General features: G+C 68.9%; 93 protein-coding genes, 1 tRNA gene, 1 pseudogene, 3 CRISPR repeat arrays and 1 riboswitch (1 of these 99 running past the window's edge). Of the genes and pseudogenes, 49 read left to right on the top strand and 46 right to left on the bottom strand.

Annotation, left to right across the window (positions count from 1 at the left end; genetic code table 11):
- From alaS to tsaD, 3 genes are all read right to left on the bottom strand, one after another.
- Positions 1 to 955, bottom strand: the beginning of a protein-coding gene (gene alaS / locus ABZ348_RS15410) for an alanine--tRNA ligase (protein ID WP_358933145.1). Its footprint begins 1,712 nt before the window's first position; 955 of the gene's 2,667 nt are visible here — the first part of the coding sequence; it begins with the start codon at positions 953 to 955; its stop codon lies off the left edge, out of view.
- Between the two features lie 70 nt (positions 956 to 1,025).
- Positions 1,026 to 1,619: a GNAT family N-acetyltransferase gene (locus ABZ348_RS15405; protein WP_358933144.1), complete on the bottom strand. Its 594-nt coding sequence runs from the start codon at positions 1,617 to 1,619 to the stop codon at positions 1,026 to 1,028.
- Positions 1,616 to 2,674: a tRNA (adenosine(37)-N6)-threonylcarbamoyltransferase complex transferase subunit TsaD gene (gene tsaD, locus ABZ348_RS15400; protein ID WP_358933143.1), complete on the bottom strand. Its 1,059-nt coding sequence runs from the start codon at positions 2,672 to 2,674 to the stop codon at positions 1,616 to 1,618. The genes ABZ348_RS15405 and tsaD overlap by 4 nt, the downstream gene beginning before the upstream one ends.
- Before the next feature lie 173 nt (positions 2,675 to 2,847).
- Here tsaD and cbiE point away from each other — a divergent pair, with 173 nt between their 5' ends.
- From cbiE to ABZ348_RS15375, 5 genes are all read left to right on the top strand, one after another.
- Positions 2,848 to 4,137, top strand: a complete 1,290-nt coding sequence (gene cbiE, locus ABZ348_RS15395; protein WP_358933142.1) for a precorrin-6y C5,15-methyltransferase (decarboxylating) subunit CbiE — start codon at positions 2,848 to 2,850, stop codon at positions 4,135 to 4,137.
- Complete coding sequence (cobM, locus tag ABZ348_RS15390; protein WP_358933141.1) at positions 4,134 to 4,889, top strand: precorrin-4 C(11)-methyltransferase; 756 nt, start codon at positions 4,134 to 4,136, stop codon at positions 4,887 to 4,889. Before cbiE ends, cobM begins: the two co-directional genes overlap by 4 nt.
- 105 nt (positions 4,890 to 4,994) lie before the next feature.
- Positions 4,995 to 5,243, top strand: a complete 249-nt coding sequence (locus ABZ348_RS15385) for a hypothetical protein (RefSeq protein WP_358933139.1) — start codon at positions 4,995 to 4,997, stop codon at positions 5,241 to 5,243.
- Positions 5,240 to 5,485 carry a hypothetical protein gene (locus ABZ348_RS15380; protein ID WP_358933137.1) on the top strand — a complete coding sequence of 82 codons (246 nt, stop codon included), beginning with the start codon at positions 5,240 to 5,242 and terminating at the stop codon, positions 5,483 to 5,485. Before ABZ348_RS15385 ends, ABZ348_RS15380 begins: the two co-directional genes overlap by 4 nt.
- Before the next feature lie 440 nt (positions 5,486 to 5,925).
- Positions 5,926 to 6,603 carry a class I SAM-dependent methyltransferase gene (locus tag ABZ348_RS15375; protein ID WP_358933135.1) on the top strand — a complete coding sequence of 226 codons (678 nt, stop codon included), beginning with the start codon at positions 5,926 to 5,928 and terminating at the stop codon, positions 6,601 to 6,603.
- Positions 6,604 to 6,751: 148 nt separating this feature from the next.
- A CRISPR array of direct repeats spans positions 6,752 to 7,142; the repeat unit is 25 nt; unit sequence GTGGTCCCCGCACGCGCGGGGGTGG.
- A 55-nt stretch (positions 7,143 to 7,197) separates the two neighbouring features.
- On the opposite strand, the gene ABZ348_RS15370 is transcribed toward ABZ348_RS15375, so the two are convergent.
- Positions 7,198 to 8,805 (bottom strand): TerD family protein, encoded by a 1,608-nt coding sequence (locus ABZ348_RS15370; protein WP_358933133.1) that lies wholly within the window; start codon positions 8,803 to 8,805, stop codon positions 7,198 to 7,200.
- 553 nt (positions 8,806 to 9,358) lie between these two features.
- Positions 9,359 to 10,057: direct repeats of the CRISPR family, unit length 25 nt; unit sequence GTCCCCGCACGCGCGGGGGTGGTCC.
- A gap of 897 nt (positions 10,058 to 10,954) precedes the next feature.
- Between ABZ348_RS15370 and ABZ348_RS15365 the strand changes: the two genes are divergently transcribed.
- From ABZ348_RS15365 to ABZ348_RS15355, 3 genes are all read left to right on the top strand, one after another.
- Positions 10,955 to 11,800, top strand: coding sequence for a helix-turn-helix transcriptional regulator (locus tag ABZ348_RS15365; protein WP_358933338.1), 846 nt, complete (start codon positions 10,955 to 10,957; stop codon positions 11,798 to 11,800).
- The gene (locus ABZ348_RS15360) at positions 11,793 to 11,996 is read left to right on the top strand and encodes a DUF397 domain-containing protein (RefSeq protein ID WP_358933131.1); all 204 of its coding nucleotides are present in this window, start codon (positions 11,793 to 11,795) and stop codon (positions 11,994 to 11,996) included. Before ABZ348_RS15365 ends, ABZ348_RS15360 begins: the two co-directional genes overlap by 8 nt.
- Positions 11,997 to 12,229: 233 nt before the next feature.
- A CRISPR array of direct repeats spans positions 12,230 to 12,745; the repeat unit is 28 nt; unit sequence GTGGTCCCCGCACGCGCGGGGGTGGTCC.
- Between the two features lie 113 nt (positions 12,746 to 12,858).
- Positions 12,859 to 13,704: a cobalt-precorrin-6A reductase gene (locus ABZ348_RS15355; RefSeq protein ID WP_358933129.1), complete on the top strand. Its 846-nt coding sequence runs from the start codon at positions 12,859 to 12,861 to the stop codon at positions 13,702 to 13,704.
- Here ABZ348_RS15355 and cobJ read toward each other — a convergent pair.
- The 3 genes from cobJ to ABZ348_RS15340 form a co-directional block, all read right to left on the bottom strand.
- Complete coding sequence (gene cobJ / locus ABZ348_RS15350) at positions 13,671 to 15,137, bottom strand: precorrin-3B C(17)-methyltransferase (RefSeq protein ID WP_358933336.1); 1,467 nt, start codon at positions 15,135 to 15,137, stop codon at positions 13,671 to 13,673. The genes ABZ348_RS15355 and cobJ overlap by 34 nt on opposite strands.
- 95 nt (positions 15,138 to 15,232) lie before the next feature.
- Positions 15,233 to 15,859 (bottom strand): precorrin-8X methylmutase, encoded by a 627-nt coding sequence (locus ABZ348_RS15345; RefSeq protein WP_358933128.1) that lies wholly within the window; start codon positions 15,857 to 15,859, stop codon positions 15,233 to 15,235.
- A gap of 32 nt (positions 15,860 to 15,891) precedes the next feature.
- Positions 15,892 to 17,475, bottom strand: coding sequence for a cobalamin biosynthesis protein CobG (locus tag ABZ348_RS15340; RefSeq protein ID WP_358933126.1), 1,584 nt, complete (start codon positions 17,473 to 17,475; stop codon positions 15,892 to 15,894).
- Positions 17,476 to 17,553: 78 nt separating this feature from the next.
- A riboswitch (cobalamin riboswitch) is annotated at positions 17,554 to 17,714 on the top strand.
- 34 nt (positions 17,715 to 17,748) lie between these two features.
- Between ABZ348_RS15340 and cobN the strand changes: the two genes are divergently transcribed.
- On the top strand, positions 17,749 to 21,453 hold the full coding sequence (gene cobN, locus ABZ348_RS15335) for a cobaltochelatase subunit CobN (RefSeq protein WP_358933125.1): 3,705 nt from the start codon (positions 17,749 to 17,751) through the stop codon (positions 21,451 to 21,453).
- Between the two features lie 64 nt (positions 21,454 to 21,517).
- Here the strand turns inward: cobN and ABZ348_RS15330 are convergent, their stop codons facing one another.
- A complete protein-coding gene (locus ABZ348_RS15330) occupies positions 21,518 to 22,834 on the bottom strand; it encodes a DUF418 domain-containing protein (RefSeq protein WP_358933123.1) in 1,317 nt (438 codons plus the stop codon).
- A gap of 447 nt (positions 22,835 to 23,281) precedes the next feature.
- Here ABZ348_RS15330 and ABZ348_RS15325 point away from each other — a divergent pair, with 447 nt between their 5' ends.
- The 5 genes from ABZ348_RS15325 (at position 23,282) to ABZ348_RS15305 (ending at position 31,893) form a co-directional block, all read left to right on the top strand.
- Positions 23,282 to 24,127, top strand: coding sequence for a hypothetical protein (locus ABZ348_RS15325; protein ID WP_358933121.1), 846 nt, complete (start codon positions 23,282 to 23,284; stop codon positions 24,125 to 24,127).
- A gap of 6 nt (positions 24,128 to 24,133) precedes the next feature.
- The gene (locus ABZ348_RS15320; protein ID WP_358933119.1) at positions 24,134 to 29,695 is read left to right on the top strand and encodes a caspase family protein; all 5,562 of its coding nucleotides are present in this window, start codon (positions 24,134 to 24,136) and stop codon (positions 29,693 to 29,695) included.
- A gap of 166 nt (positions 29,696 to 29,861) precedes the next feature.
- Positions 29,862 to 30,422 carry a sigma-70 family RNA polymerase sigma factor gene (locus tag ABZ348_RS15315; RefSeq protein ID WP_358933118.1) on the top strand — a complete coding sequence of 187 codons (561 nt, stop codon included), beginning with the start codon at positions 29,862 to 29,864 and terminating at the stop codon, positions 30,420 to 30,422.
- Positions 30,415 to 30,819 carry a hypothetical protein gene (locus ABZ348_RS15310; protein WP_358933116.1) on the top strand — a complete coding sequence of 135 codons (405 nt, stop codon included), beginning with the start codon at positions 30,415 to 30,417 and terminating at the stop codon, positions 30,817 to 30,819. Before ABZ348_RS15315 ends, ABZ348_RS15310 begins: the two co-directional genes overlap by 8 nt.
- Positions 30,820 to 31,002: 183 nt before the next feature.
- On the top strand, positions 31,003 to 31,893 hold the full coding sequence (locus ABZ348_RS15305; RefSeq protein ID WP_358933114.1) for a universal stress protein: 891 nt from the start codon (positions 31,003 to 31,005) through the stop codon (positions 31,891 to 31,893).
- 135 nt (positions 31,894 to 32,028) lie between these two features.
- Here ABZ348_RS15305 and ABZ348_RS15300 read toward each other — a convergent pair whose 3' ends face one another.
- Positions 32,029 to 32,370 carry a hypothetical protein gene (locus ABZ348_RS15300; protein ID WP_358933112.1) on the bottom strand — a complete coding sequence of 114 codons (342 nt, stop codon included), beginning with the start codon at positions 32,368 to 32,370 and terminating at the stop codon, positions 32,029 to 32,031.
- 352 nt (positions 32,371 to 32,722) lie between these two features.
- Between ABZ348_RS15300 and ABZ348_RS15295 the strand changes: the two genes are divergently transcribed.
- On the top strand, positions 32,723 to 33,508 hold the full coding sequence (locus tag ABZ348_RS15295) for a calcium-binding protein (RefSeq protein ID WP_358933111.1): 786 nt from the start codon (positions 32,723 to 32,725) through the stop codon (positions 33,506 to 33,508).
- Between the two features lie 106 nt (positions 33,509 to 33,614).
- On the opposite strand, the gene ABZ348_RS15290 is transcribed toward ABZ348_RS15295, so the two are convergent.
- Positions 33,615 to 35,624: a PA14 domain-containing protein gene (locus tag ABZ348_RS15290; protein WP_358933109.1), complete on the bottom strand. Its 2,010-nt coding sequence runs from the start codon at positions 35,622 to 35,624 to the stop codon at positions 33,615 to 33,617.
- Between the two features lie 861 nt (positions 35,625 to 36,485).
- On the opposite strand from ABZ348_RS15290, the gene istB reads away from it, so the two are divergent.
- Positions 36,486 to 37,862 carry an IS21-like element helper ATPase IstB gene (gene istB, locus ABZ348_RS15285; RefSeq protein WP_358933107.1) on the top strand — a complete coding sequence of 459 codons (1,377 nt, stop codon included), beginning with the start codon at positions 36,486 to 36,488 and terminating at the stop codon, positions 37,860 to 37,862.
- Between the two features lie 137 nt (positions 37,863 to 37,999).
- On the opposite strand, the gene ABZ348_RS15280 is transcribed toward istB, so the two are convergent.
- Positions 38,000 to 38,212 carry a DUF397 domain-containing protein gene (locus tag ABZ348_RS15280; protein ID WP_358933105.1) on the bottom strand — a complete coding sequence of 71 codons (213 nt, stop codon included), beginning with the start codon at positions 38,210 to 38,212 and terminating at the stop codon, positions 38,000 to 38,002.
- A complete protein-coding gene (locus tag ABZ348_RS15275) occupies positions 38,212 to 39,048 on the bottom strand; it encodes a helix-turn-helix transcriptional regulator (protein ID WP_358933103.1) in 837 nt (278 codons plus the stop codon). Before ABZ348_RS15275 ends, ABZ348_RS15280 begins: the two co-directional genes overlap by 1 nt.
- A 600-nt stretch (positions 39,049 to 39,648) precedes the next feature.
- On the opposite strand from ABZ348_RS15275, the gene ABZ348_RS15270 reads away from it, so the two are divergent.
- Together ABZ348_RS15270 and ABZ348_RS15265 are read left to right on the top strand one after the other, a co-directional pair.
- Positions 39,649 to 40,371: a hypothetical protein gene (locus ABZ348_RS15270; protein ID WP_358933101.1), complete on the top strand. Its 723-nt coding sequence runs from the start codon at positions 39,649 to 39,651 to the stop codon at positions 40,369 to 40,371.
- A gap of 203 nt (positions 40,372 to 40,574) precedes the next feature.
- Positions 40,575 to 40,901, top strand: coding sequence for a hypothetical protein (locus tag ABZ348_RS15265; protein ID WP_358933099.1), 327 nt, complete (start codon positions 40,575 to 40,577; stop codon positions 40,899 to 40,901).
- A 236-nt stretch (positions 40,902 to 41,137) separates the two neighbouring features.
- Here the strand turns inward: ABZ348_RS15265 and ABZ348_RS15260 are convergent, their stop codons facing one another.
- The 5 genes from ABZ348_RS15260 to ABZ348_RS15240 are packed head-to-tail and all read right to left on the bottom strand — an operon-like array spanning position 41,138 to position 49,667.
- A complete protein-coding gene (locus ABZ348_RS15260; protein ID WP_358933097.1) occupies positions 41,138 to 45,136 on the bottom strand; it encodes a CHAT domain-containing protein in 3,999 nt (1,332 codons plus the stop codon).
- Positions 45,133 to 46,101 carry a hypothetical protein gene (locus ABZ348_RS15255; protein ID WP_358933095.1) on the bottom strand — a complete coding sequence of 323 codons (969 nt, stop codon included), beginning with the start codon at positions 46,099 to 46,101 and terminating at the stop codon, positions 45,133 to 45,135. The genes ABZ348_RS15260 and ABZ348_RS15255 overlap by 4 nt, the downstream gene beginning before the upstream one ends.
- Before the next feature lie 3 nt (positions 46,102 to 46,104).
- On the bottom strand, positions 46,105 to 47,031 hold the full coding sequence (locus tag ABZ348_RS15250) for a MoxR family ATPase (protein WP_358933093.1): 927 nt from the start codon (positions 47,029 to 47,031) through the stop codon (positions 46,105 to 46,107).
- A 56-nt stretch (positions 47,032 to 47,087) separates the two neighbouring features.
- Complete coding sequence (locus tag ABZ348_RS15245; protein ID WP_358933091.1) at positions 47,088 to 48,380, bottom strand: toll/interleukin-1 receptor domain-containing protein; 1,293 nt, start codon at positions 48,378 to 48,380, stop codon at positions 47,088 to 47,090.
- A gap of 42 nt (positions 48,381 to 48,422) precedes the next feature.
- Complete coding sequence (locus ABZ348_RS15240; RefSeq protein WP_358933089.1) at positions 48,423 to 49,667, bottom strand: hypothetical protein; 1,245 nt, start codon at positions 49,665 to 49,667, stop codon at positions 48,423 to 48,425.
- 317 nt (positions 49,668 to 49,984) lie between these two features.
- On the opposite strand from ABZ348_RS15240, the gene ABZ348_RS15235 reads away from it, so the two are divergent.
- A complete protein-coding gene (locus tag ABZ348_RS15235; protein WP_358933087.1) occupies positions 49,985 to 50,413 on the top strand; it encodes a DoxX family protein in 429 nt (142 codons plus the stop codon).
- 21 nt (positions 50,414 to 50,434) lie between these two features.
- Here the strand turns inward: ABZ348_RS15235 and ABZ348_RS15230 are convergent, their stop codons facing one another.
- The gene (locus tag ABZ348_RS15230) at positions 50,435 to 51,172 is read right to left on the bottom strand and encodes a response regulator transcription factor (protein ID WP_358933085.1); all 738 of its coding nucleotides are present in this window, start codon (positions 51,170 to 51,172) and stop codon (positions 50,435 to 50,437) included.
- Complete coding sequence (locus ABZ348_RS15225) at positions 51,169 to 52,407, bottom strand: sensor histidine kinase (protein WP_358933083.1); 1,239 nt, start codon at positions 52,405 to 52,407, stop codon at positions 51,169 to 51,171. The genes ABZ348_RS15230 and ABZ348_RS15225 overlap by 4 nt, the downstream gene beginning before the upstream one ends.
- Positions 52,408 to 52,764: 357 nt before the next feature.
- Here ABZ348_RS15225 and ABZ348_RS15220 point away from each other — a divergent pair, with 357 nt between their 5' ends.
- Positions 52,765 to 55,026: an MMPL family transporter gene (locus ABZ348_RS15220; RefSeq protein ID WP_358933081.1), complete on the top strand. Its 2,262-nt coding sequence runs from the start codon at positions 52,765 to 52,767 to the stop codon at positions 55,024 to 55,026.
- Positions 55,027 to 55,117: 91 nt separating this feature from the next.
- Here the strand turns inward: ABZ348_RS15220 and ABZ348_RS15215 are convergent, their stop codons facing one another.
- The 3 genes from ABZ348_RS15215 to ABZ348_RS15205 form a co-directional block, all read right to left on the bottom strand.
- On the bottom strand, positions 55,118 to 55,522 hold the full coding sequence (locus tag ABZ348_RS15215; protein WP_358933080.1) for an SHOCT domain-containing protein: 405 nt from the start codon (positions 55,520 to 55,522) through the stop codon (positions 55,118 to 55,120).
- 316 nt (positions 55,523 to 55,838) lie between these two features.
- Positions 55,839 to 56,579 carry a DJ-1/PfpI family protein gene (locus ABZ348_RS15210; protein WP_358933078.1) on the bottom strand — a complete coding sequence of 247 codons (741 nt, stop codon included), beginning with the start codon at positions 56,577 to 56,579 and terminating at the stop codon, positions 55,839 to 55,841.
- Positions 56,580 to 56,729: 150 nt separating this feature from the next.
- Positions 56,730 to 57,629, bottom strand: coding sequence for an AraC family transcriptional regulator (locus ABZ348_RS15205; RefSeq protein ID WP_358933076.1), 900 nt, complete (start codon positions 57,627 to 57,629; stop codon positions 56,730 to 56,732).
- Between the two features lie 110 nt (positions 57,630 to 57,739).
- Here ABZ348_RS15205 and ABZ348_RS15200 point away from each other — a divergent pair, with 110 nt between their 5' ends.
- The 5 genes from ABZ348_RS15200 to ABZ348_RS15180 all read left to right on the top strand — a co-directional run bounded on the left by ABZ348_RS15200 (position 57,740) and on the right by ABZ348_RS15180 (position 62,558).
- Positions 57,740 to 58,735 carry an ABC transporter substrate-binding protein gene (locus tag ABZ348_RS15200; RefSeq protein WP_358933074.1) on the top strand — a complete coding sequence of 332 codons (996 nt, stop codon included), beginning with the start codon at positions 57,740 to 57,742 and terminating at the stop codon, positions 58,733 to 58,735.
- A complete protein-coding gene (locus tag ABZ348_RS15195) occupies positions 58,732 to 59,661 on the top strand; it encodes a siderophore-interacting protein (RefSeq protein WP_358933072.1) in 930 nt (309 codons plus the stop codon). Before ABZ348_RS15200 ends, ABZ348_RS15195 begins: the two co-directional genes overlap by 4 nt.
- Positions 59,662 to 59,764: 103 nt before the next feature.
- Positions 59,765 to 60,727 (top strand): iron chelate uptake ABC transporter family permease subunit, encoded by a 963-nt coding sequence (locus ABZ348_RS15190; RefSeq protein WP_358933334.1) that lies wholly within the window; start codon positions 59,765 to 59,767, stop codon positions 60,725 to 60,727.
- A gap of 62 nt (positions 60,728 to 60,789) precedes the next feature.
- Entirely contained in the window at positions 60,790 to 61,749 is a 960-nt protein-coding gene (locus ABZ348_RS15185) for an iron chelate uptake ABC transporter family permease subunit (RefSeq protein ID WP_358933332.1), read from the top strand.
- The gene (locus ABZ348_RS15180) at positions 61,746 to 62,558 is read left to right on the top strand and encodes an ABC transporter ATP-binding protein (protein ID WP_358933070.1); all 813 of its coding nucleotides are present in this window, start codon (positions 61,746 to 61,748) and stop codon (positions 62,556 to 62,558) included. The genes ABZ348_RS15185 and ABZ348_RS15180 overlap by 4 nt, the downstream gene beginning before the upstream one ends.
- Before the next feature lie 191 nt (positions 62,559 to 62,749).
- On the opposite strand, the gene ABZ348_RS15175 is transcribed toward ABZ348_RS15180, so the two are convergent.
- The 7 genes from ABZ348_RS15175 to ABZ348_RS15145 form a co-directional block, all read right to left on the bottom strand.
- On the bottom strand, positions 62,750 to 63,088 hold the full coding sequence (locus ABZ348_RS15175; RefSeq protein ID WP_358933068.1) for a MerR family transcriptional regulator: 339 nt from the start codon (positions 63,086 to 63,088) through the stop codon (positions 62,750 to 62,752).
- Positions 63,089 to 63,808: 720 nt separating this feature from the next.
- Positions 63,809 to 64,123, bottom strand: a complete 315-nt coding sequence (locus ABZ348_RS15170) for an SCO5918 family protein (protein ID WP_358933066.1) — start codon at positions 64,121 to 64,123, stop codon at positions 63,809 to 63,811.
- A gap of 68 nt (positions 64,124 to 64,191) precedes the next feature.
- Positions 64,192 to 65,724, bottom strand: a complete 1,533-nt coding sequence (locus ABZ348_RS15165; protein WP_358933064.1) for a DEAD/DEAH box helicase — start codon at positions 65,722 to 65,724, stop codon at positions 64,192 to 64,194.
- Between the two features lie 360 nt (positions 65,725 to 66,084).
- Positions 66,085 to 66,288: a cold-shock protein gene (locus ABZ348_RS15160; RefSeq protein ID WP_008743748.1), complete on the bottom strand. Its 204-nt coding sequence runs from the start codon at positions 66,286 to 66,288 to the stop codon at positions 66,085 to 66,087.
- A 424-nt stretch (positions 66,289 to 66,712) separates the two neighbouring features.
- Positions 66,713 to 67,207 carry a hypothetical protein gene (locus ABZ348_RS15155; RefSeq protein WP_358933062.1) on the bottom strand — a complete coding sequence of 165 codons (495 nt, stop codon included), beginning with the start codon at positions 67,205 to 67,207 and terminating at the stop codon, positions 66,713 to 66,715.
- Positions 67,204 to 68,742: a HAMP domain-containing sensor histidine kinase gene (locus tag ABZ348_RS15150; RefSeq protein ID WP_358933060.1), complete on the bottom strand. Its 1,539-nt coding sequence runs from the start codon at positions 68,740 to 68,742 to the stop codon at positions 67,204 to 67,206. The genes ABZ348_RS15155 and ABZ348_RS15150 overlap by 4 nt, the downstream gene beginning before the upstream one ends.
- The gene (locus tag ABZ348_RS15145) at positions 68,739 to 69,434 is read right to left on the bottom strand and encodes a response regulator transcription factor (protein ID WP_358933059.1); all 696 of its coding nucleotides are present in this window, start codon (positions 69,432 to 69,434) and stop codon (positions 68,739 to 68,741) included. Before ABZ348_RS15145 ends, ABZ348_RS15150 begins: the two co-directional genes overlap by 4 nt.
- 134 nt (positions 69,435 to 69,568) lie before the next feature.
- Between ABZ348_RS15145 and ABZ348_RS15140 the strand changes: the two genes are divergently transcribed.
- The 4 genes from ABZ348_RS15140 to ABZ348_RS15125 are packed head-to-tail and all read left to right on the top strand — an operon-like array spanning position 69,569 to position 73,192.
- The gene (locus ABZ348_RS15140) at positions 69,569 to 70,216 is read left to right on the top strand and encodes a hypothetical protein (protein ID WP_358933331.1); all 648 of its coding nucleotides are present in this window, start codon (positions 69,569 to 69,571) and stop codon (positions 70,214 to 70,216) included.
- On the top strand, positions 70,213 to 71,292 hold the full coding sequence (locus ABZ348_RS15135; RefSeq protein WP_358933057.1) for a peptidoglycan-binding domain-containing protein: 1,080 nt from the start codon (positions 70,213 to 70,215) through the stop codon (positions 71,290 to 71,292). Before ABZ348_RS15140 ends, ABZ348_RS15135 begins: the two co-directional genes overlap by 4 nt.
- Positions 71,289 to 72,002, top strand: coding sequence for an ABC transporter ATP-binding protein (locus ABZ348_RS15130; protein WP_358933055.1), 714 nt, complete (start codon positions 71,289 to 71,291; stop codon positions 72,000 to 72,002). The genes ABZ348_RS15135 and ABZ348_RS15130 overlap by 4 nt, the downstream gene beginning before the upstream one ends.
- Complete coding sequence (locus ABZ348_RS15125) at positions 71,999 to 73,192, top strand: ABC transporter permease (protein ID WP_358933053.1); 1,194 nt, start codon at positions 71,999 to 72,001, stop codon at positions 73,190 to 73,192. The genes ABZ348_RS15130 and ABZ348_RS15125 overlap by 4 nt, the downstream gene beginning before the upstream one ends.
- A gap of 158 nt (positions 73,193 to 73,350) precedes the next feature.
- Here the strand turns inward: ABZ348_RS15125 and ABZ348_RS15120 are convergent, their stop codons facing one another.
- The 5 genes from ABZ348_RS15120 to ABZ348_RS15100 all read right to left on the bottom strand — a co-directional run bounded on the left by ABZ348_RS15120 (position 73,351) and on the right by ABZ348_RS15100 (position 81,175).
- Positions 73,351 to 74,109, bottom strand: a complete 759-nt coding sequence (locus tag ABZ348_RS15120) for a hypothetical protein (RefSeq protein WP_358933051.1) — start codon at positions 74,107 to 74,109, stop codon at positions 73,351 to 73,353.
- Positions 74,110 to 74,284: 175 nt separating this feature from the next.
- Positions 74,285 to 74,650, bottom strand: coding sequence for a DUF6086 family protein (locus tag ABZ348_RS15115; RefSeq protein WP_358933049.1), 366 nt, complete (start codon positions 74,648 to 74,650; stop codon positions 74,285 to 74,287).
- Positions 74,651 to 75,425: 775 nt separating this feature from the next.
- Positions 75,426 to 80,141: a putative T7SS-secreted protein gene (locus ABZ348_RS15110; protein ID WP_358933047.1), complete on the bottom strand. Its 4,716-nt coding sequence runs from the start codon at positions 80,139 to 80,141 to the stop codon at positions 75,426 to 75,428.
- A gap of 3 nt (positions 80,142 to 80,144) precedes the next feature.
- Positions 80,145 to 80,783, bottom strand: a complete 639-nt coding sequence (locus ABZ348_RS15105; protein WP_358933045.1) for a hypothetical protein — start codon at positions 80,781 to 80,783, stop codon at positions 80,145 to 80,147.
- A complete protein-coding gene (locus ABZ348_RS15100) occupies positions 80,783 to 81,175 on the bottom strand; it encodes an SseB family protein (RefSeq protein WP_358933043.1) in 393 nt (130 codons plus the stop codon). The genes ABZ348_RS15105 and ABZ348_RS15100 overlap by 1 nt, the downstream gene beginning before the upstream one ends.
- A gap of 296 nt (positions 81,176 to 81,471) precedes the next feature.
- On the opposite strand from ABZ348_RS15100, the gene ABZ348_RS15095 reads away from it, so the two are divergent.
- The 4 genes from ABZ348_RS15095 (at position 81,472) to ABZ348_RS15080 (ending at position 84,994) form a co-directional block, all read left to right on the top strand.
- Entirely contained in the window at positions 81,472 to 83,028 is a 1,557-nt protein-coding gene (locus ABZ348_RS15095; RefSeq protein ID WP_358933041.1) for a cryptochrome/photolyase family protein, read from the top strand.
- Between the two features lie 201 nt (positions 83,029 to 83,229).
- Positions 83,230 to 84,144 (top strand): trypsin-like serine protease, encoded by a 915-nt coding sequence (locus ABZ348_RS15090; RefSeq protein WP_358933039.1) that lies wholly within the window; start codon positions 83,230 to 83,232, stop codon positions 84,142 to 84,144.
- A gap of 44 nt (positions 84,145 to 84,188) precedes the next feature.
- Positions 84,189 to 84,680: a hypothetical protein gene (locus ABZ348_RS15085; RefSeq protein ID WP_358933037.1), complete on the top strand. Its 492-nt coding sequence runs from the start codon at positions 84,189 to 84,191 to the stop codon at positions 84,678 to 84,680.
- Positions 84,681 to 84,778: 98 nt separating this feature from the next.
- The gene (locus ABZ348_RS15080) at positions 84,779 to 84,994 is read left to right on the top strand and encodes a DUF6243 family protein (protein WP_358933035.1); all 216 of its coding nucleotides are present in this window, start codon (positions 84,779 to 84,781) and stop codon (positions 84,992 to 84,994) included.
- A gap of 149 nt (positions 84,995 to 85,143) precedes the next feature.
- Here ABZ348_RS15080 and lepB read toward each other — a convergent pair whose 3' ends face one another.
- Positions 85,144 to 85,809: a signal peptidase I gene (gene lepB / locus ABZ348_RS15075; RefSeq protein ID WP_358933033.1), complete on the bottom strand. Its 666-nt coding sequence runs from the start codon at positions 85,807 to 85,809 to the stop codon at positions 85,144 to 85,146.
- Positions 85,810 to 85,923: 114 nt separating this feature from the next.
- On the opposite strand from lepB, the pseudogene ABZ348_RS15070 reads away from it, so the two are divergent.
- Positions 85,924 to 86,010: pseudogene (locus ABZ348_RS15070) on the top strand (integrase); the annotation flags it as partial.
- Positions 86,011 to 86,356: 346 nt separating this feature from the next.
- Here ABZ348_RS15070 and ABZ348_RS15065 read toward each other — a convergent pair.
- From ABZ348_RS15065 to ABZ348_RS15055, 3 genes are all read right to left on the bottom strand, one after another.
- The gene (locus ABZ348_RS15065; RefSeq protein ID WP_358933031.1) at positions 86,357 to 86,815 is read right to left on the bottom strand and encodes a type II toxin-antitoxin system VapC family toxin; all 459 of its coding nucleotides are present in this window, start codon (positions 86,813 to 86,815) and stop codon (positions 86,357 to 86,359) included.
- Positions 86,805 to 87,074 carry a type II toxin-antitoxin system prevent-host-death family antitoxin gene (locus ABZ348_RS15060; protein ID WP_358933030.1) on the bottom strand — a complete coding sequence of 90 codons (270 nt, stop codon included), beginning with the start codon at positions 87,072 to 87,074 and terminating at the stop codon, positions 86,805 to 86,807. Before ABZ348_RS15060 ends, ABZ348_RS15065 begins: the two co-directional genes overlap by 11 nt.
- 362 nt (positions 87,075 to 87,436) lie before the next feature.
- Positions 87,437 to 87,510, bottom strand: a tRNA-Gly gene (locus tag ABZ348_RS15055).
- 494 nt (positions 87,511 to 88,004) lie between these two features.
- Here ABZ348_RS15055 and dcd point away from each other — a divergent pair.
- Complete coding sequence (gene dcd, locus ABZ348_RS15050; protein ID WP_358933028.1) at positions 88,005 to 88,580, top strand: dCTP deaminase; 576 nt, start codon at positions 88,005 to 88,007, stop codon at positions 88,578 to 88,580.
- A gap of 3 nt (positions 88,581 to 88,583) precedes the next feature.
- Positions 88,584 to 89,081: a phosphoribosyltransferase gene (locus ABZ348_RS15045; protein ID WP_358933026.1), complete on the top strand. Its 498-nt coding sequence runs from the start codon at positions 88,584 to 88,586 to the stop codon at positions 89,079 to 89,081.
- Positions 89,082 to 89,148: 67 nt separating this feature from the next.
- Here ABZ348_RS15045 and ABZ348_RS15040 read toward each other — a convergent pair whose 3' ends face one another.
- From ABZ348_RS15040 to ABZ348_RS15025, 4 genes are all read right to left on the bottom strand, one after another.
- The gene (locus ABZ348_RS15040; RefSeq protein ID WP_358933024.1) at positions 89,149 to 90,036 is read right to left on the bottom strand and encodes a Yip1 family protein; all 888 of its coding nucleotides are present in this window, start codon (positions 90,034 to 90,036) and stop codon (positions 89,149 to 89,151) included.
- 148 nt (positions 90,037 to 90,184) lie between these two features.
- Positions 90,185 to 91,366, bottom strand: coding sequence for a VCBS repeat-containing protein (locus tag ABZ348_RS15035; RefSeq protein WP_358933023.1), 1,182 nt, complete (start codon positions 91,364 to 91,366; stop codon positions 90,185 to 90,187).
- 269 nt (positions 91,367 to 91,635) lie between these two features.
- Positions 91,636 to 93,927 (bottom strand): (Fe-S)-binding protein, encoded by a 2,292-nt coding sequence (locus tag ABZ348_RS15030; RefSeq protein WP_358933021.1) that lies wholly within the window; start codon positions 93,925 to 93,927, stop codon positions 91,636 to 91,638.
- A 172-nt stretch (positions 93,928 to 94,099) separates the two neighbouring features.
- On the bottom strand, positions 94,100 to 94,666 hold the full coding sequence (locus tag ABZ348_RS15025; protein WP_358933019.1) for a sugar transferase: 567 nt from the start codon (positions 94,664 to 94,666) through the stop codon (positions 94,100 to 94,102).
- A gap of 311 nt (positions 94,667 to 94,977) precedes the next feature.
- On the opposite strand from ABZ348_RS15025, the gene dnaK reads away from it, so the two are divergent.
- From dnaK to ABZ348_RS15005, 4 genes are read left to right on the top strand one after another with little or no spacing between them, the layout of a single operon-like run.
- Positions 94,978 to 96,834, top strand: a complete 1,857-nt coding sequence (dnaK, locus tag ABZ348_RS15020) for a molecular chaperone DnaK (RefSeq protein ID WP_358933017.1) — start codon at positions 94,978 to 94,980, stop codon at positions 96,832 to 96,834.
- Positions 96,831 to 97,529 carry a nucleotide exchange factor GrpE gene (gene grpE, locus ABZ348_RS15015; protein WP_358933015.1) on the top strand — a complete coding sequence of 233 codons (699 nt, stop codon included), beginning with the start codon at positions 96,831 to 96,833 and terminating at the stop codon, positions 97,527 to 97,529. The genes dnaK and grpE overlap by 4 nt, the downstream gene beginning before the upstream one ends.
- 39 nt (positions 97,530 to 97,568) lie before the next feature.
- The gene (gene dnaJ / locus ABZ348_RS15010; protein WP_358933013.1) at positions 97,569 to 98,762 is read left to right on the top strand and encodes a molecular chaperone DnaJ; all 1,194 of its coding nucleotides are present in this window, start codon (positions 97,569 to 97,571) and stop codon (positions 98,760 to 98,762) included.
- A gap of 1 nt (position 98,763) precedes the next feature.
- Positions 98,764 to 99,216 (top strand): helix-turn-helix domain-containing protein, encoded by a 453-nt coding sequence (locus ABZ348_RS15005; RefSeq protein WP_358933011.1) that lies wholly within the window; start codon positions 98,764 to 98,766, stop codon positions 99,214 to 99,216.
- 1,038 nt (positions 99,217 to 100,254) lie between these two features.
- Here ABZ348_RS15005 and ABZ348_RS15000 read toward each other — a convergent pair.
- Positions 100,255 to 101,238, bottom strand: coding sequence for a helix-turn-helix transcriptional regulator (locus tag ABZ348_RS15000; protein ID WP_358933009.1), 984 nt, complete (start codon positions 101,236 to 101,238; stop codon positions 100,255 to 100,257).
- A gap of 368 nt (positions 101,239 to 101,606) precedes the next feature.
- Between ABZ348_RS15000 and ABZ348_RS14995 the strand changes: the two genes are divergently transcribed.
- On the top strand, positions 101,607 to 101,927 hold the full coding sequence (locus ABZ348_RS14995; RefSeq protein WP_153486448.1) for a (2Fe-2S)-binding protein: 321 nt from the start codon (positions 101,607 to 101,609) through the stop codon (positions 101,925 to 101,927).
- Positions 101,928 to 102,306: 379 nt separating this feature from the next.
- Here the strand turns inward: ABZ348_RS14995 and ABZ348_RS14990 are convergent, their stop codons facing one another.
- Complete coding sequence (locus ABZ348_RS14990) at positions 102,307 to 102,714, bottom strand: TIGR03618 family F420-dependent PPOX class oxidoreductase (protein WP_358933007.1); 408 nt, start codon at positions 102,712 to 102,714, stop codon at positions 102,307 to 102,309.
- Between the two features lie 165 nt (positions 102,715 to 102,879).
- Here ABZ348_RS14990 and clpB point away from each other — a divergent pair, with 165 nt between their 5' ends.
- Positions 102,880 to 105,477 carry an ATP-dependent chaperone ClpB gene (clpB, locus tag ABZ348_RS14985; protein WP_358933005.1) on the top strand — a complete coding sequence of 866 codons (2,598 nt, stop codon included), beginning with the start codon at positions 102,880 to 102,882 and terminating at the stop codon, positions 105,475 to 105,477.
- Positions 105,478 to 105,618: 141 nt separating this feature from the next.
- Positions 105,619 to 106,149: a YbjN domain-containing protein gene (locus ABZ348_RS14980; RefSeq protein ID WP_358933003.1), complete on the top strand. Its 531-nt coding sequence runs from the start codon at positions 105,619 to 105,621 to the stop codon at positions 106,147 to 106,149.
- 50 nt (positions 106,150 to 106,199) lie between these two features.
- On the opposite strand, the gene ABZ348_RS14975 is transcribed toward ABZ348_RS14980, so the two are convergent.
- Complete coding sequence (locus tag ABZ348_RS14975; protein ID WP_358933001.1) at positions 106,200 to 107,426, bottom strand: glycosyltransferase family 39 protein; 1,227 nt, start codon at positions 107,424 to 107,426, stop codon at positions 106,200 to 106,202.
- A gap of 178 nt (positions 107,427 to 107,604) precedes the next feature.
- Here ABZ348_RS14975 and ABZ348_RS14970 point away from each other — a divergent pair, with 178 nt between their 5' ends.
- Positions 107,605 to 108,090, top strand: coding sequence for a prevent-host-death family protein (locus tag ABZ348_RS14970; protein WP_358932999.1), 486 nt, complete (start codon positions 107,605 to 107,607; stop codon positions 108,088 to 108,090).
- A 403-nt stretch (positions 108,091 to 108,493) separates the two neighbouring features.
- Here ABZ348_RS14970 and ABZ348_RS14965 read toward each other — a convergent pair whose 3' ends face one another.
- Positions 108,494 to 109,687 carry a pyridoxal phosphate-dependent aminotransferase gene (locus ABZ348_RS14965; RefSeq protein ID WP_358932997.1) on the bottom strand — a complete coding sequence of 398 codons (1,194 nt, stop codon included), beginning with the start codon at positions 109,685 to 109,687 and terminating at the stop codon, positions 108,494 to 108,496.
- Between the two features lie 863 nt (positions 109,688 to 110,550).
- On the opposite strand from ABZ348_RS14965, the gene ABZ348_RS14960 reads away from it, so the two are divergent.
- The 5 genes from ABZ348_RS14960 to pyrE all read left to right on the top strand — a co-directional run bounded on the left by ABZ348_RS14960 (position 110,551) and on the right by pyrE (position 115,242).
- Entirely contained in the window at positions 110,551 to 111,099 is a 549-nt protein-coding gene (locus ABZ348_RS14960) for a DUF2617 family protein (protein ID WP_358932995.1), read from the top strand.
- 72 nt (positions 111,100 to 111,171) lie between these two features.
- Positions 111,172 to 112,770: a polyamine aminopropyltransferase gene (locus ABZ348_RS14955; protein ID WP_358932993.1), complete on the top strand. Its 1,599-nt coding sequence runs from the start codon at positions 111,172 to 111,174 to the stop codon at positions 112,768 to 112,770.
- Positions 112,771 to 112,810: 40 nt separating this feature from the next.
- The gene (locus tag ABZ348_RS14950; protein ID WP_358932991.1) at positions 112,811 to 113,800 is read left to right on the top strand and encodes an SRPBCC domain-containing protein; all 990 of its coding nucleotides are present in this window, start codon (positions 112,811 to 112,813) and stop codon (positions 113,798 to 113,800) included.
- A 76-nt stretch (positions 113,801 to 113,876) separates the two neighbouring features.
- Entirely contained in the window at positions 113,877 to 114,683 is an 807-nt protein-coding gene (locus ABZ348_RS14945) for an aldose 1-epimerase (RefSeq protein WP_358932989.1), read from the top strand.
- Between the two features lie 10 nt (positions 114,684 to 114,693).
- Entirely contained in the window at positions 114,694 to 115,242 is a 549-nt protein-coding gene (pyrE, locus tag ABZ348_RS14940; RefSeq protein WP_358932987.1) for an orotate phosphoribosyltransferase, read from the top strand.
- Positions 115,243 to 115,343: the final 101 nt, after the last annotated feature.

Genomic DNA, 115,343 nt, shown 5'->3' with positions numbered 1-115,343 from the left:
GCATCGAACGCACCGCCCGCCGCAGGATGCGGCGCAGGACGTACCCCCGGCCCTCGTTGCCGGGGGTGGTGCCGTCGGTGAGGAGCATCAGGGCGGTGCGCACATGGTCGGCGACCACGCGCAGCCGTACGTCGGCCTGTTCGTCGGCCCCGTACCGTACGCCCGCGAGTTTGGCGGCACGGTCCAGGACCGGGCGGGTCTCGTCGATCTCGTAGAGGTTGTCGACGCCTTGGAGCAGGGTCGCCATCCGTTCCAGGCCCATGCCGGTGTCGATGTTGCGGCGCGGCAGTTCGCCGAGGATGGGGTAACCGGACTTGCCGGGGCCCTCGCCGCGTTCGTACTGCATGAAGACGAGGTTCCAGAACTCCATGTACCGGTCCTCGTCGACCTCCGGTCCGCCTTCGCGGCCGAGCGCAGGGCCGCGGTCGTAGTACAGCTCCGAGCAGGGTCCGCAGGGGCCGGGCACGCCCATGGACCAGAAGTTGTCCTCGTCGCCGCGGGCCACGATCCGCGCGTCGGGCAGCCCCGAGAGCTGCCGCCACAGTCCGCGCGCTTCGGTGTCGGAGTGATGCACGGTCACCCAGATGCGGTCCGGGTCCAGGCCGTACCCGCCGTCGGTGAGGGGTTTCGTCGACAGTTCCCAGGCGTAGGCGATGGCCTGTTCCTTGAAGTAGTCGCCGAAGGAGAAGTTGCCGTTCATCTGGAAGAACGAACCGTGCCTGGTCGTCTTGCCGACTTCCTCGATGTCGAGGGTGCGGATGCACTTCTGCACACTGGTCGCCCGCGGCCAGGGAGGTTCCGCCGTACCGGTCAGATAGGGCTTGAAGGGGACCATTCCCGCATTGACGAACAACAGCGTCGGGTCGGGCGTGGGGAGGGGTGCGCTGGGGACGACGGTGTGGCCGCGCTCGGCGAAGTAGTCGAGGAAGCGGGTCCGGACTTCAGCGGTACGCACGGTTGCTCCAGAGGTGTCAGGGTCGAGAAGGTCCAGAGGGTTCAGGGTTCAGAGGGTTCAGGAGGGGGGTTCAGGGTCTAAAGGGGGGCCGGGTCCGGAGGGGAGTGGGGATCGTGGCCGGGTGGTGCGGGCCCAGGAAGACCGCCACGCTCGGACCGTCGGGTGCGGGGTGGGTGACCTGCCGCCAACCTGCGCGCCGGTAGAAACGCAGGGCGTCGGCGGCGCGTACGGACGTCAGCAGCCAACTCCTGCCGTCCGGCGCGTCTGCCGTCACCGTATCCAGCAGGGCCCGCGCGACACCGCGGCCACGCGCACGCCGAACGACGGCGAGTTCATCGACTTCGACGGCTCCGCACAGCCACTCCTCGGTGCGCACCGGCCCGAGCGCGGCACGCACCTGCGGGTAGCAGCGGACCATCGGCAGGGCTTCGGGCGTGGTCCACGCGGTGGCGAACCCCACCAACGCCCCTTCGTCGTCGAGGGCCAGGGCGTAGCCGAATCCGGGGCGGTGGGCATCGGCGAGGAGCCGGGCGGGGTAGCCGTCGGCCTCGGCGTCGTCGGCGTACCAGGGCGGTCCGCCGAAGGCGTCGCGGTAGACCTCGCGGACGGCTGGCAGCCAGGACCGCAGTTCGGCCGTTGGGCCCGGTGACACCGTCGCCTTCATGCGACCGCCGTCCGGGCGGACGGTTGGAGCGCGGCGTACTCCAACGGTGCCGACGGGTCGATGGACACGTCCAGCGATGCGGGCTCGGCACCCGCCCTGACCAGGAGGTCCCCGACGGCCGCGATCATCGCGCCGTTGTCGGTGCACAACCCCATGCGCGGTACGCGCAGGGTGATCCCGACCGCCCGGCAGCGCTCCTCAGCCAGCGCCCGGACACGGGAGTTCGCCGCCACCCCGCCGACCACGACGAGCGTCGGGACGTCATGGTCCCGGCAGGCGGCGACGGCCTTGCGGGTCAGTACGTCCGCCACCGCCTCCTGGAGCGCCGCGGCCCCGTCGGCGACCGGCAGGGGACCGTTGCCGTGCTTCTCGGCCCAGCGGGCGGCGGCCGTCTTCAGCCCGGAGAACGAGAAGGCGTACGGGGCGTCCCCGGGGCCGGTGAGCGGACGCGGGAACGCCACCGCCCGCTGATCGCCCCCGCGCGCCGCCCGGTCGATGGCCGGACCGCCCGGGTAGGGCAGCCCGAAGACCCGCGCGACCTTGTCGAAGCACTCGCCCGCCGCGTCGTCGAGGGTGTCCCCGAGGTGCACGATCGGGTCGCGGGCCAGATCCCGTACGAGCAGGAGCGAGGTGTGCCCGCCGGAGACGATCAGCACCATGCAGGGGTTGGGGAGCGGCCCGTGGTCCAGGGTGTCCGCGGCGACATGGCCGGCGAGGTGGTGCACCCCGTACAGCGGTACGTCCAGGGCGTACGCCAGCCCCTTCGCGCCGGCCACCCCCACGTGCAGCGCTCCCGCCAGACCGGGGCCCGTGGTCACGGCGACGGCGTCGATGTCCGCCATCCGCAGCCCGGCTTCGGACAGGGCCTGGCGTACCACCGGGGCGAAGGCTTGGACATGCGCACGGGCGGCGATCTCGGGGACCACTCCGCCGAACCGCGCGTGCTCGTCCATGCTCGACGCCACGACATGGCCCAGGAGCCTGCCGTCGCGCACCACACCGGCCCCCGTCTCATCGCACGAGGACTCGATCCCGAGTACCACCGGAGACGCCATACGTGACTCCTTCTGCCGGTTATCCGTAGTTGCAAACCTTGTGCAATAAGGGTACGGGGAGACCCACCTCACGGCGGTCGCGAAGGGCATGGACAGTAGAGTTCCGGCATGTCAGACCCCCTCGGCCTGACCCCGCCCCCGCAATTCCCCGTACCCCAACACCGGGACACGCCGTGACACCAGCAGACCCAGCCCCCACCTCCGCGCACCCGCCCGCGGTCACCGTGGTCGGCATCGGAGCCGACGGCTGGGACGGACTGCCCGCGGCATCGCGCACCGCGCTCCTCGAAGCTCAGGTGCTGATCGGCGGCCCACGCCAACTGGAATTGCTGCCACCGGACTGTGCCGGCGAACGGGTCGCCTGGCCCTCACCGCTGCGCCCGGCCGTCGCCGGACTCCTCGCCGCCCACCGCGGACGTACGATCGCCGTACTGGCCAGCGGAGACCCCATGTTCTACGGGATCGGGCGCGCCCTCACCGAGGAGTTGGGCACCCCCGCACCGGACGGCAGCCCGGCCGGGCTGCGGATCCTGCCGCACCCTTCGTCCGTGTCGTACGCGTGCGCCCGGCTCGGCTGGCCACTGGAGGACACCGAGGTCATCACCGTCGTCGGCCGCCCCACCGCCCGACTGGCAGCCGCCCTGCACCACGGCCGCCGACTGCTGGTGCTGAGCGCAGGGGCACACACACCCGACGAGGTCGCACACCTGCTGCGCGACCTCGGCTACGGCCCGAGCCCGATGCGGGTCCTCGCCCAACTCGGCGGCCCGACCGAGTCATCGACCACCGCGACCGCCGACACCTGGACCCACCCACGCGCGGACGCCCTCAACGTCGTCGCCGTCGAATGCGTCCGCGCACGGGACACCCCGCACATCGGAGCCGTACCGGGCCTGCCCGACGACGCCTACGAACACGACGGCCAGCTGACCAAGCGCCACGTCCGCGCGGCCACGCTCGGCGCGCTCGCCCCCGCACCCGGTGAGCTGCTGTGGGACATCGGCGGCGGGTCCGGATCGATCGCCATCGAGTGGATGCGTACGCACCCGTCCTGCCGGGCCATCACCGTCGAACGCGACCCCGCACGGGCCGAACGCATCGGCCGCAACGCCGACCGGCTCGGGGTGCCCGCACTGCGCGTGGTCACCGGCCGAGCCCCGGCGGCGCTGGCGGACCTGCCCGTACCGGACGCGGTCTTCATCGGCGGCGGACTGACCGCGCCCGGCCTGCTCGACGCCTGCTGGGACGCGCTGCCGGAGGGCGGGCGGCTGGTCGCCAACACCGTGACCCTGGAATCGGAAGCGCTGCTCGCCGACCGCTACCGGCGCCACGGCGGCGAACTCGTCCGGCTCGCGGTCGCCCACGCCGTACCCGTCGGCGGCTTCACCGGCTGGCGGCAGGCCATGCCCGTCACGCAGTGGACCGTCACCAAACCCTCATCCGTCATGGGAGACCACAGATGACCGTGTACTTCATCGGCGCAGGCCCGGGCGCCGCCGACCTGATCACCGTGCGCGGCGCCCGTACCCTCGCCGCCTGCGGCGTCTGTCTGTACGCGGGCAGCCTCGTTCCCCGCGAACTCCTCGACGAGTGCCCACCGGACGCCCGACTCGTGGACACCGCCCAACTCGACCTCGACCAGATCGTCGCCGAAGTCGTCCGCGCCCACGAAGAGGGCCACGACGTGGCCCGCCTCCACTCGGGCGACCCGTCCGTTTTCAGCGCGGTCGCCGAACAGATGCGCCGCCTGGACGCCGTGGGCATCCCGTACGAGGTCGTCCCGGGCGTACCGGCGTTCGCGGCGGCGGCAGCGGCACTGGGGCGCGAACTGACCGTGCCCACCGTCGGCCAGACGGTCATCCTCACCCGCGTCTCCCAACGCGCCACCCCCATGCCGGAAGGCGAGGACCTGGCGACCCTGGGCCGCAGCGGCGCCCTGATCGTGCTCCACCTGGCGATGCGCTACGTGGACCGCGTGGTCGACGAACTCCTCCCGCACTACGGCGCCGACTGCCCGGCCGCGGTGGTGGCGTACGCGTCCCGCCCGGAGGAAGTGATCCTGCGCGGCACGCTGGAGACGATCGCGGCCCAGGTGAAGGAGTCAGGCATCCTTCGCACGGCGGTCATCATGGTCGGCCGCACCCTCGGCGCCGAACAGTTCAGGGACAGCCACCTTTACTCGCCGGAACGGGAACGAGGAGAACACGTCTGCTGAGGGGTGGTCAGCCCGTCGACTCACTACATTGGGACACCGGCAGCGCATGACCGGCCGTACCCAGCCGTGGCAGGGGGCGTTGTCCCTGGAACGGGGAGGTTTCCGATGATGGCTGAAGGCGACAGGCTGTGGACCATCCGCGGTGGTGAGAAGGTCAGTGTTCCCGCCACGGTGGCGGGCATCCGAGACGTTCTCCCGGACGAGGCGCGGAAACAGTTCCTCGACGAGGTCTTTTCTGCGAACGTACACACGATCGAACAAGTCCTACGGGAATGGATCGTGCGCATCGCCTCCGAACCGGAGGACGACGACACCTTCGCCGAGCTCCGAGCCCGCGACCAGGAAAACCCATGAGCCGGTACCAGATCGCGTACGCGCCCGTGGCGGACACGGCGCTGAAGCACATGCAGTCGGCGTACGAGTTCAGGGCAGAGATGTCCCGCACCCTCGGCCGCGACCCGTACGGCCACCGATCCCACCCGGTGGGCGGGGAGAAGGACCGCCGTCAGGCGATCGTGGCCGGGGTGATCGTCGTGTACTACGTGGCTCAGTCGGTCCTCAAGGTGACGGCGGTGCGTCTGATACCTCCACCGTGAGGGGTGTTGGTTCGGTCGAAGCTGGGGCCCTGCCCTTTCACGCTGAGCCTTGAGCTGAATTACGGTCAGAGGCCGTCGGGATAGGCGCAGATGTTGTGCTGGGTTGCTAGGTTGGGCTGCGGCTCGGTCCGAGTCCAACTGAGTGAATTCGTCCATGATCGCTGGTATCGCCGCAGGTCAGGAAGTGTGGTCCCCGCGGGTTCGGGGATGGTCCCGCGGTCAGGAGCGAGTACACCCACGGTGCCGCGTGGTCCCCGCACGCGCGGGGGTGGTCCCAGGTCCCGCCCGGTCTGGGTCGTCGCGTGTTTGTGGTTCCCGTGGGTGCGGGGGTGGTCCGAAGGCGGTTGGCACCGACCCAGGCGGAGCGAGTGATCCACCAGAGCTTCAGCCGCCCGGTACCGTGCCGGGCGGCTGTCGCCGTGAATAGGAACGGAGGGATAGTGAGTGACGCTCGCAGCACCGCATGGGACATCTACTCGCAGAGCAAGCCTCAGCGACGGAAGACGAACGCCAGGGGCGAGGTGACGTGGTTCAACTGGACCCAGTACCCGGACCACGGCCCTGGGGCCGACGTGCTCAACCTCCACCTGGGAGACAGTGCGCTCGACCTCGGGTGCGGTGCTGGAGGGAACGCCGCTCATCTCGCAACGCTGGGCGTGAGGTCGATGGGGATCGATCTCTCAGCCAAGCAGCTCGCCAAGGCACGCGAGCGATGGCCGGATGTGGACGACATGGAACTGCACCAGGCCGACGCCCTCACCTATCTCAAGGACACGTCCACGATCTTCGATGCGGTTTACAGCGTCTTTGGCGCTGCCTGGTTCACCGACCCTGGGCAACTGCTGCCGTCTGTCCGCACGAGGCTGAAGCCAGGCGGAGTGTTCGCCTTCTCCCAACGACCTGCGGTTGAAGGGTGCTACGGCTGCCAGGCGTCGTACATCCCGCGCGGTCCCGATGAGGACCCCGCAATCGTCAAGCGGTGGGACTACGACCCTGGCGTATGGGAGCGAACTCTCAAGGAACATGGTTTCGTGGACGTCTCCGCGTCCATACTTACCCCACCCTCGGGAAGCCGGCGCACGGGCACCTTGTTCGTACGCGGTGTTCAAGGAGGGTAGAGGAAGCGCCTTGACCCGAATCATGATCAGAGGCCGTCGGGATAGGCGTAGGTGTTGTGCAGGGTTGCTAGGTTGGGGCTGCGGCTCGGTCCGATTCCAACTGAATGAAATCGTCCATGATCGCTAGTATCGCCGCAGGTCAGGAAGTGTGGTCCCCGCACGCGCGGGGGTGGCCCGTGGTCCCGTTCCCCACGGACGCTTCCTACGAGGTGGTCCCCGCACGCGCGGGGGTGGCCCCTCCACCCGGGCGACGACCGCCAGCAGCTCGCCGTGGTCCCCGCACGCGCGGGGGTGGCCCGCGCGGTGACACTCTTTCCGCGATAGCAAAAAGGTGGTCCCCGCACGCGCGGGGGTGGCCCGCTCCGCGAGTCGGTCATCAACGGCTCTGACAGGTGGTCCCCGCACGCGCGGGGATGGTCCGACCCACCCGTCGCTCCTCCAGCCCTGGTTGTAGTGGTCCTCGCACGCGCGGGGGTGGTCCGTCGGGGTCGGCCCCGGCAAGGTGTCCACGCGCGTGGTCCCTGCACGTGCGGGGGTGGCCCCTCCGCCACGAATGGCCCCGGTGATACCCCGTACGGTGCCTGCCGGACGGGGTCATTGCACGTCGACGCCATGCGCGCGGGCCAGGGCGTCGAGGCCGTCGGCCCAGCCCTGGCCGATGGCGCGCAACTTCCACACAGGGGATCCGTCCAGGGTGTGCCGGTACAACTCGGCGACGACCATGGCGCGTATACCCGGGTCACTCGGCGGATGGAATGCCCAGGCAGCACCGCTGCCGCACTCCATACGCAGGGAGGCATGGGTGAGAGCCCCGCAGGCGAGGCCCGATTCGACGTTCATGTTGACCGCCACCGCAACGCGCCGAACCCGTGCGGGCAGGGCCGCCAGTTGAATGCTCGCGCTCTCCACGGTATCGGGGCCTTCTGTGTGTCGGCCCAGAAGACGGACCGCCCCGGCGGCGGCGGATGGCTGGTTGTAGAAGACGAAGTCCTCGTCGCCGGCGACCTGTCCGTCGCCGTCGGTCAGGAAGAGCGTCAGATCGGCGTCGGCTCCGGCGAAGGAGAAGGCGACCAGCAGCCCTCGCCACGCCTCTTCGGGGAGCGTCAGGGTCTGTCCGGGAACGAGAGACACCACGGGCTCACGCTCCATGACCATGGTGGCTGCCGTCGGTGAGGCGACGATCGTCTCTCGCCACTGAGCGAAGGGCATGATCCAGTACGGGTCGGAAGGGAACCCCGGATCGACGTCGGGGCCACCGTCATGCAGCCCGATGTTCAAGTTGGCCAAGGTCGAACCTGCTGAGTCGGGTTCGTCCCTGGCATGGTCCAGCAGGTCCTGAAGGCCCGGCATCCGACGGGTGTTGAGGGGCTTGACCGTGCTGGAAGTGTTTCCCGCCGCGGTCTTCTTGACCGAGCAGAGCACGTCCTCACCTATCTCCAGGAACCGAAGCGCGTCGTCCGGACCCTGCCAGGCAGTGCTTTCGATGGCTCGGCGGGTCCAGCGCCCGTATGCGACCACGCCGAGCCGCCGAGTCTCGGGCATCCGGGTCAGTACGGCCAGATTGATCGCGGTGATGCCCGGAGCGGTCGCGAACCCTTCCTTCAGGGTGGCGATGACATGGGATCCCATGACAGTGAGCCACCGCTCAGTCAGTTCACGTTTCCCGAGGTCCTTCAGCGTGGGCCGGCCGGCCGGGGTGACGCCCGGGGCCTGTGTGGGCAATGCGTCGATGTCCTGCTGCCGCATCACGACGGACATCACCGATCCGTCCACGCCGACAGCGCAGCCTGCGGCGGGATTGTCGGCGAAGGCCGCGTTCACGGCCTCGCAGACGACTTCCTCGTCGTTGCCGGTCAGGGCCCGCCACCACTGCTCGGCGTCCGCCAGCAATTGCTCGTGCGCGCCCCGTAGGCGAGCCTGCTGGTCAGTCAGATATACGGGTGCGTCCTGCTCGGCCGCATCTTTGGCCACCGCACGCTCAGAGCGCGCGAACACTCCGAGTCCCCGCAGATGGAACGCCTGGGCCTCGGCGCGGGCCCACTCGACCCCCAACATGGGAGGCCCGGCCACAACGGGCGGGCGGGCCGGCGGGAAGGTCTGGAGATGCACATGGGTCATGCGCTGCCAGAGCTGCTGCAACTCGATGATCGCCGCGTCCCGCTGTGCGTCGTGCTCTGACTGAACGGCCCGCTGCCGCGCCAAGTTGAGTTCCTCGGCGGACGGCGCGACACTCCGGTGCGGCGCGGTACGTCGGGTGGTGGTGCCCCGGCCCGGGGGCGAGGTGGGACGTGCGACTGGCCGAGGTGGCAGCGTCACCCGCGTCGATCCGACACCGGGCGCATCCCGACCTCCCTCGCCAACCGTCCCGACCTGCGCCGTGCGCGCGCCGACCGAAACCCGCACCCCGCGGGTGGAAACCCGCACACTCATCCCCGGAACACCGACACGAAATCCGAACCCCATGGTGCATCCCTCCCGGGCCGAGTCTTTCACTCGCGAAGCATCCCCGTGATCTTGACCAGTCGATCCCTCGTGCCGAGGATCCGACTGCCCGGTCGGTCGGCTCGCCCGGGCAGGGTTTTCCTCGGGGGCGATGAATGCGGGCACGCACAGTTTTGCCGCCCATCGCCAGCTAGCATCTCGGACGAGACCGAGGCGCTGGGTTGGGTCGGTCCACGATGGGGCGTGGTTAGGGCTCCGATTCCGACTGAATGAAAACGTCCATGATCGCTAGAATCGCCCCAGGTCAGGAAGTGTGGTCCCCGCACGCGTGGGGGTGGTCCAGAACGGTCCGGACGGTCCGCTTGGTGCTGGGCGTGGTCCCCGCACGCGCGGGGGTGGTCCCCATCTGACCCTGCTCGTGGAGAGTCACGAGTAGTGGTCCCCGCACGCGCGGGGGTGGTCCGGCGACTCCGGCTGAGCTGAAGAAGATCCACGAGTGGTCCCCGCACGCGCGGGGGTGGTCCCTTTGCCGACCACGGCTTCGTGGGCGACACGGTGTGGTCCCCGCACGCGCGGGGGTGGTCCCCCTGGTCCCTCGAACGCTGCGGCCTGCCAGATGTGGTCCCCGCACGCGCGGGGGTGGTCCGTACTGCGGACGGCAATGGCACATGCCGGAGGAATGGTCCCCGCACGCGCGGGGGTGGTCCGTCGAAGATCGGAATGCGCAGCCGGCGCGTTCGGTCGTCCCCGCACGCGCGGGGGTGGTCCGAGGACAAGCCGTTGAACCGATGGCGGGACAAGGTCGTCCCCGCACGCGCGGGGGTGGTCCGAGGACAAGCCGTTGAACCGATGGCGGGACAAGGTCGTCCCCGCACGCGCGGGGGTGGTCCCCCCTCGGCCGGCCCCAGCGTCGCGTCCCGTGCGTCGTCCCCGCACGCGCGGGGATGGTCCGGTCCCCATCGTGGACTTCAGCCAGCTCGACAGGTGGTCCCCGCACGCGCGGGTGGGCCCCGGTCGTGTGGGTGGGGTGGTGACGACCGGGGCCCGGGAGCGGGTGAGTGGCCGCTCCCCTTCCTCGGGCCGGTGACGACCGGGTCCGGACCGAGGGGTGCCCGCTCCTGTGCGGTCCTCCGCAGCGTCGGGGACGCTGCCGCAGGGAGCGGGGGTGTGTGGTGGCCCGCCCGACTCTCCGCCCCTCAGCGGAAGTCGGGCGGACCGGTTGACCGCCCCGCATGATGAACCCGCGAATCGAAGTGGCCGGGTATTCAGGGGGCGGACATCTTCAGCGCTGGTACCGGACCAGCATCAGCAGCAATGCAGTGGTCCCCAGGAATCCGCCGAGGAAGAAGAGGGCGACCGCGTACGAGCGGAGTCGTTTCATGTGGTCACCCCTGGATCGTGTACGGGGCTGATGCCCTCGGTCGGTCCCACGGAGATGCTTCGAACAGGGTCCGGTGACACCAACGGTGACCAGCCGTGGGCAACTGCTTCCTGACCCGGGTGAAGTTCCCGTCTCCTCGATTTACTAGCCATGTGGCGCCCCGAGACCGTCCTGGCAGCCCCATGTCGAGTGCCTGCGGCTCTGCGCGTTCGCTTCGGTCAGAGCTGGCCGAAGTTGGTCAACCACGCTGGCGGGCCGAAGGTCCGCTTGCACAGCGGTCCACTCGACACCGCCTTCGGGTGGACGGAGCGCGTAACGAACACCCTGAACACCCGCACTGATGTCCATGACCACCCCCAAAGCCTTCTCAACGGTGTCGAATACCAGGTCTCCAACGCCGAGTTGGGGCGTCTCCGCTACCTTCTTGCCAGACATGGGCAACTCCTCTCCGTAGTGGAATCACTACCAGGAGGCACTAGCGTGGCTGAGGGGCGCACAGCCTTCAACGTTCCAAATCGGGAGGACACATTGGTAAACCGCAAGGAGTTGAACCCCGACGCAAGTCCGGAGGCGGCGTACGGTGCACGTGTCCGCAGTTCACGCGAGGCGCGCAGTTGGACGCAAGATGAACTCGCCGCGTTGGTCGGGTACTCGGGCCGACACATCTCGGCAATCGAAACCGGGCGCAAACCGCCAACCCTGCGCTTTTCGCGCAGCTTAGACACCGTCCTGGGGCTCGACGGGACCGCAGATGCGTTCGAACGTGCCTGGGGAGAGATCCGGCGCGGGTCGTTGCTGGAGGGCTTCCCGGAGTACGTGGGATATGAGGCCCGCGCGGTGGAGATCCGACTGTTTGAGTCAGGTCTGATCCCTGGTCCGCTCCAGACGCGGGAGTACGCACAGGCGCTGGCTTCAAGCGCGGTCAAACGTGGCGTCATCAGCAGTGAACAGGCCGATGATCGGGTCTCGTTCCTCATAGAGCGTCAAGCGGCGCTGGTGCGCACACTGCCGCCGCTGGTGATCGTGGTGTTGGACGAGAGTTGTGTCCGTCGACCTATTGGTGGCACTGCTGTGATGGACGCTCAGTTCGCTCGGCTGGTGGAGTTCGCGGAGCAGCCGAACACCATGCTCCAACTCGCCCCTTACTCGATCGGTGAGCAGCGTGCCTTCGACCGAGCAGTGAATCTATTGACGCTGCCGGATAGGTCGTTGGTCTCCTACGTTGAGTCGCAGACGCAAGGGCATTTGGACAGAGCCCTCGCCTCCGTTTTGCCACTGATGAGGGCCTACCATCAACTACAGGCCGTGTCCCTGTCGCAGACAGCGACCGTGGACACCATCCATCAGCTAAGAAGGGCACTTTGCGATGAATGAGCCCGAGACCCTGAACTGGGTCAAGTCCTCCCACAGCAACAACGGCGGTACCTGCGTCGAGTGGGCGCCGGCGAAGGCGATGTCGACCGGTGTCGTCCCCGTGCGTGACAGCAAGCGCCCGAACGGTCCCGTTCTGATGGTTTCCGCTTCGGCGTTCGCCGGGCTGGTCACCCTCGCACGGTCCGCGAACCTCTAGAACCGCACCGCTCCGGGCCCCGCCGCTCCCATCCTCCGGAGCGGCGGGGCTCACCCGAGTTCCGTGCAGGTTCGCCTTGATGTCTGATGCGACCGCTTGCCCGTTTGATGCCCGCTAGCATCAGACGAGGTGCGTGTGTTGGGCTGTACGACCGGAGATCGGGCGTGGTTGGGTCCGGAGTCCAACTGAATGAAATCGTCCATGATCGCTAGAAGCGCCGCAGGTCAGGAAGTGTGGTCCCCGCACGCGCGGGGGTGGTCCGTCGTCTGCACCGAGACCTACACCTGCTCGCACGTGGTCCCCGCACGCGCGGGGGTGGTCCTCACGAGGGGACTCAAAGTCACCCCGTGCTGATGTGGTCCCCGCACGCGCGGGGGTGGTCCTCCACGCTGCTCTAGATCGCGATATGCCTGATGGTGGTCCCCGCACGCGCGGGGGTGGTCCGGGGCAGTGAGTACGGAAGACGTCCCACACAGAGTGGTCCCCGCACGCGCGGGGGTGGTCCCTTGACCGCCGTGGGGTGGCTGCCGTGCTCTCGGTGGTCCCCGCACGCGCGGGGGTGGTCCTCAGTTCGCGACGTCGGCGCAGTCGATCACGGTGTGGTCCCCGCACGCGCGGGGGTGGTCCGTGGGCGCGAGACGCACGGCTGGCTGGTCGGGAGTGGTCCCCGCACGCGCGGGGGTGGTCCGCCGGCCAGCTGCGCGACCTCCTGCCAGCGGGCGTGGTCCCCGCACGCGCGGGGCTACCCCTCGCCGACCCACCCCCGCGAACACCGCCCTACCCCGCCCCTCCCTACCTCCCTGTGCTTGGCTGGACCGCAGCCCTCCCCACCCCAGCTCACCCCACTCCCCCCGGAGCCCCCATGCACCTCCTCATCCTCGGCGGTACCACCGAGGCCCGGCAGCTCGCTGAGCAGTTGCATGAGGCGAGCCAGCAGGCGAGCCAGGAGACGGGCCAGCAAGAGACCCGGTCCGTGGCCCGGTCAGTGGCCCAGTCAGCCGGGCAGGAAGGGCTGGCCAAGCTAGAGGTCACCAGTTCGTTGGCCGGGCGGGTGGGGCAGCCGCGGGTGCCCGTGGGGGAGGTGCGGGTTGGGGGGTTTGGTGGGGTGGAGGGGATGGTGGCCTGGGTGCGTGAGCATGAGGTGGGGGGCATCGTCGATGCGACGCATCCTTTTGCCGAGAGGATCAGCTTCAATGCCGCCCGGGCCGCCGCCATCGCCCGCGTACCGCTGCTCGCGTTGCGGCGGCCCGGTTGGACGGCCGGGGAAGGGGATCGGTGGCACTCCGTGGGGTCGTTGGCGGAGGCGGCCGAAGTGGTGCCGCGGCTTGGGGGGCGGGTGTTCCTGACCACCGGGCGGACGGGGCTCGGGGCGTTCGCCGGGGTGGACGGGGTGTGGTTCCTCGTGCGGTCCGTCGATCCGCCCGAGGCGCCGGGGCCGCCGCGGATGGAGGTGCTGTTGGACCGGGGGCCGTTCACGCTCGACGGTGAACGGGAGGTCCTGCGGCGGCACCGGATCGATGTGGTGGTGACCAAGGACAGCGGGGGTGCGGCGACCGCGCCCAAGTTGGCCGCCGCGCGGGAGGCCGGGTTGCCCGTGGTGGTGGTGCGGCGGCCTCCCGTGCCCGAGGGTGTTGCGGTGGTGGGCGCGTCGGAGGAGGCCGCCGCCTGGGTGGTTCAGCTCTGTGCCGGCTCCGGGGCCTCCGGGTAGCGGCGCGGGGTCCACACGATCTCCGTACCGCCACCGCGCCGGACCGTCTGGGTCTGGGACGAGCCCACCAGCAGGACCGTGCGCATGTCGACGTCGGCCGGGTCGAGTTCGCCGAGCGGGACGATCCGTACGGACTCCTCCGGGCCGCCGATGTCACGGCCCAGTACCACCGGGGTCTGTGGGGAGCGGTGTTCCAGGAGGAGGTCCCGGGCCTTGCCGACCTGCCAGGTGCGGCTGCGCGAGCCCGGGTTGTAGAGGGCGAGCACCAGGTCCGCAGCCGCTGCCGCGCGCAGGCGTTCGGCGATCACTTCCCAGGGCTTGAGCCGGTCGGAGAGGGAGATCGTGGCGTAGTCGTGGCCGAGGGGGGCGCCCGCGCGGGCCGCTGCCGCGTTGGCGGCGGTCACCCCCGGGAGGACCCGTACCGGTACGTCGGTGTACTCGGGCTGCGATGCCACTTCCAGTACCGCCGTGGCCATCGCGAACACTCCGGGGTCGCCGCCGGAGACCACGGCCACCCGGCGTCCGCGTGCGGCGAGTTGGAGGGCGAATTCGGCGCGTTCGGCCTCGACGCGGTTGTCGGAGCCGTGGCGCTGCTGGCCGGGGCGTTCCGGTACGCGGTCCAGATAGGTGGTGTAGCCGACGAGGTCATCGGCCGCCGCGAGGGCGCCCCGGGTCTCGGGGGTGAGCCACAGGGGCCCGGCGGGGCCGGTGCCGACCACGGTGACCTCGCCGGTCGGTGTGGTGCGTACGGGTGCGTCGGGCATGGCGCCGATCCGGCTGGGCAGCACGGCGACCGAGAAGTACGGCACCGATTCGGCCGCGATGTCGGCGAGGAGGCCGGTGCGCTCGTCGGGCATGGTGGCGCGTTCGACATAACGGGCCTCGTGGAGCCGGTCGGTGCGCTCCAGGGCGCTCCGCACCTTCGTGAAGGTGCGGCCCAGCTTCATCACGACGGCCGAGTCGGTCGCCGCGAGACGGGCCGCCAACTCCTCCTCGGGGAGGGTGCCGGGCAGGATGGTGAGCACCTCGTCGGCTTCGACGAGGGGCTCTCCGAGCCGGGCGGCTGCCGCGCTGACGGAGGTGACCCCGGGGATGACCTCGGTGGGGTAGCGGTGGGCGAGCCGCTTGTGCATGTGCTGGTAGGAGCCGTAGAAGAGCGGGTCGCCCTCGGCGAGCACGGCGACCGTGCGGCCGGCGTCGAGATGGGCCGCGAGCCGGGCTGACGCCTCTTCGTAGAAGTCGTCGAGGGCGCCGCGGTAGCCGCCGGGGTGGTCGGTGGTCTCCACCGTCAGCGGATACATCAGCCGTTCCTCGATGTGGTCCGCGCGGAGGTGCTTCGCGGCGATCGAGCGGGCGATGGAGCGGCCGTGACGGGCCGAGTGGTAGGCGACGACGTCGGCGGCGGCGATGACTTCCACCGCGCGCAGGGTCATCAGCGAAGGGTCGCCGGGGCCGAGCCCGACGCCGTAGAGCTTGCCGGGGGCGGCCGGGGCACCTTCAGCGATGCGGCTGTGGGCGTCGTTCACGTTCACTCTTCCTCGCTGGCGATGGCGTTGAGTGCGGCTGCGGCCATCGCGCTGCCGCCGCGTCTGCCGCGTATCACCAGGTGTTCCAGGCCGGACGGGTGGTCGGCGAGGGCGTCCTTGGATTCGGCGGCGCCCACGAACCCGACCGGTACGCCGATGATCGCGGCCGGGCGGGGTGCGCCCTCCTCGATCATCTCCAGCAGGCGGAAGAGGGCGGTGGGGGCGTTGCCGACGGCGACGACGGCGCCTGCCATCCGGTCCCGCCACAGTTCGAGTGCGGCGGCACTGCGGGTGGTGCCCAGTTCGGCCGCCAGTGCGGGGACGGTGGGGTCGGAGAGGGTGCAGATCACCTCGTTGTCGGCGGGGAGTCGTTTGCGGGTGACTCCGCTGGCGACCATGGCGACATCGCAGAGGATGGGGGCGCCGGCGCGCAGGGCTGCGCGGGCCTGTGCCACCACCTGGGGCGTGTAGGAGAGGTCGCGCACGAGGTCCACCATTCCGCAGGCGTGGATCATCCGTACCGCGACCTGGCTGACGTCGGCCGGCAGTCCGGTGAGGTCGGCTTCGGCGCGGATGGTGGCGAAGGACTGGCGGTAGATCGCCGGTCCGTCCTTCTCGTACTCGTACACGGTGTGGTCTCTCTTCTGCGGGGACGGGGAGGTCATCGGGGGCGGCGGGCGTGGGCCACGGTGTGGGCGAGGGCGGCGGGGGAGCTGTCGGTGGGTACGGCGGTTCCCAGCATGACGGGGGGCGGGTCGCCACAGATGCGGGTCACCCGGAATCCGCCTTCGGGGGTGGCGAGGGCGTCCACCCAGTCGCCGGACGGGCGTCCACAACGGCGTTCGCAGCCGGACCAGTAGATGGGCAGCGGTGCCGAGGCCCTGGCGGGGGTGGGCAGTTCCAGGGAGACGACGGCGCTGGCCATCGCGCGGACGTCGGCCAGCGACTTGGCGCAGCCGGGTGTGCCGATGCAGGCGCCGACGCCGGTCCAGGGGGAGTTGGCGGCGGTGATCAGTCCGGTGGTGGCCAGTGTGGCGAGGAGGGTGGCGGCCTGGTCGTCGGGTACGCCGGTGACGATCACCGAACGCCAGGGGGTGAGGCGCAGTTCGCCGCGGGGAGTCCGCCGGGCGGCGGCGATGAGGTGTTCCCACTGGGGGCGGGTGAGTCGACCGAGGGGGACGCCGAGCGAGAGGGCGACGGGGATGGAGACCGGGTTCGCGGGGCGGTGCCGTTCCGATGGTGCGTCGGGGGGCGGTTGGGGGACCGGTGTCGATGGGGCGACGGTTCCGCGCTGGTGTTCCGATATGCCGTTGACCTGGTGTTGGGGGCTCGGCCGTCGGGTGACGATCCCGTACGGCGGTGGTGTCGCGGTCTCCCGGCGGGGAAGTCGTCGGATGCCCGTCACGGTGATGCCCGCGTCCGCGAGTCGTGCCGGGGTCTGTTGCCGGAGCCGGGCGCCGTGGTCCGGGAGGTCCCGTATCCGCCAGATCTTGGCCTCGGGTGTGAGATCGGCCGCATCCAGGAACGTTTCAGCACAGAGCAGCGCGGCCCGGGGACCGTCATCGGCGCGGGCCAGCAGCAGTACGTCGTCGGTGTCGCCGATCCGCAGTGCTGCCGTACGGCCGTGGTGTGCGGGGCCCTCAGTGGTCGCCGTGGTCGCCGTGGTCATCGGCAGTGGCAGCGGCAGCGGCACGTCGAGCAGAGTCACATCCGCGCGCAGGGCGTCCACGTCCTGGCGCCCGTCGTCCAGTGCGAACAGGAACCGCCCCGACAGGGCCGCCGCCCGGGGGCTGCCGCAGAGCAGGCCGTCCAGCGCCCACAGCCACTTCCGTACGACGTCCCCGGACCGCGACCCCGACCCGGACCCCGACCCGTCCAGTCCGGCCAGCGGTGACGCGACCACATTGCGCACCCGCTCATGGGTCGTGGACGGCAACAGGCCGGCGTCCGTGAGGAGCTGGGCCAACTCGCCGCCGCACTGTTCGCCGAGCCCGCGCAGTTGCACATTGCCCCGGGAAGTGAGGTGCAACTCGCCGTCGCCCAGCCGCTCGGCCGCGAACAGCAGCGCCTCGGCCTGCGCCGGGCCCAGCACACCCCCAGGTATGCGGATCCGGGCCAGCGCTCCGTCGTCCGCCCGGTGCAGCCGCAGGGAGCCGGGGCAGGCGTCACCGCGCACCCCGGAGGGGGTCGTACCGGTGGCGCCGGCTCGGGCCGGGCGGGGTGAGGTGGGCATGTCGGCGAGCATACCGACCAGTCATGACCGTCATTTGGGACGGTATGAGCCACGGCAGTAAGACGGTATGAACCGCACCGAATAGGCGACCCTTACTATTTCGGGGACGGGCCACCCGGTCCGGCAACGCAGAAGGCGACAGTGGAGGAAGCCCGGTGTGAACCCGGCGCGGTCCCGCCACTGTGAGCCGGCCGGACGAAGGCAGTCGTCGGGGCGGCGAGTCAGGAACTCCCGTCGCCAGACACCGCCCGGGGCGTGGACACCCCGAGGAAGGCCCGATGCCGTATGCCGCACGCACCGAAGACCCCTTCGACCGATGGACCGACCAGCCCGCCGAACTCCCCCGGCGACGCCCCCGACATCGTCCTGTTGTCGACGTCCGACACCGATCTGCTCAGTGCCCGCGCCGCGGGCGGCCCGGTCGGCTTCCGCTACGCCAACCCCTCCCGCACCGCCCTCGACGACCTGCCCGCGCTGCTCGAAGGCGCCGGGCTGGTCGTCGTACGACTGTTGGGCGGGGTCCGTGCCTGGGAGGACGGGCTCGACCGGATTCGCGCCAGTGGTCTGCCGCTGGTGGTCCTCACCGGTGAGCAGGCGCCCGATGCGCAGTTGATGGCCGCCTCCACCGTCCCCATCGGCATCGCCGCCGAGGCACACGCGTATCTCGCCCACGGCGGGCCGGCCAACCTGGAGCAGTTGGCGCGCTTCCTCTCCGACACGGTCCTGCTCACCGGCCACGGTTTCGACCCGCCGGCGCCGGCGCCCTCCTGGGGGCGGCTGGAGCGCCCGTCCGGCAGCGAAAACGGTGCCGGGGACGGTGCTGCGGACGGCCCCACCATCGCCGTCCTCTACTACCGCGCCCACCACATGAGCGGAAACACCGCGTTCGTGGACACCCTGTGCGGTGCGATCGAGGCCGCCGGCGGCCGTGCGCTGCCGCTGTACGTGGCCTCGCTGCGGGCACCGGAGCCCGAGTTGATCGAGGAGTTGCGGGCGGCCGAGACGATCGTGACGACCGTGCTCGCCGCCGGCGGCACCCGGCCGGCCGAGGCGTCCGCCGGCGGTGACGACGAGTCCTGGGACGCGGGTGCGCTCACCTCGCTCGACGTACCGATCCTCCAGGCCCTGTGCCTCACCGGGTCGCGCGCCGACTGGGAGGAGAACGACGAGGGCGTCTCCCCGCTGGACGCGGCCAGCCAGATCGCGGTGCCCGAGTTCGACGGGCGTCTGATCACCGTGCCGTTCTCCTTCAAGGAGATCGACGCCGACGGGCTGCCGGCCTATGTCGCCGACCCGGAACGCGCCGCCAGGGTCGCGGGGATCGCCGTGCGCCACGCCAGGCTGCGCCGCATACCCGCCGCGGACAAGCGCCTTGCGCTGGTCCTGTCCGCCTATCCCACCAAGCACTCGCGCATCGGCAACGCGGTCGGCCTCGACACCCCCGCCAGTGCCGTCGCCCTGCTGCGGCGACTGCGCGCCGAGGGCTATGACTTCGGCGCAGAGGACGTGCCCGGGCTGGCGTCCGGCGACGGCGACGAGCTGATCCGGGCACTGATCAACGCGGGCGGCCACGACCGGGAGTGGCTCACCGAGGAACAGTTGGCCCGCAACCCGGTCCGCATCCCCGCAGCCGACTACCGGCGCTGGTACGCCACCCTCCCCGAGGAGTTGCGCACCGCCGTGGAGGAGCACTGGGGGCCGCCGCCCGGCGAGATGTTCGTGGACCGGTCCCGCAACCCGGAGGGCGACATCGTCCTCGCCGCCCTGCGGCACGGAAACCTGCTGGTCGTCATCCAGCCGCCGCGCGGCTTCGGCGAGAACCCCATCGCGATCTACCACGACCCCGACCTGCCGCCCTCGCACCACTATCTGGCCGCCTACCGCTGGATCGCCACCCCCGACGCCGAAGGCGGCTTCGGCGCCGATGCGATGATCCACCTCGGCAAGCACGGCAATCTGGAGTGGCTGCCCGGCAAGAACGCCGGACTGTCCGCCGCCTGCGGGCCGGACGCGGCCCTCGGCGATCTGCCGCTGATCTACCCCTTCCTCGTCAACGACCCCGGCGAGGGCACCCAGGCCAAGCGTCGGGTGCACGCCACCCTGATCGACCACCTCGTACCGCCGATGGCGCGTGCCGACTCCTACGGCGACATTGCGCGCCTGGAGCAGTTGTTGGACGAGTACGCGCAGATCTCGTCCATGGACCCGGCGAAGCTGCCCGCGATCCGCGCCCAGATCTGGACGCTGATCCAGGCCGCGAAGCTCGACCACGACCTCGGGCTCGCCGACCGTCCCGACGACGACGGCTTCGACGACTTCCTCCTCCACGTCGACGGCTGGCTGTGCGAGGTCAAGGACGCCCAGATCCGCGACGGGCTGCACGTCCTGGGCCAGGCACCGGCCGGCGCCGACCGGGTCAACCTGGTGCTGGCGATCCTGCGCGCCCGCCAGATCTGGGGCGGTACGACCGCACTGCCCGGGCTGCGGGAGGCGCTGGGGCTCGATGAGTCCGCGGCGACCCGGACCACCGCCGACGAGGCCGAGGCGAAGGCCCGCGCCCTGGTGCAGGCGATGGACGACGCGGACTGGGACCTCGCGGCCGTGCCCGCCGAGCACGGTCAGCAGGTCGCCGACATCCTGCGGTTCGCCGCCGGCGAGGTCGTGCCCCGGCTCGCAGCGACCACCGATGAGATCGACCACACCGTGCGCGCGCTGAACGGCCGTTTCGTCCCCGCCGGGCCGTCCGGTTCGCCCCTGCGCGGACTGGTCAACGTGCTGCCGACCGGCCGCAACTTCTACTCCGTCGACCCCAAGGCGGTGCCGTCCCGGCTCGCCTGGGAGACCGGGCAGGCGCTCGCCGACTCGCTGCTCAACCGCTACCGCACGGACAACGGGGACTGGCCCACGTCGGTGGGTCTGTCCCTGTGGGGTACGAGCGCGATGCGCACCGCGGGTGACGATGTCGCCGAGGCGATGGCGCTGCTGGGCGTCCGGCCGGTCTGGGACGACGCATCGCGGCGGGTCACCGGACTGGAGGCCATCCCGCTGGCCGAGTTGGGCCGGCCGCGCATCGATGTGACCCTGCGCATCTCGGGCTTCTTCCGGGACGCCTTCCCGCATGTGATCGGGCTGCTCGACGACGCGGTCCGGCTCGCGGCATCGCTGGAGGAGGGCGCCGACGACAACTTCGTCCGCGCGCACACCCAGGCCGACCTCGCCGAGCACGGCGACGAACGCCGCGCCACGACCCGGATCTTCGGGTCCAGGCCGGGGACGTACGGGGCGGGTCTGCTCCAGCTCATCGACTCGCGCGACTGGCGTACGGACGCCGATCTCGCGGAGGTCTACACGGTGTGGGGCGGCTATGCCTACGGCCGTGAGCTGGACGGACGGCCGGCGCGCGCCGAGATGGAGACCGCGTACAAGCGGATCGAGGTCGCCGCGAAGAACACCGACACGCGGGAGCACGACATCGCGGACTCGGACGACTACTTCCAGTACCACGGCGGCATGGTGGCGACCGTGCGCGCACTGCGGGGCACCGCCCCGGAGGCGTACATCGGTGACTCGACCCGCCCGGAGACCGTCCGGACGCGCACGCTGGTGGAGGAGACCTCACGGGTCTTCCGGGCGCGCGTGGTCAACCCGAAGTGGATCGAGGCGATGCGACGCCACGGCTACAAGGGCGCGTTCGAACTGGCGGCGACCGTCGACTACCTCTTCGGGTACGACGCGACGACGGGCGTGGTCGCGGACTGGATGTACGACAAGTTGACCGAGACGTACGTGTTGGACGAGCAGAACCAGGAGTTCCTGCGGCAGGCGAACCCCTGGGCGCTGCACGGCATCGCGGAGCGTCTGTTGGAGGCGGAGTCGCGGGGCATGTGGGAGAAGCCGGACCCGGCCGTCCTGGCGGCGCTGCGGGAGGTGTTCCTCTCCACCGAGGGCACCCTGGAGGACGAGGCGGAGGCGGCGGGCGGCGACGCCTGAGCCGACACCGGTCCGGACGGCCCCTCGCGGGGACCGTCCGGACCCGTCGACCGGGGGTGGACGGCTACCGCTCGTTCCGCCAGCGCGGGCGCCGGGCGTTGGTGAACGCCCGCAGCACCCATTCGACCGGCCCGTACGCATGACGGTCCAACCACCAGCGGCTCACCACCAGTTGCACGGCGAACAGGGTGAGGGCGATCAACACCGCCGTGGCCGGGCCCACCCGTCCGACGAGGGCGAAACCGAAGCCCGTGAACAGCACGGCCAGCACGAGCGACTGGCTGAGGTAGTTCGTCAGCGCCATCCGCCCGGCAGGCGCCAGCGCCCGACCGATCGCGGCGCCACGGGTGGTCCTGATCAGTTGCAGCACGGTCGCCGCGTACGCGGCGGTCAGCAGCGGGGCCGTCAGCAGATCGACGGCGACCGCGAACGACAGGTACTCCACCCCCTGGGTCCCCTGCGAGGCCCAGGCGTAGAAGACGGCACCGGCCAGTCCCACCGGGAAGCCGATCCACTGGAGCCGCCGCAGCAGGGTGCGGTGCGCTGACACGTTCGCCAGCAACTCCTTCTTGCCCGCGGCGAGTCCCACCAGGAACGCGGCGAGTGCCGCCGGCCCCTGGAGCAGGACGATGATCAGCAGGACGTCCGACAGCCTGGCCAGGTTCTCGCCGATGACGGACGCGGGGTCGCCGCGCAGCGCGGCCAGGGTGTCCTGGATGCCCGCCGCGGTCTCCGGGGTGTCCACGGAGGCACCGCCGTCGAGCCAGATCAAGAAGCCCAGCAGCAGATACAGCAGTGCCGTGATCCCGAACAGCAGGAACGCGGTACGGAGCGCCGCTCGCGGCCGGGTGCCGCGGGCGGCCAGCAGGATCAGCCCCAACAGGGCGTACGTGGTGAGGATGTCCCCGGGGAACAGCACCACCGCGTGGAAGACGCCGATCGCGAACAGTCCGGCACAGCGGCGCAGGAAGCGCGAGGTGAACCGGGCGCCGCCGCGTTCGGCGGACCGCATCTGCAAGGTGAAGCTGTAGCCGAAGAGGAAGGAGAAGAGCAGGTAGAACTTGGACTCCAGTAACACCACGGTCAGATGGAGTGCGCCACGGTCCAGCGGACCGTCGAAGCTGGGGTCGTGCACGCCTTCCAAGCGGTGGGCGGAGGCGATGAACGTGATGTTGACCAGCAGGATGCCGAGCAGCGCGAAGCCGCGGAGCACGTCCACGTCCGCGATGCGCCCGGCCGGGTCGCGTACCGTCCGGGGGCTCGTTCCCCGCGCTGCCGGGAGGCCGGGGACCTCCTGTTCTCGTGGAGTGCCGTCCGTTGTCGGGGGAGTGCCTTCCGTCGCATCGTCCGTCGGCGACCGTTCGTCTGCCGTGTGACTCATGCCGGGGCCTTTCATGGGCTGGGGCCGCCCGGGTAAAGGGGGCGGCGGGCGGTGGGTTGGGCGGTGGGCCGGTGGTGGGTCCGTGGTGGGCCGGTCAGGAGGACGCACGGGTGACCGGGATACCTGTCCGGGCAGGCATCCCGGTCGTTCGATGGGGGCGATGGGCGGCAGCGGGTGTTCGGTGGGCGTGATGCGGAAGCTCGGTGCTCCCGTGCGGGTTTCCGTGCGGTGCTCCCGTACGGTGTTTGCGTCCGGTGCCGACATCGAACACGGCCCGTGCGGTTCGGAGCATCGAACACGGTCCGCTGCCACTCCGGAAGGGCTCATCCTGCGGCCCGTTGCCGCCAGGGGTTCACCCCGGGGGCGGGGAGGGTCTGCCGGGAAACGCGGTGGCTGTGGGACCATGCCCCCTTCATGGCGTAGCGCGGTGGCGGGGGGAGTACGTACGTGTCCCTGGTGGTCTGTGTACACGGCATCGGCCAACAGTTCGGTGGCGAGGACGAACAGCACAAACGCTGGTTCCCGGCCATGAACGACGGCCTGCGAAGGGCCGCCCGTCCGGTGCTCGACCCCGAGGACGTGTCCTGCGCGTTCTACGGCGACCTCTTCCGACCGCCGGGCCGCCGGCTCGCCGGCACCCTGCCGCCCTACGACGCGTCCGATGTCGCCGAAGGGCTGGAGAGCGAACTGCTCCTCGCCTGGTGGGAGGAGGCGGCCCGGGTCGATGCGGCCGTGGTGGCGCCGGATGCGCGCACCCTGGCCCGCACACCGCACGTGGTGCAGCGGGCCCTGGACGCCCTGAGCCGGTCGTCGTTCTTCGCGGACGTCGCCCTGCGGGCCCTGATCGCCGACACCAAACAGGTCCGCGCCTATCTCACCGACGCATCGGTGCGCGCCGCCGCACAGGACCGACTGGCCGCCGCCGTCACCCCGCGGACCCGGGTCGTGGTGGCCCACTCCTTGGGCAGTGTGGTGGCGTACGAGACGCTCGCCGCGCACCCCGAGTGGGCGGTGGACACCCTGGTCACCCTGGGTTCGCCGCTCGGCATCCGCCATCTCGTCTACCATCGGCTGCTGCCGGGCGGCGGGGCGTGGCCGGGCCCGGTGCGGCACTGGACCAACATCGCCGACGCCGGTGATGTGGTGGCCCTCGTCAAGGACTTGGCCGGGCCGTTCGGCCCCCGGGTGGAGAACCATCTCGTCCACAACGGTGCGCGCGCCCATGACGTGGAGCGCTATCTGAACACGGCGGAGGCGGGACGGGCCGTGGGGCGCGGCGTCCACGGAGACTGAGGGGTGATGGCCGAGGGACCGGAGGCGGACGGCAGCGCGCCCGAGGACGACGGGTCGGCGCCACAGGACGGCGCCGAGCCGCGACGGTTCCTGATTGCCACCGCCGTCCGCTCGCTCGCCAACGCCCCCGACTACGACGTCCCCGAACTGGCCGACGACGTCCGGCGGATGGAGGAGCTGTTCCTTGGCGACCTGCGTTACCAGCGGGGTGCGGAGCTGGGTCTCGACCCCACCCGTGGGGAGTTCATCGGCGCGCTGCGGAGCTTCGCCAGGGCTGCCGACCGGCGCGCTGACGACCATCTCGTCGTCTACCTCGCCTGCCACGGTGCCGTGACCCTCGGCAGCGGTCTGCACCAGCTGATGCTCGCCGACACCGACCCCGCCGACCTCCCGCACACCGGACTTCCCCCGACGGACATCGCCCGCGCCCTGTGGGAGGAGACCGGCTTGCGCCGTGTGCTGATCTTCCTCGACGCCTGTCACTCGGGCGCCGCGGCCGACAGCATCATCGACGCCGCCCATGTCGCCCGCCAGTACGCCGGGCCTCGTGGCGCGTCCCCCGGCAGTGAGGCGCTGATCGTCGTCTCCTCGTCCCGGCGCAAGGAGGAGACCTCGCCCGGGGTGCTGACGAACGCCCTCGTACGGGCCGTGCACGCCTCGTCCACGGCCGGCCACGTGCCCGCGTTCCTCTCCGTCAACACGGTGCTCGGCGCCATGTCCGGCGACCCGGCCATCCCCGAGCACATGAACCTGAAGTGGGACGTCGCCGATGCCTCGCTCGCCCTGCCGCCCTTCCTGCCCAACCCGCGGCACGTGCGCGGTACGGAAGGCCGCAGGCTCGACGAGATCGACCGGCTGATCGAGCAGAACGCCCGACAGGACGCCCAGCGGGCGGAGGAGTTGCGCGTCCACTTCTTCCCGCGGGCCCGGGGCACGGACGTGCCCCACGACGACGTCTGGCACTTCACCGGCCGACACCTCGCCCTGCGCGAACTCGCCGACTGGTTGCGTCCCGAACGCGCAGCCGAGCGGCTGACCGTGGTCACCGGTGATCCCGGTTCGGGCAAGTCCGCACTCCTGGGCCTGGTCACGGTGGTCACCGACCCCGACTACCGGCCGGCCGTGCCCCGGGACGCCCTCGCCCTGCCCGACGACTGCCTCCCGGCCGCGGGCACGGTGCACACCGCCGTCCTCGCCAGTCACCGCACCACCCGTGAGGTCCTCGACGCGCTCGCGGCGGCGGCCGGGCTGGTCGCCCGCTCGGCCGGCGAACTGATCACCCGGCTCCAGGGGCGCACCACACCCCTGGTGGTGATCGTCGACGCCGTCGACGAGGCGGTCGACCCCGACGCCCTCATCCGCGATCTGCTGGGCCCCCTCACCGATCCCTCGCTCGACCTACCGCTGCGACTGGTCCTGGGCGCACGCCGACAGATCGTGGAACGCCGACTGCCGGACGCCCTCCGCATCGACCTCGACGAGGACCGCTACACCGACCCGCAGGCGGTACGGGCCTATGTGACCAAGCTGCTCACCGCCCCCGCGTCCGCCGTCGCGGGCCATCCCGCCCAGCAGGTCGACGGCGTGGCCGAAGCCGTCGCGGAAGCCGCCGGACGCTCCTTCCTGGTCGCCAGGATCACCGCGCTCACCCTCGCCCGCGACCTCGAACTCCCCGACCCCCTCCAACTGGCCTGGCGCGCCGAACTGCCCCGCTTCCCCGGCGAGGCGATGGAACGCGATCTGCGCCAGCGCCTCGGCGAACAGACCACCAGGGCCCGCGACCTCCTGCTCCCCCTGGCCTTCGCCCAGGGCGCGGGTCTGCCCTGGGCGGGGCTCTGGCCCCGACTGGCGAGCGCGGTGAGCGGCCGACCCTACGGGGACGCGGACATCGCCTGGTTGCGCACCCACGCCGGCTCCTATGTCGTGGAGGGCATCGAGAACGGCGAGTCGGTCTACCGCATCTACCACCGCGCCCTGATCGAACACCTCCGGGAGGGTCAGGACGCCGAACGGGTCCAACGCGCCGTCACCGACACCCTGATCGCGGTCGCCGCCGACTGGGCCCACCCCTACGTACGCCGCTACCTACCGCTCCATGGGGCGCAGGGCGGCCGACTGGACGAACTGGTCCACGACGCCTCGTTCGTCCTCTCCAGCGATTTGGAGCAACTCCTCGCCGCCCTGCCCGCCCTGCGCACGCCGGACGGACTCGCCGCGGGCCGGGCGGTCCGGTCCGTATCGGACGCCCTGCGGGAGGCCCCCGGGGAGCCGGAGACCCGGGCCAAACTGCGCTGGGCGGCGGTCTGCCACCGTGCGGAACGGCTCGGCGCCTCCTGCGACGCGTCGGGACCGATGCCCTGGCGCACCCGGTGGGCCGCATGGAACACGGAACAGGAGAACTGGCGCTTCACCGCACCCGAACTGGGCCTGGACTCGGGGGCGGTCGTGCTGTCGGCACAGGGACTGGCCCACGTCAGCATCCAGAACCGCAACGAAACCGTCCGTTGGGACCTGGGCACCGGTGTGCGACACGACCTCTCCCCCGTCTTCCAGTCGGGCCCGCAGACCGCCCTGGTGTGGGGGACCGCGGAGTTCGAGGTGCCCGCGATGGCGGTCATCGGTGGCTCACGGTTCGACGTACAGCTCGACGTTCAGCCCCGGGACTTGGGCGTCGCCGACCCCCACCACACCCTGGAGATAAGGGACGTGGACTCGGGCAACTCCGTCATCGTCCGCATCCGCAAGCCCGAACATGGCGCGGGGGGAGCGGTGGTGGAGTGCGCCGTCATCCCCGAACTGGTGGTGCTCAGATACGCGGACGATTCGATCGTCGAGTGGGATGTTCCGCACGATCTCAGCGTGTCCAGGAGCACCTTGCGACAGGGCCAGCCGGCGGCGCCCCCGTTCGCACCCTCCGCGCACCGCTGTGTCGCCGTACGGCTGCCCGACCCCTGTATCGTCCTCGCCGTCGACGACCGGGTGCTGTTGTGCCGGGCCACGGGCGAGCCGACCGAGCTGCGCCCCGGACACACCGTCGACTGTGCCACCGGAGTCCATCCCCACCCGCTGGGACCGCTGTTGGTCACCGGGGGTACGGACGGCAGCGTACGGGTCAGCGCGGTCGCATCCGGGCAGCCGGTGCGCACCCTGCTCGCGGGCGGCCCGCCGGTGGCGGCCGTGAGCGCGCTGCGCGTCGGCCGGCAGTGGCTGGTCGTCGCGGTGACCGACAACGGCACCCTGCACCGCTTCGACCTCGACACCGGCCGTCGTCTCGGCAACCCCCGGCGCGTGGGTCGCGGCGGCCCGGTGCGTACGACCACCGGCCCGCTGGACGCCCACCACTCGGTCGTCGTCGTCCACGGTTCGGGGCGCGGGGTGCAGATGTACGACGTCGTCACCGGCGAACGGATCGGCGGCCATGTCTCCACGGGCGAGGTGACCGCCCTGTACGAACTGCGCGGTGAGCAGCCCGCGGTCTGTGTCGGGGGGCGTGACGGGCTCATCAGGGTCGTCCACTCGGGCCCCACCGCCGACACCGTCCTCGTCCCCGCACACGGCGGGAAGGTGCTCGCCCTCGGAGGTCTGGACGTCGGGGGCGAGGAGGAAGCGCTCATCAGCGTGGGCGACGACCAGCAGGTGCGCTGTTGGCAGCCGCGGACCGGTGACGAACTCTGGACCAGTCGGATCACCGCCGACGACCGGTGGCAGGGGCCCACCGCGATGTGTGCGGCGGTTCACTCCTGCCCCGACCGAACAGCGGTGGTGGCCATCGGCGGCGCCTCCGGGACCCTCCTCACGCTTCGACTGGCCGATGGCACCGCCGTCCACGAAGCCGCGCCGCAGTGCGACACCATGATCACGGCGGTCTGTGCGGGGGTGGTCGGGGACCGCCCGGTCACCGTCGGGGCGACCACGAACGGAGGGATTCACTGCTGGGACGTGGACGGAGACCGATGGCTCACCCACTGCACACCCCCAGCGCCCGACCTGACCGACCCGACCACGGGTGACGCACCCACGGGTGACCCCCGGTGGATCACCAGCCTCGCCCTCGCCCCCGACGGCTCCGGCATCCTCGTCGCCGGTACCGAGGACGGCACGCTCCTGCGCTTCGACCTCCCGTCGGGGCGGGCGCACGGCCCGGCCCACCGCGGCCACCGCACCCGAGTGACGTCCCTCGCCTTCATCGACGACGGACAGGGCACGACCACCCTGGTCAGCGCATCCGACGACCGTGCGGTGACCGACTGGGACATCGGTACGGGCACGTTCGTCGAGCGGGCGACGGTACGGGCGGTACCGGCCGTCAACGTCCTCGCCGCGCGTGCGGTCGCCAACGGCGGTACGCACACGGTCCTCGGCGGCGACGATAGTGGCACGGTCAGGGTCGTGTGGCGGTTCTGGAAGGACCCGGCCTGGCGCATCGACGACCTGGTGGAGCACACCTGGCCGCCGGCCGCGGTCTGCGCGGGACCATCGGGCCAGATCGCCATCGGTGGGATGCGGGGCGACCTCCAACTGCGCGAGATCACCACCGGCCGACTCCTGGCCCGGCTGCGCTCCGTCAGCGACCGTCCGATCCGGGGGCTGGCGGGCTTCCGCACCCCGGCGGGTGATCGGTATCTGGCATCGCTCAGCAGTAGCGGAATCGTGGAGCTATGGGATCTGGCCTCGGCCTCCTTCCGCGAAGCGGGCCGCGCGCTGCCGACCTCACCGGCCTTCGGTGAACTGAGCACGCTCCACGGGCCGGACGACGTCACCCTGCTGCTGTCCATGCGGCAGGGTCTGGAAATCCACGGCCATCGGTTCTCCGCGGACCGCAGCACCCTGCCCACCGAAGGACTCCCGAGCCTGCTTCCCACACCGACACCGACCACAGCACCGACCACAGCACCGGCAGCGGCACCAGCACCCCGTACGGGCCGTGTGTACGAGGGCGTAGCCCTGCGCTGGCCCCTGGTCCTGGACGGCAGAAGGCTGCTGTTCGTCCAACACGAACAGGGCGACATCAGCCTCCATGACCTCGACACCCACCAACGGTCACGGCGGTTCCGCCTCGCGTCGGACACCGAACTCGTCCGAGTGGTCGCCCTGCCCGACCGGCCCGAACCTGCCGTCCTGGTGTGTGCCCGATCGCGCACCGAGGTCTATCGGATGGGCACGGTCCTTGACTCCTTCGACGAGACCCGGCGCGTGTTCCGCCGCTCGGGCCTCTTTCCGCAGGCCCGCAAAGCGCTGACACCGGAGTGCGGTTGGCCGGCCAAGAGCCGCTGGGGAGGCGGATTCGTCGGCGTCCTGCCCGGCGGGCGCAGCTATGTGAGCGAAGAGAACGGACGCCTGTACGTGCACCCCCTGCCCGGGCTGACCGGGCTGACCGGGCTGACCGGAGCATCCGGGCAGCCCGGAGAGTTCGGTGACGCCGGTGAGAGCGAAGGGGAGCGGCGGGAGATCGTACTGCCGTTCACCGTACGGGCCGCAGCACTCGGCCCGGCCGGCGAACTGGTCGTGGCCGCACCCAACGGGGTGGTCCTGATCGACCCCCTGGACCGGGCGGACCCCGCGACCTGAATCCTTCCGAATCCTTTGGCCGTGGTCGTGCCTCTTATGCATGTGCGGACGACAGCGTCGGCACCGAAAAGTGGAGGCATCGTGATCCTTGGTCTTTCCCTCGCCGTCGCCGCCGTGCTGCTCTGCGTGTGCACGGTCGTCGTACTGCGCCGTCGAGGACGCACCCGTGGCTGACTCCCCCTGGCCCGGCCAGCCGTTGATCTCCGCGGCGCAACAGGGCGACTCCGAGGCCACCGCCGCGCTGGTGTCCGGCTCGCACCCGCACGTACGGCGGTTCGCCCATTCCCTCTGCGCCACCCCACAGGACGCCGAGGACGCCGCACAGGAAGCCCTGATCATCCTCTACCGGAAGATCGGCATGTTGCGGGCGTCCGGGGCACTCGCCTCCTGGATGTTCCGCATCGTCCGCAATGAGTGTCTGCGCAGGACCAGACTGATGCTGCGCCACCACGGGCCCGTACCGGACGCGGTGGTGCCCTCGTTCGAGGAGGACGTGTTCCAGCGTCTGGAGGCCGGCCGGGTGGCCGCGGCGATCACCGCGCTCCCCCTGGACCAGCGACGGGTGCTGATCATGCGGGACGTCCAGGGCCTGAGCGGACGGGCGACCGCCGAAGCTCTGGGGTTGAGCAGCGCGGCGATGAAGTCGCGGCTCAGACGGGCCAGGGAGTCCGTCCGCACCGCACTTGCGGCCACCGAGGGCGAGGGCCGGGGAGGTCGGCATGGTTGATCTCGCGAGCCGTCGCACCACCAGCCCGACCACCCCTGCCAGCCCGACCAGCCCTGCCACCCCCGCTGGCCCTGCCGGCCCGGGGAGCTTCGCCAGCAGCTCCCTCACCCGTCACCTTCTGAGGGGCGCGGTGGGATTCGGCGGGCTGGCCGGAGCGGTTCTGCTCTTCCCTCTGGTGGGCTGGGCCAGTCTGCTGCTGGTGCCCGTCGGCCTCCTGGCGCTGCGCGGCTGCCCGATGTGCTGGACGATGGGGTTGATCCAGACGCTCTCGATGGGCCGGCTCCGCCGATCCTGCACGGACGGCGGCTGCGCACTGACCCCCGCGGAAGCGCCGCCTCCGGCGGCGGCCGACCGCTCACGGCAGCACCCGCCCCGGGCAGCGGTCAGGGGCCGATGACCCCCCGATCATGGCCCTTCGGCCCCTGGCAGCCCCGGCTGATCGGTATGAGACTGGAGAGTGGGACGGTCACCGCCCGCCCGGTGTGCGGGCGGGCCACAGCGGCCGAATGCGCTGTCCGTCCTCGCCGACCGCCCGGGAGCCAAGGCGGTCGGGCACCGAAGTGGAGATGGGAGCGCAGTGATGAACGGACCGGTCGTCGTTGGGGTGGACGGCTCGAAGTCGAGTCTGGAAGCCGTTGATGCGGCAGCACGCGAGGCCCGGATTCGCGGGGTCGGACTGCATGTGGTGCACGCGTTCATCTGGCCGAAGATGCATGTGTCGCTCGGCCCTTCGCCGATGGGACCGCCCGACGGCGGTCTGCGCAACATCGCCGAACGCGCGCTGAACGAAGCGGTGGAGCGCGCCCGCGCCGCCGCACCCGATGTGGAGATCACCCAGGACCTGATCACCGGCGAAGCCCTGACCGTACTGGAGCAGCAGTCCCGCAAGGCGTCGCTGGTCGTCGTCGGCAGCCGGGGCATGGGCGGCTTCATCGGTCTCCTTGTGGGCTCCACGGCGGTGCACCTCGCCGCCTACGGCCGCTGCCCGGTACTGATCGTCCGCGGCACCCCCGACCCGGCCGGGCCCGTGCTGCTCGCCGCAGACGGCTCCCCGGCTGGCGAGGCCGCGGTGGGCTTCGCCTTCGCCGAGGCGTCGATGCGCGGCGCCGAGTTGGTGGCCCTGCACGCCTGGGGCTCCTGGAGCGAGCGCGGCGATGACGACCCGGGCCACCCGGACAACCTGGTGGACGGTCTCGACCGGCTCCAGAACACCGAGGAGCGGGTGCTCGCTGAGGCCCTGTCGGGCTGGCAGGCCAAGTACCCGGACGTGACCGTACGCCGCGAGCTGGTGCGCAGCCGTCCGCGTCAGGCGCTGCTCGAAGCGAGCGGTGGCGCGCAGCTGCTCGTCGTCGGCGCCCGTGGTCGCGGCGGTTTCACCGGGCTGCTGCTGGGTTCGGTGAGCCAGGCCGCACTGCACCACGCGAACTGCCCGGTCGCCGTGGTCCGCGCCGGCCAGATGGACGAGGACTGACCGGCCAGATCGACGAGGGCTGACCGGCCGGTACGCGCTTCACCGGCACTGACCTGCCCCACGGCCCCACGGCCCCACGGTCACTCGGCCCCACGGTGTGAACACCGTGGGGCCGAGTGCTGTCACCGGCACGGCTCAGTGGATGAGCCGGAAGCTCCGCCAGGGCTGGGCCCGGGGCGCGGTCACGTCCGACGACATGGTCGGTACGTAGATGGAGTCGCCGCCGGAACAGTCGGCGGTGGGATACAGGACGATGTCGACGAGGCTGCCGTTCTCGACGGTGACGGCACCATCGGACGCCAGCTTGTGACAGCCGCGGACGAGCGGGCTGTGGATCGTCACATGGTTGTCCTGCGTCGTGTCGTAGGAGACGGGACCCACGGCCGTCCGGCCGAGGCCGGAGCAGCCCGCGACGGTGAGGGTCAGCAGCGCTGCTCCGGCGGCGCCGGCGAGCCGCCGGGTGAGGATCACGGACATGGGCGGGGTCCTTGTCTGTGCGGGAGTCCTGCTGAAGATCACCTTGCCGGGTTCCCGGGGGAGCGGCATCCGGTGTGCGGCTGCCCGGGGTACACGGGTGCGGCCGGGCGGCCGTGGATCCGAGCACCGGGAGCGCACACGGGCGCCGGTTCCTGCTCCCCTATCAAGATCATAAAACTGGTTATCACGTAATTTTCACTTCACTGCACAACCTTTTCCCCATCTCTCGGGTCGGATCTGCTGAGTCAGCAGACTCAGACAGACCTAGGGCCCCTGGTGACGCTCCTGTCGCGTCCCGGCAGCGGCCCCATGCATTGGGAGATACATGCGCATTCGTGCTTCTGTCGCAGTGGTGACCGGCGCTCTCGCCCTCACCGGTCTGGCAGTTCCCATGGCGCACGCGGACGACAAGCCGAACGCGTGGAACGCCCCCCGTTCGGGTGCCACGACCTTCGCGGCCGGTGCTCCGACCATCTCGAACGTGGTGACCAACGGTGGCAAGGCCATCGTCGTCGGCACCACCGCCAAGAAGGTCGTGAAGGTCACGTACACCGTGAGCGACCCGGACGGCGTGGGCTACGCCGATGTGGCGCTGTGGCGCGGGTCGAACTGGGACTCGCCCACCGCGTTCCTGATCACCGACGCCCTGGAGGCCAGCTGCGGCACCGGCACCAAGGTGACCTGCACGTCCACCTTCACCATTGACCCGAAGCTGGACCTGTGGAACGACCAGGCCGGTACGTGGAAGGTCGCTTCCTACGTCGCTGACAACAACGGCGCCGGTGTGGAGCGGACCAACGTGGGCTCGGCCGTCATCCAGCGTGCCTCCAAGGTCACGGTGAACGCAGCACCCGAGCCGGTCACCAAGAACAAGACCATCACCATCACGGGTTCCCTGACCCGCGGTAGCTGGGACACCGGCAAGTACGTGGGCTACGGCAGCCAGTCCGTGAAGCTCCAGTACCTCAAGAAGGGCACCTCCGCCTACACCACCGTCAAGACCATCAAGGCGGACAGCAAGGGCAACCTGAAGACGACCGTCAAGGCCACGGCCGACGGTTACTACCGCTACGTCTTCGCCGGTACGTCGACCACTGCGGGTCAGACCGCCGTCGCCGACTACATCGACGTGCGTTGACGGATTGAGCTCGTGTGGGCCCGCCGGGGGGCGTACCCCTGACGGGCCCGTACGGATGCCGGTCATCGGTCCCAAGCCAACGGGGGAGGCTTGGGACCGATGTCGGTCAGGACGTGGGCGGCACGATGGCCCAGTCCGCTGCCGGCGCCGACTCGCTACCGTCCGCGAACACGGCGCTCACCCAGTAGAAGTGGGTGGTTCCGGCGGCCGGGTTCAGGTGCTGGTAGGAGAGCGCCGAGACGGGCTGGTCAGTCAGCTTCTCGTAGGTCTTGGTTACCGGGTTCCAGTGGTGGACGAGATATCCGGTGGCATCGGGGACGCCGTCCCACGACAGGCGCACGTTCGAACCCTCCAGGACGGAACCCACGGTGTGGGACGCTCCGGGCGGGGTGGGGACCGAAGGCGTCAGGTCCAACTCATTGACGTACACGACGTTGGCGGTGCGGGTCCACTGGTAGTTGGAGTTGCCCACCGTGTCCACCACATCGATGAAGTAGCAGGTCTCCTTGCCGTCCGGCAGGTCTTCGTACCGGTAGGCCGTCGTGGCCGGGGCGAGATGCGCCCGCTCGTAGACGAAGCACACCGCCGGCTGGTCGGGCTCGCGGCGCACTTCGCCGCTGTAGACCGTGTACCGCTTGAGATCCGGTTCGGTGTTGGGGTCCCAGTCGAGTTCGGCGCCGTACTCGGTGGTCTTCACGGTCAGCCCCTTGACCGCGTCCGGCGGGGTGAGGTCCTTCGCAGGAGTGGTGACGGACGCGACGGCGGAGGCGACTGACTCCCGGCTGCGGTTGTCATGCGCCTTGATCACGTAGTGGTAGGTCGTACCCCAACCCGCCGATGTGTCGACGCAGCTGTACTCGCGCCTCCCGTCGGGCAGCGTGACCGTATCGATGAGGCAGCGCGTCGGTTCAACGGTGGTGTCCACCGGCAGGGTGCTGGAGCGGTAGACGTGGAAGTTGTGGATCGCACCGTCCGTGTTGCGGTTGACCCGCCACTTGATCGTGGGCCGATGCGTGCCGGGCTTGGGCACGGCCGTCACCTCGTGCGGCGCCGCGACCAGGCGACTCTCCTCCGTGTACGCGTACGGGGACATCCGCCCGGCCCCGTCGACCGCAGCCACCTGGTAGTTGCGGACCACCGAGCGCACAGCGGTGGTGTCGGTGAACGTGGTGGAACTGACGGTGCTGGAACCCGTGCCGCCGGTGGGCTTGTTCCACACGATGGTGTAGCGAACGGCACCCTGCACGGGCTTCCAGCTCATCTGGACGCCGGAGTCGACGCCCTTCGAGGTGAGCCCCTCCGGTGCGGTGACGAGCACGTTCGTCACCGGTACGTCCACACTGCCCGCCGAGGTGTTTCCGGCTCGATCGTAGGCGCGGACCTCGTAGAGGTAGGTGGAACCTGGCTCCAGCACCACGTCCAGGAGGGAGGTCGCGGTCGTGGTGGCCGCAAGACGGAAGGTGGTCGAACTCTGGATGCGACGGTAGACGCGGTAACCCGCGAGGTCCATCTCCTTGTTCGCCGTCCAGGACACCTTGGGCCGCGCGGTCGCATGGTCGACGGCGACCTTCACCCCACCGGGCACCAGCGGCTTGACCTTGTCGACCGCGGCCGTGGTGCGGGGGGCGTAGGTGAATTTCACATTCGCCGAACCGGTCCAGCTCGCATAGTCGATCCGCAAGCTGTGCCTGCCGGACGGAATGGTGAGATTGACCGTCTTCGACTGATTGCTTGACCCGTTGCGCCAGAGGTCGATCTTGCGCGATCCGTCGACGTACACCCGAATTCCATCACGCGCCGCGATGGACAGCGCGAAAGGGCCACCGGAACCGAAGTCCCGGGTCATGGACCACCGTACGCCGAAGTTGTCCCGCGGCACCCCGCTCGTGGGTGCTCCGGTACCCCAACTCTCATTGATGGTCGAGTCGCAATCGGTCTTCTTCGGTGTCCCCGAGAACGAGGTGTTGGAGAAGAACTGCCGCTGGAACGTGGGTGAGACGCAGTTCACGGCAGCCGAAGCTGACGTGGTGGTCACGGCGGTGAGAAGTCCGCCGACTGTCGAGGCGACAGTGAGTGCGGCGACCGTACGGAGTCGGCCGCGAGGTATCAGGGTCACGCGTGAATAGCCCTTTCCAGCCCGGATGACACAAATATGCGATGAGGGGTGGGGGATTTCGTTCGGCGGCTCGGCCGGAGCTGAATGCTCACCGAAGGTGAGAGTTTACGTGTTCAACACATATGCATACAAGCAGAATTGGTGCCCAGGGCGTTTCCCCGAGGGAATTCCCGCAGGTCGGGGCCGGGGCCTCTTCGGTCATCACGCAAGCGTCACGCGGTGATGGTTCTCACGGCCCACTGCGGGGGTGCTTTCAAGTCCGCGCCCTGTGACGGAACGTGTCGACGCACGCCCTCAACAGGCCCTCTCATGCTCACGATTCTGCGTTGATGAGGGTAATTGATCCTGAAATAGCAGGAGAAGACGTCGAAATCGATCCACGACGCGCCCTCACTATGAGTCATGAAATGTCGTCCGCGTGTGACAATGCGTGCTGGACGAGGTGTCGGTCCGGCGGCGCCCAGCAGGGGTCACACAGTCGCCCGGAGCAAGGCGAGGACCCACGATGGTGAAGGACCCGACGGTCACCGGGGACCCGACCCGTGAGGACGACCGGTCGTCCCCGAGTGCTGAACTGATTCGTCGTTCCCGGGGGGCACTAGACGCGACGGAGTGAGCGCGGCGTCAACGTCGTGGAAGCGCGGTAGCCGATTTCACCGATGGGCATTCAGCGTCTCCGGGAAGAGCCCCGATCCGCGAAATCCCTTGTCCCAGCGGCCATTCGGGCGAACCAACCCCTCCGGGCACCCGGGCGGGGCACTCACCCCTGCCGAAAATGCAGTGACGCTCTGAACGGCAGGCTCGTTAGGCGGCGCGTATGCGGTTCCGCGCCGACTGCCGCAAGCCACCTTTGGAGACTCGTTGCTCAGCCACGCCATGCCCGCGTCGACCAAGCCAGACTTCAGGAGTTACGCGGCTCCCTCGCTCGGATATGCCCTCTTCGCCACCCGGTGGCTCCAAGCACCCCTGTACTTCGGTCTGGTGGCGGCACAAGGTGTCTATGTCTACAAGTTCTTCAATGAACTGTGGCACCTGGTGTTGAACATCATCAGCGGCCAGGCCGACGAAACCCACGTCATGCTCGCCGTACTGAAGCTCGTCGATGTTGTGATGATCGCAAATCTGCTGATCATGGTCATCGTCGGCGGCTATGAGACCTTCGTGTCGCGCATCGGCCTCCAGGGCCACCGGGACCAGCCGGAATGGCTCTCCCACGTCAACTCCAACGTGCTGAAGGTGAAGCTGGCCACTGCGATCGTCGGGATCTCCTCCGTCCACCTGTTGCAGATGTTCGTCGATGTGTCCCACACCTCCCAACACTCGCTGTTGTGGGGAACCGTGATCCACATGGCGTTCATCCTCTCCGCCGCGATCCTCGCCTATATGTCGGGCCCTATGGAGTCACACGGCCATGCCGGCCCGGGCCTGGGCGGACCTCCACACCGTGATGGGGACAGCGGATTCGCCGATGCCAACGAGCCGTGCTCCATCCTCCAGGAGTTGAGCGGACCGGCCCCATCCCCGCGCCCCACGATCCCCGCCCAGGCCAACGCCACCTCCCGCACCATCCAGAAGACCGACGAGCCGCAGCAGCCCCAGAACCCCACCGACACCGCGCCCGACACCCGGGACACCGCCGGCAGCGAGGCCCGGATCGTCGCCGCCGGATTCCCCGCGCACAAGTCGCTCGAAGAGTTCGACGCCGACCGTCAGCGCCCCCACGACTGGGAGGCCGTCAACCGGCTGGCCGCGCTGGACTTCATCGACACCCACGCCAACGCGGTCTTCTTCGGCCCTCCCGGCACCGGCAAGACCCACCTCGCCATCGCCCTGGCGATGCGCGCCTGCCGTGCCGGTCACGACGTCCGCTTCGCCACCGCCACTGAGTGGGTCGCCCGCCTGACGGAGGCCCAGAACTCGGGCACGCTCATGGAGGAGTTGACCCGACTCGACCAGTACGAGCTGATCGTCATCGACGAGATCGGCTATGTGCCCTTCACCCCGGAAGCGACGAACCTGCTGTTCAGGCTGGTCTCCCACCGCTACGAACGGGGCTCGGTCCTCGTCACGGGCGACAAGTCGTTCGGCCGCTGGGCCGAGGTGTTCGGCGATGACCCGGTCACCTTCGCCATGATCGACCGCCTGGCCCACCACGCCGACGTGATCACGCTCAAGGGCGACAGCTACCGCCTCCGCACCCACACCCTGGACCCCGTACTCACCACACCCGACGTGTGATGTCCTTTCGTAGCGCTTGAACACGGCTACGGATCCCGCCTGAACAGCAGTTACGAGAGCCCCGCCCGGTCGGTCACCGGGCGGGGCTCTCTGGGTGTTTGTTGTTGCTCAGTTCAGATCTGCGCTGTCCTGTGGTGTTACAGGTTGGCGGAGCGGGCGAGGGAGACCAGGCCGGCGAACGCGTCGGTGGAGACCATCAGGACGGGTCCGCTCGGTCGCTTGCTGTCCCGGACGGGGACGATGCCGGTAGCGGAGGCGTGCGAGGGAGACCACTCGATGCAGGAACCGCCGTTGTTGACACTGTATGAAGACTTGACCCAACGCAGAGGGGAATAGTTGGTCTTGGCCATCAGATGCCCTTTCGTAGCTTTTCGATCATGGCGACGGACTCAGCCTGTGACGCTGCCTCGATCTGAAGCTGATGGTACTTCTTCACCAGCGGAAGCACAGATGACAAGTCACGGTCCAACTGTCCCTGCGTTTGAGACTCGACGTACGACATCACGGACCGATCGGCCATCGTCAGCAAGTGGACAAGCCGGTTGAACGGCTGCCGCTCACCCATGGCATACGGAGCGATCTGCAAACCTGAGTTGGGCATAGCTGCGAACTCAAGCAGTCGAGCCCATTGCGCATCCATCACCTCTACGCCGCCGACGGGCCTACGGATGCAGCTCTCGTCCAACACCACGTGAATCATTGGGAGCCGCGTACGAAAGAGCGCAGCTTGCCGTTCCGCGAGGAAATCGAGTCGCTCATTCGCTTGCTCGGGCGTGATGTCACCTTGTTCGACACTGAACCTTGCGATCGCCTCTGTGTACCCGCGAGTTTGGAGTGGCCCAGGGATGAAGCTTGCTTCGAACAGCCGGACTTCGGTTGCCCGACCCTCGTAGCCCACGTACTCCGGGAACCCCTCCAGCAAGCTCCCGTGCTGCATCTCGTGCCACTGGCGTTCGAATGTGGCATCGGTCCCTAAAAGGCTGAACGCCACGTCGACAGCCTTCGCGAAGTGCAAGGAAGGTGACTTTCGCGTGGTCTCAACGCCCGAAATATGCCCACTGGAAATGCCAGCGCGCTCGGACAGTTGCTCTTGCGTCCAACCCCGCTTCTCGCGTGAGCTGCGCAGACGTGCGCCGAACGCTGCTTGTGGCGATGCATCCGGGTTCAGTTCCTTACGGTTTACCATTCGGCCCCCAACTGTTCTGTCTCCGCAGCCACGTTGATTAGGTTCTGACCGTAGTCCACTCTGAATTCCCCCGGTAGTGGTTTCGCTACGGAGAGGAGTGGTCATGTCCGGCAGGAACCTAGCGGATCAGGCGGATCAGGTGCCCTGGCTTGGCGTTGGTGAACTGGTGTTTGACATCGCTGAGAATGCGTTGGGGGTGGTCATGGACACGGACAAGGTGGATGGTCGCTTTTCGCTCCGTCCGCCGAAAGGCGGGGTTGAGTGGACCGCTGTGAGAGCGGACCTTCGACCGGCCAGTGTGATTGACCATCTCCGCCCCGCGCTCACTGAGTTGAATGCACGCAGTAGCGGGGGCTCCTCGCGGGGATGACCCGCGTATTCCAGTTCTGAAAGTGTCCGCTCCCGTTGTGTGGGGCGGTCAATCCGGTCCGTCCGGCTGTGCCTTGGACAGCGATGGTCAGGCGGGCCGGGCTCCATGAACCCCCTCGGTTGGTAGGTCGGTCCGTCCACCCGAGGGAAGAGAGGGTGCTCCGCATCCTCTGGCTCCGGTCGTCATCGGTGCCCGGACGGCCGGGGCCGCTACCTCTCACGGCAGGAAGCATGACGAACAACAACAGGAACACAACCCTCGACAGACTTCGTACCGCACTGGACACCCTGGCCAAGTGGCCCGAGGTGAGCTGGGACGAGGTGTCCCGAGCCACCGGCGAAGCCGTTCCGCTGGTGTGGGACGCACTGAAAGACCACGGTGTCTGGTACCAACTGGAACCGGCCGACCGAGCAGCCCTCTACTGGGCACTTTCCACAGGCCACAGCATCCAGACACACCGACCCTCACCGGTTGCTGACTGGCGACCCGTCCTCAACGAACTATCGCGAGAAATCTCCTACTTCGCCGTTCACTGCGAGGGAAAGCACGAACGGTGGGCAGCAGCTGAAGGACGGTACGAGGAGAAGGAGGGCGCAGCGCAGTTACTCGACTGGTACCAGGGATACACCCCCGACTGGCGCCCCGAAGTGTTCCGGATGCTCGAAGCGGAACACCAAACGCTCCGGCACCGGGAGGACGGACCGCCGGTCCTGGCACATGTGTTGAGCGCAGTGCATGACCGCATCTGTGATCGAGACACACCCCGGCCCGACGAAGGGCACTACGCCACAACCGCACTGCGGCTCGCAGCGCTGCCCGAGGGATGGCAGATCGAGACCGTGCGGCGCATAGCCGCAGGAACCTTGCCCGGTCACGCCGTCGACGGCGCCTTTGACGCGATCAGCGCCCTTCCCCGCCACGGCGTAGAGCTCTCTCCGATGCCCCCGCCCTGACCGGCCCCATCCCCGAACTCCGCCCCTGCCGCGCCTTCCCGCACGTAACCGGCAGGGGCGGGCCCTCCCTGGGTATTTGCCCAACACACAGGCGACTGAGCGGTCTACCGCCGTACGAGCACAAACAGAAACGCCCCGATGGACCGGGCCTAATCGGTCACATCGGGGCTCGCCGAACCAGCTTTCTAGGAGCCGAACGACGTATGCGCGACCTTATCGTGTGCGCCCTCGCATGGGTGCTCTACCTCGTCCGTCCCACTCGCCAGACCGGACAACCCGCCATCCGCACGGCCCCTACGGTCCTCCCACAGCACACATCGACGCACGTTCCCGGCTTTTCGGCGTGGGCGCGTCCATGGACCGGCCCCAGTGCCGAACTGGCGCGGTCGATCTTCCGAGCCGAAGAAGCAAACACACTCACGCCCCAATGCCGCGAACGCTACTTCGCCACGGCATGGGCCGAACACGGCTATGACTACCCCTATGTTGCCGCGGGCGTCCACCAGGTGCGTACGGGAGCGGTCGCATGATCCGCGATGCACTCACGGGTGCGACACCCCAAGAAGTCGGTGCGACATGCTGCGTCTGCCAGCGCTGGACCCTCGCACCCCTGCCGGTGCGTGACGTTGAGCGAATGAGCGGTCCACCGGTGACCCTGCACGCCTGCCCCACCCACGCCGCAACCCTGACCCCCGCGCCGGTTCCCGGCGAACTTGAGCCGGACACGTAGTCCCTCTCAGGCAGAAACATGGCCGTTCATAGCCGCTCATGGCCCCAGGTGGATCATGGCGGCGCGTCCGAGGAGGGAGTCCGGGTGGGCGGGGTCGAGTCGGCTGAGTGCTTGGTGCAGGGAGCGGGCCGTGAGAGAAGCGTGGATGGTGCCGTCAGGGTGGGTGAGCGAGCGGTAGAAGCGCAAGGCGATGTCTGCGGCGATCCGGTCTGGGACCTGCCCGAGGGTGGCGATCACATGGCGGTAGCCGGTGGCCTGGAAGGCGCTGGCGATGGACCAAGACGCCCCTTCGCCCGTAAGGGAGGACACATGCGTGTCGCAGGCGGACAGGTAGGCGAGGCCGCCCTTCACCGCGAGTTCGTCTGGCAGGTCCTGTGGGGTCAGGCGTTCTTGGTTGATGTGGAGGGCAGATTGGTTGCGCTCAAACGACGCATGGCCGGAGAAGTGGAAGTACGGATGGGTTGCGAGGGCTTCGATCACCTGCTTCTTGGCCACCTCGCTCCCCCTCAGCAGCGTTGACTCCGGGACCATGTCTCGGATGCGCTGCACCTCCATCACCGTGTGCACCAGCGGTGTTGTGTCATCACCCAGGAGCAGCATCCGCGGTTCGGGTGCGGAGCCTTGGCTCTCCGAGCGGCGCGCGTCGATGAGGGCCTGGACGCCGGGGGTGTAGGAGTGGACGAAGAAGTCCATGGCCGTGCGCGGACGGCTCGTTTCGTACTGCCCCGCGGCATGGAGCGGAAGTGCGGTGAAGAGGCCGGTGGGGCGCCACCAGAGGCGGGGCAGTTTTCCATCCGGCGCGGTTAGGTCGGCCAGGCCGTCAAACCGTTCGCGGCTGGAAGCGGAGCGGCGGGTTCGCTCGGAATGGTCGGAGTGTGGGGTGCGCTGTAGTTCGCGGAGGATCTGTTGTACGGGGTTGTGCCATAGCCACTCCAGCACCTCCGTTACCACTCTGGTTTCCGGATGTCCTGCGCGCTCTCCCAAAGTCCGGGTGAAACGCCCCGACTGTCCTGCGGGTCCTCTCACGGCCCGGGTGTAACGCAGGGCCTGCTCGGTCAGACTGGTGAGGTCAAGTCGTACCAGTGGGAGGACCGAGAGCCCTCGCTTGGTCAGGAGCAGGGCGTCACAGCGGTGGTCGGCGGCGTTGAGGACGACCACGGGCCCTTCCTCCGCCACCTCGACCAGTTGTTGGGAGTCGAGGGGGTGGAAGACGTCCTTGAACTCCGGAACCGTACGGAGCGACTCCAGCAGATCGTCCAGTCGCAGTGCGAACTCCGGGGACGGCGTGGCCCGGGTCGGCTCGTCAAGGTTGAAGTCGAGGTGGAGCAGCCCCCAGAGCCATCGAAGCTCCGTCGCCAGGCTGGGTACCACGCGCTTCAGCAGGCGGGCCATGAAGTCGGGACCCCGGTTGCACAGTCGCAACAACACGCTCTGTTGCTCCAGGTACTCCAGTGCCCGTCTCGGCTTGCCGTCCTCGATCGCGTACGCGGCCACCTCATGCGCCAGTCGTGTCCACCTGGCGACGACTTCCTCGCGGTCCCCGTCGTGGAGCAGGACGGCCGTCGTCACATTGTGGGTCGCGGTCTCGTAGCTGCGTAGGGCTGCCTCGTGGTCCCCCAGCCGGATCGCCAGTGCGGTGCGGAGCAGATTTGCCCTGAGTCGCAGGAGCGGTGGCACGGCCGACTCTTGGGACAACAGGTCCATGTCGGACAGCGACTCGGGGATCTCTCGATTGCGGCGGCGTGCCCGTTCGGCCGCGGTGGCCTTGAGGACCGCTGCCCGCCATGAATCCAGGCTGTCCCCGATGACGGGGAACTGCGCGGCGAGGACCTGGCTCGCTCGGCCGAGGTCGTTCCTGGCACGGGAGAGGTCCCGCTCATGGAGTGCGGTCGCCAGCCCGACCGAGTTGGCCGCGCGCACATGCTCCGGGAGACGGGGTGGCTGGCTCTCGGCCGCTTCAAAGGTGTCGATCGCCTCGCCGAGTCGTTCGAGGTCTCTCGTCGACCGGTAGTGCGCGAGCAGTGTCTTTCCGAGTTGTGTGGTGGCCAGGGTCCACCGTGTGAGGTCTCCCTGGGGGTCCGTCGAGGCCACCGCCTCCCGGGCGGTGTCGACGGCACGCTCCAGGGTGGCCGGATCGTCGGTGACGGCGAAGTCGTCGAGTTGGCACCGGTTCAGTGCGCTCACGGCGAGCCACAGCGAGGGCATCTGCCGTCGCTTCACCACGCTCTGGAGTTCCTTGATGGCACGGGTGAGGTCGCGGTGCTCCCGTAGCAGGTGGAAGCGCAGCCGGAGGGCGTTGGCGAGTTGGACGCGTAGCAGTGCGCGGCGGACCCGGGACGCAGGGGTGAGCGAGAGCGCCGAGCGGATGTCCGCCAGTGCCGCATCGAGGTCTGCCCGCCGTCCGGTGCTCCGCAGCCCGTGCAGGGTCACAGCGGCCCGGGTAGCCAGTGCCTCCGCCTGGACGTGTTCGGGCCAGCCGGGCACTGCGCAGAAGTCCGTCACGAGGGCATTGGCCCGGGAGAGCTCATCGGCCTCGCCCGTGGCGGTGAAGACCGCCAGATGGAGTTGCGCGAGGGCCAACTCCACCAGGGACGAGGAGGTGCCGATCTGTCGCATGGCAACGGACGTCAGGTTTAGCGCCTTGCTCAGCGCGACTTCCGTTTGGTCGGCTTCCAGGCTGACGGTGAGGGTGCGCAGGAGTTCGCAGAGCGCTTCCGAGCCGCCGTCGTGCTGCCCGATGGTGGTCTCGACGGCATGGGTGAGTGCCACTTCCGAACGTCCGAGGTCCCGGAAGTACCGCGAGTGTGCGAAACGTTCGCGCAGTGCTGCCCCGAGGACGACCGAGATGCGGGGGAAACGGGGGCTTTCCGTGGGAAGCTCGCTGGCCACCCGTACGGCCTCGTCCAGTGACTCCCGGTCGCCGAAGTGGAGGCCGTGGAGGTAGAACGTCTCCGCGATCCGTACCCGGAGCTCGATGGCGTCCAGGGGTGCACGGCCGGTCTGGAGGATCCGGCTGGCGAGCCGCACGATCTCCTTGAGCAGTTGGTCCCCGTCCGTCCGGTGGAAGCGCTCGACGAGGCGGCCGAGTTCTTCCGCCAGACGCCATGTGAGGCCGGGGCTGGCCGGGTCTGACCCCTCCAGCAGGTTGTCCAGCACCTCCCACACCGGGGCGTCGGCGTCCACTGCCTGGCCCGGCCGTTCGATGCGGTAGATCTCCCCGGCTCCGGTACGGAGGTTGAGCACGCCCCGCCCCACGGGAACGCGAACCACCGCGCCCGCCTCGATCCGTACCGGGGGCTGGGACCGGTTCGTGAGGACCTCCACCATCCGCGGGTGGGTGTCGGGCACCAGGATCGCCACCGCATCCGGCCCCTGGACATCGCCGATGAGGAGGTCCGTGCCCTCCCTGCGCACAGCGAGTCGGACGCGGCCGACTGCCGGGGCGATGGCCGCCACGTCGGCGAGGGTCACGTCCGGTGCCGGACCGAGGGCGAGGCTCGGTACATGGGCGCGGGTCGCGTTGGCCAGGCTCCAGGCCGTGACGCTCTTCCGGGCCGTTTCGGGCAGGCGCTGCCAGGCGTCGGCGAACCAGCCGGCGATCCCGTTGCGTTGTTCCCGCACGAGGGCGTGCAGGGCCCGGCCGAGGTGTCGGTCGGCCTCCTCGGTGTCACCGGTCAGGCTCGCCCAGGTGATCTGCTCCTCCAGGAAGAGCGCGGGTGAGAGGCCGGCGTGGTGTTCGGCGAGGATGGTGGAGACATCCTTCAACCCGGGGGCCGCCGGCAGCCGACGGGTGAGCCGTCCCCGTAGATAGGGCAGGCATTCGGGGAGCAGTGCGATGGCGTCGTGGGTGCGGGCGTCCACCCAGTCGCAGAACCACAGATCGGCCTCGGCCCCCACGTCGAGGTGCGGATGGAGGCGGAGCCGTACGGCACGGATCAGCTCGGGTTCGATGCGGGTGGCGATGCTGAGCGTGGTCGCGAGCTCCAGTGCACCGGGTGGGGGCGCGGGCGGAAGGCCGGCGGGGAGTTCGGTCACGGCATCCTCGCGCTGATCTGGCCGGTGGTGGTGGTCCGGTCCCAGCTCACCAGCGGGAGCAGCGCGGTCATCCAGAACGGCCAGCGCGTGGGCGGGTACGGGGTGAGGGCGACGGGTTGGCAGCCGGCGCGGGTGACGAGTGCGATGAACTCCTCCCACTCCTCGGGGGTGCTTCGCCCGTGGACGTAGGGGGGTCCGCCCAGGCCGAGATCGGAGAGCAGCAGGATGCGCTGGCCGCCCGTCGGCGCGGTGTAGTCGGTGCGGGTCCAGCGGGAGCCGGGGCCCGTTCCGCGTTGGGGGGCGTCGGAGAAGTAGCCGACGTCGACGAGTTCACGGCCGACGACCGAGCGGATCTGGGCGACGAGATGGTTCTGGTCACGCCGGAAGGGCTGCATACAGCTGCCGCGGTCGACCAGCACCTGGACGCCGTAGCGCAGAGTGCGTACGGGGCGGCGGGGGAGTTGGATGACGGGTCGGCCCCGGGCGAGCATCTCGATCAGCGCGTCGATGTCGATCGGCCCCTCGTCCACCGGCTGGGTCAGGGCCGCACGGATGATGGCGCTGGTCCAGTGCGGGACCAGAAGGGGCAGATGAGGGCGCACGGTGCGTTCGTTCGTGGGGGGCGCGAGGCGTTCGATGGGGTCGGGTACGGGGCCCGTGGTCTCGGTGCGCAGGGGGCGCAACAGCGGTAGCTCCGCCAGGGTCGTACTGGGGTCCGCCGGCTCCTCGTCGGGGTCGGGTTCGGGGTCCGTCGGGTCGTGGTCGGGGCGGTGCGGTGCCCGTCCGCCGTCCTCGGACGGGGGGTCGATCTGGGGCGGGGGAGCGGGATCGGGTTCGTCGTCGTCGACGAACGTGCCGGCGGCCGTGGTGAAGCCCAACACCCTGAGCACTTCGATCTGTTCGTCCTCGCTGCGCGCCACCTCCAGTGCGCGGACCACGTCCCCGATCCAGATCTGCGGGCGCACCGGTCAGCCCTGCTTCTGGGGTGACTTGGTGAGCGTGAGCGTGCGGATGAGTTCCCACTTCGGGCCGCCGGGCCGGACGTCGAGGGCGCGGCAGGCGCGCAATGCGTCCAGGTACTCGGCGGTGCTGGGCAGACGGTCGCGTCGGATGTCGCCCTCCTGGCGGGCGTTCATCAGTTCGTCGGCGAGCGCCCCGGCCAGCTGTTGGGTCGCGGCGTCCCACTTCTGGCCGTCGTGGCGCAGATGCATCCGGGCGATCCTCAGCAGGCTCTCGGTGGTCGGCGCCGGCAGGGTGAAGGTGACGCAACGCCTGAGAAACGCCTGGGGCAGTTCCCGTTCGTCGTTCGTGGTGATCACGACCAGGTGGGCGCCGACCGAGGGTTCACGACAGACGGTCGTCTCGGTCTCGGCGACGGTGAACTCCTGCGAACCGAGCGGCACGAGAAGGCTGTTGGGCACGTCCGGGTCGGCCTTGTCGATCTCGTCGATGAGGACGACGGCGTCCTTGGCCTGACGTTCACGGGCGAAGCGGTCCATGGGGTCACCGCCCGCGGACGCCCGGAGCAACCCACCGCGGCTCTGGGCGGATTCGGGCGCCAGCGACCACCACAGCACACCGGGGCGCACGTACTCGGCGTCCTGGAGGTGGGAGCGGTGCGCCTGGGCGTCCGCGAGCCGCCGCACGCTGTCGAAGGTCCAGAGCAGATCGGTGGCCCGGGTCCGGGAGGTGACGACGTGCTCGTAGTACCGCATCCCGTGGGTGCGGGCGTAGTGGGGAGCGAGGGACGACTTGCCCGACCCGGGCTCCCCGCTGAGCAGCAGCGGTCGATGGGTGGCCAGGGCGACCTCGATGGCCAACCCGAGGTCGGGGGGCATGTCGTAGATCTGGCCGTCCCGGGGATCGGGACCGTGGGGGGTGGGCGGGGCGGTCACGAGAACTCCTCGGGTGTGCCGGGGGCCGGCTCCAGGGGGCGGGGGGCGGCAGCCATCTAGTACCTGCCGACAAGGCGGTCCGGCAACTCCCGGAGCCGCTGGTTGCGTTGGTTCGCGTCGATCTCGTCCTGGTGGTTGAGCAGGGGTTTCAACACGGTCGGCTTCTTGAATGCGGCCTGGACCCGGCCGTCGGGAGGTTCGGTGCCCGTGGTCACCACCACGACCAACCAGGAGAACTGGCCGTGGAGCAGTCTGACCGTTTCGGCGAAGTCGGCCGTGGGCGCCTTGCGGGCATTGATGATCAGGTAGTGGACGCGTTGGTCCAGATCAGACGGGAGGATGCGGTCCTCTTCGTCCTCCGCGTCGAAGAACTCCTGCCACACGAACCCTTCCCACTCGCGGAACTGCTCCCCGATCTGGTCCTCGCCCGTCGGCATCCGGCCGCCGACCGACTTCATCCGGTAGCCGCGGGTGGCACAACAGGTGGCGCGACGTATGTAGAGCTCGGCGGTGTTCACCTTGCGGGCGTTGAGCAGTACGGTCATGTCCTGCGGCGGGGACTTCACTGCGGGGAGGGCCTCTCCCGGCGGTGACTTCACTTCCGGGAGGACCCCTCGGGCGGCCTCCGCATCGATCCAGGTGGGTTCCAGGCAGGCGATCAGCTTCTTGAGCGTGTCGGTCGACAGGGAGGGCGCCACCTCGTCGACCGCGTGCTCCATCCGGTCCGGTGGGGCGACCAGGAACTGGTGCGCGAGGAAGAGACTGCCGCCGTTGAGCTGGGGGAGGTGCTTCTCCTCCAACTTGAGCGCGGTCGCCGCCTTGACCAGCCGGCCCGAGCGCCGGGCCTCGTCCAGATACTCCGACAGCGCTTCCAGCCAGGCCGCCATCGGGTCGTTCTCGGCCGGGGGCGTGGGTAGCTCGGCGAACCTCTGAAGGACCTTGTCGGCGATGCTCAGCGCGTCGTGCGGCGCACCACGCTGGGGGCGTGCGAACTGGAACGGACGCAACTCCTCCAGGCCGGCGGCCTTGACCGCGGACGTCGACAGATCGCCCAGGAGCACGGGCACCACGGCCAACGGTGAGCCGAGCGCCTTGCGCCACAAGAGGATGTTGACCTCGCGGCGCACCCAGTCGGACTTCAGCGCCTTCTCGTTGATGAGGAACACGGCGCCATGGCAGCGGGCGAGCCAGTCGACGATCTCGGGGCGCCACTCGTTGCCGGGCGGAATGCCGTGCTGGTCCACGAGGGGTGTGAACTTCTTGGCGGCGAGACCCTCCTTGATGGTCTCCAACACCGTCATCGCGAACTCGTCGCCGCGTGCGCTATGGCTGATGAAGACATCCCTCACGTCTTCGATTGTGATCCATTGTCGGCTGATTCGCCGGGAGTCTCACAAACCGGCGTCGAACTCCGGTTTGACGACGATGATGCGCCACCGCCGCTGCTCTTCCGCGAGGGTCAACTCCACGCGTACGGCGAGGGCCTTGAACAAGACCGTGTTGTCGGAGGGCGCCGGCCCGGACAGCAGGGTGCGCAGGGTGGTCTCGTGACCCAGCAGCTCCTCGCGGGTCTCCCGGTAGGAGACCGCCAGCCGCTGGGCGGCGAACAGGTTCTGGATCGCCAACACGGCATTGCACAGGGGCGGAAGACCGGCGGCGAGGAGGGCGACGATCGCCGCCGTCGTCGAGGGGGAGCGATCATCGGGGGCGGTCAGCAGCAAGGTCGCGTAGATGATGGCGACGGCGATGCCGGCGAGGACCATGGCCTTGGCCACCCGACCGAGGGACTTCTCCGTCCGCTCGCACTTCGCGATGGCTAGGTCCATGAACAGCCCCTGACGCCGTATGCGGTGATCCAGATAGGTCCGCATCCGGTCGACGGCGTCGGCTGCCGGGCCCGCTTGTGGGGAGTTGCGGCGCCACACTTCATCCTGCCAGTGCTGCTCATCGCCGAGAGGAGTGCGATCGACGAACCGGTTCAGTGCGTCGAGTTGGGCCCGATCGGCGTTCTCCAGGACGTTCAGCCGGGCGTCGCGCACCCGTTGCGCGTCCGCGTCCGACAAGTCCAGATAGGGGCCCACACCGGTGAGGAGCAGGAACATCTCGCGGCGGAAGATTTCCGCCCGCATCCGATTGACCACCCAGGGCTTGTTGGGTTCCTGACCCGTCCAGATGGTCCAGATCATGGCGACCAACAGCAGGCATTCGGCCAGGATGAATCCGAGCGCCAGGGGCTCGCCATTGTTGATGAACAGGGTCTGCACCGTCAGGAACAGCACGGCGAGCGCGGGCAGCACCGCGAGGCGGATGCCCACGGCCCGGAAGTCGCCCTGGTGATCCACCGGATCGTTTCCCCGCGGCCGTTCCTTCACCCCGGGATAGTCGATCGGCCGGCGGACGTTGGCGGCGGGCGTCAAGGCGTTCCGCTGTGCTCGGCTGGCCCTCCTACGCCGTCGATGCGCCCCTTCGCGCGCCACGCGATAGCCACTGTCGATCAGGACGAGCAGCCAGAACGCCCCGGCGATCGGGGCGAGGACCGTGAACACCGGCAGACCGGTGAGCGCGGCGGCAACGACCAGACCCGCCAGAACGACCGTACTTGCGACAACGACCACAGCCCGTGCGGCAGCCAGCATGTTTCCCCCTACAGCGGCGCGTCATTCGACGCTATCGAAGATTCCCCTGCTGCTGCTCCGGAACCCTTGCCGGGCAAATCCTGGCCGGCCGTACAAAGGTCTCCCGTTCGCCATCGGCCGTGTGTGCCGTCCGGTGAGCCTCCGGGATTTCGACCTGCGCCCAGGATTTCGACCTGCGCCTGGGATTTCGGCCGTACGGGCGGAGCTCTCGCCCGTACGGCTGCTGTGCGCGGCCTGGCGCGTGCCGGCCGAGCTGTGTAGGTGGTGCAGTGGGTCGGGTCGTGTCCGGCGACGTCCCCTGTGCATCGGAGGCAACCGTGGAGCCGTTCATCGCCCTCGTCGTGGGGCTCGTCCTGGCCCGGGTCATCGGCTGGGCCGGAGTGGACGCGCTCGACAACTGGCAGAACGCGCTCAAGGTCGGCGTGGCGCTGATGTTCCTGCTCACGGCGTTCGCCCACTTCCACCCCAAGCTGCGCCCGGAGATCGTCGAGATGGTTCCCCCAGCGTTGCCGCGGCCGGATCTCCTGGTCACCATCACCGGCGTGCTGGAGTTCGCCGGGGCGATCGGCCTGTTGATCCCCGCCACCTCCACCTGGGCGGCGATCGGCCTGATCCTGCTGATGATCGTGATGTTTCCGGCTAATGTCTCCGCCGCCCGCCGCAAGGTGGCCCAGGGCGGTCCGATCGGACCCCGTACCGTCTTCCAGTTCGTCTACATCGGGGCGGCGGCGCTCACCCTCGTCTGAGCCGTGCCGGACCGGGCGGGGCTATGCCCCGTCGCCTCCCGTGCCGCGGGCCTGGACCAGACCCGATTCATAGGCAGCGATGACCGCCTGGGCCCGGTCACGGACGTTCAGCTTGGCGAACACGCTGGTGATGTGGTTCTTCACGGTCTGGACCCCGATCTGCATGGTCCGGGAGATCTCCCCGTTGTCGAGCCCCGATGCGATCAACCGCAGCACCTCCACCTCCCGCGGGGTGAGTTCGGACAGATCGGTGGAGACGGTCTGTTCGGTGATGAAGGTGGCGATCAACCGGGTCAACATCCGCGGAGCGACGACGGCCTCGCCGATGTCGACGGTGTGCAGGGCGGAGGCCAACTCCTCGGGGGACACGTCCTTGGGGAGGAAGCCCGAAGCGCCCGCCCGCAGGGCGCGGATGACGTACTCGTCGATGTCGAAGGTGCTCAGGGCCAGCACCCGGCACTCGGGCAGTTCCGCGGTCACGCGTTCCGTGGCGCGCACCCCGTCGAGCACGGGCATCCGGATGTCCATCAGGATCACCCGGGGACGCAGTTCATGGGCCGCGGCCACCGCCTGTTCGCCGTCACCGACCTCACCGACGACCTCGATACCGGGTGCGTTGCGCAGGATCAGCGCCAGGCCCCGACGGACCAGGGGTTGGTCATCGGCGATGAGCACGGTGATGGTCCCGGTACGGGCCGCCGACGGGGAGTCGGTGCGGGGGAGGTCCGGGGTGCCTTCGGCGGGGGCGGCCAGTGTCATCGGACCGTCACTCCTCGATCGTCGTGGTGATGGGACAGCGGCACGGTCGCCGCGACCCTGAATCCGCCTTGGTCACGGTGGCCGACGTCCAGCGAGCCGCCGTGCACGGAGACCCGTTCGCGCATTCCCACCAGACCGTATCCCCCGCCCGGCACGCCCTGGGGGCGCTGGCCGCCGGCACCGTCGTCGGTGATCTCCAGGGTGACCCGGTCGGGCAGATAGAGGAGGTGTACGTCGGCACGTGCGGGGCCCGCGTGCTTGCGGACGTTGGTCAGGGCCTCCTGGGCGATCCGGTAGAGGGTGAGCCCGACGGTCGTCGGCAGCGGGTGCGGCTCACCGCTGATGACCAGCCGTGCGGACAACCCGCTGGCCAGGGACTCGCTGATCAGCCCATCGAGATCGGCGACGCCCGGTTGGGGCTGCGAGGGCGCCTCGTCGTAGACATCGTTGCCGCGCAGCACCCCGAGCATCTGCCGCATCTCGCGCAGCGCCGTGCGGGCGGACGCCTCCAGGGTGACGAGGGCCTCCCGGGCGGTCTCCGGGTCCTGGTCCAGATGGGTCCTCGCCCCTCCGGACATCAGATACATGGTGGTGATGTGGTGGGCCACCACATCGTGGAGCTCCCGTGCGATGCGCCGCCGCTCCTGTGCCACCGCGCGTTCGGCGAGGAGTTCCCGATTGAACTCCACCTGTCGGCGCCACTTGCGTACCCACCACCCCAGGATGATCACGAAGAGCAGTCCGAGGCACTCTCCCGCCAGATCCTGCGGGCGCATGTCGTTCCAGAGGCCGCGGAAGACCTGGACCAGTTGGATCACCACGAAGGCCAGCGCCACCGTGCGCGGCGGGCAGAGCCGGGTGATCGCGTACATGGCGAGCAGGGTGGGGACGCCGTTGCCGTGGGCCATGGGGGTCGCCAGGCTCGCGACGGTCTGGAGGGCCAGGATCCCCGCGAGCGCCGCCAGGGGGTGTTGGCGACGGACCAGGAGCGGCAGCGCGGAGAGGACCAACAGGATCACACCGACGGGAGTGATCTGCTTCCCGTGGGCCAGGCTCGTCCCCGTGTAGTCGAGGATCTCCAGCGCGGCGACCAGCAGGACCAGGACGTCATTGCGGAGCCAGAACACCGCAGGCGACATCACCCCGCGTTCGCCGGCGAGCTGCCACCACCGCCGTGGGTCCAGCCGGACACCACGGGCCCGGACGGGGACCGCGGTACGGGGGTCGGGGCCCATCGGGGCGCCTCCTTCACACAGGTGGTACGGGGTACGGGGACGACGACCGGGGCCGTCCGGAACAACTGGTCACCCGGGCTCCCGCACAGCGAGCTGGGGTGGGCCGGGGCGGGCCGGGGCGGATCCTGCCGGGCGCCCGGACCGCTCGATCGTCCCGGCCATCGCATCACATTCCGCCGCGCTCGCCATCCTCACCCGGGACGACGCCCACCCAGGACCAGGGTCCTGGGTCCTGCCAGCACCGGACCCCGGTCCTGGCCGTGCCCCCTTCCCCCGGCCGATGCCCGCACAGGGCCGTTCCTGATGGGCTGTGGAAGGTCCGAAAGGCCCGTGCAGCCAACTTCCGAGAGAAGAAAAATGATTCGCAGTCTGACATCGTTCGCGACGCGTCGTCGGTGGTTGACGATCATCGTCTGGACCCTCCTGGGCGCGGCGCTGACCGTCGTAGGGCAATCCATGATGTTCAGCGCCACCGATTCGCAGGCGGGAGACTTCCTGCCCAAGGGCTACGATTCGGCTGCGGCTCTGAAAATAGCCGAGGACGAGTTCGACGCAAAACCCGACGGGAATGCGGCCACCGTCCTCGTCGCCAGGACCGACGGGAAGAAACTGACCGTCCAGGACCGGAAGAAGATCAGCGAGGTAGCCGCTGAGCTCGGCGAACGAAGGGTCATCGGACCCAAGCCCGAAATGCCGCTGATGAAGGACCACTCCCAGACCCCACGGCTGGGCGTCGGCTCCATGGCCCCCGACGGAACCTTCCAACTGCTCTCGTTCTCGGTCACCGGGAACATGAACGACCCCGGACTCCAGGAGATCTACCGGGAATTCCGTGACACGGCGGAAGAGGAATTCACCGACCAGGGAATGCGCGTCGGATTCACCGGTGGAATCGCCAGCACCGCCGACACCGTGGAGGCGGGGGAATTCCGCGAGAAGATCATCGGCGTTCTGACGATGGGCCTGATCGTCGTCCTGAACGTCCTGGTGTTCCGCAGCGTGCTCGCCGCACTGCTGCCGTTGATCGCGGTGTCGCTGATCGGTGGAGTGGCCGCCGGAGCAGTGGCCGGGTCGGCGGAGCTCTTCGACATCAAACTCGATGCGTCGACGCCGTCCCTGATCACCGTCGTGCTGCTGGGCATCGGCATCGACTACTTCCTCTTCCTGCTCTTCCGGTTCCGCGAGCAGTTGCGCACCCACCCGGAGCAGGACGCCGTGACGGCGGCGGCTGCAACGGCGGGCCGGGTCGGCAACGCCATCCTGTCCGCGGGACTGACGATCGTCGCCGCGTTCGCCACGCTGGGCGTCGCGAGCTTCGGACAGTTCCGGGTCCTCGGCCCGGCGATCGCCATCTCCGTCCTGGTGATGCTGCTGGCGAGCCTCACCCTGATGCCGGCGCTGCTCGCGGTCAGTGGACGGGCGATGTTCTGGCCCTCGAAGGCGTGGAAGAAGGAGCGTCACGGCGGTGTCAGCGCCCGCCTCGGTCTGGAGATCGCCCGACGTCCCGTGCGCTACCTCCTCGGCAGCCTGGCCCTGTTGGGGGTGCTGACGGCCGGTGTCGTCGGGGTGAAGATGAGCTACGACCCGGCCGGACTGCCCGAGACGGACTCGGTCAAGGTGGCCGCGGAGATCTCCCGCAGTCTGCCGGCGGGCGCCACCGACCCGCACACCGTCTACGTCCGCAGTGAGAGCGGCACCCTTCGACAGGACGCGCTGTCCGGTCTCACCGGCTCGCTCGCCGAGGTCGAAGGAGTGGGACAGGTCGCACCACCCACCCTGAACGCCGACCGCACGGCCGCCCGCTTCGATGTGGTCCTGTCCGTCAAGTCGGACACCCAACAGGCACGTGACCTGGTCTCCGGCCCCGTCCGATCCGCCATCGACAAGAACACCCCCGAGAACACCGAAGCGCACATCACCGGGACCGCGGCCGTCTTCGCCGACATCGCGACCGCCGTGGAGAAGGACCTGAAGCTGGTCTTCCCGATCGCAGCCGCCCTGATCGCCCTGATCCTGCTCCTGCTGCTGCGTTCGGTGCTGGCGCCGCTGGTGCTCATGATCGCGGTGGGGCTGGGATTCGCGGCCACGCTCGGTGCGGGCACCCTCGCCTTCCAGCACCTGCTGGACCGACCCGGCATCTCGTTCACCCTGCCGTTGGTGCTGTTCCTCTTCGTCGTCGCCCTCGGAACCGACTACAACATCCTCATCAGCGACCGGATCAGGGAAGAGATGGACAAGCCGGTCCCCGTACGGCACGCCGTGGCCGAGGCGGTGCGCCACACCGCACCCGCGATCGCCACCGCCGGACTGGTGCTCGCCGGATCCTTCGCCAGTCTGGTGGCCAATCCGGCCACCCAGGAGGTCGGATTCGCCACCGCCCTCGGGATCGTGCTGTCGTCGTTCGTGCTGTCGATCGTGTTGGTGCCGGCGGTGGCCGTGCTACTGGGACGTGGACTGTGGTGGCCGCGGCGCCCGGCCCGGACCGTCGGCCGGCACGGCTCGGACCACATCCCGCAGAGCCCGCAGGCCCCGCAGTACACAGCGCCGCAGTACACCGCCCCGCACTACACAGCGCCGGAGTTCTACGACGACCACCCGGTCCACCCGCAGGGCCGCTGACACATCGACGGCCACCGGCCCGGATCGTCCGCTCCTTGACGGGGTGGACGATCCGGGCCGGTGGCACGACACATCACCGGCCGGCGCGGAGTCAGGCGAGCAGCTTCTCCTTCGCCTTCTGGAAGTCCTCGTCGCTGATGACGCCCCTCTCCTTCAGCTCCGCCAACCGGGCGAGGTCGTTCACACTGCTGCCACCGCCGCCGCTCCCACTGGAACCGGCTGCCTCGCGGACGTACGCCTTGAAGGCCGCGTCCCGGTCCTGAGCGGCCTGGAGATCACGCTTGCCCATGGACTTGCCGCGGACGATCAAGTAGATCAGGACCCCTACATAGGGCAGCAGGATGACCAGGACGACCCAGCCGGCCTTGCCCCAACCGTGCAGCTCGTGGTCGCGGAAGATGTCGCCGACGACCTTGAAGAGCAGGAACAGCCACATGATCCAGAGGAAGAACCAGAGCATGGTCCAGAAGAGGTTGAGCAGCGGGTAGTCGTCCACGGTCGGCTCCGTTCACTGGGGACCGCGATGTGCCGCGGGGCGACGCCCGGTGCGACCACAGGGGTGGTGCGCCGGTCCCGGTCCCTGATGTGCGCAGGGGATCGGCCCTGCGGGCGTCGGCGAGCCCCGGTACCGAGCGGCTGCCACTGCTGTGCGGTGGCCGCTCCTCGCCGGGAGTCGTTGGCTTCAGTCAAAGAGGGGCCGGTGGCCGCCGCACCTTCATCTACGCCGTTCGGGTGGCCGCGGTCGCGCCCAGCCCCAAGCCCCGACTGCCCGGCCCCGGCCCCGACTGCCCTGGACCGAGTGCCCGGGGTCGTCAGCTGCGGGCGGAGCTCCCGGTGCGCAGCGCCGTGCCCCTGCGTTCGAACTCCAACAGGTACTCGACGTCCGTCGCCGCCTGTGCACCGAGTTCGCGCTCCAAGAGCCACAGGGCCGCGTCGATGCCCGAGCTGACGCCTCCGGCACAGACGAGATCGCCGTCGTCGACCACTCGGACGTTGCGCACGTCCGCACCCGCTTCCCGGAGATAGGGCTTCGCGCCCTGGTGGGTGGTGCAGGGACGGTCGCCGATCAGACCCGCGGAGTGCAGCACGATCACTCCCGTACACACCCCGACGAGCGTCAGCGAGGGCCGTGCCGCCCGCCGTAGCTCCCGCAGGACAACCCCCTTGTCGATCTCCGCCCACACTCCGGCGCCGTTCCGCCGTCTGAACCCGCCGCCGGGCACGACGATCACATCGGCGGTGCGCGGCTCCCAGGCGCCGGGGACGACCACGTCCGTTCCGAAGGTGCACGTGATGCGGGCCGGTCGGCCGCTGGTGACCAGTCGGACGCTGACGGGGTGGCCCATGGCCTTGGCGCCGGCGAACACCTCCAACGGCCCGAAGAGGTCGAGCTCCTCCACCCCGTCGAACGCCAGGACATGCACCCGCAACGGACGTTCGGCGCTCCACCGCGGCGCGGTGTCCTGGGCGGCTGCGTCCGTCGAACCCAGCGCGACTCCCGCGCCGGCACCGGCCGCCGCGGCCAAGGCGCCTCTTCGATTGATCGATGCCATGGTCAAGACCTCCGTCGGTCGGTTGGGGCAGCACCGTCTTCCTGCGCAGAGTGGGTCGTGCGCGGGGTGGCGGAAGTTCCCGTGGACGGGGTTATGAACGGGCGGGGTCATGAACGGACGCGAACGGTCGGCGAGTGCGGCCCGGTGGACTCAGAAGGTGTCGTTCCGGCGCAGAGCGCGGACGTAGCGCCCGGGAGTCTCTCCGTACTCCTTCGCGAACGCCGCAACGAACGCCGACGGGCTGGCATAACCGACCCGGTGGGCGACGGTGGTGACCGCTTCGACACCCAGGAGGACCCGGGCCGTTCGCAGCCGGAGGCGGGTGCGCCAATGGGTGTAGGGCATTCCGAACTCGCGCAGGAAATCGCGCTGGAGGGTCTTGGCACTGATGTGGAGCCGTGCCGCCCACTCGTCGAGTGGGGTGTCGTCGCTGGGGTCGTGCGAGAGCGCCCGGGCGACGGCCAGTGCGTGACCGTGCCCGGCGGGACCTGGGGACGGGGCCGCCCCGACACCACCCGGCGGTGGACCGACAGGCGGTGGACCGACACCGCCCGACCGACGACCGACACGGACCGCGTTCGCTGTGACGTCGAAGGCCGAGGGCCGCAAGGCGGTCATCAAATGCTCCCGGGCGCGCAGCGCCTCTTCCTCCTCACATCCCGGGCCACCCAGCATCTCGATGAGGCGCGCCACGTCGCGGTCGACCTCGACCGGGCCGATCCGCAGGTCACCCAGCGCCTCGGGGGTCTGGCGCAGACAGATCCGATAGACGGTCTGCCGATCTGCCGCGCGCACCTCGTGGTTGACGGCCCGCTCCGACCAGAACCCCTCCTGCGGGCCGACGAAGCGACTGTGTCTGCCGTAGACGGTCGACAGCATTCCGTCGGGCGACCAGTAGAGCTGGTGGAGGAAGTCCTGTCGGTTGGCGCCGAACTCCAGTGCCCCTGCCGAGCGGTAGCGGAATACGAGGATGCCGGAGGGGCGGCCGAGCCCGTATCCGTACTCCTCACAGCTGGCCGGAGCCGGTCGGATGTGTCCTGTGGCCGACATGAACTGTCCTGTCGTCGACATCGAAACGAAATCAGGTAAGGCTAGCCTAAGCGAGTCGCCTGCAGGTTCCGGGGTGGCGTACTGGCTGTGCACCCCGAAGGAACGCGCTCATGTCCTCTCGTCCCTCACTCCGTCTCTCCGGAGCTCTGACGCTCACCACCGCCCTGTTGGTCGGTTGCGGCTCGTCCGGCTCCGACTCGTCCTCCACGGCGGAGGAGACCCGGGTCTACGCGGCGGACAACGGCAAGATCAAGATCCCGGTCAAGCCCGAGCGGGTCGTCGCCACAGGCTATGCGGTGCCCGTACTGATCGAGGCGAAGGCCTCCCTGGTCGGCATCTCCACCTGGGACCGGGGCCTGGCGATGATGGCGAAGGACGACCTCGCCACCTACAACAAGTTGAAGAAGGTCGCGGGCGCCATGGCCGCGGAGACGAACTACGAGGCCATCGCCTCCGTCAAGCCGGACCTCATCGTCATCGGCGTGCCCAAGCCGGTACTCGCGGACATCGACCTCAAGCGGCTGGAGACCATCGCACCCGTCGTCGCGATCGGCCCCACCGTGCCCTCCGCCTGGCGGGAACTCTCCGAACGGCAGTCGGACGCCGCCGGTCGCCTCGACGACTTCGAGAAGGGTCGCAAGACCTATGAGAAGAAGGCGTCCGAACTGACCGCCAAGTACGCCACTGCGTTGAACGGGGTCGAGTTCGGCCACGTCGGCGGCTACGGGGACATCGCCAAGGGCACCTTTCAGCGGGAGTTCGGCTCGTCCTGGGGCACCAACATCGCCCAGGACATCGGGGTGAAGTACCCCGGCGAAGTGGCCCAGAAGGGCGGCGGCGCACTCGACGTCACCGAGTTCCCGTCCATCGAGAAGCTGCCCCAGAGCCTCGGCACCGCGGATGCCATCACCTACTCCGTGGAGGACGACGGATCGGTCAGCGAGGCGGTGCAGTACGTGCTGGACTCCAAGCTGTGGAAGAACCTGCCCGCGGTCAAGGCAGGCAAGGTCTACCCGCTCAAGTACACCGAGGCAGCCACCTACACCTCGGCCGTGAAGACCCTGGACGCCGTCGACGAGGCGCTCGCGCCGCTGCTCAAGCCATGAGCGGAGCACATCGGCACCACCGTCATGAACCGCAGGGCCGCCAGGACCCCGCCGGCCGGGTCGCCGCCCACCACCGGGAGGGCCACGGCATCGTCCGGATCGGCTATCCGATCGGCATCCGTACCCTCGAAGTGCTCCGCAAGGAGCAGTTGAACCCACACATGCTGCGGCTGACCATCGGCGGACCGGCACTCGACGGCTTCCACAGCCATCAGGCCGACGACCACGTCAAGATCGTCTTTCCCGATGCGGACGGCACGCTCCGACTGCCCACCGCCACTGCGGAACTGGCCCTCGACTGGCCGCGCCCCCTGCCCACCACCCGCAAGTACACCGTCCGACGCTACGCAGCCGACACCCGCGAACTGGACCTCGACTTCGTGGTCCACGCCGGCGGCATCGCCTCCGAATGGGCACGGGCCGCCCGCCCGGGCGACCCGGTGGCCATCGCCGGCCCACCCGGCGCCAAGGCGTTCTCGCACGCGTGCGACCACTACGTCTTCGCGATCGACGCCACCGCACTGCCCGCAGCCGCACGCTGGTTGGAGGAGTCGCCACACGACGTCTCCGCGGATCTGGTGATCGAAACGAGCCACCCCGAAGAGCACGCCTATCCGCTCGCCCACCGCGATGGGGTACGCATCACGCGCCTGGTGCGCGAGGACGACCGGTCCCGTCTCGCGGCGACCGTCACCGCCCTGGCCCTCCCCGACCTGAGCCCCTCGGCTCCCGTCCTCCCCACTCCGGCCCTCCCCGACCCGGCCCTCCCCGACCCGGCCCTCCCCGACCCGGCCGGAGCGCGAGTCTTCCTGTTCGCCGCGGGTGAGGCGGAGGACATCAAACCCCTGCGCGCCTGGGCCAAGGGCCGGCTGGACGCCCTGTTCACGGGGTACTGGAAGCGCGGAGTCGCCGGCCTTGAGGACTGATCCCGCCCCTGCCCACCAGACTGCTCAGACCCCCACCCGGGGAACTGAGCAGTCTTCGGCGTCCCGGTCCGAGCGCGCCCCGGGGACCGGTCCCGCCAAGGCGCTGTTCCTCGTCGCCGCTGTCGTCCTGCTGCTGGTCGTCGCGTGCGCCAGCGTCGGCATCGGCGCACAGACGATCGCACCCGCCGACATCTGGCGCGCCTTCACCGACTACACCGGCGCCGACCACCAGTTGATCGTCCGGGACATCCGAGTGCCCCGGACCGTCCTCGGCATCGGCGCCGGAGCCGCCCTCGCCGTCGCGGGCGCCCTGATGCAGACCCTGACCCGCAACCCCCTCGCCGAACCCGGCATCCTCGGCGTCACCGCGGGCGCGGGCTTCGCCATCACCCTGGGTACGGTCCTCGGCATCGCACGGTCCCAGTCGGCACAGTTGGCACTGGCACTCCTCGGGGCCCTGCTCGCCGCACTCGCGGTCCACTCCGTGGGACGCACCTCGCCGCTGCGGCTGGTCCTCGCCGGCATCGCCCTCAGTTCCGTACTCGCCGGCGTCTCACTCGGGCTGCGGCTGATGCTCCCCGACGTCTTCGACCACTACCGGTTCTGGGCCGTCGGTTCGCTGGCCGGCCGGGAACAACTGCCGATCGCCCTGCCGATGCTCACCATCGCCGCCGCACTCATCGCGGCGATGGCCCTCACCAAGGCCCTCGACGCCCTGTCCCTGGGGGAGGACGTCGCCCATGCACTCGGCATCCACGTCACGCGCTCCCGCATCGCGGTCCTCGCCGTGATCACCGTGCTCGCCGGTGCCGCCACGGCGGTGGCCGGGCCGATCGCCTTCCTGGGCCTGATGGTTCCGCACGTCGCCCGTCGGCTGTCCGGCGCCTCAGTGCCCTGGCTGATCGCGTACTCCCTCGTACTCGGCCCGGTGCTGCTCCTGGTCTCCGACATCGCCGCCCGGGTGGTGCTGACCACCGGCGAAGTGCCCGTGGCCATCATTACCGCCTTCCTCGGCGCCCCGGTCCTCATCTGGACCGTCCGCCGCCACGGGGCGATGACCCCGTGAACCTGCTCAAGCAAGAGGCTTCCACGCCGCCCAGCGCCTTCCGCCCGGAACGTCGTACGGTCCTGGGCTGCGCGGCCCTCCTCATCGCCCTGCTGGTGCTCGCCGTCGCCGGCCTGTGCCGCGGCGACACCTGGAACACACCGGTGGACGCACTCGCCGCGCTCCTCGGACAAGGCGAGTCCGTCGTCGTCGTACAGGAATGGCGCCTGCCCCGCGTCACCGCGGGCGCCGTCTTCGGCGCCCTGCTGGGCTGCGCGGGCGCCGTCTTCCAGAACCTCACCCGCAATGCGCTCGGCAGCCCCGACGTCATCGGTCTCGACGCCGGCGCCTACACCGGCGCCCTCGTCGCGCTCACCGTGCTCACCGGCACCTCCGCACAACTCGCCGTCGGTTCGGTCATCGGCGGACTGCTCGCCGCCGCGATCATCCTGCTGCTCTCGGTGCGCTCCGGAATCAACGGAATCCGGCTCATCGTCATCGGCATCGCCGTGAACGCCATGCTCACCGCATTCAACTCCTGGATCGTGCTCCGCGCCGAACTCGACGTGGCCTTTGCTGCCGCCGGCTGGAGCGCCGGCTCACTCAACGGCATCGGCTGGGACGACCTCGCCCTCCCGCTGTGCGTCGCCGTGGCACTCGCGGCCCTGCTCATCGGGGCGGCCCGCGCCATGCACCAGACCGCGCTCGGCGATGAACTCGCCATCACCTCCGGTGTCGACCTGGGCAGACACCGACTGCTGACCATCGCCGCCGGCGTGGGATGCACCGCCATCGTGACGGCCGTCGCCGGGCCGATCGCCTTCATCGCGCTCGCCGCACCCCAGATCGGTCGCCGCCTCACCGCAGCGCCCGGCGTTCCACTGCTGCCGTCCGCCCTGACCGGAGCGGTCCTCCTGCTGGGAGCCGACCTGATCGCCCAGACCCTCATCGCCCCCGTTGCACTCCCGGTCGGAGTGGTGACGACCGCGATCGGCGGGCTCTATCTGCTCTGGCTGCTCATCAAGGAAGTCAACCGACCGTGACCTCACGACCGACCTCACGACCGACCTCACGACCGACTCCGCGGCTGACCGCACAGGACCTCACCCTGGCCTACGGCGACCGGACCGTCGCCACCCAACTCACGCTCACCGTCCCCGACGGCGCGTTCACCGCGATCGTCGGCGCCAACGCCTCGGGCAAGTCGACCCTGCTGCGCGCCTTCGTCCGACTCCTTAAGCCCACCGCGGGAACGGTCTCCTTTGACGGCCGTGACATCGCCGCCTACAAACCCAAGGCGATCGCCCAGCAGATCGGCTTCCTCCCCCAGGAACTCACCGCCCCGGACAACCTCCTGGTGCGCCAACTCGTCGCCCGTGGCCGCTTCCCGCACCGCTCCGTCCTCGCGGTCGGCACGGCCGACGATGAACGCGCCGTACGGGAGGCCATGGCAGCGGCCGGCGTCACCGAACTGGCGAACCGCCCGGTCGCCGAGCTCTCCGGCGGTCAGCGCCAACGCGTGTGGGTGGCGATGGTGCTGGCGCAGGAAACCCCGTATCTGCTCCTGGACGAACCGACGACCTTCCTCGACCTGGCCCACCAGTACCAACTGCTGTCCCTGCTCGCACAACTCCGGGACGCGGGGCGGACGGTGATAACGGTGCTCCACGACATCAACCAGGCATGTCGGTTCGCCGACCACCTGGTGGCGATGAAGGAGGGCCGGGTCTTCGCTGAGGGCCCGCCGTCCGACATCGTCGACGCCTCCCTGGTCGAAGCGGTCCTCGGACTGCCCAACGTCGTCGTCCCCGACCCGGTGACCGGCACCCCGATGGTGGTTCCCGTCACCTGACGGCGGTCCCCGGGGCCATCGCGCAGCGTCGCTGCGGCGGAAAGCTCGGATAGCTCCCGGTGGGTATCGCCTGGCGTTGACAGCCGTTGCCCGCCCCACCCGGGCACGTGCCGCACGTCGTGGTGTCCGGCTCGCCCCTCTTCGGGCAGCGGTGCTCAGCGAACCCGGCCGTGCGGTGCGTCCGGTGGTGCTCAGCGAGCCCTGTCGTGCGGTGCGGCTGCGGCGCGGCGGAACTCCGCGTTGATGCGCTGGGCCTCTTCGAGCTGGTCCTCAAGGATGACGATGCGACAAGCAGCCTCGACCGGGGTGCCCTGGTCGACGAGTTCCCGGGCGCGGGCCGCGATGCGCAGCTGATAGCGGGAGTAACGGCGGTGACCGCCCTCGGAGCGGAGCGGGGTGATCAGACGGGCCTCTCCGATGGCGCGCAGGAAACCCGGGGTGGTGCCGAGCAGTTCGGCTGCCCGACCCATCGTGTAGGCGGGGTAGTCATCGTCGTCCAGCCGTCCGCCGAGCGAATCATCCGCTGTCATCTGCACCTCTTCTGGGGAACGCGTCGAGGGGCCCTGGTGCCGTGCGGCACCAAGGGCCCCGAAGGAAATTGAACACCATCCGTCGGCCTCAGTGCTGCGCCGACCTTCTGTTTCCGCGGTCTCGCCGTAGGAGAGGGCGAGTGTGCGGGGATCGTGAATGCCTGACCGGGGACCACCTTCCGTTCCTGGGCCGTGCGTACCCGAGCCTCATATTCCTGGCCCGAGCGATCCTGATGGCGTCTGGTTCCTCCGTTCTTCCTCTGGGCGATCCGTGTGGTTCACGGGTGCCCTGCACCGGTGGTGGGTCCTGCTGTGGCGGCCCCTGAAAACTGCGGGCCACCTGGTACGGCCGTCAGTCCCGTCGCCGTTCGACATCGAGCTTGGCTTCGGAACTCCACCGCCGCACCAATCTGCGACTCTCTGCACCGCTGCCCGGCAGTTCATCTCTGCCGGGCTCTTCGACCTTGGCTACGAGAGAAACCATAGTCATGCGAACACCCAATGTCTACTCTCGCCAAAGTAGATTTTCTCGGTCTGGGCGGTGAGGGAATGCGACTCGAACGGTGGAGGTGTCAGGGCGCCGACGCTGTGGGGGAGCCCCCGTACGCCATGTCCCCGCCGCTCCGGGACATCGACGGCGACATGCGAAGAGGGCCCGACCAGTGCACTGGTCGGGCCCTCTTCGCTGTTCTGCGTGTTCTGCCGTGCTTTCCCCGCAGCTCAGACGGCCACGGGAGTGCCGAGCATCGCGGACGCCCGCTGGAGCGAGGTGAAGCCGCGCGGCGGTGTGGCGGTGGCCTGGGGAAGGCCGCGGCAGGTGAAGCCGAGGAGCGTCATCGCCCGGACCACTTCGGCCGAGCTGAAGTCACGGCGGTCCTGGCGGGTGATGACCTGGCCCACCTGCTTGACGGGGTACTGACGGCGACCGATGATCACGAACTCGCCGACGACCGGCTCGGGCTTGACGGACTTCATCGAAGCCAGCACCCCACTCTTGGTCAAGTCGAACGGGAATCGGGCGATGACGCAGCGCATGATGCCTCGCAAGTCAGAAGAGGGGGATGTCCACCGCGGTCGCGGCGGATCGGCAGGGAGGACACGACCTAGGCCGCGGCCCGGAAGGTGGACTGGCGCGCGGCAGCGCGTCCGCCGGCCGAGCCGCCGCGGCGACGCCGGCCCCGCGGGGTTCCTGCGTCACGCCGGGGCCGTTCGACCACGGGGGCGGTGATGACGACCGGCACGCCCGAAGGGGTCCGAGCGCCGGTGATGCGGTTCAGGGCCTCGTCGCCGGGGCGCACCTGAGTGGTCTGCGGACGGATGCCGGCGTCCGCCATCAGACGGACCATGGCCCGCCGCTGGTTCGGGCTGACCAGGGTGACGACGCTGCCCGACTCGCCCGCCCGGGCGGTGCGACCGCCGCGGTGGAGGTAGTCCTTGTGGTCGGTGGGCGGGTCCACGTTCACGACGAGCCCCAGATCGTCCACGTGGATGCCGCGCGCCGCCACGTTGGTCGCCACCAGCACGGTCACGTGCCCCGTCTTGAACTGCGTCAAGGTGCGGGTGCGCTGCGGCTGGGACTTGCCGCCGTGCAGGGCGGCAGCCCGTACCCCGCTCTTGAGCAGGTGCTCGGTGAGCCGGTTCACGGCGTGCTTGGTGTCCAGGAACATGATCACCCGCCCGTCGCGAGCGGCGATCTCGGTCGCGGCCTGCTGCTTGTCCGCGCCGTGGACGTGGAGCACGTGGTGTTCCATCGTGGTGACCGCGCCTGCGGACGGGTCGACGGAGTGGACCACCGGATCGGTCAGATAGCGCTGCACCAGCAGATCGACATTGCGGTCCAGCGTGGCGGAGAACAACATCCGCTGCCCCGTGGGACGCACCTGGTCCAGCAGCGCGGTGACCTGCGGCATGAACCCCATGTCGGCCATCTGGTCGGCCTCGTCCAGGACCGTGATGGCGACCTGGTCCAAACGGCACTCGCCGCGGTCGATGAGGTCCTTCAAACGGCCGGGCGTGGCCACGACGACCTCGGCCCCGCCGCGCAGTGCACTGGCCTGCCGACCGATCGGCATCCCGCCCACCACCGTGGCCAGTCGCAGCCTCACCGCCCTGGCGTACGGGGTGAGGGCATCGCTGACCTGCTGCGCCAGTTCGCGTGTCGGCACCAGGATCAGGGCCAGCGGCTGACGGGGCTCTGCGCGCTGTCCGGCCGTACGGGCCAGGAGGGCGAGGCCGAAGGCGAGCGTTTTGCCGGAACCGGTTCGTCCGCGTCCGAGGACGTCCCGACCCGCGAGGGTGTTCGGCAGGGTGGCGCCCTGGATCGGGAACGGCACGGTCACGCCTTCGGCGCTCAACGCGGCCAACAGCTGTCCGGGCATGTCGAGCTCGGCGAACGCCTCGACGGGAGGCAGGGCGGGTGTGACGGTGACCGGGAGGGCGAACTCCTGCTTCACCGCGGCGGGTCGACGGCCGGAACCACCCGAACGGCCGGGGCCGCCGGAGCGGTTCGGAGCACCGGAGCGACTCTGAGTACCGGAACGGCTGGGAGCGCCGGAGCGACTTCCGCCCCTTCCCGATCCGGAACCGTTGGTGCGAGTACGGGCGGCGGATCGGTCGTTCGTGCGTGTGCGGTTCATGCGGAACCTTCCTCGATGCGGCACGTATCAAGGAATTCCCGCAGCAATGAGCGGCGCGGAGAATCGCAAGAATGAGCCGAATGAAATACGAAAGCGGACCCGGTCGGAAAATGGCTGCTCGCGGGATGGACATAAATGTCTCGGAAGCCGCGTGGAGAAGCGGCCATGCATCGACCGTGGTGGTCCTGCCGGACTCGGGTCCGGGGCGCGGGCGGAGCATCCGCCCAGAAAAGGGGAGCCGGCTGAATCCCCGCCGGGAAGAAGTTCACGGCGTACGGGGAGCGGCTGCGCCCTGAAATGCGCGTAGCTGGGGCCCGCACCCCAAGGATGCGGGCCCCAGCTACGAAGTGCTTGTCAACGTCAGGCGGGAACGATGTTCTCGGCCGTCGGGCCCTTCTGGCCCTGTGCGATGTCGAACGTCACCTTCTGGCCTTCGAGCAGCTCGCGGAAGCCCTGGGCGGCGATGTTCGAGTAGTGGGCGAACACATCGGGGCCGCCACCTTCCTGCTCGATGAAGCCGAAGCCCTTTTCCGCATTGAACCACTTCACGGTACCAGCAGCCATTTTTATCTCCTTCTGGGGCAGTTCGCCGAAGCCAGCACCGTGCGGGCTTCGCGTCGCCGCGATGATTGCCCCATCCGGAAATGACCGGAGACAAAAAGCACTCCCACCGTCACTGAGTTCGAGTGAGGGTGCTTGAGATTTTGGGAACCACAACTGCAACTGAGATCGACAGTAGCATGGCAACATCGGCAATGCACGGCTGATAATTTCGTGCTGCCTTTTGTGTGAGGTACTCTCACCGCGCCTCGCATTAATTTCTCATCCCGCCGTCATAGATATTGGCCCGCCCGGGGCGAAGTGTTTCTACGGCGGGACCCGGTTCCCACGGCGGGACCCGGTTCCTCTGACACGATCTGCGGATGCTCCACGACACGAGCTGCTCGACCGACCGTGGCGCACCGGACGGCCGATCGACGCCGCCGGCTCATCCGTTCAGGAACTCCGCACATCGGAAGGGCCCCAGCTTGGCGCCCTCCTCGGGCCGCAGGGTGACCTCGACGTCGTCGAACATGACCTCCGGTTCCAGCACGGACTGGGCGCGTGCCAGGGTGCACACCAACTGTCCGGTGCCCTGGTCGCGCCCGGACTGTCCATAGGGGCCCGCCAGGTGCAGTGTGACGCGCGTACCCTCCCCGGTCACCGTGTAGCCGCCGATCTCGAAGACCGAGGTGAGCCCGTCCCGCTGCTCGGTGGGCGACGGCCCCAGGGCGAGCAGTTTGATCACCGACGCGAGGTCCTTGATCTCCTTGTCGATCAGGGACACCCCGCGCAAACCGCTGTTGGACGCGAAGTACAGCCGTGCCCCGCTCGTCAGCCCGGAAGCGGGCTCGCCCGCATCCACCACACCGGTCGGCTGGACACCGCACCCCAGCAGGCCGATTCCCAGCGCCGCGACCACGCACCCTCGCCGGATCCTCACTCCACGTCCTCCCCGGAACGTCGCAGGGGCAGCCGCAGGGTGAACACCGCACCGCGCCGAGGTCCGTCCGCCACTTCGATGGTGCCGCCGTGCAGCCGTGCGTTCTCCAGGGCGATCGCCGTACCGAGTCCGCTGCCCTGTCCACTGTCGTCGGCCGCACTGCGTGTGCGGGCCGCATCCGCCTTGTAGAACCGCTCGAAGACCCGCTCCCGGGCTTCCGGTGGCAGCCCGGGGCCCTGATCGGCGACCTCCAGCACCACCCAATCCGTGCCCGAACCGTCCCCCGTCGGGTGCGTCGGGTGCGTCGGGTCCGCTCGGTCCGTCCTGAGCGTCACCGTCACCGGCGGAGCCCCGTGCCGCAGCGCGTTGCCCACCAGATTGGCGACGATCACATCGATGCGGCGCCGGTCGACCACCGCCCGGACGCCTTCGTCGAGGTGCGCCCGTACCCGGTCCGTCCAGCCGCGCAGCGCCAGTGACGCCCGTACGGTGTCCGCGAGGTCGGTTTCCGCCGCGTTCAGCCGTACCGCCTTGGCGTCGAAGCGGGAGATCTCCATCAGGTCCTCGACGAGCCGCGACAGCCGCGCCGTCTCGGCGCCGACGGTACGGGCCGCCCGTGCCGCGTCCGGCGGCAGTTGGTCGGCGTCCTCCTCCAGGACCGTCGCCACCATCGTCATCGCCGCCAGTGGCGTGCGCAGTTCATGGGAGACGTCCGCCACGAAACGGCGCGCCTTCGCCTCCTGTTCGCGCAGTTCCGCGTCGGAAGCCTGAAGTGCATCGGCGGTCTCGTTGAACGTCCGTGCCAGCTCGGCGAGTTCGTCGTGCCCGCGCACGGTGACCCGGCTGCCGAGGTCCCCGGCCGCGAGCTCACGGGTGGCCCGGCCCAGTTTCCGTACCGGGCGCAGAACCGTTCCCGCGGCCAGCAGCGCCAGGACGGCCGCCAGCCCCACCACCGGCACGATGCCCGCGCGCACGGAATCCAGCAGGGCTGCGGTGTCCTCGTGCTCGGCCCGTAGATCCGTGATCGCGTAGACCTCCAGACCAGAGATGCGCTGCTGCCCGTCGTCGTGGATCGTCACCGGCATCCCGACGGCCAGATAGGGCGCGCCCCGCCACATCACGCGCTGGAACCCGGCGCCCTTCCCGGCCCGTACGGACGCGCGCAACTCACTGCTGATCCGGCCCTCCGTATCCGCGAGCGAATCGGAGACCGCAACCAGGTCCCGATGCCGGGCGACCACGATGCGGGCGCCGATGCCGTTCGACACCTTCTCCGCGAACCGGGTCAGCGACTCCTGGTCGGGCGGTACGTCGAAGTCGGGGGCGACCGCGGTGATCTGCTTGCGGAGGTCGTCCACCGCGGTGTTCTGGGTGCGTTGCAGTACGGCCGTGCGGGCGTCCCGGTAGGCGAGGGCGGTCGCGGTCACCGCACTGATGAGGGCGACGACGACGAAGGTGACGACGAGCCGGACCCGCAGCCCGCCGACGAACCGCCAGGGCCGACGCCTCCGCCCACCCGGGCCGTTCGGTTTCACAACGGCCCGAAGCGGTAGCCGAAGCCCCGCACGGTCTGTATGTACCGCGGCTTCGCCGGTACGTCCTCGATCTTCGCCCGCAACCGTCCGACAGCCGCGTCCACCAACCGGGAATCCCCCAGGAAGGTGTGGTCCCAGACGGATTCGAGGAGCTGCTCACGGCTGAACACCCGACCGGCGGACGCCGAAAGCTCCAGCAACAGCCGCAACTCGGTGGGCGGCAGCGGGATCGGATTGCCCTTCTTGGTGACGGTCAACCCCGCGCGGTCGATCACCAGCCCCGCACGGTCGGCGTCCGGGTGCGCGGCCGGCCCGGATGGCTCCGCGCGCCGCAGCGCGGCCCGGATGCGCGCCTCCAGAACGGTCGCGGTGACCGGTTTGACCACATAGTCGTCCGCGCCCACCTCCAGCCCCGTCACGATGTCGTGGTCGTCGCCGCGGGCGGTCAGCATGATGATCGGCAGCGTCGTGGTCCTGGACCGGATGTGGCGGCACACCTCGAAGCCGTCCATGCCGGGCAGCATCAGGTCCAACACGGCCAGCTCGATCCTCCCTCCGTCCGGGCCGTCCAACAGGGCGAGGGCTTCCTCCCCGGTGGCCGCGGTGTCGATGCCGTACCCGTGCCGGCGCAGCACGAGCTCCATTCCGTCCCGTACGGACGCGTCGTCCTCGATGAGCAACACATGCGGCATGGGGTCGATTATGGGCACCGAAACCACTGCTCCGCTGCCCCGGCAGGGGGCGGATGTGCAGGTCGGGGGCATTGTTACGTTCCCATCATGTGGCCATGGAAAAGCCATCACGTGGGGTGGCGATGGTTGCGGACATGATCCAGAAGACGACCTTCCGTACCACTGCCCGGCTGCGCCTGACCGCGCTCGTCGCGGTCCCCGTCCTCGCGTTCTCGATGGCCTGCTCCGGCGGTGACGAAGGCGGCGGTGCGAAGAGCCATGGCATCGCCGAGGTACCGGACACCGCGGCGCCCTCACAGCCCGACCCGGCCCTGACCAAACCCGCCGCCCCGGCCCAGGGCAAGAGCGCCTTCTACGACGCCCAGATGACATACGTCCAGTGCATGCGGGCCAAGGGCGGCTACCCCGACTTCCCCGACCCCAAGCTCAGCGGCCACTTCGACTGGGCGAAGATCAACGAGATCGGCTCCCAACCCGGCCGCAACGAGGGCATCAAGGGCGGCAAGAACGGCGTCTGCGCCGACGAGCTCATGGCCGCCATGGACGCCATGCCCAAGATCAACCAGCAGAAGGCGTACGAGTCGATGCTCGCGCACGCCCAGTGCATGCGCGACAACGGCGTCTCCAAGTTCACCAACCCGACCATGAGCGCCGGCAACGCCCAGCCGGGCGGCCAGCCGAACCCGCTGGAGCGGGCCTTCGACGAGGAGTCGCCGACGTACAAGCAGGCCCGCAAGGCGTGCGAGTCGAAGTTGCTCGACGGTCTGGACGGGATGCAGTGAAGCGCCGCACCACCCTTCTCGCGCTCGGTGCGATGACCGTCGTCGGCGCCGTCGTCGGTGGTGTCCTGTACCTGGGCAATGGCGCCGATGCGGGCGCATCCGCCAAGCGCGGCGACCTGCCGCCCGGCACCACGACCGTCGTACGCACCGATCTCGTGCAGTCCAAGACCGTCGACGGAAAGCTCGACTTCGCACAGCGCCGTACGGTCAAGTCCGCCGTCGAGGGCACGGTCACCGTGGCCGCTTCCGAAGGGAAGACGCTCACCCTGGGGCAGGCGCTGTACGAACTCAACGACAAGCCCGTCACCCTCCTGTACGGGCCCGTCCCGATGTTCCGCGAGATGAAGGCGGGCGACCGGGGCAGCGACGTGCTCCAACTGGAGCGCAACCTCCGCGACCTGGGATACGGAGCGAAGCTGTACGTCGACGTCCGCTACGACAAGGACACCGAAGCCGCCGTCAAACAGTGGCAGAAGTCCCTGAACCGCGAAATGACCGGCCGGGTCGGCAAGGGCGACGTCGTCTTCCAACCCGGCCGGGTCAAGGTGGCGTCCGCGGATGCGGCGCTCGCCGACCAGGTCGCCCCGGGCGAACCGGTCCTGACGGTCGCCTCCACCAAACCGGTCATCCGGGCCCAGCTGGACCAGAAGGACGGCGCGCTGACCAGGAGCGGCACCAAGGTCGAAGTCACCCTGCCCAGCGGGAAGACGGCGACAGGCAAGGTCGCCGGGACCGTACGCCCCGAGGAGACCGGGGCCGAGGGGCAGGAGGCCCCCGCCGACGGGATCATCGTCGAAGTCGTTCTGGACGGCGGGGCGGGCGCCGCGTCCGGGGAGGACGCCAAGGCATCGGCGAGCGTGAAGTTCGTCAGCGAGGCCCGCAGGGGAGTGCTCGCGGTCCCCGTCGAAGCGGTCGTCGCCCTCCGCGGCGAGAACGGAGGGTACGGCCTCCAGATCGTCGACGGCACCACCTCCCGGATGGTGCGGGTCGAAGCGGGCATGACCGCTGACGGGCAGATCGAAGTATCGGGCCCGGACGTGCGCGAGGGCATGAAGGTCGGAGTGGCGACGTCATGACGACCACAGCGGACACGGTGATCGAACTCCGGGACGCCACCAAGTCGTACCCGGGCGGCGTCCACGCCCTGCGCAAGGTGAACCTCACCGTCCGGGCGGGCGAACTCGTCGCCGTCGTGGGCCCCTCGGGCTCCGGCAAGTCCACGATGCTCAACGTCATGGGCACCCTCGACCGGCCCACCACGGGCACCGTCCGCGTCGCCGGCTACGAGGTGTCCGAGCTCTCCGACTCCCGACTCTCCGCACTGCGCGCCCGCCACATCGGCTTCGTCTTCCAACACTTCCACCTGGCAGCGGGCCGCGACGCGGTGGACAACGTCGCCGACGGACTGCTGTACGCGGGCGTACCGCGCAAGGAACGACGCGCACGAGCCCGAGAAGCGCTCACCAAGGTACGACTGGACCACCGCTCCTCGCACAGGCCCCATGAACTCTCCGGCGGCGAGAAACAGCGCGTGGCCATCGCCCGCGCCCTGGTGGGAGACCCTCGACTGCTGCTGGCCGACGAACCGACGGGGGCGCTGGACACGGCGTCCGGCGAGATCGTCATGGAACTGCTCCACGAGTTGAACGCAGCCGGCACCACCATCTGCGTGATCACCCACGACCACGAGATCGCCGACTCACTGCCGCGCCGGGTGCGCTTCAAGGACGGCGAGATCGTCTCTGACTCGCGCTCCACCCACCCCGGGGAAGGCGCCCGCTCATGAAGCACCACCTCAAGCCCTCCCGTCTCTCCCTGCGCGACGTCCTCGGCGTCGGAGCGGTCGGCCTGCGCGCCCGGCGTGCCCGCGTGGTGCTCTCCGCACTCGGCATCGCCATCGGCATCGCGACCATGGTCGCGGTCGTCGGCCTCTCCGAGTCGAGCCGCGCCGATCTGATGGCCCAACTCGACCGGCTCGGCACCAACCTCCTCACCGCGGAGGCCGGCGAGGACCTGGAGGGGAACCGGATCAAACTCCCCAAGAGCGCGGTCGCCATGGTCGAACGCGTCGGCCCCGTGCTGCACGCCACCGCCGCAGCCGACATCGACGCCCGGATCCGCCGCAGCGACCTGGTTCCCCAGGAGCGCAGCGCCGGGGTCATCGCCCAGGCGGTTCACCTCGACCTCCTGACCACCCTCGGCGGCGAGGTCGACCAGGGCAGCTGGCTGACCCCGGCCGGCGAACGCCTCCCGACGACGGTCCTCGGCTCGGTCGCGGCACAACGCCTCGGCGTCAATCGCACCGGCGAGACGATCATGATGAACAACACGCGCGTGGTCGTGGTGGGCATCCTCAGACCGCTCGAACTCGTCCCCACCCTGGACCGGGTCGCGATGGTCGGATTCCCCGCCGCCGAACAGCACTTCGGCTTCGACGGCCATCCCACCACCGTGTTCGAGCGCTCCACGGACGCCGCGGTGGAGGACGTGTGGGCGATCCTGCCCCGCACCATCAGCCCCGGCAACGAAGCGGGCGTCAAGGTCTCCCGCCCCTCGGACGCCCTCGCGGCAAAGGCCGCCACCAACGAGGGCCTGACGACCCTGATGCTCGGCCTGGGCGCGGTGGCCCTCCTGGTCGGTGGAGTGGGAGTCGCCAACACCATGGTCATCTCCGTGCTGGAACGCCGTCAGGAGATCGGCCTGCGACGTGCGTTGGGGGCGACCCGCCATGCGATCCGACTCCAGTTCCTCACCGAGTCGCTGCTGCTCTCGGGCCTGGGCGGCATCACGGGCGCCCTCCTGGGCACGGCGACGACGTACGGCTTCGCCCACGCCCAGGACTGGACAGCGGTGGTCCCGCCCTGGTCCCTCGCGGGCGGTCTCGCAGCCACCCTCCTGATCGGCGTGCTCGCGGGCCTCTACCCGGCGATCCGCGCCTCACGGCTCCACCCGACGGTGGCGTTGAACGGGACGTGAGGCGCGGCTGTGATTGGCCACGGCCACGCCTTAGAGGGGTCCTCGATGCATACGGTCTTGGGTTGAGGGTGGTCCCTCGTGGTCAATGGGGTTCGCCGTGTGTGATGGGCAGAGAGGCGTCGACACGGTGGTGGACCGTCTCCGACTGTTCGGCGGGGTCACCAGGATGCGTAGTCCTCGATCAGTCGACTGATGACCCGGTGCAGGATGTTGGCGCGTCCTCGGTCGTCGGGTTGCTCTCGCAGAGCGCGTTCGGTGGTTCTGAGGCGGAGCCAGGCGTCGGGTTCCTTGTCCATGACGTCCTCGACGAGTGGTGAAGAGACCAGATCCAGGCAGTCGGCCAGCAGTGTTCGGGTGGTGGGGGACGGCGGCTCGTTCTCGGGTTCCGCGAAGCCGTCGGTCAGGTATCTCGCGGGATCGGTGAGGCTCCAGCCAGCGACTGTGCCCCCTTGGACGAGGAGGCACACATAAGGGGCGATCTCGATCCGCGCGTCCGGTGTCGTGGCGAGGAGGGTGGTGTCCCGGAAGGAACGCAGCTCGTCGGTGCCGGTTGTGTAGGAGAAGACCGAGGCTTGGGTCAGGTCGAAATCCCCGGGAGGGTCCGCGCGCAGCCCGCTCCGCAGGGGCGTTGGCCAGTCACGCGTGTGGCGCAGGGCTCCCGCGGGGGCGGATACGGGGGGCACGAAGAAGGTGGCGCTGCACAACTCTTGGCTGTCGTGATCGAAACGGAAGTGTTCGCTCTCCGACGCCAACCACTGCATGCTGCCGAAGGTGTGTGGCAGCTGCCTCTCGCGCTCGGCAGGACTCCCATAGCCCGCGACGATGACCTGAAGGCCGAAGAAGTCGAAACGGGGAGAGAAGGCCAACGGGTGCCCCGCTGTTTCGACAGTCGAGCCCGCACTGACTGAGATCCGCACTATGGAAGCCTCTCAACGAATCTGTTTGGCCGGTGGCATTGTGCCGCCCCGGCTACTCGGAATCTCTCCGTTCACGATGGCGTCGTGGGTCACTGGGGCTCCAGGCTCGTCGGCTGATCCACCGAGTGCCCTGGCTCCACTTTCGCCCTTGACCCCACTTGGCCCCAAGCCACACCTACCCCGGAGGCATACCAGTCGCGACCTGAGCACAGCGTTCCTGCCAGTACGCCTGCTCCTTGATGCCCATGTCGTCCAGCGAATCTCCTGCACGCATCAGAAGGACCAGCCCCACGGTGATCACGCCTTCCAGGAGTCCCCTCAGGGGCTGATTGTTCGATCCCTCGTACTTAGCGGCAAGTGTGCTGATGAAATCAAGGAAAAGTCGGTGATCGATACTGCATTCGTCATCGATGATTTCCCCGATTCCGGCTTCCATCGCGTAGGCGCGGGCGGCAATCCTGGCATGGCCGATGAAGATCCCGGCTACCCGGTTGGAGGGGTTCCATACATCCCGACCCGAGATGGAGAGATAGCAACTCATTCGGCCCACCTTGTTCTCGCATCGACTCCAGACTCTGCGGCCTTGTCTGGACGGCGTTTTCAGCTGCGCTCTGAAATCGGAGGTAGCGTCGAGGGTGAAGTCCATCCCAATCGGAGAGTGGCGTCGGCATCCGTGCGGTGAGGTTCCCAGAGCTGATGCGACTGGGACACATCAGCGCCACGGGGTTGGGTTTTATGTCGAGACGGTCTTGGCGGCTTGCCGGGAAGAACCTGCTACCAACTACGCATGGCTGCCAGTGCTGCTGCCTCCGGATCACGATTCTCCAGGGCAGCACTCACTACGCTTCGAAGTAGCTGGCTGACAGTGGTGAAAATGATTTCGGAAGAGCCTGTCGGGTCGAAACCAGCGCGAGTAATTCTCAGAACCCCGGCGGGAAGCGCTCCGGCCGCTTCGTCCATAAGGCCGGCAAGTACGGCGTCAGCGAAATCTCGTGGAAGTCCGGCAATGAGAGGCTGGCCAAGCTCGCTACGGCAATTAGGGGGGGTTTGGATCTCCATCAGATCGGCTGCAAAAGGAACTTCCAATACGGTCACCAAATCCAGAGGCCTCACGGCGCTAGTGAAAACACCACCCAAGAGTGCTCTGGCCGTCATGCCTCCGAAATTCCTACGCACTTCTACCGTCATATTAAAGCTGTGCCCTGCGTAGAATGAGGACGGTGAAAGGCGCCGATGCTGCTCTGTGGCGATGTAGAAGGCGGATGGCTCGTCCCTGCGCATGGCGATTGCGCGGGGCCCTTCGATGTGGACTGCCATTAATCCATACCCCAAGCCTTGCGCCATGGTTTACTGAACCAACCCGGATACTGGGCGATCACGTCAGGACTATAGTTCTTGAGGTGAGGATGTGTCTTCAAGGCGATCTCGTGTGCTTCTTCATAGGGCATCCCCTCATCCATCAACTTGGCTTCGGTCAGTTCATGTCGCATGAAGTAGATCTGGCCCTCTGAAAGAGGTAGCCCCGCCTCCATGCGCGCGCGAATGTTTGCGATCATGGCGTCGTTGACCTCCCACGGGTCCACACGCGTTCCGAGATGTTCGGCGACGCGTGCTAGATCCTCTGTGGAGTAGTGCTCCCCGGACGGAACCTTGTCCTCGGGCTCCTTGTCCGGCGAGTAGTCGTTTGGGGCGAGCCCCAAGTAGTCACTCTGTGACTTGGGGTTGCCGACGTAAGAAACAGGGTTCGAGTTCGGTGCCAGGCCGAGAGGGTCTGGTGAAACATATCGTCCTGTTCCGGGGTCGTAGTGGCGTAAGTAGTTGTAGTGAAGGCCAGTTTCGGGATCATGGTACTGGCCGGGGAATCGCAGAGGCGTGTATCCGGATGCGTCGGTGTTCCAAGCTGTGATCCCCCACAGGGTGCTGCGACAGCGCCAAGCGATGTCGCCTGTTTCAGAGATGAGTTCGGTGGGGGTGCCGATGATATCGGTGGCGATGGCGAAGAAGCGTTCGTCGACCGTCGAATGGGGAACTTCTTCTGAGCGGATGCGCTCGGTCTGAGCCAGGGGGCGACGTCCGTGATGATCCCACGTGAGGGTTATCGGGTTCGGAAGTTCTCGGGACACGCTGGTCTGTTCGCAGAGGGTGGTGCCGTCCCAGGTGAAGCGAGTCTCTTCCACCACGGTCTCGCCGTCGTCCGCGAGTCGTTGTTTGGCGGTGCGACGACCGAGAGGGTCGTAGCAGTAGCGCCATCGGACGCCATCCGGTGTGGTTACTCCGGTGAGAAGGTCTTCGGCATTCCACGAATAGTGCCAAGTGTCAGGTTTACGAGAAAGTCGAGTTCTCTGGCGAACGATGACTCGACCGATGGTGTCGTGACGATAGCGGGTGCTTCCAGCACGGGAAATGTTTGTGCCTTCATAGACACGTTCACCTACTGTCTCATGGCGAGGATGGACAGTGGGCCAGGACGCATGGGTTTGATTCCCGGCCGAGTCATAGGCGTACGTCTCGGTCCAACCCGCTGCTGTGACCGACGTAACCCTGTCTGCGGCATCCAGTTCGAAACTGGATGTGCCGCGCAAAGCGTCGCTCAGACTCGTTAGCTGGCCGTCGGCGCGGTAGGTGTAGGCGCGGTGGTTCACGAACTTGGTGTCAGTCGCGATACTTTCGGCAGACAGTCGACCTGCTGCATTCCAAGTCGATAGAAAGGCGAGTGATTCACCGTATGTACGTTTGTGCTCATGACCTGAGGCATCGCGGGTGAATACGATGTGGTGTTCGCCACTGGTGAGGCGGGCGAGATGGCCAGCGGCATCGTAGCTGTAGCTCGTGACCTGGCCGGTCGGCGTGGTGCGGCGGGTACGTCGGCCGAGTGCGTCATACGCATAGGTGGTGGCGTAGCCGTCCGACACTTCTGTTTTGACCCGACCGCGGCGATCGTACTGGTAGGTCAGCTCACAGTTCGGGGCGGCTGCCCGGGTCAACCGGCCCGCGCGGTCGTAGGCATAGTGGGTAACCTCGCCCAGCACGTCCTTGTTGATCACTCGGCCGACTTGGTCACGCTCATAGGAGATCACCTGACCAAGTGCATTTGTCAGGGAGCGGAGCCGCCCTGCCGGGTCGAGGGAGTAGGTGAGTGTGCGACCGTCGAAGTCGGTCTCGGATGCCAGGTAGCCGCCGCGATCGTAGGTGTAGGACCACGTCTTGCCCTGAGGGTTGGTCACCTCGGTGAGACGGAGCTCGTTGTCGTGCGAAAACTCATGGCGTGTTCCATCGGGGTCGGTCCGAGCCGATAGGAGATCGAAGTGCGTGTACTCAAATAGAGTGGTCCGACCGACTGCATCGGTGTGACTGGTGCAGTTGCCCTCGCCGTCGTAGGCCCAAGCCTCGACGGCACCATCTGGACTGGTCCGCCGCGTCAACTCACCATCAGAACTCCATGCGAGTTGTGTGATCGCGCCCAAGGGGTCCGTGATGCGAACAGGGCGACCGAAGCCGTCACGGTCAATGCAAATGGCCGAGCCAGCAGGATCGGTCGTTCTCAACGGGAGGCCCGGACCATCGCACAGCACTTGGGCTACACCACCCTGTGCGTCGGTGACCGAAGTGGGGCGCCCTTGGGCGTCATAGGTCCAACGCGTGCTGGAACCGCACTGGTCGGTGACCACGACCAGATTGCCCCGCTCGTCGTACTCCTGTTGCTTGCTGGTTCCGTCCCTGCCGAAATGGGCTGTCGGCAGGCCCCATGAGTCGTACTCCGTACGCGCTTGACTGGTGTCGGCAAGGATGAGGCTGGTGAGCCGCCCGTCGCCGTCGTAGGTGTACGTGGTGGTGTGACCCAGCGGGTCCGTGTGGCTGAGTTGGTTGCCCCGGGAGTCGTAGGTGTAGCGAGCGGTGTGGCCCAGGGGATTGGTGGTGGCGAGCGTGCGGGAGTTGCGGTCGATGAGATGTCGGGTGGTGTGTCCCCGTGCGGTGGTGAGCGTGGTGGTGCGGTGGCCGGTCGCGGGGTCCGGGGTGCCGTAGGCGAGCGTCAGTTGGTAGTGACCGGCTTCGCCGCCCTCGCCGATGACACGGTGCCGGTCGTCGTAGACGTAGTCGTAGCGGCTGTTGTTCGAGTCGATCCAGGCGGTGACCCGGTGGTCTTCGTCGTACTCGAAGGTGAGGGTGGCGCCGGAGGGCTTGGAGACGGTGGTGAGGTCGCCGTTGGTGTAGCCGTAGGTTCTGATCGGGTGGGTGGTGTCACCGTCCGCGAGTTCCAATGCGGTGATCCGGCCGTTTTCCTCGTCGGTGGTGAGGACGAGGTGATAGCCGCCGGAGTGGGCGATGGCCAGCGGGGCGCCGGTCTCCGTGCGGTCGATGGTGACGGTGTTGTGGTTGCGGTCGGTGATCTGGGTCAGCCAGATGTCCCCGTCCGCACCGGGCTCGGCGCCGAGGGGCACGGTGAAGGAGCGGACCAACCCCGTGTCGGGGTCGGTGATCGTGTAGTCACCGGAGTCCTCACGCACCAGCCGTGCACGCGCCCTACCGGTTTCCGGCGCGGTGGGCAGCCCGGGCGCGGGATGGGGATAGGTGAGGAACAGCCCGTCCGCGGTGACATGGACAACGCCGACGGGATCGACCTCCAAGCGTTCATCGACGGTCGAGGACCACGAAGGGCCGAAGAACCGCCCCGCCCGGTAACCCGACTCGACCCGACGGCTGAACACCAGCGGCAAGGTGCCCGGCAACACCACGTCCGTCTGCGGAAGGAACATCCGTCCCGTGGCCAGATCGACGGGGTCCGTGTTCTGGGTCGTGCGCTCCCCGTCCGACCGGTCGTGCGTACCGGCGGGCGCGTCGTCCACGGCCTTGCGCGCCCGGGATGCGTCCGCCGCCAGATCAGCGGCTTCCTTCGCGATCCGCGCACCTTTGACGGCAGCCCCACCACCACCCGTCGCCGCGGTGAGCAGCAGATCGGGCACCAGCCGTCCGAAGCCTTCGGCCGGGTCCTTCATAAACCCGGTCACCATCTGCTTACCCGCACCCCACGGGTCATTCGCCACCTGCACCAACCCGGCGGCGGTGTTGCTGAGCGCAAGCCCGTACTCGGCGGGATGCGTGAGGTTGTACGGGTCCAATGGATTCACACTGCGGACGAAGGTGACCAGCCCGGCCGTTCCCTTGATGATGCCGCCGACGAAATGGGACTGCATCACCTCGATCTCGTCGAGCCCGCTCTTGGCCTGCTCGGCGTAGGACGGTTTCGGCGGGGCCGCATCACGTGCCGCCCGCACCGAAGTGCGCGCAGTCTCGGCAGCCGAGTTCCGCTGTCGGCGAGCCTCGGCCAGGATCTCCTGTGCCTCCTTCATCAACGCGGTGCCCGGATCGACGAACTTGCCCGGCTTCGGCGGCAGTGACGACAGGTCCTGCTTCTCCGCGGGCTGCGCGTTGTACTTGTCGACGGCCTGGTTGTACGTCTCCGTCTTCGCCTTGAACGCGTCCAGAGCGTCCGCGGAGGCCTTTGTACCGGCCTTCCACTTCTCGATCGCCGTCTGTGCCTGGTCCTGGGCCCATTCGACGGTGGAGGCGAACGTCTCCAGCGCCTCCGCCGCCTTGCCGTAGGCGTCCGCACCCTTGAACCACTTCGGGGGCTCGACCGCGACCGTCTCCCGGAACGCGTCCGCCCCCTCCCCCTTCACCGCGGACGAGTCCAACCCCTTCAGGCCCTCACCTACGGAGGTGAACGACTTCTGGAAGTCCTTCAAGTGGGCCGCCGTTGAACGCAGCTTCGAGGCAGAACCGTAGATCAGCTTGGACTTGTCCTCGGTCTGCCCCAGATCGAGCTCATCGACCTCGGCGCCCATCCGATTCGCCAACGACCGGGACTGCTCGCGCACCCAATCCGCGCCCGAGTCCCAACCCACGTCCTGCAACCGGTCGGCGCTCCAGTCGCCTGCCGCCTCGACCCCGTCACCCACCCACTCCGTGGCGTCCTCGACCGCGTCCTCCACGACATCCGGCGTGATGTCACTGAGGAAATCACCGATGCCCATGGGTCAGCTCCCCCCGCCCTGCTGTTGCCGTGCCCGCTCCTCGGGCGAAGGGCCGAACTGGTCGTCCACCGCCCGGTCGAACTCCTGCTGATCCACGCCCAACATGTCGTTCAGGATCCGCGACTGGCGGCCCCCGTTGCCCTCGGTCACCAGGGCCCGCCCGGTGTCCTTCCACACCTGGGCGCTCTCCTCCCGCGCCCGGTCGAAGGACTCCTTGCTGTAGTCCGGACTGAGGTAGTCGGGCGTCATCAGATCCCCCCACTTCTGCTTGACGATCTCGTCCTCGGAGGCGTGCGGATTGCCGACACCGGCATTCACGACGATCTTCAAGGTGCCCTTGCGGTACTGGTCCTCCTCCCACACCAGACCCGCGGCCAGACCCAGTGCGGCAGCCAGGGTGTTCGCGTCCTGGATCAGCGCCCGCACCCCCCACTCCCACCGCTCGCAGAAGTCCTCGAAGTCCGCCGACAACCCGTGGTGGCCGGCCTCCATGCCGGTCATCGACATGCCGGAGAACCCCTTGCCCAGCACCGACCCCGTACCGGTGCCCACCTCCCGCAACTCCGACACGGCCGCCCGGAGGCCCTCGGTGACCTTGCGGACCGACTCCGCGTCGAACTTCAGATCCTCCAAGCCGCCCATCAGCCCTGCCCGCCCTCGACCACCGCGACCGCATCCGGCACGATCCCCACCACCGGCGGAAACAACATCGACCCCTCCGGATCCGCGATGTTGACCGCGACTCCCGCCGGCACCCCCATCGCCGGCACGATCTCGTCCAGCAACCGGGCCCCGCGCAACTCCGCGAACTCCCACTCCCGCCCCGCCTCCCCGCGGGCTGAGGCGAACCGCGCCAACGCCTCCTCATCGGTGAAGGCGCACACCCACCGCACGCCACCCAACGATGCCGTCCACAACCCCTCGCCTTCGAAAGGCACCAACACCAGGGCCCTGCGCAACTCCCCCACCAACGCCCGGGGATCACCGTCCCCGGCCCGCCGCTCCACGATCCGATCGGTCAGCTCCGTGCTCACTTCGAACCCCCGTAACGTCGCCTCCGACGAGCCTGCCCCAGGGCTCGTCCGAACGTCCAGAGAACAGGGGGGTACTCATGGCGGGTGTGGGAGGCGGCTCCCCGTCCAGACGGGGTGTCGCCGCAACGAAAGAGGGTGGCGGCTGGCAGCATCGGCCAGGTCCGAAACTCGATGGTCACCGAGCGGCACCGCGCAGTGCATCGACACCTCCGTGACAATGGGCCGGTGTCCTCAGCCCTCCCTGTCTCGCTCCGGCGTCGTACCCACGGAACAGCGGCCGTGAGAGGCGGAACCCCATGGCGCCACGACCCCATTGGCTGTTCGGGGACCAACTCGGTCCGCATTTCCTCGCGCCCCGCCACTGCGGCCCGGACCCCCAGGCTCCGGTGGTCATGATCGAGGCGCGCTCGGTGCTGCGCAGGCGTCGGTTCCACCGCGCCAAAGCCCATCTGGTGCTTTCGGCGATGCGGCACCGCGCCGCCGAACTCGGCGACCGGGTCACTTACATCAAAGCCGAGACGTATGCCGAGGGACTGGCCAAAGCTCTTGGAGACCGGTCATCCAAGGGAGGCGCGGGCACCTCACACAAGGGGGGTGGCGACGACATTCTGACGGTCTGCCACCCCACCTCACGACGGGCACTGGATTTCGTCGGTAGGCAGAAGGGCGTCGAGATCCTTCCGGCGAAGGGTTTCCTGGTGAGCCACGACGACTTCGCCGACTGGGCCAGCCGCCGCGGCGGACCAGGACTCCGACTGGAGCCCTTCTACCACTGGGTCCGGGAGCGGCACGACCTGCTGATGGATGGCGACGAGCCCGCGGGGGGACAGTGGAACCTCGACCACGACAACCGCGAACCCCCGCCCCGCGCCCGGGACACCCTCGACGTCCGAGGCCCCTGGCGGCCACGCGAGGACGCCATTGACGAAGAGGTGCGCCGCGACCTCGATGGCTGGGAGCGCGACGGTGACATGTCCTTCGTCGGCCGGGACGGCCCCCGGTGCTTCCCCGCCACTCGACGCGAGGCACTCTCCGCGCTGCGGCACTTCATCACCCACCGGCTGCCGGACTTCGGACGCTACGAGGACGCCATGCTCGCGGCCGACCCGACGATGAGCCACAGCCTGCTGTCCGCACCCCTGAACCTCGGCCTCCTCGACCCGGCCGAATGCGTGGGACGCGCAGAACGGGCCCACCGCGCCGGCGACGCCCCCCTCAACAGCGTCGAGGGCTTCATCCGGCAGATCGCCGGGTGGCGCGAGTACGTCTGGCACTTGTACTGGCACTTCGGGGAGGACTACCGACACCGCAACGTCCTGCGCCACACCGCGCCCCTGCCGGACTGGTTCCTCGACCTGGACGCCGAGGCGGTCACCGCCAACTGCCTCTCCACCGTCCTCGCCCAGGTACGGGACACCGGCTGGACCCATCACATCCCCCGCCTGATGGTGCTCGGCAGCCGGGCGCTCCAGGACGGCTGGGATCCTTCTGCCGTCACCGACTGGTTCCACCGCTGCTTCGTCGACGGCTACGACTGGGTCATGCTTCCCAATGTCGTCGGCATGTCCCAGTACGCGGACGGCGGTCTGATGACGACCAAGCCGTACACCTCAGGCGGCGCCTACATCAACAGGATGAGCGACCTGTGCGGACCGTGCGCCTACCACCCCGCCCACCGAACCGGCGACAAAGCCTGCCCCTACACCGCCGGCTACTGGGCCTTCCTCCACCGCCACCGCACCCGGCTCGCCGCCAACCACCGCACCGCCCGCGCCGTCAGGGGCCTCGACCGGCTCAAGGACCTGCCAGAACTGCTCGACACGACCGCCCGCCGCGGGGACACCGCGCCATGACTCGTCCGCAGACGCCCGCCCGGCAGACCACCGGGGTGATGCGCCAGCGACCTGCCCCCAGGGCAGGTCGAGTTGGTGTTCGCACCTCCGCACATCCGTGTCACAGGACGTCGACAGCGACAACCCGATGAGCGGTCACTCGCTCCTGCTGTACGAACGGACAGCCCGTCCGTCGACCGCAGCAGCGAGGAGCCACCAGCCATGCCCGAGACCTCAACTTCCCTGATCCGGAGCTTTCGTGGTCGGGCCACGGGACTGGCCGTGGCCGGTACGGTCCTCGCCCTCGCTGCTCAGACCGTCGTGACGGCCGGAGCCGCCCAAGCCGCCCCTGCGGACCCGGTCTCAGTCCTGTCGTACACCGCCAAGGAGCGCAAGGCAGCCCTCGCCTACTGGACGCCCGCCCGCATCAAGGCCGTCGGGAAGTCCGTGGACCTCGGACCGACCGGACCGAAGGCCAAGCCGTACCGGGGCACCCCTCTCAAGACCGTGGGCCGACTCTTCTTCGTCAACTCCAAGGGTGCCGACACCTGGTGCACGGCCACCGCCGTCAAGAGCGCCAACAAATCCGCCGTGATGACAGCGGCCCACTGCGTGCGCCGGGGTTCGTCCCCCTACAACACCAACATGGACATGGTGTTCGTACCCGGCTACAGCAAGGGCAAGATGCCGTACGGCGCCTTCGCGGTCCGCAGCGCCGTCACACCGCGCAGTTGGGAGAACGACTCCGTGCACGACATGTCGGCGCTGGTCGTCGACGCCGATAAGAAGGGCCGCAAGCTCACCGAGGTCGTGGGCGGCCAGGACATCGCCTTCAACCGTCCCGTCGGCGGTACCGTCTCCGCCCTCGGCTACCCCGCCACCAGTCCGCAGCGAGGCGAGGAACTCCTGCGCTGCGTCGGCACGGCGAAGAAGGAGCACGGCACCCAGGTCATCCCCTGCAGCCTGAGCGGCGGCGCCAGCGGCGGCCCCTGGCTCGCCGGCTTCAACACCACCACCGGCAAGGGCACTCTGATCTCGGTCAACTCCGCGCTCGACTCCACGACACCCACCAAGATGTACGGAGAGATCCTCGGCGCCACCGCCAAGAAGGTCTACGACCGGGCCCAGCGCGCCTGAGCGTCGGCCCGCACACGAGGCGGGCTCCCTCCTGCGGAGGGCACATGCCCCAGGTCCAGCAGTTGGACTCGAACGGTACGGCGACGACGTGGGAGACCGGTCATCAACAGCGCCTGTGGAAGGACTTCGAGCTGCCCCTCAAGGACGCACTCCACTACGCCGACGGGCACTCCTATGAGGTCGCCCTCGACCCCGCCAGGCCGGGGGGCTTCATGGTCCTCTCTCCCCTCGACCTCAAGAAGATGATGGAAGGCGATCCGTCATGGGTGTCATCGGTCGATGGCCTCACGGCTGTGGACCGGGGAGAAGGAGGGCTGCTGTGGGGTGGCGAGGGCTCGTACGCCGATCCCCGGCACCGAACCGCACCGGACGGTGTAGCCGCCCAGCGCACCGCCGCCACCCTACGAGCCAGTGACGCGGCTGCCCAGCGACGCCCGTGGGGATTCCATCCGGACTGTCGAACGCACTGGTGTGCGGTGCCGACAGAACCGGGTAACGTCCTTGTCGTGTTCTTCCAGACGCCGATTTACGAGTGAGTGGGTGACGGGCCCGCCTGCTGACGCCCTTCGACGTCGCCGCGTCCGTCTCCACCGATGAATCCGTAGATCACCTCACACCACTACCGGGAGGATCCGTGACCGTGAGCAAGAACATCAACAACCCCGTGGGCATGGGCGGAGGGCAGCGCAAGAAGCTGTCCCGCGCCGAGCGGCAGAACAACGGCCCGCACCGCAACCTCGACCGCCAGGGTGCCGCCGACCAGAAGGCGGAACTGGTGCGCAAGATGCGTGAGAAGGCAGCCGCGGCTGAGGGCACCGGGCAGACGGGCGACGACACAGCAAAGAGCTGACGCAGGGCGGCAGTGCGCTACACCGGAGCGCCCCGGTTCACCACATGGGAAGGCTCCGGTAGTCCCGGTAGTGGGCCTACCGCCGATCGCGACCTGCCCCACCGAGCCCGCGTGCTCACGCCGGCCACACCACAAATGCTCAAGAACGCTTAGGCCACGGGCCACGGCGGCACAGCCGCGTGCGACCACCGGGCCCGCCGCCCGGCCGCGTACCCTCCGATCCCCAGGCCGATCCCGACCAGGGTCAGCACGATCCCGAGGACCCCGAGCGCCGCCAACACCGCTGGCACAGTGAAATCCTCTTGCACTCGCCCGAGCACCCCGGAGGCCGCGACGCTGCCCGACTCATTGTCAAGGAAGTACCGCGAGTCGTTCGAGTTCCCCCGGTGGTCGCCCAGCAGGAACAACCGCTCGTCCGGCACCTTCACGTCGTACGGTGCGGTTGTCGGGTTCACTTCGCCGCGCATCACATACGGTTCGTCGACCGGCTTCCCCTTCACCGTGATCCGACTTCCGTCGCTCACCACATGATCGCCGCCCATCCCGATGACCCGCTGTAGGACCGGTCTGCCCTGATAGCGATCGGGCACATGGACGAGTACGACATCACCCCTGCGTATCTCGCCCACGTCGATACGCTCGACGACCAGCCGCTCACCTGGGCGGTACGTGGGCTTCATCGCCTCACCCGTGACGGTGATCCCCTGGTACTTCGCGAGCAAGTACCAGGTGCCCCCCAGCGCCAGGATCAACCCGAGTGGCACAAGTACCCAGGCCGCGGCTCTTAACCCCCTGCCCACTCCCCGCTGCTGCATGAACACCCCTCCCTTGAACCGCCCGAGGCCAGGCGGACCGGTAGAGGCTAAGCGGTCTTGGGGCAGGAATGCACCTCATCCCAAGGCAGCATCAGCCGGTGGAGTCTTTGGCCCAGTTCGGAGAAGGCCGCGCTGATCTATCAGCACTCGGATCTTGAGCCCGAGCAGGAGGTTGCGGGCGGGCTGGACCGGATGGTGCGGCTGACCCGTGAGAAGGCGCACGAGGAGCGCAAAATGGGTTCAGGTGGTGCGGGAGTCCTAGAGCGATCTAGACAACACGAAACCCCCGGGTCTTTGACCTGGGGGTTTTCTCTGGAGCGGGTGACGAGAATCGAACTCGCGCTCTGGGCTTGGGAAGCACTGATCGTTTATGCGGCGGGTGCCGCCTGAACTGGGCATTCACGGATGTCGAGCTGGGTTGACCTGGTGAAGCCACCGTTGACCGTGGTTCGCCGCCTCTTCTGGTGCGCATCTGGTGCGGTGGGCTGACCAGGTTGCTGATCCGGAAACATCCGGCCTCTGGCGCGGGCGTTGGCCTTGATGTTGTTCATCGGTCGTGGAGCACGGCCGGCCGATGGACGGGGACGACAGTGAGCAGTTCTTCAAGCCCCTTGAAGTCGTCGGGGTTTGTGGTGAAGAGAGGCAGGTCTTCGGCGATCGCGGTGGCCGCGATCATCAAGTCGGCCACTCGACGCCGGGGCTTGCGGCCGGCTCCGATGACGGCCGCGCACACCCTGCCATAGATACGGGCGGCTTCGGCGTCGAACGGGATGGGGTCGAATTCGTTCTCGGCACGTTGGAGGACGTCCATTCGGCGTGCACGTTCGGCGTGCTCGTCATAGTCGTCTTGCTCTTCGTTCCGGCGCACTTCGTGGGGACCCGCGGAGAGTTCTGCCAGCGTGATGGCGCTGATCGCCACTTCAGCGGGCAGTTCTTCGGGGTCCACCCACTTGCGCAAGATCATGATGGTGGTGTCGAGCAGTCCCTGCTGGTGCTCAGCGGGCATAGGGATCGTCCGTCTCCTGCTCGGCGGTGGCACTCTGATCGGTCCGGAAAGCATCGAGGGAGATGCCGGGCGCTGTGCGGGACATTGCCGCGAACTCTCCGCGGGGGACGAACCGCCGGCGTCGCCGGAGGGGGATCAGCTCACCGATCTGGTGCCCATCCCGGGTGACGGTGAAGGACTGTCCGCTCTGAACGGCGTCCATGATCTCTTTCGACCGACTGCGCAGATCGCGCTGAGTGATCTCGTGCTGAGCTGCCATGGCTTACACGATAGCCCCATGTGCTACCTAGTGCTACATCATGGCACGTAGGGGAGAGAGGGGGGTGCGAGTGGCTGCGGTGGCTCTGTTCTGCGACGGCCATGCAGCGCGCTGAGGGTTCAAGCAACGACAAGATCCCGGGAGCGGAGGCTGAAGCTTCCCGGCAACGAGAATCGAACGGATGAGATGCGAACCGCTTGGGGTGTCGACGGTCGTCCGCCGGCCGGACCAGCTGCTGCAGACTGTCTGTCAGAAGGGCCGCGATCGGCCATCTGGCACGGACGGGCACGCAACGGGCACGCGACACCTGATGTGGTCTAGACAACAAGAAAGGCCCCGGTCTCCGACCTGGGCCTTCTTCATGGAGCGGGTGACGAGAATCGAACTCGCGCTCTGAGCTTGGGAAGCTCATGTTCTACCATTAAACTACACCCGCGCAATCGACCGCTCACTCGCAGTCGCAACGCCGCTCACTCTACCCCATTCCCGGCCCCCGGCGTATGAAGCCGGTGGGCCTTTCGTGGTGTGGTGGTGGTGATCGGGATGCAGGGCAAGGGAGTTGAGGCGTACGGTGGCGGTTCGGAGTGCCGGTCGGCGTGGTGGGTGGCTGATCCCCTAATGTGGGCGTTCGTCCGCATTTTCCGGGGAAGGGACTCGATGGACTTGATGGAGCGCACCGTCGTCCGCTGTGCCGAAGGGCACGTGTTTGCCACCGCTTCGTTTCCGATGCAGCAGCTCGGTGCTGCGCGGATCGGACCCGGGCGGCTTGTGCGGTGTCCGCGGTGTGCGCGGCTGCGGAGTGTCGTGCCGGTGGAGTCCGCCAGGCGCTAGGTGCTCATGAGGGCAACTGCATGAGGGTGGGCGCGTGAGTGCAGGCGCGCGGAGTCGTCCGAGTGGGGCGGGTCCGCGCGCTCTGCGTATCCTCGGGGGGTGCTTCTCTCAGACAAGGACATCCGGGCCGAGATCGACGCAGGTCGTGTGCGTATCGATCCCTACGACAAATCCATGGTGCAGCCCTCCAGCATCGATGTGCGGCTCGACCGCTACTTCCGGGTGTTCGAGAACCACCGCTACCCCCATATCGACCCTGCCGTCGAGCAGGGCGATCTCACGCGTACCGTCGAGCCGGAAGGTGACGAGGCGTTCATCCTTCACCCCGGTGAATTCGTGCTCGCGTCGACCTATGAGGTCATCTCGTTGCCCGACGACCTCGCCTCCCGTTTGGAGGGGAAGAGTTCCCTCGGCCGGTTGGGTCTGGTGACCCATTCCACGGCGGGCTTCATCGACCCCGGGTTCTCCGGACATGTGACCCTGGAGCTCTCGAATTTGGCGACATTGCCCATCAAGCTCTGGCCTGGGATGAAGATCGGGCAGCTCTGCATGTTCCGGCTGAGTTCTCCCGCCGAGTTCCCCTACGGCAGTGAGCGCTACGGCTCCCGCTACCAGGGACAGCGCGGACCGACGGCGTCCCGCTCGTTCCAGAACTTCCACCGGACGCAGGTCTGAGCCATGAGTGAGGTGCGCGAGAATCTGACGTACGAGAAGTTCGGCGGCGCGGTCAGGGAGCTGGCGCAGACCATCGCCGATGACGGGTTCGAGCCCGACGTCGTGCTTTCCATTGCCCGGGGTGGTGTCTTCGTTGCGGGTGGATTGGCCTACGCGCTCGATTGCAAGAACATCCATCTCGTCAATGTCGAGTTCTACACCGGAGTGGGAACCACTCTGGAAATGCCGGTGATGCTCGCACCCGTACCGAATGCGATCGACTTCTCGGACAAGAAGGTCCTGATCGCGGACGACGTCGCGGACACGGGTAAGACGTTGAAGCTCGTCCACGATTTCTGCGTCGACCATGTTGCGGAGGTTCGTTCCGCCGTGATCTACGAGAAGTCGCACTCGCTCGTGAAGTGCGAGTACGTCTGGAAGCGCACGGACGACTGGATCAATTTCCCCTGGAGCGTGGAGAAGCCCGTCGTTCGCAGGCAGGGGCAGGTTCTGGATTCCTGACCGTCTCGAAACCCGTGAGGGCCCGCCCGATGCACACCGGGCGGGCCCTCACGGGTGTGTCGAGAACTCAGAGCGTTCCCAACTTGATGATCGACAGCAGTGCGATGAGCTGGATCGAGGCCGCGCCCAGCGCCTTCGGCCAGGGCAGGTCGTGCGACCTGCTCACCATCAGGGTGAAGAGGGCTCCCGCGCCCAACCAGGTCGCCCAGCCCAGCAGTTGGACCAGGGAGTTCTCGCCACCCAGGAAGAGCGCGAACAGCAGTCGCGGTGCATCGGTGATCGACATGATCAGCATGGAGAGGCCGACGGTCGGCTGCCAGGCGCCGGTGCCGCCGAGTTGGCGGGCGAGCGTGTGGGTGACCGCGCCCAGGATGAAGCCGGCGATCACCAACGCGACGCCCGTGGTGAGCACGTACGGGATCGCCGAGGAGAGCGTCGCGTTGATCGTCTCCTCGCGGGCCTTGTCGAAGCCGAAGATGGCGAGGAGGCCGTACACGAAGGTCACGACCAGTGCCGGGCCCCACACCGCGTAGTCCCGCATCTGCCAGAACGTCGCCTTGGGGCGGAGCACGATTCCGCTCAGCAACTGCTTCCAGTGGAGTCGGGGACCCGGCGGGGGCGCGGGTGCGTTGCCCGCCTGGTAGGTCGATCCGTCGCCGTAGGGGTCGTCGATGCTGAACGCCCGGGTGTGACCCGCGCTGTTCGCGTACGGGTCGTGCTGCGGGGGTCCGCCGCGCTGTTGCCCGCCGTGGTGCGGGTCACCGAAGTACTCCGGCTCGCCGTACTGCGGCTGATGGCCCTGCGGGCCGGAGCCCTGGGGCCACTGCGGCGGCTGTTGTGGCTGCCGCGCATACGGCTGCTGGCCGCCGCCACCCGGGTAGGGCGGCGGTGCCTGTCGAGGTTGCTGCTGCTGCGTGCGGTTGTCCCGGCCGCGTCCGATCCTGAATCCAGCCACGCCTTTGAACGTACCCGTTCCATCCGTGCGGAGTACCGGCGCACGGTGGTGAGCGCCCCCATTGCGGCCGACCTGTGACATCCCTTAGGGGAACCCTGGGGGGTCAGCCCCAGGGCGCACGGGTGCGGCGGGGATCGTGAAGGGGGCCCTAGCGCAGGAAGATCGCCGTGCTGAAGGTCACCAGCGGTTCGGTGGGCTTTCCGCGCGTCCCGTGGAGCGCCACGATGTCCGTCCGTTCCTGTTGGTGGATGCGGACGACCGTGTCGCGGCGCTTGTCCCCGTCGAAGTCGGCGTACCGAAGGAAGCTCGTCTCGCCGCCCGTCAGCGCGGGTTCGGCCGGGGGTTTCAGGGCCTTGGTGCGGTACGGGCCGCCTGCTTCGGCCGGGCCGCGGAGGCCGCCCAGGAGCAGGGTGCCGGCGAATGCCTGGCCGACCTGTGGCGGGCGTTGGGTGACCACCAGGTCGTCATAGCCGTCGTCGTTGACGTCGGCGTCGCCGGCCGGTGCCGCGATCGCTGCACCGCCGTCGGGGATCGGTGCCGGCGCGGCCTTGGGGGCGCCCGCCCTGGTGAAGGGGCCGCGCAGATAGCTGATGCGCCCCGCCGATGCGGTAACCGCCAGGTCCGCGCTGCCGTCGCCGTCGAAGTCGCCGCAGACGGGATTGTCGGGCCACTCGTCGCCGTAGCGCGCCCGGTCCGGGATGCGCAGCACGACGGCCTTGCCCCCGATGCCGTCAGGTGAGCCGAAGAGGAGTTGCAGGGGTACGGGCGGGCGTCCGACTCCGTTGTACGGGGGGTCCGTGGCGACGACGAGGTCCGCGAAGCCGTCGCCGTCGAGGTCACAGGAGACTTCGGCGTCGAAGGCCGCGGGGAGTACGCCCCCGATGGGCGCCGCGTTCTCCCGGACGGTGAGCAGGCGGTTGACCGCCGGATCAAGGGTGCGCGGGCCGTCGGTTCCGTAGACGATGCCGATGCCCGCATCGTCTCCCTGACTGTCCTTCGCATCCTTGACCAGGTCGTTCAGGACGAGGTCGCGATGGCCGTCGCCGTTGAAGTCGTCCGGGAGCTTGCTGCCCTTGCCCTGGGGGACCGGCAGTTGGGGTGCGGGTGCCCGGCTCGTGGACGGGGCCGCGTCGCCGTTCTTCGCCGACGGGTCGCCGTCGTCGGTGGCCGAGCAGCCGACGAGGAGTGTCAGACAGAGGGCCGGAGCGACGGCCCGTACCGCGGTCCTCGACCGTGATGTGGGGGTCGGGCGGTAAGCGATCGACGCACCGGCCGGCCGCCTTCCCCTCGTACGCGCCCCGGTCCACCAAGCCCCTGCACCTGTTGCCACGACAACCGTCCCATCTCCGTTTCGCCGCCCCATGATGCTCCGTCGTTGGAACGTCCGTACAGCCGGGATGCGGTGGGCGGGTGTGGAGGACGGCGTTCTGGGTGCCGGAGATCGGTTAAGGGGCGAGTGGGGGCTTTTGGTGGGTTCGCCTCCTAGGTGAGTTATGTCGGCGGCGGGTGTTGTCAGTTCGTACGCCCGGTGCACGGGACAGGGGTGGGGGAACCGTCCGGGGACGGTTCCCCCACCCCTGTCGGGCGATCGGGCCGCGGTTACTGCACCGGCTCCGGTTCGGGTGCGTCCGTCGGCGTCTGCGGAGCCGCCGGGGGGTCGGACGGCGGAGTCTTCACCGAGTCGAGCAGCAGTTGCGCCACATCCACGACCTGGAGGCTCTCCTTGGCCTCGCCGCTGTTCTTCTTGCCGTTGACCGAGTCGCTCAGCATGACCAGGCAGAAGGGGCAGGCGGTCGAGACGATGTCCGGGTTGAGGGAGAGTGCCTCGTCCACGCGCTCGTTGTTGATGCGCTTGCCGATGCGCTCCTCCATCCACATCCGCGCGCCGCCGGCACCGCAGCAGAAGCCGCGTTCCTTGTGGCGGTGCATCTCCTGCTGGCGCAGGCCGGGGACCGCGGACATGATCTCCCGCGGCGGTGTGTAGACCTTGTTGTGCCGGCCGAGGTAACACGGGTCGTGGTAGGTGATCAGACCGTCGACCGGGGTGACGGGCAGCAGTTTGCCCTCGTCGATGAGGTGCTGGAGCAACTGCGTGTGGTGGATGACCTCGAACTCGCCGCCCAGCTGCGGGTACTCGTTGGCGATGGTGTTGAAGCAGTGCGGGCAGGTGGCGACGATCTTCTTCGCCGCCTTGGGCTTGCGCGTCGACTCGTCCTCGTCGTCCTCGCCGAAGGCCATGTTCAGCATCGCCACGTTCTCCTGGCCGAGCTGCTGGAACAGCGGCTCGTTGCCCAGACGGCGGGGGGAGTCGCCGGTGCACTTCTCCTCGCCGCCCATGATCGCGAACTTGACGCCCGCCATGTGCAGCAGTTCGGCGAAGGCCTTGGTGGTCTTCTTGGCCCGGTCCTCCAGGGCGCCCGCGCAGCCGACCCAGTAGAGGTACTCGACCTCGGTGAGGTCCTCGATGTCCTGGCCGACGATCGGCACCTCGAAGTCGACCTCCTTGGTCCACTCGACGCGCTGCTTCTTCGCCAGGCCCCAGGGGTTGCCCTTCTTCTCCAGGTTCTTGAGCATCGTGCCCGCCTCGGAGGGGAACGCGGACTCGATCATCACCTGGTAGCGGCGCATGTCGACGATGTGGTCGATGTGCTCGATGTCGACCGGGCACTGTTCGACGCAGGCGCCGCAGGTGGTGCAGGACCACAGGACGTCCGGGTCGATCACGCCGTTCTCTTCGACCGTGCCGATCAGGGGGCGTTCCGCCTCCGCCAGGGCAGCCGCCGGTACGTCCTTGAGGGCCTCGGCCGACGCCTTCTCCTCGCCCTCCATCGTCTTGCCGCCACCGGCCAGCAGATAGGGGGCCTTGGCGTGCGCGTGGTCGCGCAGGGACATGATCAGCAGCTTGGGGGAGAGCGGCTTCCCGGTGTTCCAGGCGGGGCACTGGGACTGGCAGCGACCGCACTCCGTGCACGTGGAGAAGTCGAGGATGCCCTTCCAGGAGAAGTGCTCGACCTGGGAGACGCCGAAGACGGTCTCCTCGGCACCCTCTTCGTCGTCGAAGACGGTCTCGAAGTCGATCTCCTTGCCGCCCGACGCCATCGGCTGGAGCGGGCCGAGCGCGGAGGCGCCGGTGGCGTTGCGCTTGAACCAGATGTTGGGGAAGCCGAGGAAGCGGTGCCAGGCGACGCCCATGTTGGTGTTGAGCGAGACCGTGATCATCCAGATCAACGAGGTCCCGATCTTGATCATCGCGGTGAAGTAGATCAGCGTCTGGAGGGTGGGGACGCTCAGGCCGTCGAACGCGAGGACGAGGGGGTACGAGACGAAGTACGCGGCCTCGTAGCCGTCCACGTGGTGGATGGCGCCTTCGAGTCCCCGCAGGACCAGGATGGCGATGCCGATGGTCAGGATGACGTACTCGACGAAGTACGCCTGCCACGCCTTCGAACCGGCGAAGCGGGACTTGCGACCGGCCCGGGAGGGGAGGTTGAGCAGTCGGATCGCCATCAGCGTCAGGATGCCGACGACGGTCATCAGGCCGATGAACTCGATGTACATCTCGAACGGCACGAAGCCGCCGAGGACGGGGAGCATCCAGTCGGCCTGGAAGAGTTGGCCGTACGCCTGGGCCAGCGTCGGAGGCAGGGTGAGGAAGCCGATCGCGACGAACCAGTGGGCGAAGCCCACGATGCCCCAGCGGTTCATCCGGGTGTGGCCGAGGAACTCCTTGGCCAGGGTGATCGTGCGCCCTCGGGGGTTGTCGGTGCGGCTGCCTGCGGGCACGGGCTGGCCGAGCTTGACGAAGTGGTAGATCTGGGCGACGGCTCGGGCGATGAGCGCAACGCCGACCACGGTCAGGACCAGCGACACGATGATCGCGGCGAGTTGCATTTCGGGACTCCTCGGGCCTGCGAGGTGGGGGAAGGGGCCAGCGGGCGACCGCGGAGGGGCGACCCACGGGACAGGTACCCGCATACTACTAAGCGGTAACTTAGTTTATTCGTGCTGAGCGTACCCATTTCTGCCGTCGCACTGTAGTTACCGGCTCGGTGATCTGTGTCGCTCAGGCAAGCCTTGCCGGCGTGTGTTCCCGGTGGTCGGGGGCGATGCGGGGGCCTCGACCGCGTACGCAGGCGGGCGGCGTCCGCAGCAGGATCAGGAGATCCAGCCCCAGCCAGCACTCCTGCGCGTAGTGCAGATCGAGGATCGCCATCTCCTCCCAGGGCAGTCCGGATCGACCGCTGATCTGCCAGAGCCCGGTGATTCCGGGACGTACGGCCATGCGGGCGCGGTCCGGACAGGTCGCGGCCTTCTCCGGGGGGAGGGGGCGCGGGCCCACCAGGGACATCTCACCGCGGACCACATTGACCAGCTGGGGGAGCTGGTCGAGGAAGTGGTGGCGCAGCTTCCGCCCCAGGGGGGTCGTCGTCGGGGCGCGGAACGCCAGCATGTCGAACGGTGCGCACCCGAGCCCCAGTCGTCGCCTGCGGGTGATCGCGGGGCCGGGGCCGCTCACCCGGATGGCCGTGGCGACGGCGAGCAGGAGCGGGGCCAGCAGGAGCAGCAGGGTGAGGGCGCCGAAGAGGTCGAGGGCCCGCTTCGCGGGTGCCACCGGCTGTCGGTCGGGCATGGCGCGCCTTCCTCGTCCGGTGAGGCTCCGGCCGGGGCCCGGGGTGAAGCTCCGCGGTCGGGGGGTCGCCGTCCGTCCGCTGTGGCCGACCGAGCACCTCTATCGGATCATTTATGGATATTGCGGGCATGACTCTTGCAGATGGTGCCGCCAGGGATCGCTGCGCCACGCCTATGCGGCCTCGGTGCGGGAAGCTGCACATAAGGGCGGGATAAAAGTTGAGTGGGGTGGACTCAGGTCTGTTGACTCGCAGTCGACCTTCGTGCATCCTTGAGCCAGATCCACTCAAGTAGTCAGCTGGAGGAATTGACATGGCACGTGCGGTCGGCATCGACCTGGGCACGACTAACTCCGTCGTCAGCGTTCTGGAGGGCGGCGAGCCCACCGTCATCACCAACGCCGAGGGTGCCAGGACCACGCCGTCCGTCGTCGCCTTTGCGAAGAACGGTGAGGTGCTGGTCGGCGAGGTCGCCAAGCGCCAGGCGGTCACCAACGTCGACAGGACCATTCGATCGGTCAAGCGCCACATGGGCACTGACTGGAAGATCGAGATCGACGGCAAGACGTTCAACCCGCAACAGATGAGCGCCTTCATCCTGCAGAAGCTCAAGCGCGACGCCGAGGCGTACCTGGGCGACAAGGTCTCCGACGCGGTGATCACCGTTCCCGCGTACTTCAACGACTCGGAGCGCCAGGCCACCAAGGAGGCCGGTGAGATCGCGGGCCTCAACGTCCTGCGCATCGTCAACGAGCCGACGGCCGCCGCCCTGGCGTACGGCCTCGACAAGGACGACCAGACGATCCTCGTCTTCGACCTCGGTGGCGGCACCTTCGACGTCTCGCTGCTGGAGATCGGCGACGGCGTCGTCGAGGTGAAGGCCACCAACGGCGACAACCACCTCGGTGGTGACGACTGGGACCAGCGCGTCGTCGATTACCTGGTGAAGCAGTTCGCCAACGGTCACGGCGTGGACCTGGGCAAGGACAAGATGGCCCTCCAGCGCCTGCGCGAGGCCGCGGAGAAGGCGAAGATCGAGCTGTCCTCCTCGACGGAGACCTCGATCAACCTCCCGTACATCACCGCGTCCGCCGAGGGCCCGCTGCACCTGGACGAGAAGCTCACGCGCGCCCAGTTCCAGCAGCTGACGTCGGACCTGCTCGACCGCTGCAAGACCCCCTTCCACAACGTCATCAAGGACGCGGGCATCGCCCTCTCCGAGATCGACCACGTGGTGCTGGTCGGTGGCTCCACCCGGATGCCCGCCGTCGCCGAGCTCGTCAAGGAGCTGACCGGCGGCAAGGAGGCCAACAAGGGTGTGAACCCGGACGAGGTCGTCGCCATCGGCGCCTCGCTCCAGGCCGGTGTCCTCAGGGGCGAGGTCAAGGACGTCCTGCTTCTCGACGTGACCCCGCTGTCCCTCGGCATCGAGACCAAGGGCGGCATCATGACCAAGCTCATCGAGCGGAACACCACGATTCCGACGAAGCGCTCCGAGATCTTCACCACGGCCGAGGACAACCAGCCGTCCGTGCAGATCCAGGTCTACCAGGGCGAGCGCGAGATCGCGGCGTACAACAAGAAGCTCGGGATGTTCGAGCTGACCGGTCTGCCGCCGGCCCCGCGCGGAGTCCCGCAGATCGAGGTCTCCTTCGACATCGACGCCAACGGCATCATGCACGTGACCGCGAAGGATCTGGGCACGGGCAAGGAGCAGAAGATGACCGTCACCGGCGGCTCCTCGCTGCCGAAGGACGAGGTCGACCGGATGCGCCAGGAGGCCGAGCAGTACCAGGAGGAGGACCACCGCCGCCGCGAGGCCGCCGAGACGCGCAACCAGGGCGAGCAGTTGGTCTACCAGACCGAGAAGTTCCTCAAGGACAACGAGGACAAGGTCCCCGCCGAGGTGAAGACCGAGGTCGAGACCTCGATCACCGAGCTGAAGGAAAAGCTCAAGGGCGAGGACGTCGCGGAGATCCGCACCGCCACCGAGAAGGTCGCGGCCGTCTCGCAGAAGCTGGGCCAGGCCATGTACGCCGACGCCCATGCGCAGCAGGCCGCCGGCGGCGCCCCGGGTGACGCCCCGGGCGCGAGCACGGACAGCGCGGACGACGTCGTCGACGCCGAGATCATCGACGACGACAAGGACACCAAGGGTGGTGCCGCGTGACGGAGGAGACTCCGGGATTCGACAAGCACGGTGAGCACGACGCGCACGACGAGCACGAAGTGAAAGACCCGAGCGAGGCGAATTCCGCCGGCACCGAGGCAGACGGCGCCGCGTCCGACGACACGACCGACGCTCCCGCCGAGAAGGCGGGTGCGTCGGCCCCGACGGGGGACGCCGCCAAGGTCACGGCCCTGACCGCCCAGCTGGACCAGGCACGCACCGCGCTCACCGAGCGCACGGGCGACCTCCAGCGGGTCCAGGCCGAGTACCAGAACTACCGCCGTCGGGTGGACCGGGACCGGATCACGGTCAAGGAGATCGCCACGGCCTCCTTGCTGACCGAACTGCTTCCGGTGCTGGACGACATCGGGCGCGCCCGGGAACACGGGGAGCTGGTGGGCGGCTTCAAGTCCGTCGCCGAGTCCCTGGAGACCGCGGTCGCCAAGATGGGCCTCCAGCAGTTCGGCAAGGAGGGCGAGCCCTTCGACCCGACGATCCACGAGGCGCTGATGCACAGCTACGCGCCGGACGTCACCGAAACCACATGCGTTGCGGTGCTCCAGCCGGGGTATCGCATCGGCGAGCGGACGATCAGGCCCGCTCGGGTCGCAGTGGCCGAGCCCCAGCCGGGTGCGGCGGGCGGCAAGGACGAGGCGGCGAACGACGAGGAGAGCGGTGGCCCGGACGAGGGCTGACGCACAGACAGCAGTGACCGTCCGGAAGGAGGGACGTCGATGAGCACGAAGGACTTCGTCGAGAAGGACTACTACAAGGTTCTCGGCGTCCCCAAGGACGCCACCGAAGCCGAGATCAAGAAGGCGTACCGGAAGCTCGCCCGCGAGTTCCACCCGGACGCCAACAAGGGCGACGTCAAGGCGGAGGAGCGCTTCAAGGAGATCTCCGAGGCCAATGACATCCTCGGCGACCCCAAGCGGCGCAAGGAGTACGACGAGGCGCGCGCCCTCTTCGGCAACGGTGGCTTCCGACCCGGGCCCGGTGCTGCCGGCGGCTCGTTCAACTTCGACCTGGGCGACCTCTTCGGAGGCGCCCAGGGCGGGCCCCAGCCCGGGGCCGGCGGAGCCGGTGGCTTCGGCGGCGGGCTGGGCGACGTCTTCGGCGGTCTCTTCAACCGCGGTGCGGGAGGACCGGGCACCCGGGTCCAGCCGCGGCGCGGCCAGGACATCGAGTCCGAGGTCACGCTGAGCTTCACCGAGGCGGTCGACGGGGCCACCGTGCCGCTGCGGATGTCCAGCTCCGCCGCCTGTGCGGCGTGCGCGGGCACCGGCGACAAGAACGGCACGCCCAGGGTGTGCCCGACCTGCGTCGGCACCGGGCAGGTCTCACGCGGGGGCAGCGGGTCCTTCTCGCTGACCGACCCGTGCGTGGACTGCAAGGGCCGCGGGCTGATCGCCCAGGACCCCTGCGAGGTCTGCAAGGGCAGCGGGCGCGCCCGCTCCTCGCGCACCATGCAGGTCCGCATCCCCCCGGGCGTCTCGGACGGGCAGCGCATCCGGCTGCGCGGCAAGGGCGCACCCGGGGAGCGCGGCGGTCCCGCCGGGGACCTCTACGTCGTGGTGCACGTCGGGGACCATCCGGTCTTCGGCCGCAAGGGCGACAACCTCACGGTCACCGTGCCCGTCACCTACCCGGAGGCGGTGCTCGGCGGTGAGGTGAAGGTGCCCACGCTGGGCGGCCCGCCGGTCACCCTGAAACTGCCCGCGGGGACACCCAACGGGCGGACCATGCGAGCACGCGGCAAGGGTGCGGTCCGCAAGGACGGCACCCGCGGGGACCTGCTGGTCACCGTGGAGGTCGCGGTTCCCGAGGAGCTGAGCGACAAGGCGAAGGAAGCGCTGGCGGCCTACCGCGAAGCCACCGTGGACGAGGACCCGCGGGCCGAGCTGTTCCAGGCCGCGAAGGGAGCATGAGATGGACGGCCGGGCCGGACGCAGTCGTAACCCGTACGAACTGACCGACGAGTCACCCGTGTATGTGATCTCCGTTGCAGCCCAGCTCTCCGGTCTACACCCGCAGACCCTGCGGCAGTACGACCGGCTGGGGCTGGTCTCGCCCGACCGCACGGCTGGGCGGGGACGACGCTACTCCGCCCGTGACATCCAACTCCTGCGCACCGTCCAGCAGCTGTCGCAGGACGAGGGCATCAACTTGGCCGGGATCAAGCGCATCATCGAGCTGGAGAACCAGGTCGCGGCGCTCCAGTCCCGGGTGGCGGAGCTCGCCGCCGCGGTCGAGGGCGCTGCGGCGGCCATGCAGCAGCGCGAAGCCCAGGTCCATGCTTCGTACCGGCGCGACCTGGTGCCCTACCAGGACGTCCAGCAGGCGAGTGCCCTGGTGGTGTGGCGACCCAAACGGGTCGACTAGCCATAGCGGCAGTACGGGCGGCGGGTATGGCGTCGCGGTGCGGTCCGGCCGTTCGGTCGTGCGTCGTCCTGGTGCGCGCGGTGGGTTCTTCAGACCGCGAATTGCTGCGTTGCCCGGTTCCTTGAGGGGTTGCCCCCGGGGGCCGGGCTTTTGCGTTGGCGAATGCACCGTGCTCGGTTCCGGTGCGCGGGCGTACGAGCGATGCGGCTGCCGGACGTGCATCCCGTTTGTCGGGGCCGGGTTGCACGGGACGTACGGGCCAGGGGACGTCGGCAGCGGTGTGCGGCCCTCGGAACGCCCGGTCGGGGTACGACCGAGGCGTGAGGGCGGGATGCCGGGAGCCGTGGGGATCACCGGGCCGGGGCGCGCGGCGGGGGCGGCGCTGGCTCCAGTCCGCGAGGCGTTCTCCGTCACGGAGGGTGGCGACCGAAGGATCCGACTCCTGCCGCCCCGGGCCGGGTGTTCCTCGTGGAGAGCGGGAGAACGCAGGGGCAGGCCGGGCGGGATGGCCCCGTGGAGGGCCTCCCTGCCGGCTCCACCGCACTCGCCCGCACTCAACGCCTCCCGGGTGGCACGCGCGCCCGATAGGCCCTCAGAAGGGCACCTAAGCCCCCTGATGCAACCTCCGTGCCCATAGCGGCCGTTGGCTGCCCCAAGGGGCCGGTCTGCGGCCGTATGCCCGCAGGGCTGGCACCCGGCCGTACGGGCGGGTGCCGGGGACGCCTCCCGGGCGCCGGGGAGAGGTGACGGCCCTCGCGCCACCGTTTCCATGGATTCACCCGGTTTGTCGGCAGCTCTCTCGACGACGGCCGGCTGCGGCCAACCGCGACCTACGGCGGCCGGCCGTCTCCGGCTATCTCCGGTCGTTTCCGGATTCATCCGATCGCCGCGCGCTCCTCGCGATGCCGTGAGGAGCGCGCGGCGGGTGCCCGTCGAAGCCGCCGTCGCGCCCGTCATTCTTAAGCCGGGGTGCGATGGTTTCAGGTCGAACTATGAAGACCTTGTCCTCCTCTTGCGGCCCCATATATCGGACATTCCTCAGGAATCGTGATCCAGAATCCCCGATTGGGCGATGAGGAAACCGAGTTGGGTCCGGCTGCCGCTCCCCAGCGACGACCCGAGCTTGGCGATGTGGGCCCGGCAGGTCCGGACGTTCATCCCCAGTCGACGGGCGATCGCCTCGTCCACGTGCCCCTCCACCAAGAGCTTGGCGATCGAGCGCTGAACGCCGGTGATGCCGTCTAGGTCCGGGCCGTAGGAGACCGGCTCCTCCCAGGGCAGTCCGTGCAGCCAGAACTGCTCGAACACCCCGACCAGGTACTCCACGATCCCCTTGTGCCGCAGCTCAAGTGCCGAGAGCCGGTCGCTGCTCGCCGGGATGAACGCCACCTTGCGATCCACGATGATCAACCGGTCGATTATCTCTTCCAGCGTGCGGACCTCCACGCCCGACGGCCCGACCTTCTCCATGTAGGCCAGCGTGGCGGGGTGGTGGCGCGCGGTGTGCTGGTAGAGCGTGCGCATCCGCACCCCGCGCTCGATCAGGGGCTCCACCCTGCGCAACGCCTTCTCCAGGATGTGCGGCTGTCGACCGCTCCCGGGCTGCACCGTCAGCAGCTCCTCCGTGCAGTCCGCAGTGACCTGGTCGAGGGTCGTGTTGATGCGGTTGAGGCCCTCAAGGACGGTTATCCCTTGCGGCACGGTGGAATTCTGAGCGGTGAAGGCCATGAATGGCTCAAGTGCGTCGGTCAGAGCGACAGTTCGTCGTCGCCGCTCTTGGATCTCACGCTCAATGGGGTGTATCAGCTGTGTCAGTGCGGTCGTTGGTGGGACCGGACGCAGCCATTGCGCGTCGTCGGGATCAGGGTGCAGCAGGGCGAGGTCAAAGAGACACGGTGTGGGTTCCGCTTCTGACCGGGCGATTCTCCCGGTGCGCAGAGCGGTGATGTACAGACGTTTCCCCACCTCGCACAGCTCACCGTCTGTGTGAGGGTGTCCGGATTCGCCCCCATTCGACGTCATATGCACCCCCTCAGGCTCCTGCAATTCAGGAACATGATGCCTGCCGTCGCTGGTGCAAGCGTTCGGAGTGAGACATCGTCTTATGCGCGGGGGAGGAGGAATGATCAAAAGAGGTGGAGATCACCCATGTCTAGGACGCTACGTGCTCTTTGTGCTCTTGCCATAACGGCGGCCACGCTAGGCGCGGTGGCCTCCGGTGAATACTCCTGGGACAAGCCCGGCACCGCGGTGACCTACGCGGAGCCCTCCTGGGGTGCTGCTCCACCCAGTGGTGCGGTCACTCTTGGTGAGCCCTCCTGGGGTGGCAAACCACCGACTGTTGCCGGTGGGTCCTCTCGGAGTGTCACTTCGTTCAACGGCACAGAAGCATGACCGTTCCACCGGACGACCGGGTCTTCCGGCGTGAGATGGCTACGGCATACCGCTCGGGGTGGCATTTCATCGACCTCGTCACGGCAATCCCCCACCGTGGCGACTCGTTGATGGTCACTTTGTTCGGAGAGCCGATCGTCGTGGCGCGCGAGGAGGACGAGGACGTCCGCGCATACCGGTGTCTGCGCAGGCCCCGTGGAGCGCCCCAGCCCGTCCGGTGCGCCATCCGGTACGGAATGATCTTTGTCAATCTCGACCAGCGCGACCAGCAGATGGTCGAGCCCGACACCACCACCGCCACCCCCCGCAGTGCCTGAGCGATTCCCCCGTCGAAAAAGATCGCTCGGGTACTTCCCCCACACAGCGGTGCCATCGCGGACCTGAAACGCGATGGCACCGCTGTGCTTTTCCCTGCGGCCCGTCCTCCCCGGACGGGCCGCAGGCGCGTTCCGTACCCGCGCAGTGGAGGCGGCCGGGTGCTCACGGCAGGGCGGACCCGCCCGCAGCGCCGGTGCCCTCGGTGTCTGTGAGGCGTTTCGATACGTATGGGACGGGTGTGAGCGCATTCGCCCCCCGATATGAGCCGGCCGGGCGTTCCGGTGGTCCTATCTGTGGCACGCACCGGGCGGGCGAGGCGTTCATTTCGATCGTCGACGGGTGCGACGGACGTGGCGGGTGCGACGGACGTGACGGCCGTCAGGCGCGCCCGAGCGCCTTGTCCACGGCGATCTCGATCAGCACCCGATCCGGGTTGGGCCCCGGTGTGCGCCCGTAGCGCTCCGCGTACCGCCGTACCGCGTCCGCCACCGCCTCCGGCTCCGTACGAACCCGTGCCAGCCCCTCCAGCGTCGCCCAGCGGGCGCGGTCGAGTTGGCACACGGCCACCCGCGCGCCGCCCTCTTCCGCCGATCGGAGGACATGGGCGATCTTTCTGCTCTGGCGATTGGTGATCACCCGTGCCACCCGTTGATCGTGGTCGTACGTCACGCCCACCGGTACGACATGAGGACTACCGTCCGGTCGCAGGGTGGTCAGGGTGCACAGATGGCGCTCCTGCCAGAACGCCAGATACTCGGGGCTGAGGTGGGATAGGTCATGGGCCATGGGCACAGCGTAGTTGCGCTCAGTGATCATCCATGGTCGGGGATGGCTCTTGTGGCAGAAGAGTGGCGCAAAGAGATTGAGTGGAATACGCTCAACTTTATGCAGGTTGGATGAGTCAGTCAGTGTGAGGAATACAGCGATACCCGTACGGAGGAGAGAGCGCGCGTGGACGCCGAGCTGACCAACAAGAGCCGGGAAGCGATCAATAACGCCACCCATCGGGCCGTGACCGGCGGACACCCCGATCTGACGCCGGCGCATCTGCTGCTGGCCCTGCTCGCCGGCCAGGACAACGAGAACCTCGTCGATCTGCTGGCCGCCGTCGAGGCTGATCAGGCGGCCGTGCGCGGCGGGGCCGAACGGCTGCTGGCCGGCCAGCCGAGCGTCACCGGCTCCACCGTCGCGCCCCCGCAGCCCAATCGGGAGTTCCTCGCGGTCATCGCGGACGCGGCCGAGCGGGCCAAGGAGCTCGGCGACGACTTCCTCTCCACCGAACACCTGCTGATCGGCCTCGCGGCCAAGGGCGGACAGGCCGGCGAGGTGCTGGCCGCACAGGGCGCGACGGCCAAGCGGCTGCTCGACGCATTCGAAACCGTACGGGGAGGCAGGCGCGTGACCACCGCGGATCCGGAGGGCCAGTACAAGGCGCTGGAGAAGTTCGGCACGGACTTCACGGCGGCTGCCCGCGAGGGCAAGCTCGACCCGGTCATCGGCCGTGACCAGGAGATCCGCCGGGTCGTCCAGGTGCTGTCCCGGCGCACCAAGAACAATCCGGTCCTCATCGGGGAACCCGGAGTCGGCAAGACCGCCGTCGTGGAGGGGCTCGCCCAGCGCATCGTCAAGGGAGACGTGCCCGAGTCGCTGAAGAACAAGCGGCTCGTCTCGCTGGACCTCGGTGCGATGGTCGCAGGTGCAAAGTACCGCGGTGAGTTCGAGGAGCGGCTGAAGACCGTCCTGTCCGAGATCAAGGGCAGCGACGGCCAGATCATCACCTTCATCGACGAACTCCACACCGTTGTCGGCGCGGGCGCGGGCGGTGACTCCGCCATGGACGCCGGCAACATGCTCAAGCCGATGCTGGCCCGCGGCGAACTACGCATGGTCGGCGCCACGACGCTGGATGAGTACCGGGAGCGGATCGAGAAGGACCCGGCGTTGGAGCGCCGCTTCCAGCAGGTGCTGGTCGCGGAACCGACCGTCGAGGACACCATCGCGATCCTGCGGGGGCTCAAGGGCCGCTACGAGGCCCACCACAAGGTGCAGATCGCAGACTCGGCCCTGGTGGCCGCCGCGACCCTCTCCGACCGGTACATCACGTCCCGGTTCCTGCCCGACAAGGCCATCGACCTCGTCGACGAGGCCGCGTCCCGGCTGCGGATGGAGATCGACTCATCGCCCGTCGAGATCGATGAGCTCCAGCGGTCCGTCGACCGGCTGCTGATGGAGGAGATGGCCCTCAAGAACGAGTCGGACCCGGCGTCCAAGCAGCGGCTGGAGAAGCTGCGCCGCGACCTCGCCGACAAGCAGGAGGAACTACGCGGTCTGACGGCCCGCTGGGAGAAGGAGAAGCAGGGCCTCAACCGCGTCGGCGAGCTGAAGGAGAAGCTCGACGAACTGCGCGGTCAGGCCGAGCGCGCCCAGCGCGACGGCGACTTCGACTCCGCGTCGAAGCTCTTGTACGGGGAGATCCCGACCCTGGAGCGGGAGCTCGCGGAGGCGTCCGAGGCGGAGCGCGAGGCGGCCAAGGACACCATGGTCAAGGAGGAGGTCGGCCCGGACGACATCGCCGACGTCGTCGGCTCGTGGACCGGCATTCCGGCCGGGCGGCTGCTGGAGGGCGAGACCCAGAAGCTGCTGCGGATGGAGTCCGAGCTCGGGCGGCGGCTGATCGGCCAGTCCGAGGCGGTCCGTGCGGTCTCCGACGCGGTCCGGCGCACGCGTGCCGGCATCGCCGACCCGGACCGGCCGACGGGATCGTTCCTCTTCCTGGGCCCCACGGGCGTCGGCAAGACCGAGTTGGCGAAGGCCCTCGCCGACTTCCTCTTCGACGACGAGCGGGCCATGGTCCGCATCGACATGTCCGAGTACAGCGAGAAGCACAGCGTGGCCCGGCTGGTGGGCGCCCCGCCCGGATACGTGGGGTACGAGGAGGGCGGTCAGCTCACCGAGGCCGTGCGGCGCCGCCCGTACAGCGTGGTCCTGCTCGACGAGGTCGAGAAGGCGCACCCCGAGGTCTTCGACATCCTGCTCCAGGTCCTCGACGACGGACGGCTCACCGACGGCCAGGGCCGCACGGTCGACTTCCGCAACACGATCCTCATCCTGACCTCCAATCTGGGCAGCCAGTACCTGGTCGACCCCTCGACCGGCGAGGACGAGAAGAAGCGCCAGGTCCTGGATGTCGTACGGGCCTCGTTCAAGCCCGAGTTCCTGAACCGGCTGGACGACCTCGTCGTCTTCTCCGCGCTCGACCGCGACGAGCTCGAACAGATCGCCGGGCTCCAGCTGGAGCGCCTCGCCAAGCGTCTCGCGGAGCGCCGGCTCACCCTCGACGTCACCCCGGCCGCACTGGCATGGCTGGCCGACGAGGGCAATGACCCGGCGTACGGGGCGCGCCCGCTGCGGCGGCTGGTGCAGACGGCCATCGGGGACCGGCTGGCCAAGGAGATCCTCTCGGGCGAGGTCACGGACGGGGACACCGTCCGGGTGGACCGCGTGGGCGACGGCCTCATCGTGGGACCGGTCTCGACCAAGACCCTCTGAGGGCGGTTTCGGGCAGCGCCGGCGGTATGGGGCGCGAACGGGTCAGCTCAGAGCGGATACCTGTGGATAGCGGGGCCGGGGTTGCCACCCCGGCCCCGGCATGGGAGAGGATGGCGGCATCCGTACGAAGGGAAATCCACGGTGACCATCGATCCGTCCTCGATTCCGAATTTCGGGGGCCAGCCCCAGCCTCAGGCCGCAGGACCGGCGGGCCCCGTCGTTCCCGACCAGGACCTGGTCAAGCAGCTCCTCGACCAGATGGAGCTGAAGTACGTCGTCGACGACGAGGGAGACCTCGCCGCGCCGTGGGAGGAATTCCGCACGTACTTCATGTTCCGCGGCGAAGACGAGCAGCAGGTCTTCTCGGTGCGGACGTTCTACGACCGGCCGCTGCCGGTGGAGGACCGGTCCCAGATCCTCGATCTGATCGACGACTGGAACCGCCGCACCCTGTGGCCCAAGGTCTACACCCACCTCCACGAGGACGAGGAGGGCGGCGCGACCATCCGCCTCATCGGTGAGGCACAGATGCTCATCGGCACCGGCGTCAGCCTGGAGCACTTCGTGTCGTCCACCGTCAGCTGGGTGCGCGCTGCGATGGAGTTCGAGAACTGGTTCGCGGAGCAGCTCGGCCTCAAGCCCGAGGACGAGAAGCCCTCCGACGACGCCTGAGCTTCCGCGCTCGCTGGCGCTCGGAGCCCTACCGCCTAGAGCCGTACCGCCTAGAGCGCGATGGGCGAGAGCGTCAGCAGATACGTTCCGTAGGCGAACGACAGCCCGGCCAGGGCGACGGTCACCACGACCGCCGTTCCGGGCCGGGCTTTCGTCAGTGCCCGTGCGGCCGGGATCAGCAGGGGGAACGCCGGCAGCAGGAACCGCGGCTTCGACTCGAAGAAGCCCGAGCCGCCCACGGTGATGAGGACGAGGACCGCGGTGTAGACGAGCAGGGCCATCGGCGGGCGCTCCAGGACCAGCAGGGCGAACAGCACCACCGCAACGGCGACGACGAGCAGTGCCATCACCAGCGAGAGCAGCGTCGGTCGCAGCACGATGTCCCGAACCACCCGCAGGGCGCCAGCCCCGAAGTCGAAGCGGGAGGTCCAGCCGCGTTGTACGGCGAAGTAGCCCCCGAGCGGATCGCCGGTGCGCACCCCCACGTACAGCACGTAGCCGCACCAGCCGAGAGGTGCGAGCGCTGCTGCTGCCCAGATCCGCCAGTGGGGCGGGCCGGGTGCTCCCGGGGTGCGGTGGGCCCGGACCAGCCTCCAGGCGGCGACCGCCAGTACGGCCAGTGCCACGGCGACCGCATTGGGTCGGGACAGGCCCGCGAGTGCGGACAGCGTTCCCGCCCAGAGCCAGCGTTCGGTGAGCACCGCGTACAGGGACCAGGCGGCGAGGGCCGTGAGCACGGGTTCGGTGTACGCCATGGAGAGCACCACCGAGTGCGGTAGCAGACCCCAGAGCACGACCATGGCGGTCGCGGTGCGGCGTCCGTAGAGCCGTTCACCGATCGCGTAGATGCCCCAGGCCGCGGCGCCCGCGGCGGTCCAGGAGACGAGTAGTCCTGCGCTGCCGCTGGTCACGGGCACGATCGAGGTGATCGCTCGGACGAGCCCCGGGTAGAGCGGGAAGAACGCCACATCGCTCTGGACCGCGCCGTCCGGCCAGCGCAGGACGCGGCCGTAGCCGTGTTCGGCGATCAGCATGTACCAGTCGGAGTCCCAGGCCCGGGCCAGGATGCGGCGCGGCTGTCGGTCGATGTGCCAGGCCCACAGCGCCATCGCCAGCAGCCCGGCGAGCCGGGCCGCGGCGAACAGCCCCAGTGCGGGGGCGGCGCGCAGCAGTGCGGCGCGCCAGCGGGGTGCCGGGCCGGTGCCCGCGGCGACGTTCAGGCTCGGGGCGGGCTCGGCGGACGTCTCGGCGGACAGGGGGCACCTCCGGGCAGGCATACGAGTCGGACAACCTGACCATGATCGGACCGGCCCGCCCTTGTGGGCGGCGACCGGCCGACAGGCCCGTGTTCCCACCCGGTCGGCTGACACTTCGATGGCGGGACACACGAACGAGCGCGGCTGCGACGGGCGGGATTCTCTAGAAATCAGAACACAATCTGAGTACGGTCAGAGCATGAGCCTTGCCTATCCGGGCACCGAGCCGGAGTCCGTCTCGTTCACCGACCTGTCGCGAAATCCGAAGGCGGTTGCCGCACGGGCTGCCGTCTTGGGCTGTCTGCGTGTGACGCATCGGGACGCGCCCGACATGGTGCTGACGACAGCGGTGCACGCTGAGCGCACCGAGGAGAATCTGACGACCGCGTCACGGATCTTCCTTGCGCTGATGAAGCACGACGAGGGTGCTCGCTCACTGCTGATGGCACTGCCCGAGGTCTTTCCGTGGGTACGGCACCTGGATGCGGAGGAGATGCGTGCCTTCACCGTGGAACTGCTGGAAGCCCTTTCCGACGCGGCGGAACTGGGGGCGAGGGAAGCCGTGCACCGGGCGCTCGTCTCCTGGAGGGCAACCGCCCGCATCAACGCCGATCCTGAACGGCTCAAGCAAGCGCTGCGCCCAGTTGACGGCAGCGACCTGGGCCCGGTTGAGGTCCATGGGTGAGTCCGAAGAAGGGCGATCGGGTCAGCGTGCCACCGCTCAGCGGGTGGAACGCGGTCTTCGGAACCACGGAAGCGGTCACGGGGCGGGAAGAGTTGTGCCGAGTGGCGTTATCGAGTGCCCACCGCTGCTTGGAGGCGCTACGCACCGATCCGCAGTCGCGTGACCGTTGGAACCGTCAGCACCAACTCCGCGGCAGGCTCGCGACCAAGGAGTGGAAGGGCTCCGCGCTGGACCAGGGGAGTACGAGATCACGAGCGGCGGCAGGGTCCGCTACCTCGTCAGTCCGGAGACCTCGACCGTGATCATGGTCTATGCGTCCACTCGACATCCGAAGGACACCGAGTGGGCCCACCGTCCGGCGCCCGTCGAATGAGCCCTACCCTTGCCCCCGCCACGGAACCCCTCAGGCCAGTCGCTTCAACCGCGCCACCGCCTCCTCCAGAACGTCCCGCTGCTTGCAGAAGGCGAACCTGACGAAGGGTGCCCCCTCGGTGCGGTGGTCGTAGAAGACGGCGTTGGGGATGGCCACGACCTGGCAGCGCTCGGGGAGTGAGCGGCAGAACGCGAAGCCGTCGTCCTCGCCCAGTGGGCGGATGTCCGTGGTGACGAAGTAGGTGCCGGCCGGCCGGTAGACGGTGAAGCCGACATCGGCCAGACCGGCGCTGAGCAGATCACGCTTGGCCCGCAGATCGTCGCGCAGTTCCCGGAAGTAGTCGTCCGGCAGGTGTAGTGCCTCCGCCACGGCGTACTGGAACGGTCCGGCCGACACATAGGTCAGGAACTGCTTGGCCGCCCGCACCGCCGCCACCAGTTCAGGGCTCGCCGTCAGCCAACCGACCTTCCATCCGGTGAAGGAGAACGTCTTCCCCGCCGAACTGATCGTCACCGTCCGCTCTCGCATCCCCGGCAGGGTGGCCAGCGGGATGTGTTCGCCCTCGAAGACCAGGTGCTCGTACACCTCGTCCGTGACCACCAGCAGATCGCGTTCGACGGCGAGTTCGGCGATCGCGGTGAGTTCCTCGCGGGTGAGCACCGTGCCGGTGGGGTTGTGCGGTGTGTTCAGCAGGATGAGTCGGGTGCGGGCGGTGACCGCGTCCCGGAGTTCATCGAGGTCGAGGTGGTACGAGCCGTCCCGCGGGTGCAGCGTCACCGGGACGCGTTGCCCTCCCGCCAGTGCGATGCACGCCGCGTACGAGTCGTAGTACGGCTCCAGTGCGATCACCTCGTCGCCCGGTTCCACCAGGGCGAGGAGGGCCGCTGCGATCGCCTCGGTGGCGCCTGCGGTCACCAGGACGTCGGTGTCGGGGTCCAGGGCGATGCCGTGGAAGCGGTGTTGGTGGTCCGCGATGGCCGCCCGCAGCTCGGGGACGCCGAGGCCGGGTGGGTACTGGTTGCCCCTGCCGTCGCGCAGGGCCCGTACGGCCGCCTCCCGCACGGACTCGGGGCCGTCGGTGTCGGGGAAGCCCTGGCCGAGGTTGATCGCACCGGTCCGGGCGGCCAGCGCCGACATCTCCGCGAAGATCGTCGTACCGAATTCGGTCAGCCGACGGTTGAGCAGCGGTCGCGCTCCGGGCGCTGATGCATCCATGGTCGCCATCCTCCGTGGAAGCTCTGGACTTGCTCAAGTCTGCTTTGGCGTTCTTGGGCCATGGGGATTCTGACTTCACACAGGAAGCGGCCGGGCCCGGAGCGCGAGCGAGGGGCGGGGGGCTCGCTTCGGGGGCTCCGGGGGTTCCCGGAGGTGACGGAGGGGTGGGAACGATGACCGTGTTCCTCTTGGTGGCGGCGGGAGCCCTGTTTCCGGCTCTCGTGCTCGTCGTGATGCTGGTCGTGTTCCGGGCGCGGGCGTCCCGCACCCGTGGGTATCGGGGGGTGTCCGCCGCGGGCACCTCGGCCGGAAGCAGTTCGGCCGGAAGCAGTTCGGGGGGTTGGTGGTCGAGCGACGGCGGGTCGTCCGGAGGCGGCTCGTCCTGCGGAGGGAGCAGTTCGTCCTGTGGAGGGGGCGGCGGCGGTTGCGGGGGCGGTGGCGGAGGCTGCTGACACGGGGCAGCAGGTTCGCCATCGAACAACCGGGCCAGCGGACGATCCGCGACCTTTGGGGCGTCCGGCAGAGCACCACTCTGCCGGACGCCTCTTTTCCTGGCGATTTCCACGGATTCTCGCTGTTTCACAGGCTTCCTGGCCATCCCGCACCGATTTCAACGGTTTTTACCGGGGGGCTTTGTTGAACAGTTGAACCGTAAGGCCCCCTAGGGGATGGAAACCACTTCAAGTTGGGTAAAAACACTGTGAGCGACGCGTACTTCGTGATTCCCTCGCTGACGGAACCTGTTGGAACCATCCAGCCCTCGGACCGGTTTTCTGGGCCCGAGCAGGCGGTCCCCCCACCTTCTTGTACTTCCGCTCAGGGGCGCCCAGGTCCACGTGTCCACCGCCAAAGCGTGTTTGCGGAGCCGACCCATGCTCACGACCCTCAGTACCGCCTATACCGACACCCGTGCCGACGACCTCGCCTGGGCGCTCGGTCGGGAGCCGCTCCCTGCCCTGGCCGTCCTCGACTTGGAACTCTCCGGGGCCAAACTCCAACTCAGACTGCTCGGAGCCTCCCACCAGGTGCTCCTGGAGGAGGAACAGGGCAGCTGCTCGGAGACCGTCGCCTGTATGCCCGGCAGCAGCACACCGCTCCCGCTGGGCGTGGCGAAGAGACTCGGCGACTGGGAGTACGAGTTCGCCGCACGCGTCGAGACCCTTTCGCGCGGGTCCTTCGCCGGCCGTGCCCAGGAACTGCTGGCCCTCGTCGCCGACCATCCCAACTCTCTCGCAGGCACCTTCCCCGGCTCCCCGCACGCCTTCACCGCGATGATGGCCCAGCACCGGGAGGGCCAGGTGCGCTGGCGCACCTGGCACGCCTATCCACAGGAAGGGCGGCTCGTGGTCACGCGGACACGGGTCGGTGCGGTCCCTCGCGGCTCCCGCTCCGAGCGGGTACCGGAGGCCGTGGGGCGCTGAGCCGCCGCGCTGCCCGATAGAGCACACGTGTGGGTGACAAGATGCGCACTTGACGTGACATAGCGTTACTGCATGATCGACCCGCCCCAGCAGCTGTCACCGCCCCAGGGCTCGGTGCGGCTGCCGGTGCGGCCGTCGGCAGGACGCAACCTCGTCCTGCTGACCGTCTTCGTCTGCGCCGCCTGCGGGCTCGTCTACGAACTGGAACTGGTCGCCCTCGCCTCCTACTTGATCGGCGATTCGGTCACCCAAGCCTCCGTGGTGCTGTCGTTGATGGTCTTCGCCATGGGCATCGGATCGCTCCTCGCCAAGAGGCTGCGCTGCCGGGCGGCCGTCGGCTTCGGAGTGCTGGAACTGACCCTCGCCCTGGTCGGCGGTTGTTCCGCACTGGTGCTCTACGCCGCCTTCGCCTGGATCGGCGAGTCCCGTTCCGTGCTCGTGGGCTTCTCGCTCGCCATCGGCGTCCTCATCGGTGCGGAGATCCCGTTGCTGATGTCCCTGATCCAACGCATCTCCCGACGGGACGCCGAAGGCACCGTCGCCGACCTCTTCGCCGCCGACTACGTGGGCGCCCTCGTCGGCGGCCTCGCCTTCCCCTTCCTGCTGCTGCCCTGGCTCGGACAACTCACCGCCGGGCTGCTGACCGGCGCGGTCAACGCCATCGCGGGCGGGGCGCTCGTGCTCTGGCTGTTCCGCCGTGAGCTCACCCCTCGCTCCCGCGGTTGGCTGCTCGTCGCCAACCTCGCTGTGCTCGGTCTCCTGGGCACGGCGACCGTCCTCGTGGACGACTTCGAGGAGGCGGCACGGACCGCGGTCTACGGGGACCGGGTGCGGGTCGCCGTCCACACCGGAGTGCAGGAGGTCGTCCTCACCGGAAGCCGCGCCACCTCCCTGGAGCTCTTCCTGGACGGCCGACTGCGCGTCAGCGGGCGCGACGAGCGCCGCTACCACGAGGGATTGGTCCACCCCGCCGCCTCGGGGTCGCGCAGCCGGGTGCTCATCCTCGGCGGCGGCAACGGACTCGCCGCCCGCGAAGTGCTGCGCTACCGCGACGTCGACGCGGTGACCGTCGTCGAACTCGACCCCGCCGTCGTCCGCCTCGCCCGTACCGACCCGGCGCTCGCGGAACTCAACCGACACGCCTACCGCGACCCCCGGATACGCGTGGAGCACGCGGACGCCTTCGCCTGGCTGCGCGCGCCGCGCGGCACGTACGACCTGGTGATCGTGGACCTACCGGATCCCGGCATCACCCAGAGCACCAAGTTCTACTCGCAGGAGTTCTACGGGCTCGCCGCCCCGGTGATCGCCCCCGGTGGCCGGATCGTCGTCCACGCGGGGCCGCTCGTCTCCCGGCCGCGTACGTACTGGACCGTCGAGGCGACCCTGAAGGCAGCCGGATACGGCACCCGGGCCTACCGTGCCACCGGGCGGCGCTCCGGCTTCGCCGCCGGCCCCGACCGGGCCCATGACAGCGCGGCTGCTCCCCACGACTGGGGCTTCCTGCTCGCGGCACCCGGACGCACCCCGCCCCTGAGGCTCGATCCCGCCGCGCCGCGGCTGCGCTCGCTCACCCCGGACGGGCTCATCGCCGACGCCCGGTACGCGCAACGCACCAGACTGCCGGGGCTCGCCCCTTCGACCCTCGTCCATCCGCGCTACGGGGACTGAAACGCAGACGTGGTGGGCACCCCTGGGTACGCTCGGGCCCATGGACCATGAGGTGTTCGTTCCCGTCGCGGTGGAGACCGTCCGGCAACTGCTGAGGGACCCGGCGCGCATCGCCCGCTGCGTCCCAGGACTCCAACAGGACGCGGCCGGCTCCGCAGCGGAACCCGGGGCCGCGGACGACGTGATCTCGGGCCGGCTCAAAGTGCGGGTCGCCAACCACTCGATCACCTACCGGGGCACCCTGCGCATCACGGAGCGCGGGGACGACTTCGTCGTGGAGGCGAGCGGCGCCGAGGTCCGCGGCGCGGGTTCGGCCCGGGCTGCGCTGACGGTCGGTCTCTCCGAGGCCGAAGGGGGCACCGCACTCCACTTCAGCGGGTCGGTGGCGGCAGAGGGACGGTTGGTGGAGCTACCCGACGACGCGGCGCACCAGTCCGCGCACCGGCTCCTCGACCGCTTCGCCGAACGGCTCGCCGGCCAGGCAGCAGCGGGATCAGCGGCGGCCGAGGGCCGGGGGACCGAGGGGCCGGGCCCGGTGAGCAGTCAGGACGCCGAACGGCTGGGGATCGTGGGCGACGAGCCGGCCGGGGCCGCGTCCACCGAACCGGCGGCCGATGACAGCGAACCGGCGGCCGACGCCTCCGCCACGGACGAGGCCGACCCGTCGAACGGGACAGAGCCCGAGTCCAAGACCCAACCCGAGTCCGAGTCCAAGACCGAAACTGACGCCGACGCCGAGAGCGGGGCCGAGGTCGAGTTCGTCGACCTCGAAGGGCTGGCGCTCGACGACCTCAAGGACTTCACGGCGATTCCCGAAGAACCCCCCGCCGAGGCCGCCCATGCGCGGCGCACCATGATCGGACGCAGCGCCGAAGAGGTGGACCACGCCCCGCCGCGCGGTCGGTACGCACCCGTACCGGCACCCGACGGGAGCGCTTCGGGCGTGCCCCTGCGCTGGATCGCGCCCGCAGCGGCACTGGCCGTCGCCTCGGCGGTCGTCGTCGGCAGGGCGCTGCGCCGCCGCCGGTAGCCGGGCGGTACAGCGCGGATCGGGACAAGGCGGCGGTCGCCGGGTGCACCGGGAGCGGCGCCAGTAGGGTCGAAGGGTGAGCAGCGAAGAGATCGTCCGGCTGGCCGCCGGAGACGTCGAATTGACCGTGCACCCCCACAACGGCTGCCGTATCGCCAGTCTGAGCGTCGACGGCACCGAGCTACTGCGCCAGGGCGACCGCTACGGCTGCTTCCCGATGGTGCCCTGGTGCGGACGGGTCGCGCAGGGGCGGTTCCGCAACGGCGGGGACGTCCATCAGCTGCCGCTCAACTCCCCGCCCCACGCCATCCACGGCACCGGTCGGGACACGGTGTGGCGCACCGCCCGCGCCGAGAAGGACCTGGCCGCCTTCACCTATGAGCTGGCATCGCCTTGGCCCTATCAGGGGCGGGTCACCCAACTCGTCGAACTGACCGCGGACTCCCTCACCCTGACGCTGGGCGTGGAGGCGTACGAGACGTCCTTCCCGGCGCAGGTCGGCTGGCATCCGTGGTTCCTGCGCAACCTCGGCGACGGTGGCTCGGACGTGCAACTCGACTTCGCCCCCGCATGGCAGGAGGAGCGCGGCCCCGACCACCTGCCGACCGGTCGCCGCATCGACCCGCTGCCCGGCCCCCGGGACGACTGCTTCGGGACGCCCGACGGCGTCGCGGCCACCCTGACGTGGCCCGGGCAGTTGGAGTTGGCCGTCACCAGCCGCGCCGAGTGGGTCGTGGTCTACGACGAGCAGCGCGAGGCGGTCTGTGTGGAACCTCAGTCCGGGCCGCCGAACGGACTGAACACCGCGCCGCGTCTCGTCACCCAGATCGACCCCCTGGAGCTCTCCACCACCTGGCGATGGCGTCGGCTGCGGTCCGCTTAAGCTCATGGGCATGACTGACGTACGCGCTGAGCTGCTCCAGCAGATCAAGGACAAGGCCGTGGTGCACGGCCGAGTGACCCTCTCATCGGGTCTTGAGGCCGACTACTACGTGGACCTCCGTCGGATCACGCTCGACGGCACGGCCGCGCCGCTGGTGGGTCAGGTCATGACCGATCTGACCGCGGACCTGGAGTTCGACTGCGTCGGCGGACTCACCCTGGGCGCCGACCCGGTGGCCACGTCAATGTTGCACGCCAGCGCCGCCCGCGGCCGGCGCGTGGACGCCTTCGTCGTCCGCAAGGCGGCCAAGGCGCACGGTATGCAACGCAGGGTGGAGGGCCCCGACATCAAGGGTCGTCGCTGTCTGGTGGTCGAGGACACCTCGACCACCGGCGGCTCGCCGCTCACGGCCGTGGAAGCCGTCCGCGAGGCGGGCGGCGAGGTGGTGGCCGTCGCGACGATCGTCGACCGGGCCACCGGCGCCGGCGAGAAGATCAGCGAGACGGCGGGCGTGCCCTACCTCTACGCGTACTCCCTCGCCGAACTGGGTCTCGGCTGACGGCTGCGGCCCGGGGGGGGGGGGCGGCGGGGCGCGCGCGGCCCCCCCCCCGCCCCGTGGTCCTGTTTGGGGTGGTGGCGCGCGCACCCCGCCGCAGCCCA

It is taken from the genome of Streptomyces sp. NPDC005963, from assembly GCF_040638655.1.
GTDB lineage: Bacteria > Actinomycetota > Actinomycetes > Streptomycetales > Streptomycetaceae > Streptomyces.
The sequence above is the reverse complement of the archived record's forward strand: the minus strand, read 5'-3'. Positions and strand labels throughout refer to the sequence as shown.

Coding starts and splice junctions, on each gene's coding strand:
- ABZ348_RS15305 (WP_358933114.1), top strand. CDS start 31,003: ATGAACGGACCGGTCGTCGTTGGGGTGGACGGCTCGAAGTCGAGTCTG.
- ABZ348_RS15225 (WP_358933083.1), bottom strand. CDS start 52,407: ATGGGCCCCGACCCCCGTACCGCGGTCCCCGTCCGGGCCCGTGGTGTC.
- ABZ348_RS15355 (WP_358933129.1), top strand. CDS start 12,859: ATGCACCTCCTCATCCTCGGCGGTACCACCGAGGCCCGGCAGCTCGCT.
- ABZ348_RS15115 (WP_358933049.1), bottom strand. CDS start 74,650: ATGAGTTGCTATCTCTCCATCTCGGGTCGGGATGTATGGAACCCCTCC.
- ABZ348_RS15265 (WP_358933099.1), top strand. CDS start 40,575: ATGCGCGACCTTATCGTGTGCGCCCTCGCATGGGTGCTCTACCTCGTC.
- ABZ348_RS15130 (WP_358933055.1), top strand. CDS start 71,289: ATGACGACCACAGCGGACACGGTGATCGAACTCCGGGACGCCACCAAG.
- ABZ348_RS14995 (WP_153486448.1), top strand. CDS start 101,607: ATGACCGTTCCACCGGACGACCGGGTCTTCCGGCGTGAGATGGCTACG.
- ABZ348_RS15275 (WP_358933103.1), bottom strand. CDS start 39,048: ATGGTAAACCGTAAGGAACTGAACCCGGATGCATCGCCACAAGCAGCG.
- ABZ348_RS15240 (WP_358933089.1), bottom strand. CDS start 49,667: ATGCTGGCTGCCGCACGGGCTGTGGTCGTTGTCGCAAGTACGGTCGTT.
- dnaJ (WP_358933013.1), top strand. CDS start 97,569: ATGAGCACGAAGGACTTCGTCGAGAAGGACTACTACAAGGTTCTCGGC.
- ABZ348_RS15105 (WP_358933045.1), bottom strand. CDS start 80,783: ATGGGCGGCTTGGAGGATCTGAAGTTCGACGCGGAGTCGGTCCGCAAG.
- ABZ348_RS15310 (WP_358933116.1), top strand. CDS start 30,415: ATGGTTGATCTCGCGAGCCGTCGCACCACCAGCCCGACCACCCCTGCC.
- ABZ348_RS15090 (WP_358933039.1), top strand. CDS start 83,230: ATGCCCGAGACCTCAACTTCCCTGATCCGGAGCTTTCGTGGTCGGGCC.
- ABZ348_RS15030 (WP_358933021.1), bottom strand. CDS start 93,927: ATGCAACTCGCCGCGATCATCGTGTCGCTGGTCCTGACCGTGGTCGGC.
- tsaD (WP_358933143.1), bottom strand. CDS start 2,674: ATGGCGTCTCCGGTGGTACTCGGGATCGAGTCCTCGTGCGATGAGACG.
- ABZ348_RS15220 (WP_358933081.1), top strand. CDS start 52,765: ATGATTCGCAGTCTGACATCGTTCGCGACGCGTCGTCGGTGGTTGACG.
- ABZ348_RS15195 (WP_358933072.1), top strand. CDS start 58,732: ATGAGCGGAGCACATCGGCACCACCGTCATGAACCGCAGGGCCGCCAG.
- ABZ348_RS14990 (WP_358933007.1), bottom strand. CDS start 102,714: ATGGCCCATGACCTATCCCACCTCAGCCCCGAGTATCTGGCGTTCTGG.
- ABZ348_RS15300 (WP_358933112.1), bottom strand. CDS start 32,370: ATGTCCGTGATCCTCACCCGGCGGCTCGCCGGCGCCGCCGGAGCAGCG.
- ABZ348_RS15380 (WP_358933137.1), top strand. CDS start 5,240: ATGAGCCGGTACCAGATCGCGTACGCGCCCGTGGCGGACACGGCGCTG.
- ABZ348_RS15165 (WP_358933064.1), bottom strand. CDS start 65,724: ATGAACCGCACACGCACGAACGACCGATCCGCCGCCCGTACTCGCACC.
- cobM (WP_358933141.1), top strand. CDS start 4,134: ATGACCGTGTACTTCATCGGCGCAGGCCCGGGCGCCGCCGACCTGATC.
- ABZ348_RS15320 (WP_358933119.1), top strand. CDS start 24,134: ATGGCCGAGGGACCGGAGGCGGACGGCAGCGCGCCCGAGGACGACGGG.
- ABZ348_RS15330 (WP_358933123.1), bottom strand. CDS start 22,834: ATGAGTCACACGGCAGACGAACGGTCGCCGACGGACGATGCGACGGAA.
- ABZ348_RS14965 (WP_358932997.1), bottom strand. CDS start 109,687: ATGGCGACCATGGATGCATCAGCGCCCGGAGCGCGACCGCTGCTCAAC.
- cobN (WP_358933125.1), top strand. CDS start 17,749: ATGCCGCACGCACCGAAGACCCCTTCGACCGATGGACCGACCAGCCCG.
- ABZ348_RS15200 (WP_358933074.1), top strand. CDS start 57,740: ATGTCCTCTCGTCCCTCACTCCGTCTCTCCGGAGCTCTGACGCTCACC.
- ABZ348_RS15140 (WP_358933331.1), top strand. CDS start 69,569: ATGATCCAGAAGACGACCTTCCGTACCACTGCCCGGCTGCGCCTGACC.
- pyrE (WP_358932987.1), top strand. CDS start 114,694: ATGACTGACGTACGCGCTGAGCTGCTCCAGCAGATCAAGGACAAGGCC.
- ABZ348_RS15025 (WP_358933019.1), bottom strand. CDS start 94,666: ATGCCCGACCGACAGCCGGTGGCACCCGCGAAGCGGGCCCTCGACCTC.
- ABZ348_RS15045 (WP_358933026.1), top strand. CDS start 88,584: ATGAGTGAGGTGCGCGAGAATCTGACGTACGAGAAGTTCGGCGGCGCG.
- ABZ348_RS15175 (WP_358933068.1), bottom strand. CDS start 63,088: ATGACAGCGGATGATTCGCTCGGCGGACGGCTGGACGACGATGACTAC.
- ABZ348_RS15210 (WP_358933078.1), bottom strand. CDS start 56,579: ATGGCATCGATCAATCGAAGAGGCGCCTTGGCCGCGGCGGCCGGTGCC.
- ABZ348_RS15170 (WP_358933066.1), bottom strand. CDS start 64,123: ATGCGCTGCGTCATCGCCCGATTCCCGTTCGACTTGACCAAGAGTGGG.
- ABZ348_RS15145 (WP_358933059.1), bottom strand. CDS start 69,434: ATGCCGCATGTGTTGCTCATCGAGGACGACGCGTCCGTACGGGACGGA.
- cobJ (WP_358933336.1), bottom strand. CDS start 15,137: ATGACCCTGCGCGCGGTGGAAGTCATCGCCGCCGCCGACGTCGTCGCC.
- ABZ348_RS15340 (WP_358933126.1), bottom strand. CDS start 17,475: ATGCTCGCCGACATGCCCACCTCACCCCGCCCGGCCCGAGCCGGCGCC.
- ABZ348_RS15110 (WP_358933047.1), bottom strand. CDS start 80,141: ATGGGCATCGGTGATTTCCTCAGTGACATCACGCCGGATGTCGTGGAG.
- ABZ348_RS15065 (WP_358933031.1), bottom strand. CDS start 86,815: ATGCCCGCTGAGCACCAGCAGGGACTGCTCGACACCACCATCATGATC.
- ABZ348_RS15160 (WP_008743748.1), bottom strand. CDS start 66,288: ATGGCTGCTGGTACCGTGAAGTGGTTCAATGCGGAAAAGGGCTTCGGC.
- ABZ348_RS15095 (WP_358933041.1), top strand. CDS start 81,472: ATGGCGCCACGACCCCATTGGCTGTTCGGGGACCAACTCGGTCCGCAT.
- ABZ348_RS14960 (WP_358932995.1), top strand. CDS start 110,551: ATGCTCACGACCCTCAGTACCGCCTATACCGACACCCGTGCCGACGAC.
- lepB (WP_358933033.1), bottom strand. CDS start 85,809: ATGCAGCAGCGGGGAGTGGGCAGGGGGTTAAGAGCCGCGGCCTGGGTA.
- ABZ348_RS14955 (WP_358932993.1), top strand. CDS start 111,172: ATGATCGACCCGCCCCAGCAGCTGTCACCGCCCCAGGGCTCGGTGCGG.
- ABZ348_RS15270 (WP_358933101.1), top strand. CDS start 39,649: ATGACGAACAACAACAGGAACACAACCCTCGACAGACTTCGTACCGCA.
- ABZ348_RS15405 (WP_358933144.1), bottom strand. CDS start 1,619: ATGAAGGCGACGGTGTCACCGGGCCCAACGGCCGAACTGCGGTCCTGG.
- ABZ348_RS15205 (WP_358933076.1), bottom strand. CDS start 57,629: ATGTCGGCCACAGGACACATCCGACCGGCTCCGGCCAGCTGTGAGGAG.
- ABZ348_RS15125 (WP_358933053.1), top strand. CDS start 71,999: ATGAAGCACCACCTCAAGCCCTCCCGTCTCTCCCTGCGCGACGTCCTC.
- ABZ348_RS15230 (WP_358933085.1), bottom strand. CDS start 51,172: ATGACACTGGCCGCCCCCGCCGAAGGCACCCCGGACCTCCCCCGCACC.
- ABZ348_RS14950 (WP_358932991.1), top strand. CDS start 112,811: ATGGACCATGAGGTGTTCGTTCCCGTCGCGGTGGAGACCGTCCGGCAA.
- ABZ348_RS15005 (WP_358933011.1), top strand. CDS start 98,764: ATGGACGGCCGGGCCGGACGCAGTCGTAACCCGTACGAACTGACCGAC.
- dnaK (WP_358933017.1), top strand. CDS start 94,978: ATGGCACGTGCGGTCGGCATCGACCTGGGCACGACTAACTCCGTCGTC.
- ABZ348_RS15060 (WP_358933030.1), bottom strand. CDS start 87,074: ATGGCAGCTCAGCACGAGATCACTCAGCGCGATCTGCGCAGTCGGTCG.
- ABZ348_RS14970 (WP_358932999.1), top strand. CDS start 107,605: ATGAGCCTTGCCTATCCGGGCACCGAGCCGGAGTCCGTCTCGTTCACC.
- ABZ348_RS14975 (WP_358933001.1), bottom strand. CDS start 107,426: ATGCCTGCCCGGAGGTGCCCCCTGTCCGCCGAGACGTCCGCCGAGCCC.
- ABZ348_RS15000 (WP_358933009.1), bottom strand. CDS start 101,238: ATGACGTCGAATGGGGGCGAATCCGGACACCCTCACACAGACGGTGAG.
- ABZ348_RS15280 (WP_358933105.1), bottom strand. CDS start 38,212: ATGGCCAAGACCAACTATTCCCCTCTGCGTTGGGTCAAGTCTTCATAC.
- ABZ348_RS15360 (WP_358933131.1), top strand. CDS start 11,793: ATGAATGAGCCCGAGACCCTGAACTGGGTCAAGTCCTCCCACAGCAAC.
- ABZ348_RS15085 (WP_358933037.1), top strand. CDS start 84,189: ATGCCCCAGGTCCAGCAGTTGGACTCGAACGGTACGGCGACGACGTGG.
- ABZ348_RS15385 (WP_358933139.1), top strand. CDS start 4,995: ATGATGGCTGAAGGCGACAGGCTGTGGACCATCCGCGGTGGTGAGAAG.